Annotated in this window: 84 protein-coding genes, 1 pseudogene, 1 CRISPR repeat array and 1 riboswitch (1 of these 87 running past the window's edge); of the genes and pseudogenes, 51 read left to right on the forward strand and 34 right to left on the reverse strand. The window is 46.5% G+C overall.

Annotated features, from left to right (window positions below; genetic code table 11):
- Positions 1–604: 604 nt before the first annotated feature.
- Positions 605–1,135: a GNAT family N-acetyltransferase gene (locus QZ323_RS01390; RefSeq protein WP_294632201.1), complete on the reverse strand. Its 531-nt coding sequence runs from the start codon at positions 1,133–1,135 to the stop codon at positions 605–607.
- Between the two features lie 263 nt (positions 1,136–1,398).
- Positions 1,399–2,676: an IgA Peptidase M64 gene (locus QZ323_RS01395; protein ID WP_294632203.1), complete on the reverse strand. Its 1,278-nt coding sequence runs from the start codon at positions 2,674–2,676 to the stop codon at positions 1,399–1,401.
- 53 nt (positions 2,677–2,729) lie between these two features.
- Here QZ323_RS01395 and QZ323_RS01400 point away from each other — a divergent pair, with 53 nt between their 5' ends.
- The gene (locus tag QZ323_RS01400) at positions 2,730–3,161 is read left to right on the forward strand and encodes a hypothetical protein (protein ID WP_294632205.1); all 432 of its coding nucleotides are present in this window, start codon (positions 2,730–2,732) and stop codon (positions 3,159–3,161) included.
- Positions 3,103–3,579, forward strand: coding sequence for an Lrp/AsnC ligand binding domain-containing protein (locus QZ323_RS01405; RefSeq protein WP_294632207.1), 477 nt, complete (start codon positions 3,103–3,105; stop codon positions 3,577–3,579). Before QZ323_RS01400 ends, QZ323_RS01405 begins: the two co-directional genes overlap by 59 nt.
- A 3-nt stretch (positions 3,580–3,582) precedes the next feature.
- Here the strand turns inward: QZ323_RS01405 and QZ323_RS01410 are convergent, their stop codons facing one another.
- From QZ323_RS01410 to QZ323_RS01435, 6 genes are all read right to left on the reverse strand, one after another.
- Positions 3,583–4,080 carry a dihydrofolate reductase gene (locus tag QZ323_RS01410; protein WP_294632209.1) on the reverse strand — a complete coding sequence of 166 codons (498 nt, stop codon included), beginning with the start codon at positions 4,078–4,080 and terminating at the stop codon, positions 3,583–3,585.
- 152 nt (positions 4,081–4,232) lie between these two features.
- Entirely contained in the window at positions 4,233–5,027 is a 795-nt protein-coding gene (locus QZ323_RS01415) for a thymidylate synthase (protein ID WP_294632211.1), read from the reverse strand.
- Positions 5,028–5,136: 109 nt separating this feature from the next.
- Complete coding sequence (gene cls, locus QZ323_RS01420; protein WP_294632355.1) at positions 5,137–6,333, reverse strand: cardiolipin synthase; 1,197 nt, start codon at positions 6,331–6,333, stop codon at positions 5,137–5,139.
- A 154-nt stretch (positions 6,334–6,487) separates the two neighbouring features.
- Positions 6,488–6,817 (reverse strand): DUF5056 domain-containing protein, encoded by a 330-nt coding sequence (locus QZ323_RS01425; protein WP_294632212.1) that lies wholly within the window; start codon positions 6,815–6,817, stop codon positions 6,488–6,490.
- Entirely contained in the window at positions 6,801–7,349 is a 549-nt protein-coding gene (locus tag QZ323_RS01430) for a sigma-70 family RNA polymerase sigma factor (protein WP_294632214.1), read from the reverse strand. The genes QZ323_RS01425 and QZ323_RS01430 overlap by 17 nt, the downstream gene beginning before the upstream one ends.
- Positions 7,346–7,984 carry a DUF6249 domain-containing protein gene (locus QZ323_RS01435; protein ID WP_294632216.1) on the reverse strand — a complete coding sequence of 213 codons (639 nt, stop codon included), beginning with the start codon at positions 7,982–7,984 and terminating at the stop codon, positions 7,346–7,348. Before QZ323_RS01435 ends, QZ323_RS01430 begins: the two co-directional genes overlap by 4 nt.
- An 875-nt stretch (positions 7,985–8,859) precedes the next feature.
- Here QZ323_RS01435 and QZ323_RS01440 point away from each other — a divergent pair.
- The 10 genes from QZ323_RS01440 (at position 8,860) to cas2 (ending at position 19,447) form a co-directional block, all read left to right on the forward strand.
- Positions 8,860–10,308: an rRNA cytosine-C5-methyltransferase gene (locus QZ323_RS01440; RefSeq protein WP_294632218.1), complete on the forward strand. Its 1,449-nt coding sequence runs from the start codon at positions 8,860–8,862 to the stop codon at positions 10,306–10,308.
- A 406-nt stretch (positions 10,309–10,714) separates the two neighbouring features.
- Positions 10,715–11,470 carry a CRISPR-associated endoribonuclease Cas6 gene (gene cas6 / locus QZ323_RS01445; protein ID WP_294632219.1) on the forward strand — a complete coding sequence of 252 codons (756 nt, stop codon included), beginning with the start codon at positions 10,715–10,717 and terminating at the stop codon, positions 11,468–11,470.
- Positions 11,471–11,477: 7 nt separating this feature from the next.
- Positions 11,478–12,068: a hypothetical protein gene (locus QZ323_RS01450; RefSeq protein WP_294632221.1), complete on the forward strand. Its 591-nt coding sequence runs from the start codon at positions 11,478–11,480 to the stop codon at positions 12,066–12,068.
- Positions 12,068–14,206, forward strand: coding sequence for a CRISPR-associated helicase Cas3' (cas3, locus tag QZ323_RS01455; protein WP_294632222.1), 2,139 nt, complete (start codon positions 12,068–12,070; stop codon positions 14,204–14,206). The genes QZ323_RS01450 and cas3 overlap by 1 nt, the downstream gene beginning before the upstream one ends.
- 12 nt (positions 14,207–14,218) lie before the next feature.
- Complete coding sequence (locus QZ323_RS01460) at positions 14,219–15,574, forward strand: hypothetical protein (protein WP_294632223.1); 1,356 nt, start codon at positions 14,219–14,221, stop codon at positions 15,572–15,574.
- A gap of 20 nt (positions 15,575–15,594) precedes the next feature.
- Positions 15,595–16,650 (forward strand): CRISPR-associated protein Cas7, encoded by a 1,056-nt coding sequence (locus QZ323_RS01465; RefSeq protein WP_294632225.1) that lies wholly within the window; start codon positions 15,595–15,597, stop codon positions 16,648–16,650.
- Positions 16,647–17,654, forward strand: coding sequence for a RhuM family protein (rhuM, locus tag QZ323_RS01470; protein ID WP_294632227.1), 1,008 nt, complete (start codon positions 16,647–16,649; stop codon positions 17,652–17,654). Before QZ323_RS01465 ends, rhuM begins: the two co-directional genes overlap by 4 nt.
- 13 nt (positions 17,655–17,667) lie before the next feature.
- A complete protein-coding gene (gene cas4, locus QZ323_RS01475; protein ID WP_294632229.1) occupies positions 17,668–18,183 on the forward strand; it encodes a CRISPR-associated protein Cas4 in 516 nt (171 codons plus the stop codon).
- A complete protein-coding gene (gene cas1b / locus QZ323_RS01480; protein ID WP_294632231.1) occupies positions 18,180–19,184 on the forward strand; it encodes a type I-B CRISPR-associated endonuclease Cas1b in 1,005 nt (334 codons plus the stop codon). Before cas4 ends, cas1b begins: the two co-directional genes overlap by 4 nt.
- Positions 19,184–19,447: a CRISPR-associated endonuclease Cas2 gene (cas2, locus tag QZ323_RS01485; protein ID WP_294632232.1), complete on the forward strand. Its 264-nt coding sequence runs from the start codon at positions 19,184–19,186 to the stop codon at positions 19,445–19,447. Before cas1b ends, cas2 begins: the two co-directional genes overlap by 1 nt.
- A 207-nt stretch (positions 19,448–19,654) precedes the next feature.
- Positions 19,655–20,740: a CRISPR direct-repeat array (repeat unit 29 nt; unit sequence TTTTAATTGTACCTTAATGGAATTGAAAC).
- A gap of 61 nt (positions 20,741–20,801) precedes the next feature.
- Here cas2 and QZ323_RS01490 read toward each other — a convergent pair.
- From QZ323_RS01490 to QZ323_RS01540, 11 genes are all read right to left on the reverse strand, one after another.
- Complete coding sequence (locus QZ323_RS01490; RefSeq protein WP_294632234.1) at positions 20,802–21,866, reverse strand: ABC transporter ATP-binding protein; 1,065 nt, start codon at positions 21,864–21,866, stop codon at positions 20,802–20,804.
- 31 nt (positions 21,867–21,897) lie between these two features.
- Positions 21,898–22,929, reverse strand: coding sequence for an iron ABC transporter permease (locus QZ323_RS01495; RefSeq protein WP_294632236.1), 1,032 nt, complete (start codon positions 22,927–22,929; stop codon positions 21,898–21,900).
- Between the two features lie 168 nt (positions 22,930–23,097).
- The gene (locus tag QZ323_RS01500; protein WP_294632238.1) at positions 23,098–24,324 is read right to left on the reverse strand and encodes an ABC transporter substrate-binding protein; all 1,227 of its coding nucleotides are present in this window, start codon (positions 24,322–24,324) and stop codon (positions 23,098–23,100) included.
- The gene (locus QZ323_RS01505; protein ID WP_294632240.1) at positions 24,324–25,427 is read right to left on the reverse strand and encodes a DUF5074 domain-containing protein; all 1,104 of its coding nucleotides are present in this window, start codon (positions 25,425–25,427) and stop codon (positions 24,324–24,326) included. Before QZ323_RS01505 ends, QZ323_RS01500 begins: the two co-directional genes overlap by 1 nt.
- 17 nt (positions 25,428–25,444) lie before the next feature.
- Positions 25,445–27,526, reverse strand: a complete 2,082-nt coding sequence (locus QZ323_RS01510) for a TonB-dependent receptor (RefSeq protein WP_294632242.1) — start codon at positions 27,524–27,526, stop codon at positions 25,445–25,447.
- A 53-nt stretch (positions 27,527–27,579) separates the two neighbouring features.
- Positions 27,580–27,784: riboswitch (cobalamin riboswitch) on the reverse strand.
- 520 nt (positions 27,785–28,304) lie between these two features.
- On the reverse strand, positions 28,305–29,516 hold the full coding sequence (locus tag QZ323_RS01515) for a TolC family protein (protein ID WP_294632243.1): 1,212 nt from the start codon (positions 29,514–29,516) through the stop codon (positions 28,305–28,307).
- Between the two features lie 21 nt (positions 29,517–29,537).
- Entirely contained in the window at positions 29,538–32,747 is a 3,210-nt protein-coding gene (locus tag QZ323_RS01520; protein ID WP_294632245.1) for an efflux RND transporter permease subunit, read from the reverse strand.
- 47 nt (positions 32,748–32,794) lie between these two features.
- The gene (locus QZ323_RS01525) at positions 32,795–34,099 is read right to left on the reverse strand and encodes an efflux RND transporter periplasmic adaptor subunit (protein WP_294632246.1); all 1,305 of its coding nucleotides are present in this window, start codon (positions 34,097–34,099) and stop codon (positions 32,795–32,797) included.
- Positions 34,100–34,202: 103 nt separating this feature from the next.
- Positions 34,203–34,610, reverse strand: a complete 408-nt coding sequence (locus QZ323_RS01530) for a DUF6769 family protein (RefSeq protein WP_294632247.1) — start codon at positions 34,608–34,610, stop codon at positions 34,203–34,205.
- A gap of 110 nt (positions 34,611–34,720) precedes the next feature.
- Positions 34,721–36,355, reverse strand: a complete 1,635-nt coding sequence (locus tag QZ323_RS01535; RefSeq protein ID WP_294632249.1) for an ABC-F family ATP-binding cassette domain-containing protein — start codon at positions 36,353–36,355, stop codon at positions 34,721–34,723.
- A gap of 145 nt (positions 36,356–36,500) precedes the next feature.
- On the reverse strand, positions 36,501–37,337 hold the full coding sequence (locus tag QZ323_RS01540) for a hypothetical protein (RefSeq protein WP_294632357.1): 837 nt from the start codon (positions 37,335–37,337) through the stop codon (positions 36,501–36,503).
- Between the two features lie 426 nt (positions 37,338–37,763).
- On the opposite strand from QZ323_RS01540, the gene QZ323_RS01545 reads away from it, so the two are divergent.
- The 3 genes from QZ323_RS01545 (at position 37,764) to QZ323_RS01555 (ending at position 44,352) form a co-directional block, all read left to right on the forward strand.
- On the forward strand, positions 37,764–39,194 hold the full coding sequence (locus QZ323_RS01545) for an HD domain-containing protein (protein WP_294632251.1): 1,431 nt from the start codon (positions 37,764–37,766) through the stop codon (positions 39,192–39,194).
- A 208-nt stretch (positions 39,195–39,402) separates the two neighbouring features.
- Positions 39,403–41,586, forward strand: a complete 2,184-nt coding sequence (locus QZ323_RS01550; RefSeq protein ID WP_294632253.1) for a WD40 repeat domain-containing protein — start codon at positions 39,403–39,405, stop codon at positions 41,584–41,586.
- Positions 41,587–41,592: 6 nt separating this feature from the next.
- Complete coding sequence (locus QZ323_RS01555) at positions 41,593–44,352, forward strand: caspase family protein (protein WP_294632255.1); 2,760 nt, start codon at positions 41,593–41,595, stop codon at positions 44,350–44,352.
- Positions 44,353–44,447: 95 nt separating this feature from the next.
- On the opposite strand, the gene QZ323_RS01560 is transcribed toward QZ323_RS01555, so the two are convergent.
- The gene (locus tag QZ323_RS01560; RefSeq protein ID WP_294632257.1) at positions 44,448–46,730 is read right to left on the reverse strand and encodes an inorganic phosphate transporter; all 2,283 of its coding nucleotides are present in this window, start codon (positions 46,728–46,730) and stop codon (positions 44,448–44,450) included.
- Positions 46,731–46,868: 138 nt separating this feature from the next.
- The gene (locus tag QZ323_RS01565; RefSeq protein WP_294632259.1) at positions 46,869–48,932 is read right to left on the reverse strand and encodes an RNA degradosome polyphosphate kinase; all 2,064 of its coding nucleotides are present in this window, start codon (positions 48,930–48,932) and stop codon (positions 46,869–46,871) included.
- A 65-nt stretch (positions 48,933–48,997) separates the two neighbouring features.
- Here QZ323_RS01565 and QZ323_RS01570 point away from each other — a divergent pair, with 65 nt between their 5' ends.
- The 4 genes from QZ323_RS01570 (at position 48,998) to rfbB (ending at position 52,394) form a co-directional block, all read left to right on the forward strand.
- Positions 48,998–49,489, forward strand: a complete 492-nt coding sequence (locus QZ323_RS01570) for a metallophosphoesterase family protein (RefSeq protein WP_294632261.1) — start codon at positions 48,998–49,000, stop codon at positions 49,487–49,489.
- A gap of 434 nt (positions 49,490–49,923) precedes the next feature.
- A complete protein-coding gene (locus QZ323_RS01575; RefSeq protein ID WP_294632263.1) occupies positions 49,924–50,073 on the forward strand; it encodes a hypothetical protein in 150 nt (49 codons plus the stop codon).
- Positions 50,074–50,338: 265 nt separating this feature from the next.
- The gene (gene rfbA / locus QZ323_RS01580; protein ID WP_294632266.1) at positions 50,339–51,211 is read left to right on the forward strand and encodes a glucose-1-phosphate thymidylyltransferase RfbA; all 873 of its coding nucleotides are present in this window, start codon (positions 50,339–50,341) and stop codon (positions 51,209–51,211) included.
- Positions 51,212–51,254: 43 nt separating this feature from the next.
- Positions 51,255–52,394, forward strand: coding sequence for a dTDP-glucose 4,6-dehydratase (gene rfbB, locus QZ323_RS01585; RefSeq protein WP_294632268.1), 1,140 nt, complete (start codon positions 51,255–51,257; stop codon positions 52,392–52,394).
- 198 nt (positions 52,395–52,592) lie between these two features.
- On the opposite strand, the gene menA is transcribed toward rfbB, so the two are convergent.
- Positions 52,593–53,507, reverse strand: coding sequence for a 1,4-dihydroxy-2-naphthoate octaprenyltransferase (gene menA / locus QZ323_RS01590; protein WP_294632270.1), 915 nt, complete (start codon positions 53,505–53,507; stop codon positions 52,593–52,595).
- Between the two features lie 143 nt (positions 53,508–53,650).
- On the opposite strand from menA, the gene QZ323_RS01595 reads away from it, so the two are divergent.
- Positions 53,651–54,598: a metallophosphoesterase gene (locus QZ323_RS01595; RefSeq protein ID WP_294632359.1), complete on the forward strand. Its 948-nt coding sequence runs from the start codon at positions 53,651–53,653 to the stop codon at positions 54,596–54,598.
- Here QZ323_RS01595 and QZ323_RS01600 read toward each other — a convergent pair.
- Positions 54,537–57,509 carry a PEP/pyruvate-binding domain-containing protein gene (locus tag QZ323_RS01600; RefSeq protein WP_294632272.1) on the reverse strand — a complete coding sequence of 991 codons (2,973 nt, stop codon included), beginning with the start codon at positions 57,507–57,509 and terminating at the stop codon, positions 54,537–54,539. The genes QZ323_RS01595 and QZ323_RS01600 overlap by 62 nt on opposite strands.
- 459 nt (positions 57,510–57,968) lie before the next feature.
- Between QZ323_RS01600 and QZ323_RS01605 the strand changes: the two genes are divergently transcribed.
- Both QZ323_RS01605 and gdhA read left to right on the forward strand, forming a co-directional pair.
- Positions 57,969–60,080 (forward strand): prolyl oligopeptidase family serine peptidase, encoded by a 2,112-nt coding sequence (locus tag QZ323_RS01605; protein WP_294632273.1) that lies wholly within the window; start codon positions 57,969–57,971, stop codon positions 60,078–60,080.
- 273 nt (positions 60,081–60,353) lie between these two features.
- Positions 60,354–61,691: an NADP-specific glutamate dehydrogenase gene (gene gdhA, locus QZ323_RS01610; RefSeq protein ID WP_294632275.1), complete on the forward strand. Its 1,338-nt coding sequence runs from the start codon at positions 60,354–60,356 to the stop codon at positions 61,689–61,691.
- A gap of 81 nt (positions 61,692–61,772) precedes the next feature.
- Here the strand turns inward: gdhA and QZ323_RS01615 are convergent, their stop codons facing one another.
- The gene (locus QZ323_RS01615; protein WP_294632277.1) at positions 61,773–62,978 is read right to left on the reverse strand and encodes an ROK family transcriptional regulator; all 1,206 of its coding nucleotides are present in this window, start codon (positions 62,976–62,978) and stop codon (positions 61,773–61,775) included.
- Between the two features lie 368 nt (positions 62,979–63,346).
- On the opposite strand from QZ323_RS01615, the gene QZ323_RS01620 reads away from it, so the two are divergent.
- The 17 genes from QZ323_RS01620 (at position 63,347) to QZ323_RS01700 (ending at position 89,554) form a co-directional block, all read left to right on the forward strand.
- Positions 63,347–64,447, forward strand: a complete 1,101-nt coding sequence (locus QZ323_RS01620; RefSeq protein WP_294632279.1) for a DUF4434 domain-containing protein — start codon at positions 63,347–63,349, stop codon at positions 64,445–64,447.
- 2 nt (positions 64,448–64,449) lie between these two features.
- Entirely contained in the window at positions 64,450–65,856 is a 1,407-nt protein-coding gene (locus QZ323_RS01625; RefSeq protein ID WP_294632281.1) for a sugar porter family MFS transporter, read from the forward strand.
- A gap of 18 nt (positions 65,857–65,874) precedes the next feature.
- Entirely contained in the window at positions 65,875–67,395 is a 1,521-nt protein-coding gene (locus QZ323_RS01630; protein ID WP_294632283.1) for an ADP-ribosylglycohydrolase family protein, read from the forward strand.
- A 77-nt stretch (positions 67,396–67,472) separates the two neighbouring features.
- Complete coding sequence (locus tag QZ323_RS01635) at positions 67,473–68,669, forward strand: AGE family epimerase/isomerase (protein WP_294632361.1); 1,197 nt, start codon at positions 67,473–67,475, stop codon at positions 68,667–68,669.
- A 17-nt stretch (positions 68,670–68,686) separates the two neighbouring features.
- Positions 68,687–71,797 (forward strand): TonB-dependent receptor, encoded by a 3,111-nt coding sequence (locus tag QZ323_RS01640; protein WP_294632284.1) that lies wholly within the window; start codon positions 68,687–68,689, stop codon positions 71,795–71,797.
- A 12-nt stretch (positions 71,798–71,809) separates the two neighbouring features.
- The gene (locus tag QZ323_RS01645; RefSeq protein ID WP_294632285.1) at positions 71,810–73,381 is read left to right on the forward strand and encodes a RagB/SusD family nutrient uptake outer membrane protein; all 1,572 of its coding nucleotides are present in this window, start codon (positions 71,810–71,812) and stop codon (positions 73,379–73,381) included.
- Between the two features lie 123 nt (positions 73,382–73,504).
- On the forward strand, positions 73,505–74,812 hold the full coding sequence (locus tag QZ323_RS01650; protein WP_294632286.1) for a DUF5018 domain-containing protein: 1,308 nt from the start codon (positions 73,505–73,507) through the stop codon (positions 74,810–74,812).
- Between the two features lie 126 nt (positions 74,813–74,938).
- Complete coding sequence (locus QZ323_RS01655) at positions 74,939–76,612, forward strand: DUF4434 domain-containing protein (protein ID WP_294632288.1); 1,674 nt, start codon at positions 74,939–74,941, stop codon at positions 76,610–76,612.
- Positions 76,613–76,741: 129 nt separating this feature from the next.
- Entirely contained in the window at positions 76,742–77,779 is a 1,038-nt protein-coding gene (locus QZ323_RS01660) for a glycerophosphodiester phosphodiesterase family protein (RefSeq protein ID WP_294632290.1), read from the forward strand.
- Positions 77,780–77,786: 7 nt separating this feature from the next.
- Entirely contained in the window at positions 77,787–78,773 is a 987-nt protein-coding gene (locus QZ323_RS01665) for a metallophosphoesterase family protein (RefSeq protein ID WP_294632292.1), read from the forward strand.
- A 16-nt stretch (positions 78,774–78,789) separates the two neighbouring features.
- Positions 78,790–80,175 (forward strand): DUF4434 domain-containing protein, encoded by a 1,386-nt coding sequence (locus QZ323_RS01670; RefSeq protein WP_294632294.1) that lies wholly within the window; start codon positions 78,790–78,792, stop codon positions 80,173–80,175.
- A gap of 10 nt (positions 80,176–80,185) precedes the next feature.
- A complete protein-coding gene (locus tag QZ323_RS01675; protein ID WP_294632296.1) occupies positions 80,186–81,289 on the forward strand; it encodes an SGNH/GDSL hydrolase family protein in 1,104 nt (367 codons plus the stop codon).
- Positions 81,290–81,304: 15 nt separating this feature from the next.
- Positions 81,305–82,822, forward strand: a complete 1,518-nt coding sequence (locus QZ323_RS01680; RefSeq protein WP_294632297.1) for an ADP-ribosylglycohydrolase family protein — start codon at positions 81,305–81,307, stop codon at positions 82,820–82,822.
- Between the two features lie 5 nt (positions 82,823–82,827).
- The gene (locus QZ323_RS01685) at positions 82,828–84,438 is read left to right on the forward strand and encodes a DUF4434 domain-containing protein (protein ID WP_294632298.1); all 1,611 of its coding nucleotides are present in this window, start codon (positions 82,828–82,830) and stop codon (positions 84,436–84,438) included.
- 162 nt (positions 84,439–84,600) lie between these two features.
- Complete coding sequence (locus tag QZ323_RS01690; protein WP_294632299.1) at positions 84,601–86,160, forward strand: DUF4434 domain-containing protein; 1,560 nt, start codon at positions 84,601–84,603, stop codon at positions 86,158–86,160.
- A 15-nt stretch (positions 86,161–86,175) separates the two neighbouring features.
- Positions 86,176–88,164, forward strand: a complete 1,989-nt coding sequence (locus tag QZ323_RS01695; RefSeq protein ID WP_294632301.1) for an NPCBM/NEW2 domain-containing protein — start codon at positions 86,176–86,178, stop codon at positions 88,162–88,164.
- Between the two features lie 229 nt (positions 88,165–88,393).
- Positions 88,394–89,554: a Xaa-Pro peptidase family protein gene (locus QZ323_RS01700; protein ID WP_294632303.1), complete on the forward strand. Its 1,161-nt coding sequence runs from the start codon at positions 88,394–88,396 to the stop codon at positions 89,552–89,554.
- 84 nt (positions 89,555–89,638) lie between these two features.
- Here QZ323_RS01700 and QZ323_RS01705 read toward each other — a convergent pair whose 3' ends face one another.
- From QZ323_RS01705 to ruvA, 3 genes are read right to left on the reverse strand one after another with little or no spacing between them, the layout of a single operon-like run.
- Complete coding sequence (locus QZ323_RS01705) at positions 89,639–89,767, reverse strand: hypothetical protein (protein WP_294632304.1); 129 nt, start codon at positions 89,765–89,767, stop codon at positions 89,639–89,641.
- A 9-nt stretch (positions 89,768–89,776) separates the two neighbouring features.
- Positions 89,777–97,243 (reverse strand): cell surface protein SprA, encoded by a 7,467-nt coding sequence (gene sprA / locus QZ323_RS01710; RefSeq protein ID WP_294632307.1) that lies wholly within the window; start codon positions 97,241–97,243, stop codon positions 89,777–89,779.
- Positions 97,244–97,297: 54 nt separating this feature from the next.
- Complete coding sequence (gene ruvA / locus QZ323_RS01715) at positions 97,298–97,903, reverse strand: Holliday junction branch migration protein RuvA (protein ID WP_294632308.1); 606 nt, start codon at positions 97,901–97,903, stop codon at positions 97,298–97,300.
- A 340-nt stretch (positions 97,904–98,243) separates the two neighbouring features.
- Here ruvA and QZ323_RS01720 point away from each other — a divergent pair, with 340 nt between their 5' ends.
- Positions 98,244–99,143, forward strand: coding sequence for a diaminopimelate dehydrogenase (locus tag QZ323_RS01720; protein WP_294632310.1), 900 nt, complete (start codon positions 98,244–98,246; stop codon positions 99,141–99,143).
- Positions 99,144–99,264: 121 nt separating this feature from the next.
- Here QZ323_RS01720 and QZ323_RS01725 read toward each other — a convergent pair whose 3' ends face one another.
- Positions 99,265–99,378 (reverse strand): heme-binding protein, encoded by a 114-nt coding sequence (locus QZ323_RS01725; RefSeq protein WP_294632362.1) that lies wholly within the window; start codon positions 99,376–99,378, stop codon positions 99,265–99,267.
- A gap of 148 nt (positions 99,379–99,526) precedes the next feature.
- On the opposite strand from QZ323_RS01725, the gene QZ323_RS01730 reads away from it, so the two are divergent.
- Positions 99,527–99,871 carry a helix-turn-helix domain-containing protein gene (locus tag QZ323_RS01730; protein ID WP_294632312.1) on the forward strand — a complete coding sequence of 115 codons (345 nt, stop codon included), beginning with the start codon at positions 99,527–99,529 and terminating at the stop codon, positions 99,869–99,871.
- Between the two features lie 5 nt (positions 99,872–99,876).
- On the opposite strand, the pseudogene QZ323_RS01735 reads toward QZ323_RS01730, so the two are convergent.
- The 3 genes and pseudogenes from QZ323_RS01735 to QZ323_RS01745 form a co-directional block, all read right to left on the reverse strand.
- A pseudogene (locus QZ323_RS01735) lies at positions 99,877–100,095 on the reverse strand (PD-(D/E)XK nuclease domain-containing protein); the annotation flags it as partial.
- Positions 100,096–100,204: 109 nt separating this feature from the next.
- Entirely contained in the window at positions 100,205–100,903 is a 699-nt protein-coding gene (locus QZ323_RS01740; RefSeq protein WP_294632314.1) for a response regulator transcription factor, read from the reverse strand.
- The gene (locus QZ323_RS01745; protein WP_294632315.1) at positions 100,900–101,745 is read right to left on the reverse strand and encodes a HAMP domain-containing sensor histidine kinase; all 846 of its coding nucleotides are present in this window, start codon (positions 101,743–101,745) and stop codon (positions 100,900–100,902) included. The genes QZ323_RS01740 and QZ323_RS01745 overlap by 4 nt, the downstream gene beginning before the upstream one ends.
- Positions 101,746–102,405: 660 nt before the next feature.
- On the opposite strand from QZ323_RS01745, the gene QZ323_RS01750 reads away from it, so the two are divergent.
- The 4 genes from QZ323_RS01750 (at position 102,406) to QZ323_RS01765 (ending at position 107,957) form a co-directional block, all read left to right on the forward strand.
- Positions 102,406–102,531: a hypothetical protein gene (locus QZ323_RS01750; RefSeq protein ID WP_294632317.1), complete on the forward strand. Its 126-nt coding sequence runs from the start codon at positions 102,406–102,408 to the stop codon at positions 102,529–102,531.
- Between the two features lie 715 nt (positions 102,532–103,246).
- Complete coding sequence (locus QZ323_RS01755; RefSeq protein ID WP_294632319.1) at positions 103,247–103,912, forward strand: hypothetical protein; 666 nt, start codon at positions 103,247–103,249, stop codon at positions 103,910–103,912.
- 676 nt (positions 103,913–104,588) lie between these two features.
- Positions 104,589–105,758: an HlyD family efflux transporter periplasmic adaptor subunit gene (locus QZ323_RS01760; protein WP_294632321.1), complete on the forward strand. Its 1,170-nt coding sequence runs from the start codon at positions 104,589–104,591 to the stop codon at positions 105,756–105,758.
- Between the two features lie 33 nt (positions 105,759–105,791).
- On the forward strand, positions 105,792–107,957 hold the full coding sequence (locus QZ323_RS01765; RefSeq protein WP_294632322.1) for a peptidase domain-containing ABC transporter: 2,166 nt from the start codon (positions 105,792–105,794) through the stop codon (positions 107,955–107,957).
- 31 nt (positions 107,958–107,988) lie between these two features.
- On the opposite strand, the gene nadD is transcribed toward QZ323_RS01765, so the two are convergent.
- The 3 genes from nadD to QZ323_RS01780 all read right to left on the reverse strand — a co-directional run bounded on the left by nadD (position 107,989) and on the right by QZ323_RS01780 (position 110,106).
- Positions 107,989–108,582, reverse strand: a complete 594-nt coding sequence (nadD, locus tag QZ323_RS01770; protein WP_294632323.1) for a nicotinate (nicotinamide) nucleotide adenylyltransferase — start codon at positions 108,580–108,582, stop codon at positions 107,989–107,991.
- Positions 108,582–109,151, reverse strand: coding sequence for a guanylate kinase (gene gmk / locus QZ323_RS01775; protein WP_294632324.1), 570 nt, complete (start codon positions 109,149–109,151; stop codon positions 108,582–108,584). Before gmk ends, nadD begins: the two co-directional genes overlap by 1 nt.
- A gap of 76 nt (positions 109,152–109,227) precedes the next feature.
- On the reverse strand, positions 109,228–110,106 hold the full coding sequence (locus QZ323_RS01780) for a YicC/YloC family endoribonuclease (protein ID WP_294632327.1): 879 nt from the start codon (positions 110,104–110,106) through the stop codon (positions 109,228–109,230).
- Positions 110,107–110,719: 613 nt separating this feature from the next.
- Here QZ323_RS01780 and tsaB point away from each other — a divergent pair.
- From tsaB to QZ323_RS01810, 6 genes are all read left to right on the forward strand, one after another.
- Complete coding sequence (tsaB, locus tag QZ323_RS01785; RefSeq protein WP_294632329.1) at positions 110,720–111,412, forward strand: tRNA (adenosine(37)-N6)-threonylcarbamoyltransferase complex dimerization subunit type 1 TsaB; 693 nt, start codon at positions 110,720–110,722, stop codon at positions 111,410–111,412.
- 87 nt (positions 111,413–111,499) lie between these two features.
- A complete protein-coding gene (locus QZ323_RS01790) occupies positions 111,500–112,120 on the forward strand; it encodes a DUF4290 domain-containing protein (RefSeq protein WP_289111452.1) in 621 nt (206 codons plus the stop codon).
- Positions 112,121–112,164: 44 nt separating this feature from the next.
- Entirely contained in the window at positions 112,165–113,469 is a 1,305-nt protein-coding gene (gene murA / locus QZ323_RS01795) for a UDP-N-acetylglucosamine 1-carboxyvinyltransferase (protein WP_294632333.1), read from the forward strand.
- Positions 113,470–113,492: 23 nt separating this feature from the next.
- Positions 113,493–114,029, forward strand: a complete 537-nt coding sequence (gene rimM / locus QZ323_RS01800) for a ribosome maturation factor RimM (RefSeq protein WP_294632335.1) — start codon at positions 113,493–113,495, stop codon at positions 114,027–114,029.
- A 74-nt stretch (positions 114,030–114,103) separates the two neighbouring features.
- Positions 114,104–114,964 (forward strand): M23 family metallopeptidase, encoded by an 861-nt coding sequence (locus tag QZ323_RS01805; protein ID WP_294632336.1) that lies wholly within the window; start codon positions 114,104–114,106, stop codon positions 114,962–114,964.
- Between the two features lie 121 nt (positions 114,965–115,085).
- Positions 115,086–115,343, forward strand: partial view of a 1-deoxy-D-xylulose-5-phosphate reductoisomerase gene (locus tag QZ323_RS01810; protein WP_294632338.1) — the 5' end (the start) only. The gene runs 891 nt beyond the window's last position; 258 of the gene's 1,149 nt are visible here — the first part of the coding sequence; it begins with the start codon at positions 115,086–115,088; its stop codon lies off the right edge, out of view.

Genomic DNA, 115,343 nt, shown 5'->3' on the forward strand with positions numbered 1-115,343 from the left:
AAGCGTGGAGCGAAGCGACTAAAACGAAAGAACGGGATTCGGATGGTTTCCGAATTCCGTTTAAAAGGTATTCAAATACCGGCGAAGCCGGTCGATTTTTTTAGAATATTGATAGGGTAGGGGTATACAGAACTGAACTGATTTGAGGGTAAACGACCTCAATTTAACTATGTAAAGATAGCAATTTTTGCTGATATTTGCAAGTGATTTTTCTGTTATTTTTAGCCTATAAATGCCTTGTAGAAATGGAATAAAGAGTGCTTTAAATTATACCTTTCGTTTTGTGAAATGAACTTTTCGTTTTGAAATGCGCGAACATTTCGATTTGCGGATTATAGATTAAGAATTATTGTTTTAGTTGGCAGTGATATTGTTTCGTAGGAGGGATGATATTCTCTCCTAATGAGCGGATGATCTTATTTCGTGAGATGGGATTGTTCCTTATGAGGCGGGGGAAATTTCGCCTTGTGAGCTGAAAAAATCGTCTCGTGAGATGAATCTTTTTGTCTCGTGAGTTGAAAAAATCCCTCTCATGGGATGGAATTATTCGTCCCATGAGACGAATAATTCCATCCCATGAGAGGGATTTTTGTGATCTGCTTTTTTATACATTATATACTTCCCGGTATATCTGTTCTTTCACAGTTTCGAAATCTCTATCACATTTCAAGTCTCCGTGAACCATGAGCAGGAGAGGGAGATATTCGTTTCCGGGGCGGTATGGTGGTTGCATATATGGTTTGTCCCAAAGCACGAAACCTTGGCGCTTGTAGAAATTGATACGCCGTTGTGCAATATCATTCTCAGGCATTTCCACTTCGAGGACGATGGGGGCTTTAAGGAGTTGGTATAAGTGTTCTAAAGCACTTCTGCCATATCCACCGTTGCGTAGTGCAGGGTCGATGGCAAAGTGCTCTACATAGTAGAAGGTGCCGAAATGCCAATAGGTGATGCAGCCTATAGGCGTATCGTGGTGAAAAATGATGTTATTGTGGAAGTGTGGTTTGCTGTCGGTATACAAGCGCAGTTCTTCCAGCGGCCGGTATTCTTCCGTTGGGAAAGAAGATGTTATCATACTTTCCATATACTTGTACAGTGATTCGTCAACAGTACTGATGCGTTGAAAACTGATCATGATAATTTCTTTTTTTAAATTGACAATATATCGAATAAGGTTTTAGGACGCTGATTCTCAATCACCCTGTTTCTTATTCCGTATAAACTCTAATGAACGATATTTTGAATAAGGATATGGGAGTACTGATCATTAAATACTCTATTCTTCATTCGTCATACTCCACTACCTTTATTTTCTATTCTTTATTCTCTACCCTTTATTCTCTACCCTTTATTCTTTATTCTCTATTTTCTATGAACCATATATAGTATCTTTTTCTGTTATTTGGTATAGAAATCAATCAGGCGCTGCAGGGCACGCTGGCATACCGGACAAAATGCGGGATACTCATTGGTGCGCATGCGGCAATTATCGGCAGGGCGGAAGACACCCTTGGCTGAGTAACCGCCTCCTTCGTATACTCCGATGGGATATTGTGCCTGTTTGCTGACGGGAGTGGGAATGGGAGTATCCTTGGCAAGCATGTCTTCCCATTTGGAAGCAAAGTCAATCCGGGTGGTGATGTTCTGTTCCCAAGGTTCCATATCCAGCGGATAGCTGTCTGTTGCGATATCGTTATCGTAGAAATATTCGTCCGCCAGTCCACCGAAGCTATGGCCGAACTCATGCACGACTACCGGGCGGAACAGGGGATGGTGGGCAGTGGTTAGTGTGTAGGAATTGTATATACCGCCGCCGCCGTACTCTTCGGTGTTGGCGAGAATGATGATATGCTCGTAAGGTATTCCAGCCAAGGCATCGTGGATGGATTTAACGCTGCGCGTGGTCAGATACCGGTCGGAATAGAAGGTACTGAAATGTGAACTGAATGCAGTCTGCTTCCATTCGCCCAAACGCGGCACGCTTACACCACTGTCGGTGGAAGGAGCGGCGACGGCTACGATATTGAAACGTTTCTTCATGCTCTTGAACGGGTCGTGGGAGAACAGGCTTTCGGTAGCAACTTCCGCATCCTGATAGAACAAATCCATTTCTTCGGGAGTGTAACCTTCGGCAAGGATGGCTACGTCGATGCATTTATCCGCATCGCCACTCTTCAGCAGATACTTGTGGGGAGTGATGTGGGCTTGTCCCTTTTGCTGAATGAGTATATCGTTCGGACGGACAATGTGTTTCAGGCGGGCGTTTACCTCTTTTCTTCTATCCAGCAGGATGATTTCCACTTCTGCGGGGCGTAGCGGATAAGGCAGCAGGAAGGTATTTTCGAAACCTTTGCGGACAGTCTGTGCCTCGTCGGTCTCCAGCCATTCCTGAAATAGGGAAGAGAAGGAGGTCATGTAGATTGTTTTTCCGCTTTCCACGTCCCGCATGATGATTTGCCCGTTGCCTTGCAAAGGCAGTTCGGACAGTTGATGGCGTCTTCCCGCCCATGATGGCAATACGGACAGTCCGTCCAGGCATACACTTTGCTGAGAAGCATCTCCCGTAAAGATATAGTCAACACGTAGCGTCTGGTTTGCAAAATATTCGGTGTAGTTTTGTGCATGGCTTATCGTTGCCAGTAGTAAGCACAATGCGAATGTAAAATATCTTTTCATAATATATAAATTTTTCACAAAGATACGATTTTTGCCACTCATCTCCAATATCTTTGGGGGAATGGAAAAAAGAGACAGGAGGGTACTGGTTTATTCATTTTCTGCTAAGAAAAGTAATAGATTGTATTTTAATTGGGAAAAAATTCTGTAACTTTGCACTTAATCGTATAAGAGTCGGCTTGGTTTTTATTCGGTTTTCTTCTTATGGAGTTCTTTTTGAAGCTGTTTTCTGCTTTCATCAGTTGCGTTGCCGAGGTGGATGGGTGAGTGTAGAAGGGGATGCGGCAGGCGGAAATTCAAGAAGAAGTCTGAGAGAACCCAGGAAGGAAGCAGAAGAAACAAGAGATGCTCCTGAGACAGGGGCGATTGTTTCCGGCTTGGGTAATGCAGGAGATTATTATTATTTTATTAATCATAAATTTAGAAATGGGACATCATCAATTGGATACTTTGGACGAGCAGATTCTGAAATTGATAGCAGATAATGCGCGTATACCTTTCCTTGAAGTGGCAAGGGCATGCAATGTGTCGGGTGCCGCAATACATCAACGCATACAGAAACTTACGAATTTAGGTATTCTGAAAGGTTCGGAATATGTCATTGATCCGGAGAAGATAGGCTATGAGACTTGTGCCTATATTGGTATTTACCTGAAAGATCCTGAGTCGTTCGATTCTGTGACGAGGGCGCTTGAGGCTATTCCGGAAGTTGTGGAATGTCATTTTACGACGGGAAAGTATGATATGTTTATCAAGCTCTATGCACGCAACAATCATCACTTGCTGAGTATCATCCATGATAAGTTGCAGCCGTTAGGATTGGCGCGCACAGAGACGTTGATCTCTTTCCACGAAGCCATCAAGCGGCAAATGCCGATCATGGTGGAGGCGGACGAAGAGTAGAACTTACTTACTTAACTTACGAACATAGTCCACAAATGCATAAGGGCAGGGATGTTTCTCATCGGCAGGATGAGGCTCCCTGCTTTTTTCGTGCCATACATCGAGGTCTACGGCGGGGAAAAAGGCATCTGCTTGGGGAGCTTCGGCAGCGATTTCCGTCAGGCAGAGCCTGTCGGCTATCGGCATGGCTTGCTGATAGACGCTTGCACCGCCAATGATGTAGACTTGTTCGTCGCTACGGCAACTTTGCAGGGCGGCTTCGAGGGTAGGGAAGAGTTCTGCTCCGGGGCATTGGGTAGCGGGATTGGAAGAGAGGACGATGTTGCGCCGGTTGGGCAAGGCACCTTTGGGCAGTGACTCAAACGTCTTTCTTCCCATGATGATGGTGTTTCCTGTGGTCAATGCCTTGAAACGCTTCAAGTCATTGGGTAGCCAAAACAGAAGTTTGTTTTGAAAGCCGATACCCGAGTCACGGGCTACGGCGGCGATGATACTAATCATGTGTGATGTCTTTTTAAAGGAGTTATTCGGGAGTTATTTGGAAAGTATTGGGGAGTTAAAGGGCGTTATTCGGGAGTTATCAGCCGATACTCTTTTCCTCCTTTCCATATCCTTTCCATTTTCCCCTTTCCATTTTCCATTTTCCATTTCTCTCAGACCGATACTTTTCCGGCGATGTGCGGGTGCGGGTCGTAATTCACTAATTCAAAGTCTTCGTATTGGAAGTCGAAGATGCTCTTTACGTCCGGATTGATTTTCATCTGCGGAAGCGGGCGCGGGTCGCGGGTGAGTTGCAGTTTCACCTGCTCCAAGTGATTCAGGTAGATGTGCGCATCACCAAGCGTATGGATGAAGTCGCCGGCTTTGAGCCCCGTGACTTGCGCCATCATTTGCAGCAGCAAGGCATAGGAGGCGATGTTGAACGGTACGCCAAGGAAGATGTCGGCACTGCGCTGGTAGAGTTGCAGGCTCAGGCGGCCGTTGGCAACGTAGAACTGGAAGAAGGCATGACACGGAGGAAGGTTCATGTTGTCGAGGTCGGCTACGTTCCAGGCACTGACAATGATGCGGCGGGAGTCCGGATTGTGGCGGATGGTCTCCACGGCTTCGCTGATTTGGTCGATGAATCCACCCTTATAGTCGGGCCAGGAACGCCACTGATAACCGTAGATATGTCCCAAGTCACCGTTTTCGTCCGCCCATTCGTTCCAGATGCGCACGCCGTGGTCTTGCAGGTATTTGGCGTTCGTGTCACCTTTTAGGAACCACAGGAGTTCGTATATGATGGATTTCAAGTGCAACTTTTTGGTAGTGAGGCAGGGGAAGCCGTCGTCCATGTTGAAGCGCATCTGATGCCCGAATACGCTGATAGTGCCCGTGCCGGTGCGGTCTTCTTTGGGTACGCCTTCGGTCAGTACACGGTTGAGTAAATCTAAATATTGTTTCATGATTGCTGTTTACAAGTTATATGTAAGGTTTGGTTCCGTAAGTCAAGCTTGCGAAACCTGAGCAAAGGTAATCAAACTTCGGCAGATAACCGTAATTCCCTGCCGGAAATTAGAGGAACGGGGTCATCAGGTTGCCCACCCAACCTACGAATTTCTTCCAGCTGGAACGTTTCTTCCAGACTTCGGGAGTGAGCAGGGTGCTGTTCGCCTTGTCCCGTTCGAACATCTCGTTCAGCCGGTGGGTGGTTTCGGGATCGAAGACGAATGCATTGGTCTCGTAGTCATATCTCAGGCTGCGGCTGTTCAGGTTGGCGGTACCTACGGTGCAGAAGTTCCTGTCCACCATCATGATCTTGGAGTGGTGGAAACCTCCGTTGAAGAGATAGACTTTCGCCCCTTTCTTCATCAATTTGTGGACCACGTAGAAGGAGGCTTCCGGCGTGAAAGGTATGTCCGAGACGGAAGGTATCATGATTTCTACTTCCGTGCCCTTCTTCAGTGCCGACTTGATGGCTTGCCGGATGGACTTTGTGGGGACGAAGTAAGGGTTTACGATCTGTATGTTGTGCTGCGCGGCTTCGATGGCGGCGGCGTAGACATGGCTGATGGCGCGTGGCGTCTCGCGTGGCGTACGGTCCACGATGGCTATCTCTTCGGCTATGCTGTCGGGCAGTTGCGGCATGTCGGGGAAGTAGGCGGGGCCGCCTATGTGTTGTTTGGTCTCCCGGTTCCACATGGTGAGGAAGATGCCTTGCAGGTAACGGACGGCGTCTCCTTCGATGCGCATGTGCATGTCGTGCCATTGTCCTATCTTGGGCAGTCCGTTGATGTAGTAGTCGGCTATGTTCATGCCGCCGGTATATCCCGTCTTTCCGTCGATGACTACGATTTTTCGGTGGTCGCGGTGCATGGCGTGGTTTATCCAGGGGAAAGTGAACGGGTCGAACTTCACGATTTCGATTCCTTTGCTGCGGATGGCTTTCAGATGCCTCTTCTTTAGCGGCTGGTTGTTCGACCAGTTGCCGAAGGCGTCGAACAGGGCGCGCACTTCCACACCTTCCTTGACTTTCTCTGCCAGCAGGTCGAACAGGGCGTTGGCTATGGAGTCGTTGCGGAAGTTGAAGTATTCCAAATGGATGTGATGCCGGGCACGGCGTATCTCTTCGAAGAGGCTGATGAACTTCTCACGGCCGTTCATCAGGAGTTCCACCCGATTGTTTCCGGTCACCGGGATGCCTTGTTGTTGTAGATATTGCATGACGAGCGAGTCGCTGGCGGCTACGGCTTGTGCATGGAGGTGTCCTATATGGAATAAGGTGGATAGTAATATGGTGAATAAAACTCTTTTCAAAACTTTCTTCGCTTACTTAGTTTTCTTTTCGAGTGGGCAAAGATACGAAGATAAGTACTAATTCAAAAATTGTTCGGGTATAATTTCTTGTTCGTGCAAAGTCTGCCCGTCAGACGAGCGAGCAGACTTTGCGGTATCCGAAGTAGAGCAATACGATTACGACCATGATCATGGACTTCGGGTTCATTTCAGTTGCCCCGCTTTCCAGCATGTGGGCAAGGGCTTCACGCAAGGTGGCCAACACCAGTTGCAGACCGTCGAGATAGAAGAACAGCCCAATGGCGAGTGTGAAGCAGAAGAGGCTCCACAGTTGTGAAATCCGGTAATACCGGTCGGGCAGGTGTTGCATGACACGGCGGCTGAAGCCGTTGTCTGCTATCTCTTTCCGGTGGTCGGAGAAGAATTCCCGCAAGAGTTTATCGTCAGTTGTTTCCATCATAACCGTTTTGTTTTAAGTAAGTAGCCATTTTTTCTTTCGCCCGCGAGAGGTGGCTTTTTACGGTTCCCGCCGGGCATCCGGTGATGCCTGCTATCTTTTCGATGCTCAAGTCTTCCATATAGAAGAGCGTGATACAGGTGCGTTCCATTTCTTTCAGCGTGGCAAGTGCGCGGTAGATGTCCATCTGTTTCCCTATGTCGTTCTGCGAGGTGCTCCATTGGGCGTCCACTTCGCGGTTGTCTATGCCGTCTGTTTCTTTCCGGTTGCGAAGATAGTCATAAAAGACGTTATATGCAATACGGTAGAGCCAAGTGGAGAAGCTGGACAGGTTCTTGAACGAGGCTATATGGGTGTATGCCTTGATGAAGGTGTCCTGTGCCAGGTCGTCGCTCAGTTCGCTGTCGCCGCACGTCAGGTGGAGGAAGAACCGCCGCACGGGCGACTGGTATTTCCTGACCAGCTGGTCGAATGCTTTGGTGTTGCGGAACACAACGACTTGCGTCACTAACGATATGTCGCCCATTTGGCTCATTGCTCCTTGTCCTGCTTTTTAGGATTCTGCGTGTAGTAGATGACCAGTTGTCCGAATCCGGTGAACATGACCAGCAGTCCGATGCAGGCTACTCCGAATTCTTCGGTGATGGCCCAGAGGAAGATGAACAGTCCGATGCCGCAAAAGACATTGCTGATGCCTTTGGTGTGGATGTCCTTCTCGCTTTTGATGCTTCGGAAGAAGTCTTCGGGTAGCGGTTGTCCACTTGCCAATGCCTGTTCGGCAAGGCGGTATTGGGCTTTCCGTTTCTTGTAATTGAAGAAGAAGATGGTGAAAACGATCAGCAATGGCATACCGAAGACAAAGATGATGGCGGTGACGGCGATGATGGTTTCGGGGTTGCTTGCAAGCAAGTTCCAGTCCCAGTTTCCGCCAAAGTCGTTGTGGATTCGTTCGTCTTTGTCGTCCGCGGCGTCCTGACTGCTATCTTCGTAGGTCGTGACGCTAAGTGTGTCGGTCACGCTTTTTCCGTCGATGACGGTGTCAAGCAGTTCGATCACGCGTTTCTTGTTTCCCTGACTGTCGTTTTCCGTAACGGTTCTGTTCTTTGCTTGCGCCAAGGGGCAAAGCATCATGATAGTGATAATGGCTACAATTATCCGGTTCATAATCATATAATGTTATTTATTCTTTTTTGTTTCTTTATGGGTTAGACGTATCGTATGGGGATAATGGTTGCAAAGAGACGATATTTTTTTGAGAAAATGTAGGGGAAGGGAGAAAAAATGCATTTAATCGGCAATTTCTTTATTTGCCTTTTTTTGTGTAATTTACGTAATTCATGTTCCTTTATCCGTTCAGATCCACTCTCTTGACCACAAGACATAAGGGCAAAGGAGCCGATTTAGATTTCCTTCTTTTGTCCTTTTGTTCTTATGTTTTAGAAAAGGAGAAATATCTGTCACAAAAAGGTTCTTTCTGCTGACACGCCATTTTCTTGTACATACCGAAATAGGAATCTGTCGTTTGCCTCTTCGGAATATAAATACATGATTCTTGCATAAAACGACCGGAATATGGTATTTTTATGTACTATAACCCTATTCCAGCGTCGTGTCTCAGCGTATCTACTGTCATGTCTCGGCGCGTTTACCGTCGTGACTCGGCGTGTTTGTCGTCATAACTCGGCGTGTTTGTTGTCATAACTCGGCGTGTTTACTGTCGTGACTCGGCGTGTTTGTCGTGTTGGATCAATATATGTAAGCCGAAAGAGCTTATATATGTAACGTCGGACACCCTTTTCTGCCGCACGGAACATCATTGTTTCAATTATTAGAGATGTATGGATTTATGTATCACTCTGCGTGACAGTGAAATATGAATTTTCTTTCGTTTCTTTTCGTTCTTCCCTCCCTCCGGTCGAAAATATCGCATTCTCGCCGCGCAGAAAGTGCAAAATGTCAAAATGAAGATTTTACCTGCCGGCAACAGGGCGGTGTATCGGCTTTTTGTGTTACCTTTGCGAGCGTAACAAACGACTTGTAATCCTATGGAACTACCCGTATCTTTTGTCGACTATACCCGTTCCCTGTTGGGCGATGCCGAGTATGGTCGGTTGTCCGAAGCCTTGAGTGCTGAACAGCCCGTAAGCATCCGACTGAACGAGGCGAAGTATCCCGTAGCCTCATCCCCCCTTTCCGGCGACGGCTCCTGCCGTGTGCCCTGGACCTCCGCGGGCTTCTACCTCTCCCGCCGTCCGACATTCACCTTCGACCCCCTGTTTCATGCCGGTTGTTACTACGTGCAAGAAGCCTCCTCCATGTTTGTGGAGCAGGCATTGAGGCAATATATGAGTACAGCCCCTGTGGTTGCGCTCGACCTTTGCGCCGCGCCCGGAGGCAAATCCACTCACGTCCGCAGCCTTTTGCCGGAAGGCAGTCTCCTGGTGGCCAACGAAGTGATCCGCAACCGTTCACAGATATTGGCAGAGAACCTAACCAAGTGGGGGCATCCCGACGTGGTAGTGACCAACAACGATCCGGCAGACTTCGCTCCTTTGACAAGTTTCTTCGACGTCATCCTGACCGATGTCCCCTGTTCGGGCGAAGGCATGTTCCGCAAAGACCCCGTAGCCGTGAGCGAGTGGAGTCCGGAGAATGTGGATGTCTGCTGGCAACGGCAACGGCGCATCCTGTCCGATATCTGGCCCTGCCTGAAGCCTGGCGGACTGCTGGTATACAGTACGTGCACGTACAATACAAAAGAAGATGAAGAGAACATCCGCTGGATGCGTGATACTTTCGGTGCGGAGATCCTTCCGCTGGACATCCCTGCCGACTGGAACATCACCGGAAACTTGCTTGCCGGAGAGGACTTCTCCGTCTATCGCTTCCTGCCCCATCGCACGCGGGGCGAAGGCTTTTTCCTTGCTCTGCTTCGCAAGCCGGAACAGGAGGAAGAGGGGCTGGAAGAGAATTTTCAGCCTTCCCGCCGCAAGTCGGCTACCTCCTGCGGAAAGAAAAAACAGGCTTCCGCCATCTCCAAAGAGCAACTGGCATTTGTCCGCCGCTGGCTTCTCTCGCCGGACGATTACGAGCTTTCCGTCGTCGGTACGTCAGTCACCGCTTTCCCAAAGGCGTATCTGTCGGAACTGTCGTCCTTGCAGCAATCCCTCCGCGTCATTCAGTCGGGCGTCTCCCTTGCCGAAGCCAAAGGGAAGGACCTGATACCCCATCATGCCCTTGCCATGAGCTGCCTGTTGTGCACCGATGCCTTCTCCCGCGAAGAAGTGGCGTACGAGCAGGCGATTGCTTATCTGCGCAAAGAAGCTATTGTACTCTCCGCCGCTGCGCCCCGCGGTTATGTGTTGCTTACCTACAAGGATGTTCCCCTTGGCTTTGTGAAAAACATTGGTAACCGGGCGAACAATCTCTATCCGCAGGAGTGGAGGATACGGAGCGGGTATTTGCCGGAAGAGGTGATACTTCCTCTTGTTTAAACATTAGGTTTGGACATGCTGAAGTTGAGGTTTAGCGATGTGAACGTGAGGAAGGGTGGAGAACTTTTTTTCTCTTTGAGTACTTAGATTAAACAAACTCAAGTTTCGCAAGTTCTTGAACTTTCTTTCAGTGAACAAGTGAATAAATGTACAAGGTTCTTTTTTATCCTTGTTTTGTTGATATGGTGTCAATAAGAATATAGTTTATTCTACTTCTTATCCTTGTTAACTCGTATTTTAATAGTATACAAAAATATGCGAACTAAATAAGCAATTATGTTTAAGAACATAAGAATATATTCTTTAATTCTTTAATTTTCTTTTATTTTTGATTTATAATCAGTCTTGTGTGAATTAGTGCATACAATGTTTCACTTATAAATTGAAAACAGTAATGAGGTTTCAGTTGTTATTAGAACTTCAACCACAATTGAAGGGTCGGGAAATCCCCATCAATTATCAGTACGAACTCTCGGCAACCATTTACAAAATTTTGGCAAAGGCAGATACCGGATATGCCAAGTGGCTGCATGATAATGGTTTCATGTCAGAGAACAAACGTTTCAAGTTGTTCTCCTTTTCCCGATTAATTGTACCACGTTATGGAATTGACAAAGAACGTCAACGTTTAATTATTCATTCGGACTTCATAAGATGGCACATCACTTTCTTACCTGAGAGGAGTACGCAACAGTTCATTCAGGGAGTTTTCAACGACCAGCGTATTGAAATATCCGACCACGTTTCTGGTGTGTCTTTTGCGATACGCGAAGTACAAGTGATGCCACTTTTAAAGTATGCTCCGGTCATGGAGTTCGAGACAATGTCTCCCGTATGTGTCTCCCGTCGTAATGAGTGGGGTAAGGCCGATTATCTGTCCCCTGAAGATTCTGATTATGCGAGCGGTCTGTTGATAGGTTTGTTGGCAAGGTATCGTGCATTATATGGACATGACTATGAAGGCGATGCTTCTATAGGCTTTCAGTTGTTGGAAAAAGCAAAGCCTGTATTGGTAAAGATAAAAGCAGGTACTCCCGGCCAGACTTTCGTAAAAGGCTATCAGTACAAGTTCCGCCTTGCTTTGGCAGAGGAACTGATGCGGATAGCGTACGAAGGCGGACTGGGTGAGAAATGTAGTTTGGGGTTTGGGATGATAAAATAAATGATATATGATTTATGTAGTAAAATATAGTGGAAAGTTTGGTTTCATCAAGCCGTGGACTGCTGTTCGTGATGGTGAAACTTTCAGTCAACAGTTTTTAACTCCATCCATTATTGAGGGAATTGAAAAGAAATTGTTTCCTGAGTTATTGGAATTTAATGGCTGTATAAAGAAAATTATACGTCATAGATTAAAATATGACTCAATGGATAGTCAACAGGAGCAGACACAAACGCATGGTTGGGAATATTTTCCAGGAAAAAGATTGTACGTACGTGGTAAACTCGACAAAGGAAAAATTACAAGGTCTATTTTAATACGCAATGTAATGATAAATCCTGTTCTATATTTGGCTTTCAAAGAAAAGGTAGATGCAGAAAAGGCAAGCAAAGAGCATATCTGTCTTTGTAGGAATGAGGATGTAATGTTACCAGATGAAAATGTGATAACATTGTCCGAACAGGAGTTTGATGCTTTAAATGGTTTTGAATTGCGGTTTGGAGAGTCCGAGAATTCATTTTTAGTTGGTTATAATAGATTTGATAATGCTACTCCAATGTATGGTTGGTTAGAATATAATGGTAATTCTGTTTTGTAATGATTAATATTGGTTATGAACATATTTTAGCAAAGGGTGATAGTCAAGGTGGTGTAACTTTATTACAGCATCTTTTTGATGTGTCTGAGGCTATCTGTGTTATTGCCAGAAATATCGGAAAAGAAGTCACACTTGCTCGCAAAGGGGCTATTTTGCATGATATAGGAAAGGTCTCTCCGTTATTTCAACAGACATTATCTACTAATAGAGAAAGTTTACCTCCAAACTTTGTTTTCAGACATGAAATTGCATCTTTGTTTTTTCTCTCTTTATTTAAAGACGATGAAAAAGCGGCTGTTATAGAAATGATAGTGGCACATCATAAATCTTTAGTTGATGTGAAAGGACGAGGATTTTTGGATTTATATGATAATATGGAAGATTGCTTTGCTTCTCATAGTGTTGGTTTTGAGATATGGAGTCGAGATGCTTTGAATATTTTAGAATGTTTTGGAATCCAAACACATCTCATTTCTTTGGAAGAAGCAAGGGAAAACTATGAACACGCTATTGATTATTGTGAGAATATAGAAAATGGGCTGTCTGACTGGAAGGGGGTACTGATGGCTGCCGACCATTTGGCATCTGCAATGGAAGAAAAGTCTGTTTATAATATTCTTTCTAAGTTATTTATTGTGCCTGATTTATCGTTTTACAATAGACAACATATATTATATCCATTATCGAATATATCAGTAACTGACAGTAGATCACATACGATAGTTACTGCACCCACAGGAGCAGGAAAAACTGATTTCTTATTGAGAAGATGTCATGGGCGAGTCTTTTATGTTCTTCCTTTCCAAGCGTCTATAAATGCAATGTATGAAAGGATTCGTCATGATTTAAGTAATACAGATGCCGTTGTTTCTTTACTACATTCTACTTCTATATTGAAATTAGAGGATGGAGACTTTGAAGAGGCAATTCTTCAGAAGCATTTGGGGGCATCAGTAAAAGTATTGACCCCACAACAGCTGACAGGTCTTGTGTTTGGAATAAAAGGATATGAGGCTCTTAAAATTGATTTGCAGGGGTGTGACATTATTTTGGATGAAATACATACGTATTCTAACATCATGCAGTCTATAGTATTAAGGATGGTTGAAATCTTGATGCACATAGGTTGTCGGATACATGTAGGTACGGCAACTATGCCTACAGCACTTTATCAACAGATAATACAGATATTAGGAAATGACAAAAGTGTGTATGAAGTAAAACTGGATGAGGACGTATTGCATACATTCAATCGGCATATCATTTATAAGATAAGTGCTCATACAGATGTGATGAATATCATACATGAAAGTGTTAGCTCTCATTGTAAATTATTAATAGTATGCAACCGTGTAAATAGAGCCCAGCAATTATATGTTGAATTATCTGAAAAATATCCGGATGTTCCTCATCTATTGATTCATAGCCGGTTTAAAAGGCAGCACAGACAACAGTTGGAGATGTTGCTGAAAGAGCAATATAATAATATGTCTTGTGGCTGTATTGTTGTTGCAACACAAGTGGTGGAAGTTAGCCTTGATATTAGTTTTGATATAATGGTTACGGAATGTGCACCGATTGATGCAATGATACAGCGTTTTGGCCGTATAAACCGTAAAAGAACATCTGAGACAATAGGAATATTGAAACCTATATATGTTTTACCACCCTCTGATAATCGGCTGGATGCTTTACCTTATGATGTTGATATATTACAGCGCAGTTATGATGTATTACCGGATGGTGATGTGTTGGAGGAGGCAATGGTACAATCTTTATTAGATAAAGTTTATCCTTCTGTTGAAATAGGTAATATTGACTATTCTGGAGTTGCATTTATTGATGGTGAATGGTGTTTGAAGAAGTTATACCATAATGCAAAGTCTGCATTGATGAACGTGTTGGATATTGATAATGTTGTGTGTGTAACAGAAAGTGACGAGATTGAATACATGCAGTCAAAACGATCACATAAACTTATGTTTGAGATTCCTGTAGGATTTAGATCCGTTGCATACCGGAACTTACGTCAGAAAAACGGAATATATATAATTCCTGATGTTTCGTATGATGAAGATATAGGATTAATGTTGGATAATGCAAATCCTGGAAATTATAAGTCTTTTGAATTTTTATAAAAAGTAGAAATTATGATTACATCAAATATTGGAAAACTATTTATAAATGCATATAATGAAAAGTTTGGCACAGAATATGATGCTAAATCTTTCTTTATGGAGGTATTTTACCCTTTGTTTTTTGACCATCCTAAATATATGATGATACCAGCATTAAACTCTCCATTACAAAATTCATTTAATGATTCTGAACTAGGAAATGTTCCAGTTCGTGGAAAAATGGAAGAGATGATAAAAGGTAAAATTGAATATGAAACTCCTAATATCAGAAAGCAGAGGTATATGAAGTTTCTGAAAGATGTTGAAGAAAAAGGTGCAGATGCAAGTACTACTATTGGCTATTCTTCCCAAGATATTATGGCTACAACTTCTGGACAAATGACAAATATGGCAATTAATTTAGATGATAATGCTATTTTCGCATCATGGATAGGCCATGGACTAGGACTTGGAGTAAAAGATGATATTAATATATTGTTCAATGATATAAGAATATTAATGGATATATTCAATGGATGGAAATATTATCGGGAATCATTAGATTCAAATCCATATTTAAAAGGCAATCAGATAAATGCATGGAATGCACAATGGCTGTCTCATAAATATTCCCGTTTATATCAGGAAAAAAATGAAATGGCGGGCTTCTCCCCTTATTCTTCTAAAGATGATATTATGATTGTGGACTCAATCACATGGACTAAATTGATGTTTGGTATATCTCGTCAATATAAAAACATACAAATGATAGGCTATTTATATAATATTGGGAAAATAAATAGAACTTACGGATTTGTCCCTTTTCTATTGTCTGAGATTCGTAGACCAATAGAGTTATATAAGAAGCTATTTGGTACAATTGGCGATTGCGACTCTATGGAAGAACTTTACGGGACTGCATTAGGTTTTACTGAAGCGTGTAAACAAGGGGTTATCGGAGTAAAGGCACTTGAACCTAAAGGTGTAAAAGATTATATTTATGTAAAAAGTAGCAAAAATAAGGTGAAGATGCTTAAATGTAAAAATGACGAAAAATTAGAAATAACATATAAAACTTATCAAATTTGGATATTAGCTATGTTGAATAATCAAGAATTATGGGATAAATCCCAGGAATTTGCAAAAGTTTTGCATCAATATGTAAATAGCGTAAAAAAAACGACTACCAAACCTCAAAATCAAGTTGAGGCTGTTCTTAATGCAACAAATAAGAATACATTCATAACAGCTTTAAAAGAAATAGTTGAGGTTTCAAAGCAGAAGGATGAATATGTTTCGATGGCAAAAGAGATAAATTTAATGCCAACAGATAATATTTCCTATTTTCTCACTTTAATTCGTTTTAATTACGCATCGTTAAATAAGTAAACATTATAAATCTTAAGAATATGAATCCATACATTTATTTAAGAGTTTTGAAACACGTTGACTTTTCCGTGTTTTGCGTACAAGATGGACAAAAGACATATTATGATCCACAGTTTGGAGTTCGAGTTCCATATTCAAGTGGACAACAGGTTAAACGGTCAATACTAACATCCTTAATGGATACACTTAATGTATTACCTGCTCCAACAACGTTTGTTTTCAATGGTAAAAATGCAAAAGAAGGTGAAGTCCTTTCTCTATGCGATCCGAGATATCCTGATCAATTATTAGGAGGCTGGATGTTTTCTATTAAAAAAGGAGATGAAAGAACTCGTAAACGTCGTAGTCCTTTATCAATATCAGCTATGCGTCCATTACATCCTCTTTTAGCCAATGTCCCTGATGAAAACATATCATTTGACCGTTCTGATATGGCACAACATCATAAAGTAATCGTACGGGATGAAAACGGACAAGAAATGTCTGAAAAAGATATAAAAAAACTTTTAGATGGAACAGATCGTAGTTTATATCGTAAATGGATTCCCTATAATAAGCGTGCAACAGGTTTGTTTGTTTATGATGTGGCTATAGATTTACGTACTTTATTCTGCATATCTATGAATCCTTTTGAACCAGAAGTGAAAGATGAAGTGGCTGTAGAATTAAGAGAACAAAATTGGATAGAAAGTGAAAATGTGTTTGGCAAATGTTTAGTTATGCCTAAAGAACAACGTGATAAAATCATACCAGTATTAGCTAATGCTCTTTTGAACTGGCGTATCACATCTAATCAGGCTCGTACATTTAGTTTGATGGAAACGTTGGCAATAGCTATAAGTGATAATGCAAATACGTTGGCGTCTTCTATTCGGGCCAAGTTAAGAGATGCGGGTGAAAGTCCTAAAGCATCGCCTGTTATTGATGAAAATGCTGGTGCAAATCTTTTTGTTCTTCCTGCTTGTTCCGCTTACGTTTTGACAGAATGTGATTCTCCTGATGCAATACGATGTGCAGAACAAAAATTAATAGATATGATGAATGTTTATGATTTTGAAAATCAATTGAATAGATGAATGAACAAAACAACATAATCATTTATAGGACAATGGATGGTAAATCCTCCGTTGCCTTGTATGCCAAAGACGGAAAGATTTGGCTGAACCAGCAACAGATAGCTGAACTTTTTGGAACCTCCAAACAAAGCATCAGTTATCATATCATTAATATTTTGAAAGAGAATGAATTGGAACAAAGTTCAGTTGTCAAAAATTATTTGACAACTGCTGCTGATGGCAAACAATATAATGTGGTATTCTACTCATTGGAGATGATTCTTGCCATAGGTTACCGGGTACGTGGAGTGCGTGGAGTGCAGTTCCGTCAATGGGCAACGAGACATCTTTCGGAATATCTGGTGAAAGGATTTACGATGGATGATGAACGTTTGAAGAATCCTGATGGACGGCCTGATTATTTTGATGAGTTGCTGGCTCGTATTCGTGACATTCGTGCCTCGGAGAAACGGTTTTATCAGAAATTACGTGACTTGTTTAAGTTGAGCAGTGACTATGAAGCGCGTGAAAAGGCGACACAGATGTTTTTTGCAGAGACGCAAAACAAATTGCTTTATGCTGTCACGCATCATACAGCGGCAGAATTGATTGTGGTTCGTGCTGATGCAGATAAGCCAAACATGGGATTGACAACATGGAAAGGGAATATCGTAAGGAAGCAGGATATTATTATTGCTAAAAATTATCTGACTCAAGATGAACTGGATACATTGAATAGACTGACAACTATTTTTTTGGAATCAGCGGAACTACGAGTGAAGGAACGTAAAGACCTGACACTTGGTTATTGGCAGCAGAATGTGGATGCTTTGCTTACCTTTCATGGAAAGGAGGTGTTGAACGGTAGTGGAAGGGTATCCAATCAGGATATGGAAAATCAGGTTAGGGACATTTATGCAGTGTTTGATGCAAGACGGAAACAGGCGGATGCGTTTGCTGCTGATGAGGAAGACTTGCGTTTGCTGGATGATTTGGAGAGACAGATAAAGAAAGAGAAACTATAGTGGTACTGAATTTATGACGATAACCGGAACACATTTCAATTATTATCAGATATGTCAACGGAAACTGTGGTTGTTTGGTAACGGTATCAATATGGAACATACATCTGATTTGGTGTATGAAGGAAAATTGATGCATGAGGATTCATACCCGCAACGTTCGGCAAAATATGAAGAAGTGGAGATAGAAGGCATAAAGGTGGATTACTATGATGCGAGAAGTAGGGTGATTCATGAGATAAAGAAATCAAACAAGGTGGAAAAGGCTCATGAATGGCAGTTGAAATATTATATTTATGTTTTCGAACGGAATGGGATAGAGGGAGTGACTGGTATCTTGGAGTATCCTTTACTTCGAAAGACTTCGGAGGTTGTCGTGTCGGATATTGATAGGGAGGAGATGAAACGTATGGAAAAGGAAATCGGGCAGATTCTAAATTCCGATGAATGTCCGGAAATCTGTGTACGTAAAGGTATTTGTCGTAGTTGTAGTTATTATGATTTTTGTTTCAGCGGGGAGGAAGAAGAATGAAAAAGACCTATTATTTGTTTAATCCAGGCGAGATGGAGCGTAAGGATAATACGCTGAAGTTTACGGCTTATACAGAAGACGGACATGTGGTTCAAACTCGTTATCTTCCGGTGGAGGATATTGGGGAGTTTTATGTGTTTGGTTCGTTACGTGCCAATAGCGCTTTGTATAATTTCTTGGGACAGAAAGATATTGCTGTACATTTCTTTGATTATTATGAGAATTATACAGGTTCATTTATGCCACGTGATTCCTTGTTATCGGGGCGTATGCTGTTGGCACAGACCGCAGCATATCAGAATAAGAAACAGCGGGTAACTATTGCGCAGAAGTTTATAGATGGAGCTGTGAATAATATGCTGAAGAACCTGCAATATTATAATAGGCGTGGCAAAGATTTAGAGGACTTGATGGAGACTATGAAAAAGTTGTGTAGTCAAGTTCCCTCAACTCTTTCTGTGGAAGAACTGATGGGTATAGAGGGTATGATTAGGCAGAATTATTATGATGCCTTTAATCTGATATTGAACGATTTTGAAATGGGAAATCGTACAAAACAACCTCCACTGAATGAGGTGAATGCTTTGATTTCGTTTGGCAATATGATGTGTTACACCATATGTCTTCGTGCCATCCACCAAACGCAATTGAATCCAACTATCAGTTATCTTCACACTCCAGGTGAACGGCGTTATTCTTTGGCGTTGGATATTGCTGAAATTTTCAAACCGATTATAGTGGATCGGGTCATATTTAAGGTGTTGAATAAAAGGGAAATACAGACAAAGCATTTTGATAAGAATATGAACCGATGTGTGCTGAACAATACTGGGAAAAAGATATTTGTGAAGGCTATTGAAGATAGAATGACGGAGACCATTCAGCATCGTCGTCTGAATCGTAACGTGAGTTACCGCCATTTGATAAAGTTGGAATGCTATAAACTTTCGAAACATTTGTTGAAGTTGGAAGAATATAAACCTTTTAAAATGTATTGGTGATGTATGTGATATTGGTATATGATTTTGGCGAGAAACGTGTCGGTAAAATGCTGAAGCTATGCCGTAAATATTTGTTTTGGGTGCAAAATTCGGTATTTGAGGGTGAGATATCGGCAGTTAGGTTGAAAGAACTGTTGATGTGTGCGAAACAATTTATGAAGAAAGATGAGGACAGTATTATTTTGTTTAAAGGACGTGAGCAAAGTTGGATGGAAAAGGAGATTGTTGGTAAGGAAAGAAGTAGTACAGATGTATTTTTGTAGTTGTCGGTGTTGGTAATAGGTATTTATAGAATGTATTGTGTATTACAGATTGTTCTTTGACATATTGAAAATGAGAGGTATAGAAAATTGTCGATGCTATAGTCTTTTTTTATTTTTAGGCATCGACAATTTATTTGAAGAAAAGTTGTATCTTTGCTTCCGATAAATATTTGGAACTAAATAAGTTAATTTTTTATCGCTATATATTTTTAATTGTACCTTAATGGAATTGAAACAACAGAGATTTTAAAGTATTTGGATGAACAAAAAATTTTTAATTGTACCTTAATGGAATTGAAACAAAAGAGGCAACCCGATTTTGGGGCAATTTCCCGGTCGTTTTTTAATTGTACCTTAATGGAATTGAAACTCGGCAGATGTAGTAAGGCTTGTTGTCTTTGTAATTTTTTAATTGTACCTTAATGGAATTGAAACTACACCTGAGCATCGCCGAACACCTGAGCATTGCCGTTTTTAATTGTACCTTAATGGAATTGAAACACTTTAAGGCGCGCCGTGGCATAGATCGCCTGCTCATTTTTTAATTGTACCTTAATGGAATTGAAACTATATATCACTTAACAAGCCTTTCGGACTTTATCAGCTTTTTAATTGTACCTTAATGGAATTGAAACATGAAAGCAATGTATATAAGGTTATGAGTGGTACTATTTTTAATTGTACCTTAATGGAATTGAAACTTGATTATTTCGAGGGAAAAGACCTCGGAAAACTGATTTTTAATTGTACCTTAATGGAATTGAAACATGAAAGGCCCTCACCCCACACGTTCGGGAGTTTCGTTTTTAATTGTACCTTAATGGAATTGAAACTTATGAAGTATGCCGGGTTCAAGAGTTATGCTGACATTTTTAATTGTACCTTAATGGAATTGAAACGCCGTTGTATTTAGCTACTCCAAGCAAGCTGTAGATTTTTAATTGTACCTTAATGGAATTGAAACTGTGCAAGTTTCCACTGAAAGTCGCTGCGTTTGTTCTTTTAATTGTACCTTAATGGAATTGAAACTAAGTTCGGATATGACCAAACAAAGAAGATGCTCATTCTTTTAATTGTACCTTAATGGAATTGAAACTAGATAAACAAGGTATGTGCAATAATCATCATCTGCTTTTAATTGTACCTTAATGGAATTGAAACATTGTATTTAGAATCTATAGGCGAAGTCCACAACCCCTTTTAATTGTACCTTAATGGAATTGAAACGAAATATATTCTCCGAAGGAATGCCGGATGAATCAGCTTTTAATTGCACCTTAATGGAATTGAAACACTATTATTTTTATATTTTCTTTTTAGATGGTTGGAAAGGTTCGTTGTTTTGATTTATTTCTTATTTGATACAGGCAAGCAGCTGCTCGAAAGACCGGAAAGTGGTACATTCTTTCCCTTGGACAAGTCTGAACTCTTCGGCGGATAACACTGACAGACGAGGGACTTCCTCTGTAGCTTCTGCCGCAGAAGCGGGACAGCAAGCATACCCGTGTCGGTTCAGGGCATTGGTTGTCCAGTGTAATAACACTTCATCAGCCGCTTCGACGGTGATGAAGCATTGGCTGTTTACTGTAGGATAATACACTCCATGCGCATAGTCGAACCGGATGTCATTGCGCGAAAACAAACTGTCCATCCGGTAACTTAAAATCAGGTCTTCCGTAACACCACATTGCAGTCCGTTCTCTTTGGAGAGCAACCATAACTTGTCTGCCAGCACTAACGCCTGTTCTATGTCGTGGGTGGAGAGTAGGATCGCTTTGTTCTGCTCTATGGCAAGGCGATGAAGCAATGTCATGATCTCGATACGGCTCACTACGTCCAGGAAAGCAGTCGGTTCGTCCAGCAGAATGAGCGGGCACTCCTGCACTAATGCTTTGGCAATCATTACCTTCTGACGCTCGCCATCCGACAACTCTGCGGTGTAGCTTTGTGACTTATGACTGATGCCTACGGCTTCCAGCGCATCTTCTATGATGACACGATCAGCCTTGTTCAGCTTTCCGAAGAAGCCGGTGTGGGGCTGGCGCCCTAAGGCGACAAGCTCATATACCGTAAGTCCGCCGGCCAGAGTCTTGTCCGTCAGCACGATGCCGATGGTGCGCGAACGTTCCTTCTCCGAATAGGCGGATAACGGTTTGCCCTGAACGGACAGTTCTCCGGACAAGGCAGGCTGCGAGGCGGACAGCGTGCGGAGCAAGGTGGATTTTCCGGTTCCGTTAGCTCCTAACAGGCAGGTCAGTTCTCCGGGAAAGAGGCGGAAAGAGAGATGTTCATGTACCCGCTTCTCCTGCTTTCCCGAACGGTAACCGATGCATAAATCCTTGGCAGTGATGACAGCTTCCTGCTTCTCCGGACGGTTTACGGTGCATAAATCCTTGGTAGTGATGGCGGTCTTTTCCATAAGTCAGCGTGTTGGAGTATCAGTCAGAATATTAGTTGAAGTATTGTATTCTACGTTGGTTTACAATTACATAGATGATGACGGGCGCACCCAGCACCGGAGTCACTGCATTCAACGGGATGATTCCCCCTTCGCCCGGCAGGGTGCAGATCAGGTTGCAAAGCAGGGCAACGGCAGCTCCTGTCAGCATGGTGACGGGGAGCAGGGAGTTATGATTGGATGTCCCCAACATCAGACGTGAGATATGCGGAACGGCAAGACCGATAAATGCCACCGGTCCGCAGAAAGCGGTGGTCACGGCGGTAAGCAGTCCGGTAGCTATCAGTAGCAGGTTGCGGGTACGGCGGATGTTCACACCCAGGTTTTCGGCATAGCGGGTGCCGAGCAGCAGCGCGTTCAGCGGTTTGATGAGCAGGATGGAAAGCAACAGTCCTGCCAGGCAGAGCGCGGAGAAGTAGGGCAGTTGTTGAAGGGACACACCGCCGAAATTACCCATACCCCATATCATGTAAGAATGTACCCCCTCCGCTGTGGCAAAGAAGTTGAGCAGGGAGATGGCGGAAGAGGTGATATAGCCGATCATGATACCCGTAATCAGCAGCATGATGTTGCTTTTGATTAACGTGGAGAAGAACAAGATAAGCCCCATCACCGCCATCGACCCGATGAAAGCACCCAGCATCACCGCCAGGAATCCGGACAGGGAAAACAGTCCGGTCGCTATGCTTCCTCCGCCTGCCAGCATCACGAGTGCCACGCCGAGGCTCGCTCCCGAGTTGATGCCCAGGATGGAAGGGCCTGCCAACGGATTATTAAAAGCAGTTTGCAGCATCAAACCCGAGACAGCCAATGCCGCGCCGCACAACAATGCCGTGACCGCCTGAGGCAGACGCGACTCCCAGATGATGAAACTCCAGCTGGCTTTCTCCGCTTCGTTGCCACACAGTATGTCCCACACCGCTCCGGCAGGGATGCTGATGGAGCCGAACCATAGGTTGGCACTCGTCAACAAGAGGATGAAGAGAGACAACCCTATTCCGTAAATGTATCCTTTTGCTTTCATGTTATCTTTCACAGCAGACTGAAAATCTGTTTTATTCCGTTAAGAGAGTTAGTCCTATTTTATTAAAGAAATAAGTTCCTCTTATAAGTGAATTGGTCTTATTCTGTTAAGGAAATAGATTCTTCTTAGCTAAGCAAAGCTGTTTCACTCTATGTAAGAACTTCCGTTTCACTCCGCTAATTTACTATAATATTTCAATTCATAGCCTTCCAGCATCGAAGGATGGAAGATTTTTATCAAATCTTTCAGAAACCAGTCCGGATGGAAAGGGGTTTCTTCGTAGAAAGCTACCCGTCCGGTGTTGCATCCGTAGATGTTCCTCTCCTTGAAGGCGCGGAAGCCGGCGTACGGGGCAAACTCCTCTTTCAGTTCGCTGTAGGTCTTGTCCGTGGGTTGGTTGTAGCGGATCAGCCAGAAGTCGGCCTGTTCCCCTCTCTCGAAAATGGCCTCGAAAGAATAGGCAAGCGAACCGCTGTGCGTGTCTTCACGGAAGATGTAGTCGGCGCACGCGTCGGCATAGAGCTTGGCGATGGTACTGTTGCCACCGGGAGTATACCAAGTGGAACTCGTCTTGAGGTCGCACATCACTGTGGGAGGGGCAGACTGTGGCGTGTCCGTTACCTTTTTGGGGGGCACAGTGGCTTTTCCCCGAGGAACAGCACTCTCTCGCAGTGTTGCAGTGGCTTCCTTCAGGGCGATGTAGCTCTGCTCCACGGAGGCGAACAGGCTGTCGGCCTGCTGCTGCTTGCCGAACAGGCGCCCGTAGAAACGCATCCATTCGGCACGTCCCAGGGGGGATGTCTCCATGTAGTCGGCACATTCGATGAGGGGAATGTCCAGTTTCTCTACCCGTCCGTAGCCGCCGCTGTTCTCGAAGGGGGAGAGCAGGATGGCATCCGGGTGCAGGTCGATGATCCGTTCGATGTCCGGGTCCATTGAGCTGCCTGCGTCTGCAATCGTTCCGTTCCGGTGGCCTTCGGCAATTTCGGGCATGCGGATATACTTCAGGTCGCAGACACCGGAGATGTTGCCTAGGGCACCGAGTTCTTTCAGCAGGCTGCAATGCACGGCGGAGTAGACAAGCGTCCTGTCCAGAGGGGTACGTACCACGGTCGCTCCGGCGGGCAGGCCGTCGGGGAGAGGGAGGGGGAGGGATTTGTCTACCAAGATGTAGGTGTGCAGGAGCTTGGCGGTGTCCCAAGGATTGCGCAGGCGGACAAGGGAATAGTCGGCGTAGTCGATGATGGAGAGGTTTTCGGCATAACGCAGGGGGAGGGTGTCGGCTTGTGCGCTACAGGCTTGCGTGGCAGTGGAAGAAGTGCTGCTTCTTCCGCCACAGGCGGAGAGAAACAGCACACATATTCCGAACGTTATGTAAATAAAAAGGGATCTCATCAGAAGAAGATTACCTTATGTGGGAAAAGACCGCCGCAGTCAAACGATTCAAGGAACGTACCGTCGCTCTTGAATCGATAGACATCTCCGTTTGTAATATTGCTGCTGTAGGCAAGGATATAAATATCGCCGTTCCTGTCGTCAATGTTGATGCCTTTGATAATTGCACTACTCAGCTTGGCCGGTACATTCTTCAGGAAAGAAGTTGTATTCAGTTGGTGAGTCTTGGCATTGTAGGTAAGGAATTCGTTTGTGGTGATATTATTTCCCCAGTCTGTCGTTTCGCCGTTTATCAGGTAGATGATCCCGTCATGTTCGGCAAAGTAGTTGGCGTTTGTGATACTTTCTACTGTACCGTCCGACTTGATACGCTGGAAGACCTGGGGGGATTGGGATGCACCCCAGGTCACTGCCCATGAGATGAGGTAGATTTCATCGTTTGCTTCGAGCAATAAATTGGGATTTTGGGCAACCTCAATATCCTTCTCCTTGGTGAACGTGGCGATGTCAATGACAGATACCGTATTGCCGTTGCCCCAGCCGGAGTTGGCTACATAAAGTTTGCCCTTCTCTTCTACAATCTGTTCAGGGTTGGCGCCCACGTTGACGTAGGCTTCGATGTTCAATGTGTTGGCATCTATGCGGGCTACCTTTCCGCTGTACAATGTCACATATATTTTGCCATCTTCCGCTTCCATGCCTCGTGGTTCACCTTCTTCTTCTAAAGAGAGCCGTGCCTCTTCCACACCGGCGGCATTCAGCCTGAGCAGGAGTTTGGAACCGGAAACGATGACATATATTTTGTCTTCATACTCCATGATATCCTGTCCGGTGTCTCCCAGCTTCTTGTTGTTCTGTCTGGAGTAGATATCCGAAATGAAATTGTTCTCGCTGTTTTTAGCATCTTTGTCGGGCGCATAGAAGGCGATGCCGGCGTTGCTTCCCTCATACTTTCCTTCGTACAGGATAAAGGCCCGATGTTGCGGAAGTTCTATGATACTTCCACTGTCGTCCAAGTCGTCATCGTCGTCACTGCAAGAGGTGAGTGTCACTGAGAGCGCCAACATGCAGAGTGCGCTCCATAATAAGCTTCTTACTTTCATATTACTATTGGTTTTAGTTAAAAATTAATATAGCCTGTAAGTCGGAATGAACGTCCAGGCATAGGATAATATTTTATGATGTCATATTGTTCATCGGTCAGGTTTATGAGTTCGGCCTGCAGTCGCAACTTGCAGTTGCCCAGGTTGAAGATGCGTGAGGCGGCAAGTGTATGTTCCATGTAGCCGTCAATGCGATTCTCTGTTATATTCTGTGGCAGGCTGTAACGTTCGCTCACTCCGGTGAGGGTGTAAGCGAGGTTTATCCAAGGTGTTTCTATGCTCAGGGAGGCATTGCCGCTGTGTACAGGGGTATAAGGAATCTGGTCCTTGTAGTTCTTGTCCTCTTCTGAGGTGACGTCGATGGCTTTTTGATAGGTATAGTTGCCTGTCAGAGACAGGGAGATGCGGCGGTTGAGCGGGATGGCGGTACGTAATGTCACATCTGCTCCGGTGATGTCTACTTTGCCGTGGTTCAGCATCTTCCAGATATAGGTGGTGGGCAGGGCTACGATCTTGTCGCGCACTTTGTTGTAGTATCCGTCTATGGTCAAGGCAACGTAGTCGGTGAAGGAGAAGGGTGAGCCGCTCCAAGTAATGCCCAGATTGAATTCCTGTGCCTTTTCGGGACGCAGGCTGGCATTTCCTACGCGCTGGTAGTAGAGGTCGTTGAAGGTAGGTACGCGAAAGGTGCTTTTGTACATCATCCGCAGGAAGAGGCTTTGCTGTTTCCAGGGACGGTAGAGCAAGGATATTGTAGGGCAAAGGCGGTGGCGGTTGTCCGGACGTTTTCCGGCCTTCACTTCTTCGACAATGAGGGTATGTACCAGTGTTCCGGTGGCGGTCAGGCTTTTCCAGTGATAGTTCAGGTTCAGTGCCGAGAGCCAGGTGTAGCGGGTGGGGAGCTGGCTGTCGGGCAGGTTGCTGTCGAGGGTGTTCAGGATGAAGTCGTTGGCCCATGAGGCGGTGAGGGGGTGGAGGGGATGCCATTGCAGGGTGCCTGAGAGATAATATTCCTGCTGCTTGTTTATGTCAGTCTGTTTTCCGTCTTGGTATTTCACGTCCGTATCTTCATATTTGTCCCATGAGTAGTTGTATTTGGCTTGTGCCGACAGTGCCCATGCGTGGTTCAAGTGCTTGCGGTAGAGTGCTTGCACGAAGCAGTTTTTGTCCCACAGCCGTTCGTCCGAATGGTTGTTGTAGAGGATGACGGGACCGGGCAGTCCCCGTTCGGAGTCGAAATAGTAGGCTTTGACTTGCAGCAGGCTGCTGTCTTTCATCGTATGATAAAGGTTCCCTTCCGCATGCCATGACTGTATGTCGGAGTTCTGCCGTTTTTCTTGGGTGACGTATTTGCCATTTACGAGCGTGAAGGGGTAATTTCCGTCGGCTCTTTGGTAGTTTCCGTTTATACTATAGGTGGTGCGTGGGGTGAGGCGGTGCGCCCATGTGGCAGAAGGATTGATGAAACCGAAAGAGCCGCCTTTGACTTGGGCTTTGAAGTCGCATGGCTTATCGGTTCCTTCTAGCGGGTTTTTGCCGTAGATGGAGAGTACGCCTGCCGAGGCGAACAAGCGCGCGGGCTGCATGAGGTTTTCATTTTGTCCGATGGACAGGGAGAGCATGTCGATGTCGTCAAGGGAGAATCGTCCGATGTCGATTTGTCCTGCCTGGCAATTGCTGACGGCTACTCCGTCGTAGGCAACGGCTGTATGGGCGGCTCCCAGGCTTCGGACGGAGACAGTCTTCAGTCCGCCGATGCCTCCGTAGTCTTTGACGTTTGCTCCGGCAAAACGGCGGACTGCGTCTGCTATGTTCTGAAAACCGAGGTTTTCCAGTTCTTTTTTATCCAAGAGTTGGATGGGGGAGGCTACGGATATTCTTTGTGGGGTGCGGCGTCCTTTGATTCCTACTTCGGGGATGGCGTGGACTTTTCCGGTGATGGTGTCTTTTGTCTGATGGGTGTTTGCGTCGGCTTGCGGGGTACGCTGGGGTACGTCCGACTTGGTCTGCTGGGCGCTCAGCGTGGTGCAGAGGCAGCAGACGAGGCAATATACACAGAGCCGTAACCGGAGGTTCCGGCATGGATTGTTTGGGGCCATAAGCAGAAATCTATATAAAAAACATATGTGTCTCATCTCCTTTCCTCGAAGAGATGAGGGGCGACGGGTTTTGCAGGTCTTCTGACTTACTCCGGGGCGGCCGCCTTCCCGCCGCGTCTTGCGTCGGCAGTGGCATGAGTGGTTGGCCGTTCCTTTGAGGGGAGTTCACAGCAGCGGGACTGTTTGGGATTCGCACCCAATTCCCTTTTCATGGAATGCGCCGCAGGGCGGATTCCAACAAAACCGGGGACAAAGATAGGGAAAGTTTTTGAGTTTTTGAGTTTGGGACGAAAAAAGTGGAATATCAAACAACTTAAAAAACTCGAAAACGAATCAAATCAACGAGTTAATGCCTTAATCAGTGCAATAATTCAATGGCTTAAGACCTTAAAACCTCCCCAACTCACTCCTTTGGTGAGACGGGTACGGGGCGGGCGCCGTAGGAGCGGAGGGCACGGGCGAGGGCGGTGTCGCTGTTGTAGAGCCGGAAGAGGGAGTTGTGGATGATGAGGCGTTGGGGACTGGCTTGGAGCCCTTCGGGGGTGGGACGGGTGTGTATCCAGGCGAAGGCGCCGGGGACGTCGTCGGCGGGACGGGCGAGATGGGCGTCGGCGGAACTGATTCCGGTGGCGGGGGCGACCAGGCGCAGGGGAGTGCGGTCGGCAAGGGGAGGTACGGCCTTGCGTCAGGCTTTGCTTGTACGAGCCACGGCCTGCCGCCTCCCCTTATAAATCCGAGTTGTCGCTTACAGCCGCTCCTTATAAATCCGAGCCCTCGCTTACAGCCTCCCCTTATAGATCCGCGCCATCACCTTCCGGTACCGGTTCTCTATCTCCAGCAGGTTCTGCCGGCTTTGGTAGACCACGGAGACTTCCACGAAATACTCCGTCACACTGATCTGTCCGCCCGTGAGCGCCTGCCGGAGCAGGTCCATGTCCCGTTGCGCGCGGAGCGCCTCTTGATACTCCTCGATGGAGGCCTGTAGCGCACGCGCCTCGCCATACAGCTGCGCCAGTTCCGACTCCGCCCGCAGGCGTGCCCCCTCGCGACGGAAATCCGTGTCCATCGCTTGCGCCTTGGCCGTCTTCACCTTGCTCCGGTTCTCGAAGATGGGGAGCGAGAAGCCCACCACGACGCCGTTGAACGGTGCGCCCGACTCCGTGTTGCGGCGGTAGCCCAGTTCCAGCTTCGGCAGCCAGCCTTGCCGACTGACGGAGACCTGCTTGCGGGCGGCAGCGCTCTCCTGCTCGAGCGATTGCAGGGCGGCGTCCGCGGCAAGCACCTCTTCGCGCAGCACTCCGTAGTCCGCAGGCAACGGGCACGACGGGCTGTCGGCGATGGAGGAGGCCGTCAGGGGCTGTCCGCCGTTCAGGGAGGAGAGTTCGAGCCAAGCTGCCTCGAGCGCGGTGCGGTTCGTGCGCGACTGGGTGCGGATGTTCAGCAGTTCGAGGTTCAACTTATTGGTTTCTAAGATGTTGGCGTCGCCCGTCTCTAGGCGTTTGCGGTAGTAGGCTTGCAGCTCCGAGGCCTGCTCGAGGCGCTCGTCCAGCAACGTCTGGAGGCGTTGCAGCATGAGGATGTCGAGGCACAGCTCCTTGGCACGCAGGAGGAGTTGCTGCCGGAAGTCGGTGGCCTGAGCGTCGAGCGACGCTGTGCGTAGACGGTTGGCACGGGCGCGCGTGGCGTAGAGGGTGGGGAAGTCGAAACTTTGCGACACGACCAGTTCGCCGATGGTCTCGCCCTTGTCCCTCGCGCCCCAGAGGTGGGCGTAGCTGAGGGTCGGGTCGGGGAGGTTGTTCTCCGCGCGGTTCTCCAGTTTCTGCGCGGCGAGGCTGTGGGCGTTGGCCTGCAGTTCCTGGTTGTTCGCCTCGATGCGGCGCAGCACTTCGTCGATGCCGATGGCACTGCCGCCGACTGTTCCGGACGTCTGCGCGTGGGCTCCCGCATGCAGGAGCAGGATGATGATGTATATTGCAGTGATACGTTTCATACTTTTTGAGCTTTTAAGTTTTCAAGTTCTTGATATTTCGCGGTTCTTCATCATGAGGTAGACCACCGGTATGATGAACCCGTTCAGCAGCGTCGACGTCAGCAACCCGCCGAGGATGACCTTCGCCATCGGGCTCTGAATCTCGTTGCCCGGCAGATCGCCGCCGAGGGCGAGCGGTATGAGCGCCAATGCCGACGAGAGCGCCGTCATCAGAATTGGGTTCAGACGGTCGGTGGAGCCGCGCACGACGCTCTCCACGACGCCCATGCCCTCGGCGCGTTGCAGGTGGTTGTAGTGGCTGATGAGCAACATCCCGTTGCGCGTGGCGATGCCGAACAGCGAGATGAACCCGATGATGGCCGGGATGCTTACCTCGCCCGACGTCAGCAGCAGGGCGACGACGCCGCCAATCAAGGCCAGCGGCAGGTTGATAAGGATGATGGCGCTCTCCTTCACGCTGCGGAACTCGTGGTAGAGCAGCAGGAAGATGACCACGATGCTCATGAGCGACGTCAGCAGCAGCGTCCGGCTTGCCGCCTGCTCGCTCTCGAACTGTCCGCCGTATTCCACGTGATACCCCTCCGGCAGGCTCACCGCGGCGTCCACGCGACTGCGGATGTCGTTCACCACGCTGCGCAGGTCGCGGTCGGCCACGTTGGCGGAGATGACGATCTTACGCTTCACGTTCTCGCGGCTGATGGTGTTTGGTCCCATTGCCGAACGCACCTCGGCCACGTAGTCCAGCGGCACCTTCCGCCCGTCGCCCGTGTCCACCATCAGGTCCCTGATCTTCGCCGCCGCGTCGCGCCGGTCGCCGCGCACGCGCACGGTGAGGTCGAAGCTCCGACCCTTCTCGTAGACCTGCGAGACCGCTTCACCCGCCAGACAGACGCGCACGAATTCCGCAAATTCCGGCAGCGTGATGCCCAGTTTGGAGAGCATCTCTCGGCGCGGCGCGATGATAAGCTGTGGACGCTCTATCTGCTGCTCCACGTTGAGGTCGGCAATGCCGGGTATGCCTTCTATCGCCCGACGGATGTCGTTGCCCAAGGCGAACATGCGGTTGAGGTCGTCGCCAAACAGTTTGATGGCGATGTTCGCCTTCGTGCCGCTCAGCATGGCGTCGATGCGGTGGCTGATGGGTTGACCTATCTCGACGTTGGCGCCTACGATGGTCCCCAGTTTCTCGCGCACTTCGGCCACTACCTCGCTCCTCGTCCGTCCGTCCAGCTCGAAGGGGGCTTCTATCTCCGACACGTTCACGCCGAGGGCATGCTCGTCCAGTTCGGCGCGTCCCGTCTTGCGTGCCACGGTCTGTATCTCGGGGATGCTGAGCAGCAGTTCCTCGGCGCGACGTCCCATGCGGTCGCTCTCCTCCAGCGAGATGCCCGGCAGGGAGGAGATGTTGATGGTGAACGAGCCTTCGTTGAACGGGGGCAGGAAGGAGCGTCCCAGGGTGAAGAAACAGCCGAGGGCTATCAAAAATAGGCAGATCGTGCCGCCCAAGACCGCCTTGCGGTGGGCGAGGACGTAGGCGAGTGCCGTGCCGTAGCCTTGCTTCATGCGGCGGGCGATGTAGGAGTCGCTGCTGTCTTTATTCTCTCTCTGAGCATCTTCCCCTAAAGTCTCCCTTGTCCCTTCCTTCGAGGAGTTTATCTTATCCTTCCCCAAGAGATAGGAGCAGAGCACCGGAGTCACCGTCAGCGCCACTACTGTCGAGGCCGCCAGCGCTACGATGAACGCTATGCCCAGGGGCACGAGCATCCTCCCCTCCATCCCGCTGAGGAAGAACAGGGGCACGAAGCTCACCACGATAATCAGCGTGGAGTTCAGGATCGGCATACGCACCTCTTTCGAGGCGTTGAACACCACCTCCAGCACCGGTAGCCTGTCGCCTGCCGGACGCTGTCGGTTCTCGTGCAGGCGCTTGTAGACATTCTCCACGTCCACGATGGCATCGTCCACCAGCGACCCGATGGCGATGGCCAGTCCGCCGAGGCTCATCGTGTTGATCGTGAATCCCATATAGTGCAGCGTCACGAGCGACGTGATCAGTGCGAGAGGCAGCGTCACGAGCGAAATCACCGTCGTACGCACGTTCGCCAGGAACAGGAACAGCACGATGACCACGAACAAGCCTCCCTCGAACAAGGATTTCTGTACGTTCCCTATCGAGCTTTCGATGAAACGGCTCTGGCGGAATATGTCCGTGCTGACTTTGACGTCTGCCGGCAGGTTCTTCTGCAAGTCCTGCAATGAAGACTCCAGTTTCGCGGTCAGCTCCAGTGTGCTGGTTGCCGGCTGCTTGGTGACGGTGAGCAATACGGCTGGCTTCCCTCGCTCCGATGCCGTGCCCAGCTTGGGCAGTTTGGCGCCGATGCGCACGTCGGCAATGTCTTCCAGCAGGATGGGGGCGCCGCTTTCTGTTCGTCCTGTAGCTCCTCCGGATGGGTTACCTGTTCGTCCGGAATCTCCACCGCTGCCTCCGCGCACTACGGCGCGTGCCAGTTGGTCGATGCGTTCGGTCGAGAGCAGTCCGCGCACGATGTATTCGTTGCCGTACTCATACAGCACACCGCCGTTGGCGTTCAGGTTCATCCCTCGCGTCACGTTCATCACCTCGTCCAGCGTCACGCCGTAATGGCGCATGCGCTCCGGGTCCAGTTCTATCTGATACTCTTTGGTGTCGCCTCCCAGCACCGCCACTTGCGCCACGCCTCCGGTCGAGAGCAATCGCGGACGGATGGTCCAGTCGGCCAGCGTGCGCAGGTCGAGCATGGAAGTGGAGTCCGCCGTTAGCCCGATAATCAGCATCTCGCCCAGGATGGACGACTGCGGCCCCAGGGTGGGTTGGCTGACTCCCGCGGGCAGGCTCTCGCCAACGACAGCCAGCTTCTCGCTGACTATCTGCCGCGCGAGGTAGATCTCCGTGTTCCAGTCGAATTCCACCCAGACCACGGAAAATCCGTTGGTGGACGACGAACGTACGCGGCGCACCCCCGTCGCCCCGTTGACGGCTGTCTCTACGGGAAACGTGACCAGCTGTTCCACCTCTTCGGCCGCCATGCCGTTTGCCTCGGTCATGATCACCACCGTCGGGGCGTTGAGGTCGGGGAATACGTCCACTTCCGTATGCATGGCGGTGTACGTGCCGCCTATCAGCAACAGCACCGCGGCAACGAGCACCAGGATGCGGTTGTGAAGTGAGAAATGTATAATCTTGTTTAACATGAATCTTGAGTTTATGAGTTTTTGGGATTTTTCGTCAACTTGTCGGTTTAATGCTCGTGGCTATGTGCCGGAATGGCGTTCGTGGCACTGGCCAGTTTCACTTGATAAGCGCCTTCGGTCACTACGCGGTCGCCTGCCTTCACGCCCGAGAGTATCTGCACGCTCTCGCCGTTGTCGGCTCCCAGGGTGACGAGTTGTTTCTTGTAGCCCTCCTCGTCCAGTTGCAGGTAGACGAAGAAGCTGCCTTGCTCTTCGGTGAGTGCCGAACGGGGCAGGGCGATGACGTTCTCCATAGGCGAGGAAAGCAGGTAGACCTCCACGAAGGAGCCGGGCACGATGTCCCCCTTGTTGTCGAACTCGAAGGTGACGGGCACGTAATATCCGCTTCCGCCGCCCGATGCCTTGCCGTAGGAGAGGAGGCGGCCGTTCAGTTCGCTTAGTGCATATACCTTGTTATTATAGGGCGTGCAGAAGTTGGCTGAGCCGATGGTGCGCAGGTAGGGGTAGTATTTCTCGGAGACGTCGGCGCGCAGGAAGAGCCGGCGGTTCTGGGTGATGCTGACCAGCGGTTGCCCGACGGTCACGTAGTCCCCCTCTTTCACCAGCAGGTCTTTCACGTATCCGCCGATGGGGGAGGTCACTGCTTGTCCGCTCTGTGAGTTGTTCTTGGCCACGGCTTCGTAGCTGATACGCGCGTTCTCGTACGCTTGCTCCGCCTGGGCGAACTCCTTTTCGGAGACAATCTTGTTGCCGATAAGTGCCTTCATGCGCTCGTACTCTTTCTTGGATACCTCGTAGGCGATGCGTGCCCGTTCTACGGGGTCGCCCTCCGCCATGTTCTTGGAAGAGAGGGTCACCAGCGGCGTGCCCTTGCTCACGCTCATGCCTTCGATCACCTTTCCGCGGAAAGAGACGACGCCTGCCACCGTGGCTACGGCTACGCTCTCGTCACCCTGTGCCGCCATCACCTGTCCGCTGGTCTTGATGACCTGGTGGAACGTGCCCGGCTCGATGACGCCTGTCTTCACGCCGGCTGCTTGTGCCTTGGCAGGGGGGAGGATGATTTCGTCGCTGTGGCTGTCGGCGGTTTTCGCGCTGTGGGCATGCCCTTCATGGGTGTGGCCTTCATGTTCGTGGTCATGTCCTTCATGTTCATGGTCATGTCCTTCATGCTCGTGGGTGTGGTCTTCATGCTCGTGGTCATGGCCTTCATGTTCGTGGCTGTGCCCTTCATGCTCGTGGCTGTGTACTTCTGTCTCATGGTTGTGATGTTCGTGCCCGTCTCCGGACTTGCTCATGCAGGAACCCAATAGGAACAGTCCTACGGTTCCGATAAAGATAAATTTCTTCATGTTGAAATGTTTTGTTCTTGCTGTTGAAATGTTTTGTTCTTGCTTATGTTCTGAAAACAAAGATAGGGATATGGAGCCTGCAACCGGATTGCAGACTTCCGGGTCAGGCAAGCACAGAAGGGGGCGCACGAAGCCCTGTGGCACGTGTGAGATACGTGCCGTGTAGTGATTCTAAGTAGATGTATTCCCGTTTCGGGATGTCCCGTTCGGGCAGGAGTAGGATTTTCAGGATGGACTCGGAGAAGAGGGTGATGATGATCGGAAAGTCCGGATGTGTCTCCCCGTTGTCTGCGGTGGGGGGTTGCTGGAAGAAATGTGTGGTGACGCATCCCGTGTCGCAACAGCAATGTTCGCATTCCGCGTCGTGATGTTGCTCGCAACAGTCGGACGTGATGTCGTCTTTCATGCAGATCAGCCCGTCGTCATGGTGGTGATGAGGAATAACAGGCACCATCAGCATGACTATGCTGATGAATATCAGAAAAAATGCGATATACCGTTTATTCCTCATCTTCCTTCTCCTTTTGGTTGGGCAAAGATAGAAGTTTAACGCGTAAGAACCAAATGCACAGGCATTAAAAAGTCGTCACGCCGTGTCTCTGCTTCTCCAGTTCGCGGTCCCTACTTCTCCAGTTCGCGAAGCGAATCCATTTTCTTCTTCTCCAGAAACTCGTAGATGCCGCTCAGGTGTTCCTTTACTTGCTTGTTGCCAAATTCGTAGACCTTGGTGACCAGGCCGTCCAGGAAGTCGCGGTCGTGGCTCACGACAATCAGTGTCCCGTCGAAATCCATCAGGGCTTGCTTCAGGATGTCTTTTGTCTTCATGTCGAGGTGGTTGGTCGGCTCGTCCAGTATCAGGAGGTTCACCGGTTCCAAGAGCAGTTTGATCATGGCGAGCCGCGTGCGTTCGCCGCCGGAGAGGACTTTCACTTTCTTCATGGACTCCTCGGGACCGCCGAACATGAAGGCTCCCAAGAGGTCGCGTATCTTGTTGCGTATCTCGTCTTTTGCTACGTCGTCGATGGTTTGGAACACGGTCAGGTTCTCGTCCAGCAGCGATGCCTGGTTCTGTGCAAAGTAGCCTATCTGCACGTTATGCCCCAGGGTGAGCGTGCCCTCATGCTCGATCTCTTTCATGATGCACTTCACTAGGGTCGACTTTCCTTCTCCGTTCTTGCCGACGAAGGCTACTTTATCGCCCCGTTCTATGGTGAGGTTGGCATTGCGGAATACCACGTGGTCGCCGTATGCCTTGCCCACGCTCTCCATGATGACGGGGTAGTTACCCGAACGCGGGGAGGGCGGGAATTTCAGGCGCAGTGCCGAGGTATCTTCTTCGTCCACTTCCAGCAGCACGAGCTTCTCCAGCATCTTCACGCGGCTCTGCACTTGCAGCGTCTTCGAGTAGGTGCCTTTGAAGCGTTCGATGAACTCTTTGGTTTCGGCAATGAACTTCTGTTGCTCGTCGTAGGCTTTCTGTTGCTGTTCGCGGCGTTCCTTACGTAGCTCCAGATATTTTGAGTAGTTCACCTTGTAGTCGTAGATGCGTCCCATGGTCACCTCGATGGTGCGGGTGGTGATGTTGTCTACGAATTTGCGGTCGTGGCTGATGACGATGACTGCCTTGCCGTTGCTGATAAGGAACTCTTCGAGCCACTGGATACTCTCGATGTCGAGGTGGTTGGTCGGCTCGTCCAGTAGCAGCACGTCCGGTTTCTGAAGCAGCAGCTTGGCAAGCTCGATACGCATGCGCCATCCTCCGCTGAAGTCGCCGGTGGGGCGGTTGAAGTCTTCGCGCGAGAAGCCGAGTCCGAGAAGGGTCTTCTCTACATCTTCTTCGTAGTTGGTGGAATCTATGGAGTAGAACTTTTCGCTCAGTGCCGACACTCTCTCTATCAATTCCATGTAACTGTCGCTCTCGTAGTCGGTGCGCGTCTCCAGTTCCTTGTTCAGCCGCTCTATCTCCGCCTCCATCTCGTGCAGATGGGCGAAGGCTTGGGCTGTCTCCTGAAAGACGGTACGCCCGTCTTCCGTCAGCAAGTGCTGGGGCAGGTAGGCGATGACGGTGTCTTTGGGTACTGATATCTTGCCGCGGGTGGGCTGGCGCACTCCTGCCAGTATCTTCAGCAGGGTGCTTTTGCCTGCTCCGTTCTTTCCCATCAGGGCGATGCGGTCTTTTTCATTGATCACGAAAGAAATGTCGCTGAATAAGGTCGTGCCTCCAAATTCTACTGCTAATCCGTCTATTGAAATCATATAAGTTTTTTGGTTTTTAGTTTTTGGGGTTTTTGAGTCTTTTCGTTTTGAGTTTTGAGTTTTTTGAATTCTTGAGTTTCTGAGTCTTTAGGTTCTTGAGTTTCTGAGTCTTTTAGTTTTCTCGTCCCCTCGTCTCCTGAAATAATCACGATGCACTTTCGGTTTTCGCTTCCCTTTCCTGCATTTTCCGCTTTACGAATTCTATTTTCAGGTTTGCCTCTTCCATCTCCTTCTTTATCTGCGTGATGGAGGACAATAACTGCGATAACTCATAGACACTGGCTGCTGCCTGGCGGTCTGCGGGAGTCATGGTGGTGGAGTAGGAGCGCTCTCCCTGATAATTGACCTTGATGTTCTTGTCTTTGTTCAGATAGATGAACCCGATGGCGTTGCCGTCTTCACCCAGCTTATAGTCGGATTTCTCTATCTTTTCTCCTAAGTCGGAGGTCTCATAACTGTCTTTGGAAGCGGGCGTCTCGGCAAAGCTTCCGTCAGGCGACACCACCTTCACGCTGATGTGATGGATGTTGGACGCGCCGCAATAGATGGAAGTCATGGTCATCTGACCGGTCTCGTCCACCAGGAAACGGAGGAACGAACGGTGCAGGTTCTTCTCTATCACTTGTGAGGGGTGCAGGTAGTTGCCGATGTTCTGGTATTCGGCATCTTTCTCAAATACGAAGCGGCTTTTCATGGCATCCAGCTCCCCTTGCTTCTTTTGCAACAGGCTGTCCAGGTAGGCAAGCGTCTTCTCCTGTTCTTTCAGTTCCACCTGCTGCATCAGCCCGATGCCTTCGCGGCGTGTCTCAAACGCCTTCGGGTATAGAATCTTGATACTGTCTATCTGCATCTTGGCTTCGCAGAAGTCGCCCCGTTCAAACGCCTCGCGGGCTTCCTGTAGTTTTTCACCGGCTTTTTTCTCAATATTCTCGCAAGAGATAAACGTACAGCAGAGGCACGTAAAGAGTAGTACTTTCTTCATCATCATTTTGTTGGTATATGCAGGGTTCTTTATCATCATTTTGTTGGTATATGTAGGGTTCTTCATCATCATTTTGTTGGTATATGCAGGGTTCCTCATCATCATTTTGTTGGTATATGCGGAGTTCCTCATCATCATTTTGTTAATGCACGCGAGGTGCTTTATAATTCTTTTTCTTCTGTTAGGGCGCGCAAATATAAATGAAAATCATGAGAATCTCATGCCGATAGGATAAAGAATATATTTTTCTTTAGAGGAAAGATAGCATAAACCGGGGGCAGAAGAAAATGAAACCGTTCATTTTTTACTCCAAAGTGCAGCCTGCCTTTATTTTAAGAGAAAAATAAAAATAATATCCCTATCTTTGCGCCCTGAAAACAAAGTAGTCTGCACGAACTACGACTACGAACGGTTAAAAACTATATTATGATAGAATTGACTACGGAAGAACTTAAACAACATTTTAGTGGAAGCATATTCAAGCGGATATCCGAAACAGCCGACGAACTGGGATTGGAATGTTACGCCGTCGGAGGATATGTGAGAGATATATTCCTGCAACGTCCTTCGAAGGACATTGATGTTGTGGTAGTGGGCAGTGGCATAGCCATGGCGGAAGCGCTGGGCAAACGGTTGGGACGTGGAGCGCATGTTGTGGTATTCAAGAACTTCGGTACGGCACAGGTCAAGTTTCATGGCACTGAAGTGGAATTTGTAGGTGCACGCAGAGAATCGTATCAGCGGGATTCTCGCAAACCCATTGTCGAAGACGGTACATTGGAGGATGACCAGAACCGGCGCGATTTCACCATCAATGCATTGGCTGTCTGTCTGAACCAGGCTCGCTTCGGGGAGTTGGTAGACCCTTTCGGTGGCATCGAAGACCTGAAAGAGAAGACTATCCGTACGCCTCTTGATCCGGACATTACGTTCAGCGACGACCCTTTGCGCATGTTGCGTTGCATCCGTTTTGCCACCCAGCTGAACTTCTATATTGATGATGAGACTTTCGAGTCTTTGTGCCGCAACTGCGAGCGCATCTCTATCATATCCAAGGAACGCATAGCAGACGAACTCAACAAGATATTGCTTTCGCCTACCCCTTCCAAAGGGCTTATCGATTTGGATCGTTCGGGCTTGCTGGCACTCATCTTCCCTGAACTGGTTGCCCTGCAAGGAGTGGAGGTGCGTAACGGAAGAGCCCATAAGGATAACTTCTATCACACCTTGGAAGTGTTGGATAACGTCAGCCGCAAGACGGATAATCTTTGGTTGCGCTGGGCTGCTTTGTTGCATGACATTGCGAAACCCGCCACGAAGCGTTGGGAACCGAAAGCCGGATGGACTTTCCACAATCATAATTTCATCGGTGAGAAGATGGTGCCCGAGGTTTTCCGTAAGATGAAGCTGCCGATGAACGAGAAGATGAAGTATGTGCAGAAGCTGGTGAGCTTGCACATGCGTCCCATTGTGATAGCCGATGAAGAGGTGACCGATTCTGCCGTTCGCCGCCTGTTGTTCGAGGCAGGAGACGACATTGACGACCTGATGGCATTGTGTGAGGCGGATATTACCTCTAAGAACATGGAGCGTAAGCAGCGTTTTCTGAACAATTTCCAGTTGGTGCGCCGGAAGCTGAAAGACCTTGAGGAACGGGACCGTATCCGTAATTTCCAGCCGCCCATCAGCGGAGAAGAGATCATGAAAACCTTCAATCTGGAGCCTTGCCAGCAGGTTGGTGCCCTGAAAAGTGCCATTAAGGATGCCATTCTGGATGGTGTGATCCCTAATGAGTATGAAGCCGCACGCGCTTTCATGTTGCAGCGGGCTGAATGGATGGGACTGAAATGTTCTTAATCGTTTGTCACGGTTTTCCGTGATAAATGTTTACTCCATATAGTCGCTATTTTCGTCCATTTAACCTCGTTTTTTGCCTGTTTATCTTGTAAGAAGGAAACGAAAATAAAAAAAACGGAATTAGATTACTGCTTAATAGAAAATTAATATTTATATTTGCAGTTTGTAGAAAAATATAAACTAATATAAATGTAAATATAGAAAAGGTATGGATGAAATGAAAATGTGGCTTTATCCGATTAAAAAAGTTGCTTTATGTTTTGCGGCTGCTTTAATGTGCAGCCATGCAGTGGCGCAAGTGGAAGTGAAAAGGAACTTTCCTTCGGATTTTCGTATTACGGCATTTGATAATACGACATTCTGTACGGCGTTTCTGTCGGATGGTGCTCTGCTGGCGATTCGTGATATTCCTATTGTCGATTTGAGAGACGTTGATAAGATTGCTTTTAATCCGACCGGCAGCTCTCTTGCTCTGATGAGAGGCAAGAAGGCCGTCAGTATCTATTCTTTCCGTGACCGGAATAAAAAACTCTTCGAATTGAAAGAACAGCGGAAGAGCAAGGAGCTGAAAAGTAGAAAGAATCTGGAGTTCCATATAGCTGGAAAGTATGGCGCTGAACTGATGAAAAGTGCTTCGAAGGGTGACATCGTGCCTGTTGCCATGTGTTACGGTGCCGATGCCCGTAACTTCATTGTTTCCAATTCACTGGGTGAGATCATTGTGTATGACACCAAAGAGTATCTGCCTCAAACTTATATTCAAGGAAAAGGCGTGGCTACTTTTCTTGCCATGAGTCCGAACAATTACTTTATTGCAGCTGCAACGGGTAAGGGGATTGATATTTGGAATTTCCAGACGAAAGAACTGCGGAAGTCCATACCGATGCCTGCAGAGGTGACCGAACTGACTTTTTCTGCCGATGCTGCGCAAATGGCTGTGGTGACAACTGACAACCGTCTGACTATTCTCGACACGAAAACATGGGATAAAGTAGATGTCTTCGATAAGATAGGAGGCACGCTCTCTTCACCTTCTTTCCATCCAGAGGGTAAATACATCAGTGTGGTGAAGGATGGCAATGCCATTGTGATCATGAACTTGAAAAACAGCATTCCCGAACAGACACTGACTGATGAGCAGGGAGGTGTGTTGGCGAGCCGTTTCTTCTCGAACAAGCAGTCGAATGACATATTCATGCTTTCCAACCGTACTAAAGAACTCGTCTTCTGGAATGCCAACGGGTTGAATCCTTTCTTCGGTAAATTGATGAGCAAGGAGGTAGACGCCAAAATGAATGAATGGGTAAAGATGATGCAGGGTGAATCTATGGAAGACTATGCGATTCGTGTGAATGACGAAACCCGTCTGAAGCAGCAACAGTTGTTTGCCCAAGAAGTGGCTACGGAACTCGCCGGCGACCGCATCTCCATCGACAATCCTTTCATTGGCGAATATGATTCATCCAAGAGCATGCTGAACATCGGTTTCAATGCCTTGCCTGCCATCGCCCTCGAAGTGCCAGCCGGTGAAGTGAGCGACTTTAAAGACGGCAAGAACCTGAAGTTCGACAATGCCGTGTATGTACTGAACGATAAAGACGAATTTGAGTTGGCATACGTAGAGGTGCGCAATGAGACTACCAATAAGGTCTATATCTATGACAATATCGGTCGTACCAAGCTGACGGCTTTGGAAGCCGATGACAACTTCATTCCGTTGGAGATCATGCAGCAGGCAAACCGTGAGGAAGTCCAGCTGAAAGAGATCAAAGAAGCCGTGATCGAAGAGAAGAAACAGGATAAACTGATTACGGAAAACACGCAGATTGATGTGAAGACTGAGGTTATTCCGGGCGTGGATGCGGATGGTAATAAGATTCTGAACTATAAGGTAGGATACCAGTACGAGGTTATCAATAAGGAATTTTCAGCAAAAGAAGACTTCCCTTCAGGCGGTTATGACATCGAGCGTTCCAACGCTGCCATGTCTTTGATGAAGATTATCAAGAACGCATTCGAAGGAGACTTCTCCAAATACCTGGCAGAAGGCAAACAGGTGAAGGTCATCATTACCGGTTCTGCTGATGCAAGCCCCATTCGCGGCCGTATCGCTTACGACGGTCAGTATGGTGATTTTGTTGACGAGCCTTATTACAAGAACGGCAACCTCGACAACATTACTGTGACGAGAGTTACAGGCATCACTGCCAATGAACAGCTGGCATTGATGCGTGCGGCAGGTGTGAAGAATTACATCGAAAAGAATGTAACTACACTGGCTGATACCAAGAACGAATATGAATATCATGTGGAAGTAGCCAAGGAACGGGGTGGCGAGTTCCGCAAGATTAATGTAGAGTTTGTAATAATGGACGCTTTCCCCGTAAAATAGTTATTTATGAACAGAGTTGTTGTATTAACGCTTATTTTCATACTGGGGGCATGGGGAAAGGCAGTGGCACAGGATGCCGCTGCCGCTTCTCAACGTGCCAATCAGCAGTATGTGCTTTTTGAAAGTGAGCGTGATAAAGGAACGAATGTGACCGGCATGTACAGTTACTTGCTGGAGAGTTATGAGAACTTCATGAAGGTGGTTGAGGCACCGGACAACGCGCAATATCTGGGAGGTGCCAAGAACCGCTTGCGTGCGATGTATCCTTATCTGCTGAACGGTGCGGTGTATTACTCGGAACAAAAGCAGCCTGCCAAGGCTTTGGATTTTGCCGCCGCCTATATCGAAATGCCTTGGTTGAAGATATTCCAGAGTGAGCTGTTGCCCAAGGACAACCGCTATGCTTCCGTCGTATATTATGCGGGAGTGTCGGCTTATACGTTGCAGAAGTACTCGCAGGCACTGAAATACTTTCGGGAATACCTGAATACAGGGACGGAGACGCAGCAGAAGGATTGCTATGTCTACATGAACATGATATACCAGTCGCAGAAGAATTATGCGGAGCAGGAACGTATCCTTGAGCTTGCCATAGCCAAATATCCTGTCTCGCTCGATTTCCTCTATAACTTGGTGAATGTGCATATTGCCACGAACAATATGGCTAAACTTTTGTCGGCTATCGACCGTATACTTGCGGTAGACCCCAATAATGAAAAGGTGTTGCCCATCAAGGCGCGCATCTTGGAACGCCAAGGAAAGAATGTCGAGGCACTCGACATTTACAAACGCCTCTATGCCTTATATCCCGACAGTTTTGAGTTGCTGACCGGGTTGGCGCGTGTCAACTTCAATGTAGCTACGGAGATTGTGAACAACGGTGCTGCCATTGCCAACGATAATGAATATGCTTTGGTGCGCCAGCGTGCTTCCGGTTATCTGCTGGATGCCAAAGACCTGTTTCTGAAAATCCTGGAGAAGGAACCTTCTTCAAAGATGTACATGCAGGGATTGGCAGGCGTATATCAGTACATGGACATGAAGTCGGAATATGAAGTCTTGACAAAGATCATTGCCGACGGCGCTTCGTACACCTTGTTCCCTTCGCGCTTGTTGGCATACAATGAGGCTTTGAAGAAAGCCGACGGCGTGGCACAGCAACAAGAGAGCATTCCTGTTCCGGTAGAGCCTGCCATGCTGGTGATTCATGTGGACTCTTTCATCGACGGTAATAACAATAAGGTGATAGATGCAGGCGAAAGCTTTGCTGTCCAGTTCACGATAGCCAACAACGGACAGGGAGATGCTTATAACCTTCGTCTCCGCCTTTCCGAACAACAAGGATATGATGAATATTTCGATGGTCCGCGCGAACTGGATGGAGGAAACATTCCCGCAGGGACTTCCAAGCAATATACGTTCCGTTATCTGGTGAAGAAAGAGATGCCCTCGGCACTGGCCAAGATCAATATCTATGCTTTCGAGGCGAATGGTTTTGATGCGGACCCGTCGGAACTGATTGTGAATACGCAGGAATATGCCATGCCGCGTTTGCGCGTTGCCGACCATCAGTTCTTTGCTTCCGAAGGTTCATCCATCACTTTGGGTAAGAACGGTAAACTGACACTTGCTTTGCAGAACTACGGTACCAAGACCGCCCATAATGTGAAACTGAACTTCAAGTTGCCGAACAATGTCTTTACAACGGATACGCCGGAGATGGTGATAGACAGTATTGCACCGGGAGACGTGGCCACCTTGGACTACGGCTTCTTGGTGAACAAACGTTTTGACGGTGACTCTGTTGCCGTGGTGGTGAATGTAAGTGAAGAATCCCGCTCGTCTTATCTGAGCGAGGCATACAAAGTGAAGGTGGGTGAATATCTGACCGCTTCAAGCACTATCAAGATTGATGGTACCGTCCGTAAGGCGGTAGACCTTAAGAATGTTTCCTTGGGACTTACCACCGAGTTGCTGAAAGACATACCGGAAGGTGCTGTAAACCGTCATCGCTATGCCTTGATTATAGGTAATGAGGACTACAGCATGACGGGAGCCAATGCAGAAATCAATGTTCCTTATGCTGTGAATGACGCTATGGTGTTCCGTGAATACTGCGTGCGTACGTTTGGCGTGCCCGACAAGCAGTTGAAGGTGGTGCCCAACGCTACTGCCGGTATGATGCACGAGCAGTTGGACTGGCTGGTGAACATGGCAAGCACCGACCCTGAGGCAGAACTGATCTTCTATTACTCCGGTCATGGCAATAATGACGAAGCAACGAAAGAACCCTATCTGCTCCCGGTGGATATCACGGGTAAGAACATCCGTCTGGGTATCTCTTTAGGCGAACTGTACAAGCGTCTGGCTACTAATCCGGTGAAGGGCGCTTACGTATTCCTGGATGCCTGCTTCAGTGGCGGTTATAAGAGTGCTGCTCCGCTGATAGCCCAGAAGGGTGTGCGCGTGGTGCCGAAAGCCGGTTTGCCACAAGGCAATACCTTGAGTTTCTCGTCAAGTAGCGGTGACCAGACTTCCAGTGTCTATCATGACAAGAAGCAGGGATATTACACCTACTTCCTGGTCAAGTGTATTAAGGATGCGAAAGGAGAGTTGACCATGCGTGAATTGTTTGAGAAGACCAATGCCGAGGTGAAGAAAGCCACTGCCCTGATCGGCAAGATGCAGGAACCGCAGTATATGGTTTCTCCGACCTGGACGGATTGGGCTGACATCCGGTTGAAAACCCCTGTTACAGTAGAATAATAGATGGCCGTTGAGGCTTCCGATTCCCCTCGTGAGATGAATAAATTCGCCTCACGAGGGGAATTTTTTTATCCCGTGAGGCGAATTTATTCATCTCACGGGACCATTTTTTTCGTCTCGTGAGACGGATTTTTTTGTTCTTCCGTCTGAAACTTCCGACTGACCTTCATCAGATTAACCGTGTAAGTGACAACGTTTTGCGCTTCCTGTATCATCGTCAGATAGACAATGCTGACCTTGATGCTTCCGGACTGGCTTTGGATGCGTTTCAGCTCTTCACGTTTCAGGTGCGATAATTGCCCGATCAGTTCGTTGGCTTTCCGCAATTCCTTATCAAATCCTTCGTAATCGTTGCTTTCCATCTTGTACCGGCAGACTTGCAGCAAGTAGACGATGTCCTCCGTTACATCCGAGAACTCGCCTTTCTGAATGGCGTCCAACGGCTTGAAGTTATTGTCTATATGCTCCAGGCATGGCTCACAGAGGCGTCCGATGCTATATACCAGTTCACTGGCAAAGTCGTTGCCCTGATAGTAATAGAGTCCTTTCTCCAGCACCGTCTTGTTATCCAGGCGGCACATGGCAAGCGTGCCTGTACGTTTCATCTGCTTGACAAATTGCTTTTCGAACTTTACCGCTCCCATGTAGCGGCGCAGTCCGCGCAGGTTCTCATGTAGGAAGGCAGTGGTGATACGTTCCAGATGCTCTTCCGTGAATGCCAGAATCTTGGCCAGCTCTTCGCGGGTATGCTTGCGCAGCAATTCCAATATCTCGGCGTTGTCGCTGCTTTGCATTAATTGCTTGATGGTTTCGTTGCCTTTCTCTTTGGCTTTCCGCTTCTTGTACATCACTTGGCTGCGGATCAGTGAGAAGATTGCCATCCCGATCAGTGCGACAATGGCAACTGTACCTCCGAAGTGGATGACCATAGCTACGAAGAAACAGATGGTGAATGCGGCTCCTGCGGTGATGAACCAGCCTCCTATCACACTCAGTACTCCCGTGATGCGGAATACGGCAGAGTCACGTCCCCAAGCACGGTCGGCAAGCGATGTACCCATGGCGACCATGAACGTTACGTAAGTCGTAGAGAGCGGCAACTTCAGTGATGTACCCAAGGCAATGAGCAGACCTGCCAGTACAAGGTTGACCGAAGCACGTACCAGGTCGAATGCCGCCCCGTCGGCGATGATGGCCTCGTCCTTGCGGAAGCGTGTTCCGATCCAGCGCTTAGTGCTTTCGGGCATGATTTGCGAGATACCGTTAGACAGGGTCAGGCTGAATCGTACTAACGTACGGGCGATGGGCGTGCTGCCGAAGTTCTCTTCTCCTTCGTCCTGCCGGGCGAGGTCTACGGAAGTTTTGATTACGTTATGTGCCTTCTTTGAAGTACAGAGCGCGTACACCATGATGGCACCGGCTCCGAAGAGGAAATACCAGGGTGTCTTGGCGGGTCCGAGGAGCGAAGTCATCAGATAGTTGTCCGGTGAGACGCCTGCGCCGTTGGTGGTGTAATCGATGAATGAAGAGTAACCGGCAAGAGGTACACCGATAAAGTTGACAAGGTCGTTGCCGGCAAAAGCGAGTGCCAGTGCGAAGGTTCCTAACAGCACGACAACCTTGAATACATTCACCTTCATCCAATGTAATATCTGCATCAGCACGCTGAAGAACAGGAAGCTGCTGCCGATGAGCATTGCCGTGTGGTCGTGTATCCACTGCTTGTTTTCAGCGGTCATGAACGAACTCTCCTTCAAGCCCTTTATCAGCATGAAGTAGATGATGGATGTGACAGCGACACCCCCGAAGATGGCGATGCTGTATTTCATGTTCTTCTTGTAGTTGAAAGTGAACACCACACGTGCCAGCCACTGCACCAGGATGCCGAAGAAGAAGGCGATGGCCACGGACAGGAATATACCCATGATGACGGACAGTGCCTTATCGGTATTGATGAGGTCGCCGAGACCCAGCGTGTCGCTGCCGTTCACCTTGATAAGTGACAGTGCGAAGGTACCTCCCAATAGCTCGAAGACCATTGACACGGTGGTAGACGTGGGCATGCCCATTGTGTTGAAGACATCCAGTAACACAACGTCCGTCAGCATCACGGCAAGCAGGATGCACATCACTTCGGCGAAGTGGAAATGCTGGGGTTGATAGATGCCATGCCGGGCGATATCCATCATGCCGTTGGACAGGGCGGCACCGATAAATACGCCTATGCCGGCAATGAACAGCACGGTCTTGAACGAGGCAGCTTTTGCACCGACCGAAGACTGGAGGAAGTTGACAGCGTCATTGCTGACCCCTACGACGAGATCGAACATCGCAAGGACAAACAGGAAGATGACAATACATAAATAAATAGTTTCCATAATGATGTATTTTGTTTCTTTGCCGCAAAGGAACGGAAACTGTGTTGCAGCGAAATGACATACATATTACAGAAATATTACAATATGCCTGGAAGAAGGCGCGTAGAATAGCGCAAAGGCATGTGCGGGCGGCGCGGTTCATCGCTGGTCCTGTATCTTCCGGCTGAGATATTCGTAGAACGTATATTGCGACCGTATCTGCTCTTCCTGCGGATGGGGCGACTTCCAGCAGTTGCGCAGATGCTCGTCCACAAAGCAGGCCTTCCGCTTGTCGGCAAGCTGGATGGAAAGCATGTCGAACAGCTCTTGCCTCAATTCTGCATCCAGGATAGGGGTGACGGCTTCGATGCGGCGATACAGGTTACGGCGCATCCAGTCGGGCGAGCCGAGGAAGAGTTTGGGATTACCGCCGTTACCGAAGTACCAGATGCGGGCGTGCTCCAGGAACGTGTCTACGATGCGCGTCACGCGGATGTTGCGACTGTATTCTTGTCCCGGTATCAGGCAGCAGATGCCGCGGACAATCAAGTCGATCTGTACGCCTGCCTCCGATGCCTCATACAGGCGGTCGATCATGGCAGGGTCTTGCAGCGCATTCATCTTCAGGATGATGCGCCCCCCTTTTCCTTTCTTTGCTAACTCTATCTCGTGGTCGATGAGGCGGTTAAGCTCCGGTATCAGGTTGAAGCGTGCCACCAACAGGCGGCGGAACACCGGATTCTGTTTCCCCCGTAAGGTGCGGAATAGGTTGTTCAGGTCGTTGACCAGTACGGGGTTGGACGTGAACAGTCCGCTGTCGGCATAGAGCGTGGCGGTTTTCTCGTTGAAGTTTCCGGTGCTGATGTAGGCATAGCTTGTTAGTTTCTTGCCCTCCTTGCTGCGACACAAGACGAGAGCCACCTTGGCGTGCACTTTCAGTTTGGGGATGCTATAGATGATGTTGATGCCCGAAGCCTTCATCATTTCGGCGGTGGCAAGGTTGTTCTCTTCGTCGAAGCGGGCTTTCAGTTCTACGAAGACGGTCACTTTCTTTCCGTTCTGTGCGGCGGCTATCAGGGTGTTGATTACGGCGGAGTTTTCCGCCACGCGGTATTGGGTGACCATGATTTCGCGCACTTCGGGGGTGTGTACGGCTTCGTACAGGAAGTGGATGAAATGCCCGAAAGAGTGGTAAGGATAGTGCAACAGCAGGTCCCTCCTCTCCACATACTGGAAGATGGATTCACGTTCGTTGAGGCAAGTCAGCTTCATGGGTTGCGGCTTGCGTATGGAGGGGATGTTGGGGTTCGGGTTGGGCAGATGGCGCAAGTCCTCTAAGTTGAGGTGCTTGTCGCCGGGCACCAGCTCGCGGCGGTCTATATGGAAGGCGTCCACCAGAAAGTCGAGGAAGTCCTGCGGCATGGCGCGGTCGTACACGAAGCGGCACACATTGCCTATCTTGCGCTTCTTCACTTTGGTCTTCACCTGCTCGATGATTTCGGACGTGTTGGCAGCATCGTCTATCAGTATGTCCGCATCGCGCGAAATCTTGATGGAATAGCTGCAATCCACCTCATACCCCGGAAAGATAGTGTCGATATTTGCTTTGATGATGTCTTCGATGAACATCAGGTAATAGTTCCCTCCCACCTTCGGCAGTTCGATGAAGCGGGGCACCTTGCTGTAGGGCTGCTTCATGACGAAGTATTGGGGGGCGGCATCCTTCTCTGCCTTGGGATATAGCCGGACGGCGAGATAGAGGCGGTTGTCCCGCAGGAAAGAGACAATCCTGTCCTTGGAGACGGGGACGGGTTGCAGGTAGGGGAAGATCTCTTCCCAGAAGAAGCGTCGCACGAAGTCGTGATGGAACGGTTCGACGTTGCGGCTCTGATAGAAGATGATGTGGTCCTTCTTCAGGGCAGGCAGTATCTGCTGCTCGTAGATACGGATACGTTCTTCCAGCTGGCGGTTTACTTCCCGATTGATGGCGTCCACCAGTTCTACGGCGGACTGCACGGTCTCTTCGTCGCTTTGTGCGGCTCCGGTGGCGATAGCGCGGTGGTCCGCCACGCGTATTTTATAAAATTCCTCCAGATTGGACGAATAGATGGAAATGAAGTTAATCCGTTCATATAGAGGCAGGCTGTTGTCTTCTGCTTCCAGCAGTACGCGATAGTTGAACGACAGCCAACTGATGTCCCGTTTGAAATATCTGTTCTCCATACTTTCTTCTGTTGACAAAGATTTCCCCAAATATAGCTACCTTTGCAGAAATAAGCAAAAGAAAGATGACAAAAATTGGTTTATTATCCGATACGCACGGATATTGGGACGAGAAGTACCTGAAATATTTTGAGTCGTGCGATGAAATCTGGCATGCCGGAGACATCGGTTCGATGGAGGTGGTGCAGAAATTGGCGGCGTTCCGCACGCTGCGTGCCGTGTATGGCAATATAGACGGGCAGGACATCCGTACCCTCTATCCTCAAACCAACCGTTTCACCGTGGATGGTGCCGAAGTGCTGATGAAGCATATCGGGGGCTATCCCGGCAACTATGATCCCTCTATCCGTGGAAGCATCCTGGTGCGTCCGCCCAAGCTCTTCATCAGCGGACATTCCCACATTCTGAAAGTGAAATATGACAAGACCTTGGATATGCTCCATATCAATCCGGGTGCGGCAGGGCTGTTCGGTTTTCACAAAGTGCGCACGATGGTGCGCTTCGTCATAGACAACGGGACTTTCAAAGACCTTGAGGTGATAGAGCTGGCAGGGTAACTCTTCTTTTGGAATCGTTTAACCTCGTATAGCAAGGGGATATGACTCCCTTTGCTAAGTTGTTTCGTATGCCTTGCAAAGATGATTCACTCAGGATGAAAAGTTCATCTCGCGGCGCGAGATACAAATCTCAGCCCGCGAGATGTATATCCCGGCTGCTGAGATATACATCTCGCGCCGCGAGATGAGCTTTCTTCCTTGAGTGAAACAGTTTTTTATGCTGAGTGAAATGGTTTCTTTCCCTGAGTGAAACTATTTCATAAGCCATGTCTATTTACCTCTTGGTATGAGTGCGTGTCTGTTGTTAATATTATGTAAAGATGACCTTATTAGCAAAGAACTAGTAGACTATGAAGTGACAATGTTTAGAGTATTGGATGGCAGTCAGCCGGAGTCAATACTAAAAAAATGGATACTTTATTACGATAGTAGCGGTGGTTCAGATTATAATGGTGGATGTGTTGATGGTGATTTCTTCTATTGTAAATAATCCGTTGGCGGAATTCAAATATTACTCTTATTGCTTTGCCAAAGAATGCTACGGTAAAACCACCATGTACAACTCCAACATGGTGCTCTATTGAACCGCTATGCCGATACCGAAATGGTGAAGAAAGCCATAGGCGATACGTAACTGCACAAGGTTGTGGTGGTATATAAGGGGATGGAGATGGTGGTGTGCGAAGAGGTTTAAGTCGGAACTTCAATAAAATAGTTTAATTTATTTTGTACTGCGTCCGGTTTGCTTTATCTTTGCAACTTGAATAGCAAGTTAGAGCCGTGGGGCTTCGTCCTCCTTCTTATTTTATTCTCCATTTTTTGAAATATTACCGAAAAAAGAACTGAAATATGAAAGGAATTATTCTTGCCGGTGGCAGTGCCACCCGCCTATACCCCTTGTCTAAGGCCATTTCCAAGCAAATTATGCCGGTTTATGACAAACCGATGATCTACTATCCGCTTTCCACACTTATGTTGGCAGGGATACGCGAAGTGCTGATTATCTCTACTCCGCGCGACTTACCCATGTTCCGTGAATTGCTCGGTACGGGCGAAGAGTTAGGCATGTCCTTCTCCTATAAGGTGCAGGAGAAACCCAACGGTCTGGCACAAGCCTTCGTATTGGGTGCCGACTTTTTGGATGGTGGTCCCGGATGCCTCATTCTGGGCGACAACATGTTCTATGGGCAAGGCTTTTCCGCTATGTTGAAGCGTGCCGCTTCCATCGAAAAAGGCGCCTGCATCTTTGGTTACTACGTGAAAGACCCGCGTGCATATGGTGTTGTGGAATTTGATGCAGACGGCAAAGCCATCTCCTTGGAAGAGAAACCGGAGTGTCCGAAAAGCAACTATGCCGTTCCCGGCCTTTACTTCTACGACTCTACAGTCACCGCCAAAGCTGCCGCCCTTAAGCCTTCGGCACGTGGCGAATATGAAATCACCGACCTCAACCGCCTCTATCTGGACGAAGGTACACTGAAAGTGGAAATCTTCGGGCGCGGTTTTGCCTGGCTCGATACGGGTAACTGCGACAGCCTGCTGGAGGCAAGCAACTTTGTTGCCACGATACAGAACCGGCAAGGTTTCCGCGTGAGCTGTATCGAAGAGATAGCCTGGCGTAAAGGCTGGATCAATGTAGACCAGCTTTACCGTCTGGGCGAGCAACTGGGAAAAACAGAGTATGGCAAATATCTGATGGAACTTGCCGACTCATACCGGTAGGAGAGGGACTAACCAACTAAAAAAATTACAAACTCAATATCTTATGAAAACTTATCTTGTGACTGGTGCCGCCGGATTCATAGGCGCCAACTACATCAAGTACATCTTGGCTAAGCACAATGATGTGAAAGTGGTTATACTTGATTCTTTGACATACGCCGGAAATCTGGGTACGATAGCCGGTGACATTGACGACGAACGCTGCTTCTTCGTGAAAGGAGACATCTGCGACCGTGCGCTTGCCGACGAACTCTTCGCCAGGTTCAAGTTCGACTATGTGGTGAACTTTGCTGCCGAAAGCCATGTGGACCGCAGCATCGAAAATCCGCAGCTCTTCCTGATGACGAATATTCTGGGTACACAGAACCTGCTGGATGCCGCCCGCCGTGCATGGGTGACGGGAAAGGACGAGAACGGTTATCCTACTTGGCGGAAAGGTGTGCGCTATCATCAGGTATCTACCGATGAGGTATATGGTTCGTTGGGAGCTGAAGGATATTTTACGGAACAGACTCCGCTCTGTCCGCATAGCCCCTATAGTGCCTCTAAGACCAGTGCCGACATGGTCGTGATGGCATATCATGACACGTATAAGATGCCTGTATCCATTACCCGCTGTTCCAATAACTACGGTCCCTATCACTTCCCCGAGAAGCTGATACCGCTGATTATCAAGAATATTCTGGAAGGCAAGAAACTGCCTGTGTATGGTGACGGAAGCAACGTGCGCGATTGGTTGTACGTGGAAGACCACTGTAAAGCCATCGACCTGGTAGTTCGCGAAGGTGTCGAAGGCGAAGTCTATAACGTAGGTGGACACAATGAGAAGACAAACCTGGAAATCGTGAAGCTGACCATCTCTACTATCCACCGCCTGATGACGGAGAAGCCGGAATATCGCGAAGTGCTGAAGAAGAAAGTAACAGGCGAAGACGGACAGATTGATATCAGCTGGATAAACGAAGATCTGATCACTTTCGTCAAAGACCGCCTCGGTCATGACCAGCGCTATGCCATAGATCCGACCAAGATTACCAATGCTTTAGGATGGTATCCGGAAACAAAGTTTGAGGTAGGCATCGTGAAGACGATCGAATGGTACCTGAATAATCAGGCTTGGGTAGAAGAAGTGACCAGCGGCGACTACCAACATTATTACGAAAGAATGTACGGAGCAAGATGATTTGAGAAAATCACTCCTGCTACGAATAATTGTGGTAGGAGTGATTCTTTCAATTCGGGCATAATGACATACCCTCGGTTCGGTAAAGAGAGGGGGATTTGTACATTTACTTCTTTATTCGCAATGATGTACCGTTAGGATTCGCCTTGGATTGAAACAAGGCGGAATAGTGTGGGTTTGCAGTAAGGAATGTGAAGCTTAGGCAATGGATAGTGCGGCTGCAAGTAGCAATCCTAAGAGTAACATGTTGCGTGAAGTCTCGCCCAGTATGCGGTTCAGTTGTTTGCCACTGCCGATATGAACCATTCCGCGCCATGTCCGTATATGCAGACAGAGGTAGATGCCGGGTGCCCAGATAAATTCGAACGGAGTCAACCTGCCCGTGAATAGAAATCGGAAGCAACATAGTGCGGCGGCAATACCCAAACCCAGATACATGTATTCTCCGAATTTTTTGCCGTAACGTACCACTAAGGTCTGTTTACCGCTGATGGCGTCTTGTTCGCGGTCGCGGTAGTTGTTTACCATCAATAAAGTGTCTATCGCCAGACCACTGATGAGTGACAACGTCACTGCATCCATATCTATCGTGTATGCCTGTATATAGAAAGTGCCGCATACAGGGACGAATCCAAAGAAGACCAATACCAGCACATCTCCCCATCCCCGATAAGAGAGCAGAGTGGTATAGAGAAAGGCGAACAGCACGCATGCTCCTCCCAACATCACCAATTCCCAGCCCCTGTAGGGTAATTGCTCCCAGACGACGAACAACGTGGCAAGCCCGGTCAGACAAGAGAACAGTAGTATGATGCCGATGCCCGTCTTCATGGCGCGTGTCGTAATCCAACCCTCAGCACAGGCACGCTGTGGACCCAACCGGTCCTGTCGGTCGGAGCCTTTCAGGTAGTCGAATAAATCGTTGATAAAGTTGGCTGCTATCTGCATGCCGCAGGCAAAGAGGAGGCAAAGCAGAGCAGGGACGCTCTTGAAGAGTCCGTCGCTGACGGCAAGGGCACTGCCTAACAGTACCGGTATGATGGCTCCTGTAAGGGTCTTGGGGCGGGCGGCAAGAAACCAGGCATGGAATGAGTTGGGTTTGACTTCTTTCATTGATGTATTTCTTTCTTAAATCTCTCTCTTTCTTAATCTCTCTTTTTTCTTGATGTATCCTTTGGAGGTAGATCCTTTTTGGAATATCAGCCGTCAATCGGCTCGCAAAGATACAGAAAATCGCTATCTTTGCGTCTGCTATGATGAAGAAATTGATTTATATCTGTATCCTTTCAGGGTTGCTTTTCTCCTCATGTCGGTCGTACAGCCGCCTGCCCTTGTCACTGCCTCCGCACATCTCGGCAGAAGACAGTATCCGGATGGCGAATACGAAGATTACCATCTTCAGACAGCGTACCGGCTATAAAGGCATCAGCCGACTGAAGACGTATGAGTTTGCCCATCCAGACGTGCCTGTTGCTTTCGACGGGTTCCGCATGGCTTTCGTCTCCGACTTGCATTATAAAAGCCTATTCAAGGAAAAAGGATTGGATAATCTGGTGAAACTGCTCAAAGAGCAACATGCTGATGTGTTGCTGGTGGGAGGCGACCTGCACGAAGGATGCGAGTATGTACCTTCCGTCATTGCCGCCCTTGCCGCGGTCAAACCTCCGATGGGGGTGTATGCCGTACTGGGCAATAATGATTACGAGGCGTGCTACGACGAAATTGTCCGTGAGATGCGGCGGTGCGGTGTGCATCTGCTGGAGCATAAGGTTGATACGTTGAGGCGGAACGGGGAAGAGATACAGATTGCCGGTGTGCGCAATCCTTTCGATTTGAAGAAGAACGGTACTGCTCCTACGCTTGCCCTTTCTCCCGAAGATTTTGTGGTTCTACTGACCCATACGCCCGATTATGCCGAAGATGTTCCCGTCACCCATGCCGACTTGGTACTTGCAGGACATACCCACGGCGGACAGGTGACTCTGTTCGGTTGGTATGCCCCTATACTCCCTTCCCATTACGGGCAACGCTTCCGTACCGGTGTGCGCTATAACTCGATGCGCACACCGATGATCATAACCAATGGCATCGGCACGTCCAACAGGAACGTCCGCCTTTTTGCCCCCAGCGAAGCGGTAATGATTATCCTTCGCCGGGCAGAAGTACCACGCCCAGTTTCTTCTTTCCGTCCATCTTTACCGTGACAGGCTGTCCGAAGCGGATGTGGCGCAGGTATTTGCTTTCGTATACGGCAGGTTGGGCATTCAGGAAGTCCTGATTATATACCCCATCGTCCATGTAGGCATTGATGGTGAAGTAACCTACGCCGAAAGAAGTCAGGTTTTGGAAGAAGTGGGTTCCTTGGCTGGGGTCTACCCGATAATTGGTCAACCCAGCTTCCACGATGACGCGGGCGGCACTGATATGCGGCCATTTTACCGGGATGCCCAGCCAGGTATCGCTACTTCCCCAACGACCCGGACCTATCAGGACGTAATTCTTGCCTTCGTCGAGGAATTGCTGGTTCAGTTTCTCGATCTCCCATGCAATCTCTTGATTGTGCGAAGCGCTGTAGTCGTCAGTCTTTACGTAGACCACGTCATGCAGGTCGTTCATGATTCCGTGTCCGAGGGAATTGTTGGAACGCAGCAGCAACTTGTCATCCGGTATGGTGTTGAGGTCTTCGTCCAGCATCTCCTTGGTATCGACGATAGGGCGTACTTGCAGGAGGTAGAACGTACCACTCTTGTCCTTCTCGCGGCTCATGGTAGCGGCAAACTCAATTTCTACGGGACGGCGCATCTCCTGTTCTCCGTACTTCAACACCAGTTGCAGGATGCGTGCCAGTGGGAAGACATCATGTTGCAGGATGTTGGCGAAAGTGATGACCTTACGTCCGCCAGGATACAGTCCGTCGCGAATGATCTGGTCGTAGGGGTCGTAGGTAGAGGCGATGTAGTTCAGGGCACCGTCCTTCTCGGCCTCCTTCACATGCAGTTTCAGCAGGTTGAAGCCGTCGTCGATGGAGAAATTGTGTCCTACGTTTTTCAGGTCGAGGGCATAGAAGCGGGTTTGTGTCTCCTTCAGGGCAATTTCCATTTCGCTGGTCTGCAGGACCTGATGGGGGTGATAGGGAGAGAAGCGGAGAGTCATTCCACCGTCTACGATGTATTTTCCTAAGCCGAGGGCAAGGTTCACGGTACCCTCTTCCGCAACTTCGTCACCGATGGGGTAGTAGTTGAGCGAACGTGCCACGCCGGACATGTTGGGATAGTAACGGTCGCCGTACATGTTGCCCACGACTTCCTGAAGGATGACTGCCATCTTCTCTTGATCGATGACGTTGCTTGTGGCTTGCATGTAGGCCTTGCTATCGCGGAAGTAGACCGAAGCATATACCCCCTTGATAGCGTCGGAGAGCATGCGCAGCATCTCATACTTGTCGTCGAGGTAGGGGATCATGTAGGTGTTATAGATTCCGGCGAAGGGCTGATAGTGCGAGTCTTCCAGCAGGGAAGAGGAGCGGATGGCAAGCGGTGACTTCACTACGTCGAAGAAGGTGAAGAAGTCTTCCACGAGGCGGTCGGGCAGCTTGGCTTTCAGGAAATAGCGTAGGATCAGGGCATCATCGGAGTCGGAGAGGGCTACCTGATAGAGGTTGTTGGTCTCCATAAATTCGTCGAAGACATCAGTACAAAGCACTACGGTCTTGGGGATGGCGACACGGGCATTGTCGAACTCCTCGAATTCCGGATGATGTTTCACCATATTGTCGATGAAGGCAAGACCGCGTCCTTTTCCTCCCAGCGAGCCGTCGCCGATGCGGGCGAAGTTGGAGTAACGGTCGAAGCGGTCACGCTTGAAGACAGCCACGACACCTTGGTTTTTCATCTTGCGGTACTTCACGATGGCTTCGAAGATAATTCGCCGGTGAGCATCGACGTCCTGCAGGCTATTCCAAGTGATGGGTTTCAGAAACTCTGCCACAGGGAACATGGCACGGGAGTAGAGCCAGCGGCTGATATGGTTACGGCTGATATGGTAGAGGAACGACTCTGCCGGAATGGCAAACAGTATGTTTTGCAGCTCCTTGAGGTTTTTCACACGTGCAATCTCTTCCATTGTGTCGGGGTTGCGGAACACGAAATCACCGAAACCGAAGTTCTCCATGACGATGCGGCGCAGGTCGACATCCATCTTTTTGGAGTTCTTGTCGATGAAAGCGGCGCCATATTTGGAGGCGTAGAGGGCATTCTCCGATTCACTGGACTGGATGATAAGCGGTACGAACGGGTCTTGCTTGCGGATGGCGGCACAGAGCCTGATGCCGGCAAGTCCGTCTTTTTCGCCACGCTCCACACGGGGGAAGCGGACATCGGTGATCACTCCCAATATGTTGTTCTTGTATCTTTCGTAGATGCCGATCGCCTCATCGTAGGTACGTGCCAGGACGATTTTAGGGCGTCCACGCATGCGCAGCGTACGTTGGTGGGCATTCAGTGCTTCGGTACTGAACTCTTGGCTCTGCTTTAATACGAATTTGTAGAGGTTGGGCAGGATAGAGGAGTAGAAGCGTATGCCGTCTTCTACGAGAAGTATCAGCTGTACGCCTACCTCTTTGACGTCATGTTCCAGGTTCATCTTGTCTTCTATCAGCTTGATGATGGAGACCAGCAGATCGGTGTTGCCCAGCCAGCAGAACACATACTCGAAGGCACTTAGGTCTTCGTTGGCAATGCGCTTGGTGATGCCGTGGCTGAAAGGGGTCAGTATCACGACAGGTATGTGCTCATATAGGCTTTTGATGTGGCGTGCCACATCAAAACTCTCGTTGTCACCCGTTCCCGGCATGCAGATGATGAGATCGAAAGGCACGGTGGAGAGTTGTGCCAACGCCTCTTCGCAGGTCGATACCTGAGTGAAGCGTGGCGGATAGCGCAGGGAAAGCGAGGTATACTCGTTGAAGATTTTCTCGTCGATTCGTCCGTCGTCTTCTAGCATGAAGGCATCGTAGGGATTGGCGATGAGCAAGATGTTGAAGATACGCCTCGTCATCAGGTTGGCGAACTGCGTGTCCTTGAAATAGAGTTGGTTTAATTTAAGCTTGCTGAGCATGGCTTATCATGGTTTATAGGTTTGACGGGCAAAAGTAATAGAAACAGAACGATTTATAACGTTTTCTGGGTACTTTTTCGTATGTTTCTTATTAGAAAAGTGATTTTTTCCCTTTTTGGTTGGTTTTCCTTTCTTATCTGTACTTATCATCTATTCTGACGTGGGTGGAAGGAGGTATGGAATCCTAAAATTATTGTGGTTAAAAATGCTTGTATTTGGTGTGAACCGGTATAACTGTTACCCTTCTGTGGCATTTGGAGGTGTTCTTAATGGTACTAAATGAGATAACCGCGAAAGAAAGGCATAATTATGCATTAATTTCTTGTTTGCTATTAACAGTTTTTGTAATTTTACGCCTAAATGAAGTGAACCGACGGTAATATGTAGATAATCCGACGAGTTGAAATCGTATTGTGTCCATGTGAATGTGTGACTATATATAATAATGTGTAATAAGCAATGAAAAAAGTAACTTTATTCGCAACAGGTATCATTATGATGTCATGTGCACAACAGCAACAGAAACTGGCGTATCCTGAAACCGCAAAGGTGGATACGGTAGATGTTTATTTTGGAACAGAAGTCCCCGATCCTTATCGCTGGCTGGAGAATGATACCTCCGAGGCAACTGCAGCATGGGTGGAAGCACAGAATCAGGTGACAAACGCTTATCTAGCTAAAATCCCGTTCCGTAATGCCTTGCTGAACCGTCTGACGGATTTGGCTAATTACGAGAAAATCGGTGCACCTTTTAAGAAGCATGGCAAATATTACTTCTACAAGAACGACGGATTGCAGAATCAGAGTGTGCTCTACGTGCAGGACAGTTTGGAAGGCGAACCGCGCGTATTCCTCGACCCCAACAAATTGTCGGACGACGGCACTGTAGCACTGACTGGTATTTCCTTCTCACACGACGGGAAATATACGGCATATACCATCTCGCGCAGTGGTTCGGATTGGACCGAAATCTATGTCATGGACACGGAAACCAGCCAGTTACTGGAGGATCATATCCTGTGGGCTAAGTTCTCAGGTGCTTCCTGGCAGGGGGACGGCTTTTACTACAGCGCATACGATGCTCCGGTGAAAGGTAAGGAGTTCTCCAACGTGAACGAGATGCATAAAATCTATTTCCACAAGATGGGTACCCCGCAATCGGAAGACAAGCTGGTTTATCAGAATCCTGCCTATCCGAAACGCTTCTACAGTGCCAGTGTGAATGAAGATGAGACACTGTTGTTCCTCTATGAGTCGGGCGAAGGACGTGGAAACGCCCTGTACGTGAAGGATCTGCGTAAACCGAACGCACCTTTCGTGGCAATGGCTACGGATATGGACTACAACTATTATCCTATCGAAATAATAGGCGACAAGATGTACATATTCACTAATTTCGGTGCTCCCAAGTATCGCCTATTGGTGGCAGACGTCAGCAAGCCTGAACTGAAAGACTGGGTAGAGCTGGTGCCTGAGACAGAGAATGTGCTTTCTGGTGCAGAAGTGATAGGCGGGAAGTTATTCCTGACATATGATAAGGATGTTGCCAACCATGCATACGTATATGATTTGACAGGCAAGATGATACAGGAAATCCAATTGCCGTCGCTTGGGTCGGTCAGCTTCAGCGGTGACAAGGATGACAAGGAATGTTTCTTTGGATTTACATCGTTCACGGTTCCCGGTGCTACCTATAAATATGATATGGACCAGAATGCCTACGAACTTTTCCGTGCTCCTAAAGTAGCCTTCAATCCGGATGAGTATATGACTGAACAGGTGTTCTACCCCAGTAAAGACGGTACGAAGATACCTATGTTCCTCACTTATAAGAAAGGTTTGAAGAAGGATGGCAAGAATCCGGTATACCTCTATGCTTATGGTGGGTTCAATATCAGCCTTTATCCCTCTTTTTCCACTTCACGTGTTCCGTTTTTGGAAAATGGCGGTATCTATGCACAGGCAAACCTGCGCGGTGGTGGCGAATATGGTGAAGAGTGGCACGTGGCAGGTACGAAGATGCAGAAACAAAATGTATTCGATGACTTTATCTCTGCAGCCGAATACCTCATTAATAGTAAGTATACCAATAAAGATAAGATTGCTATCGTAGGCGGTTCTAACGGTGGTCTGCTGGTGGGCGCTTGCATGACACAACGTCCTGACCTCTTCCGTGTGGCCATTCCGCAAGTAGGAGTGATGGATATGCTCCGCTATCACAAATTCACCATTGGCTGGAATTGGGCAAGTGATTATGGTACGAGCGATGACAGCAAGGAGATGTTTGACTACCTGAAAGGTTACTCTCCTTTGCACAATCTGAAACTTGGGGGCAAGTATCCTGCAACTATGGTTACCACGGCCGATCATGACGACCGTGTGGTTCCTGCCCATTCATTCAAGTTTGCTGCTACCTTGCAAGAGTGCAATGACGGAACGAATCCTACTCTGATCCGCGTCGACAGCAAGGCTGGACATGGAGCAGGTAAGCCTATGGCTAAAGTATTGGAAGAACAGGCTGATATCTATGGCTTTATCATGTATAACTTGGGCATGACCCCAAAATTCTAAAGCAGGCAGATAGAAACTGTAGCGTGTAAGGTAGAAAGTGTGTAACTAGTTGTATGATATCCGGTTGCTTGCTTTCTGCCTTGTCTGTATACTTTCGCTCCATTCTTGGCATATATTCTATAGAAAATATCATTTTATCATTATTTAATCAAAAAAATGCCGAAAAATAGGATTTGATTCAAAAGATTATTTATATTTGCACTGTTATTCGTTGACATTTTGTTCGAATAGCGCTAAGATAACGAAAGGATAAACCTTTTAAAAAGTAATATTATGAATATCGAACGAATTATGTCCTCTTTGGAGGCAAAGCATCCCGGTGAGTCTGAATATCTTCAAGCCGTAAAGGAAGTTCTTCTTTCTATCGAAGATATTTACAATCAACATCCTGAGTTTGAGAAAGCTAAGATTATAGAACGCTTAGTTGAACCGGATAGAATCTTTACGTTCCGTGTTACATGGGTAGATGACAAGGGAGAAGTGCAAACGAACCTTGGTTATCGTGTACAATTCAACAATGCTATTGGTCCATACAAGGGCGGTATTCGTTTCCATGCGTCTGTAAACCTCTCTATTCTGAAATTCTTAGGTTTTGAACAGACTTTCAAGAATGCGTTGACCACTCTGCCGATGGGTGGAGGCAAGGGAGGTTCCGACTTCTCACCACGTGGCAAGAGTGATGCTGAAATCATGCGTTTCTGTCAGGCTTTCATGCTTGAGTTGTGGCGTCATCTCGGTCCGGATATGGATGTGCCTGCCGGTGATATAGGCGTAGGAGGTCGCGAAGTAGGTTACATGTTCGGCATGTATAAGAAGTTGACCCGTGAATTTACCGGTACCTTCACAGGTAAAGGCTTGGAATTTGGAGGTTCGTTGATACGTCCAGAGGCAACAGGTTTCGGAGGATTGTACTTTGTAAACCAAATGTTGGAGACTAAGGGTATTGATATCAAGGGTAAGACGGTTGCTATCTCCGGTTTTGGAAATGTGGCATGGGGTGCCGCTATCAAAGCAACGGAATTAGGTGCCAAGGTGGTGACTATCTCCGGTCCCGATGGTTACATTTATGACCCGAATGGTATCAGTGGTGAGAAGATAGATTATATGCTTGAGCTTCGTGCATCGGGTAATGATATCGTAGCTCCGTATGCAGATGAATTCCCCGGTTCTACATTCGTAGCAGGCAAGCGTCCTTGGGAAGTGAAGGTTGATATCGCATTGCCTTGCGCCACTCAGAATGAATTGAACGGTGATGATGCTCGTCGTTTGATTGAGAACAACGTAATGTGCGTAGGTGAAATATCCAATATGGGCTGTACGCCGGAAGCTATTGACTTGTTCATCGAACATAAGATCATGTATGCTCCGGGTAAGGCTGTTAATGCCGGTGGTGTAGCTACTTCTGGTTTGGAAATGTCTCAGAACGCTATGCACCTCAGTTGGAGTGCTGCTGAAGTGGATGAAAAATTACATTCCATCATGCATGGTATTCATGCCCAATGCGTAAAATATGGAACAGAACCTGACGGTTACATCAACTATGTGAAGGGTGCTAATATTGCAGGCTTCATGAAAGTAGCTCACGCTATGATGGGTCAGGGAATAATTTAAAGGAAACTTTGTTTAGTTGTATTTGTATTTGTGGTTTGTGCTGCCCCAGCCTGTGAAGGTATAGGGCAGTACTTTTTTTATTTAAATCTCAAACATTCGGCTTCTTGCCAGCATGCATGCACCTACAATACCTGCTTTGTCTTTCAATTTGGAAGTCATGATGACCGAATCTTTGTTGACCAGATTCAGTGAATACTTCCGTACTGCTGTCTTCAGGGGCTGGGTAATGTAATCTCCGGTGAGGGAAAGTGTCCCTCCGATGATGACTAACTCCGGATTGAAGATATTGATGAGGCCTGCAATTTGTTTGCCAAGCTTTTGCCCGATCTCTTCTACAATTTCAATGCAGAGTAAGTCCTCTTTGTTGACGGCGGTTATAATTTCATCTAAAGTGAGCGTATTGTCTGTTTTTGCCCGATTGGAAAGAATGGAGTTTTCTCCCATTCTGATACGTTCCAATAATGTACGGTGTAGTGCGGAACCTGATGCTTCTGTTTCCAAACAACCTTTTTTGCCACAATGGCAAATGATCTCATTGTCGAACGCATTCACATGTCCGAACTCTCCAGAGAAACCTGATTTTCCTGTATAGATTTTCCCGTCTATAATAATTCCGATTCCTAATCCCCAACTGACATTTATGAAAATAATATCTTTTTCACCTTTTACGCATCCTTGCATGTATTCTCCATATGTCATTGCACGGGTATCATTATCAATAGTAACAGGGTAACCGAGCCTTTCACTTAAAACATCTGCAAGTGGTCGCTCTTCAAAATTGAATTGGCTGAAACAGTATCCTGATTCAGGGTTCACCCGACCAGATACATTGACGTTGATGTTCAGGATTTTTTCTGTGTCTATTGTGAGTTCCTTAATGAAGTTTATGATAAGGTTACAAAGTTCATCCAATCCTTTCAAGGAATTCTCGAAGTTATATGGAATATTCATTTTTAATTCTACCATGTCCCCTTTGAAGTTGATTAATCCGATGTTGACGGCGAATTTCTTTATATCTACTCCAATAAAGTAGCCGGATTGAGGATTTAATCCATATAAATGCGGATGGCGTCCTCCGCTTGTTTCCAATTTCCCATAATCATTGATATATCCTTCATCGAACATTTCGCTGATTAGTTTTGTGACTGTGGGGATACTCAGATCCAACTCTTTGGAAAGATCTGGAATTGTAGAACTACCATTATATATATAATGGGTAATGATCCTTTTCTTTATAAGGGCATTTTTAGAGCCCATTTCTATTTCTTTTAGGAATTGCTGGTACATAATTGTCGTTTGTTTTATTATTCGCCTCAAAGATAATTAATAAATTTATTAATTCCAATCCTTATAAAAAAGATACGGCTGGATTTCTGAAAAGTGCGTTGGTTATCTTGTTCTCTCTTTCTCTTCTCTATTATATAAATTTCCCTCTTCTTCTTTCTTTATTTTCCTCTCTATTAATAATATCTGCTATATTTAATAAAAATGAGTGGTATGTATAAAATATAATAATAAAATAATTTATTATCTATTGTTTATTTAATAAATATATCTATCTTTGCATCGTGATATAAACAATGAAAGTTTTATAATCATAAAGATTAAACTTAAAATTCAATAGGTTAACATATATAATATAGAGGAGAAATACTATGAAAACAAGCAATCGCAGAGAATTTCTGAAAAAAGCCGCTTTGGCAGGAGCTTCCGCTTTGGTAGCTTCTGGATTGCTGGCAGATGAAGTACCTGGGACAGTTTCATCTTCTTCAATACCTCAAAGTGATGTTTGTGTCGACAGGTTTATTTTGCCCAAGGCCAATGGATTGAAGATTACCGGAACTTTCTTAGATGAAATATCCCATGATATCCCTCATCAGAATTGGGGGGAAAAGGAATGGGATCAGGATTTTCGTTATATGAAGAGTATTGGAATTGATACGGTTATCATGATTCGTTCCGGCTATCGTAAGTTTATCACTTATCCTTCCAAATATTTGTTGAAGAAAGGATGTTATATGCCGTCTTTTGACTTATTGGATATATACCTTCGTTTAGCGGATAAATACCAAATGAAATTTTATTTTGGTTTATATGATTCCGGAAAATATTGGGATACGGGAGATCTTTCCCATGAAATTGAAGATAATAAATATGTCATAGATGAAGTGTGGGACAGGTATGGCAAGAGATACAAAAGTTTTGGCGGTTGGTATATAAGTGGTGAGATTAGTCGTAAAACGAAAGGGGCCATTGATGCTTTTCGTGCGATGGGAAAACAGTGTAAGGATATATCAGGTGGATTGCCAACTTTTATATCGCCCTGGATTGACGGGAAGAAAGCTGTAATGGGAACAGGTAAGTTGACCAGGGAGGATGCAGTATCGGTTCAGGAACACGAAAGGGAGTGGAATGAAATCTTTGATGGGATTCATGAAGTCGTTGACGCTTGTGCCTTTCAGGACGGACATATTGATTATGATGAGTTGGATGCCTTTTTTACGGTAAATAAGAAACTGGCAGATAAATATGGAATGAAGTGTTGGACAAATGCGGAGACTTTTGATCGTGACATGCCCATAAACTTTCTACCAATAAAGTTTGATAAACTTCGGATGAAATTGGAAGCGGCTAAACGGGCAGGATATGATAAAGCTATAACTTTTGAGTTCTCTCACTTTATGAGTCCGCAATCTGCTTATTTACAGGCAGGACATTTATATGATAGATATAAAGAATACTTTAATATAAAATAGAAATGAAGTCGACAATTAATTTAGGTTATTTGGTTTTCCTTTCAGTAGTAGCAGCTTTAGGCGGTTTTCTATTTGGATATGATACAGCTGTTATTTCTGGTACTATTGCTCAAGTTACCAAACAATTTCAGTTGGATGCCTTGCAACAAGGATGGTATGTGGGATGTGCATTGATCGGTTCCATCATCGGGGTACTTTTTGCTGGTATTTTGAGTGATAGGTTCGGACGGAAATTTACTATGATTCTCTCGGCAATCCTATTTTCGACTTCTGCAATAGGCTGTGCTGTCTGTGTGGATTTTAATAAATTGGTGGTTTACCGAATAATAGGTGGTATTGGAATAGGAGTTGTTTCTATTATTTCTCCGCTTTATATTTCGGAAGTTGCTGTCGCTCAATTTCGCGGACGCTTGGTTTCCTTATATCAGTTGGCTGTTACAATTGGATTTCTGGGGGCTTATCTTGTGAATTATCAGCTTTTGGAATATTCCACGAGTAATTTAGATGTTACTGCCGGGTGGTGGAACTTGATATTTGTAGAAGAAGTTTGGAGAGGAATGTTAGGTATGGAGACACTTCCTGCCTTATTATTCTTTATCATCATCTTCTTCATACCAGAAAGCCCACGTTGGTTAATATTGAAAGGAAGAGAAGAAAAAGCTACTAATATTCTTCAGAGAATTTATGTATCTTCTAAGGAAGCTATGTTTCAATTAGCGGAAACTAAGTCTGTTATATCTTCCGAAGTAAAATCGGAATGGAGGTTTTTATTACGACCCGGTATAATGAAAGCTGTTATAATAGGTGTATGCATAGCCTTGCTCGGACAGTTTATGGGCGTCAATGCTGTGTTGTATTATGGACCATCCATTTTTGAAAACGCCGGTTTGTCAGGAGGGGATTCTCTGTATTATCAGGTTCTGGTAGGCTTAGTGAATACTCTGACTACTATATTGGCTCTTATTATTATAGATAAGGTAGGACGTAAAAAATTAGTCTATTATGGTGTATCTGGTATGGTAATTTCTTTAATACTGATTGCGGCTTATTTTATGTATGGCGAATCTTGGAGAATTTCTAGTATTTTTCTTCTGATCTTTTTCCTCTTCTATGTATTTTGCTGTGCTGTGTCTATATGTGCTGTAGTGTTTGTACTTCTTTCCGAAATGTACCCGACCCAGATACGTGGACTTGCTATGTCCATTGCTGGTTTTGCTTTGTGGATAGGTACATACCTGATTGGGCAGTTAACCCCCTGGATGCTCCAGAATTTTACCCCCGCTGGAACATTCCTGCTGTTTGCAATCATGTGTGTACCTTATATGTTGATCGTCTGGAAACTTGTTCCTGAAACTACTGGTAAGTCTTTGGAAGAAATTGAACGTTACTGGATGGATACAAAAAATTGACCTTAAATAATATATATAATGAAGATTGGAAACTTTTTATTGAACAGTTGTTTTATAGCTACTTTATGCTCATGTAGCATTTCTCAAAAAGAAAATTTGAATTTAACTCTATCAAAAGATGTATTATTCGATAAAGTGAAGGGTGCTTGGGCTGGTCAGACTATCGGTTGTACGTATGGTGGTCCGACAGAGTTTCAGTATTTGTCTACTATGGTTCCTGATTCTATAGTGATTCCTTGGGGAGCGGGTGAGATCAAAAAGTGGTATAACGGTGGTGGTGGTCTTTATGATGACATTTATGTAGACTTGACTTTTGTGGAGACCTTTGAAAGATGTGGGCTGAATGCTCCTGCTGATTCTTTTGCTGCTGCATTCCTTGCTAAAGAATATCCTTTGTGCCATGCCAACCAGATGGCTCGTTATAATCTTTTGCAAGGTTTGACTCCTCCCTCCAGTGGTTATTGGAAAAATAACCCTCATGCCAATTGTTTGGATTTCCAGATTGAAGCGGATTTTGCAGGTATCATGTCTCCGGGTATGGTGAATAGTGCTACTGAGATTTGCGATCGTGTAGGACATATTATGGCTTATGGCGATGGATGGTATGGCGGCGTGTATGTAGCCGCAATGTATTCTTTGGCTTATGTGAGCGATGATATCGAGTACATTGTGGTAGAGGCGTTGAAATCAGTTCCTCAGGGAAGCCGCTTTCATGAATGTATGTCTGATGTTATAAATTGGCATAAACAATATCCAGAGGATTGGAAAAAATGCTGGGAAGAAATAGAGAAGAAATGGGGGAGCAATGACATAGCCTGTCCTGATGGAGTCGAAATGCCTTTCAATATTGAAACTTATGTAAACGGTGCATACATAATTTTGGGATTGCTCTATGGACAGGGAGATTTCGAGAAGACCATTGATATTTCTACGCGTGCGGGACAAGATTCAGATTGTAATCCGGCTTCTTCCGGTGGTATTTTGGGAACCATGATCGGTTATGGTCGTATCCCTGAGAAATATAAGAATGAATTGACTATAGTTGAAGACATCCCTTTCAATAATACGGTAAGTTTTAATAAAGGATGTGAACTGAGCTTTGGACATGCTTTACAAATGATAGAAAGAGGTGGCGGAAAGATTGGAGATAATGAATTGACAATCAACTTTCAACAGCCGGAACCTGCACAGTTAGAAATTAGTTTTGAGGGCTTGAAACTTGATAAAAAAGTGGTAGTGGATAATTGGATCGCTCATTTCCCGTCAATAGAATTTGAAGGAATAGGAGCTGTGATAAAAGGTGAACTTAAAGGTGAAAATGTTCCTGAAGATTATGTTGCCGAATTGGATGTCTATTTTAATGATAATTTGATAGAGGTGTGTAAGTTACCGTTAAAGTATAATCATCGTAAACATGAATTGTTCTTTAATTATGTTCAGCCTTACGGTAAATATACAGTGACTTGTAAATGGGTAAATCCCGCTAAGGGTGCTGATATTTGGGTAAGAGATGTTATCACTTATACGACAGATAAATAATAAGAAATATAGGGAGACTGGTTTTGATGCATACTGATAAAAAACGTTTCCAGTTCCTATCTAAAAAGAGAAAAATGATGGATTTTAAAGAGTTAGCGAGTCAGTACAAGGATGAACTTTTGAATAACGTTCTTCCTTTCTGGTTGGAGCATTCCCAAGATTATGAATACGGTGGGTATTTTACTTGTCTGGATAGAGAAGGGAATGTCTTTGACACAGACAAATTTGTTTGGTTACAAGGCCGGGAAGTATGGTTGTTTTCAATGCTTTATAACAAGGTGGAGAAACGCCAAGAATGGCTCGACTGTGCAATTCAGGGAGGTGAGTTCCTGAAGAAGTATGGTCATGATGGGAATTACAATTGGTATTTTTCCTTGGATCGTACCGGACGTCCGTTGGTGGATCCTTATAATATTTTCTCATACACCTTTGCCACAATGGCATTCGGACAACTGAGTTTGGCTACCGGAAACCAGGAATATGCGGATATAGCTAAAAAGACCTTTGATATTGTTTTATCGAAAGTTGACAATCCGAAAGGGAACTGGAACAAACTTCATCCGGGTACACGTAATTTAAAGAATTTCGCCTTACCAATGATCCTATGTAATTTGGCTATGGAGATAGAGCATTTGTTGGATGAGGGATATTTGGAAAAGACGATGGAAGTATGTATTCACGAAGTTATGGAGGTTTTCTATCGTCCTGAATTAGGAGGTATTATTGTAGAGAATGTTCTGGCAAATGGAGAACTTTCTGATTCATTTGAAGGACGGCAAGTAACTCCGGGGCATGATATTGAAGCCATGTGGTTTATTATGGATCTAGGAAAACGTTTGAACCGTCCAAATTTGATTGAAAGGGCAAAAGAGGTCACATTAAAAATGATAGATTATGGTTGGGATGAGGAATTTGGAGGTCTCTACTATTTTATGGACCGTAAAGGTTATCCTCCTCAGCAACTGGAGTGGGATCAGAAATTATGGTGGGTTCATATAGAGACTTTGATTTCATTGCTCAAAGGTTATCAATTGACTGGAGACAAGCAATGTCTTGACTGGTTTGAAAAGGTACATGAATATACCTGGAATCATTTCAAAGATAAGGAATATCCTGAATGGTATGGTTATTTGAATAGGAGAGGTGAGGTACTATTACCTCTGAAAGGTGGAAAGTGGAAAGGTTGTTTCCATGTTCCGAGAGGGCTTTATCAATGCTGGAAGATATTAGAAGATCTGACTTTAGTAGCATGCAATGAAAATAATAATCCCTAATTTAAAACTATAATAATATGAAAAACAAGTGTTTTTATTTACTATTTCTATTATTCTCCTTCTTGAGTATTAGTGTATATGCTCAAGTGAAAGTAGAGGGTAATGTTTTTGATGAAAATGGAAGTCCATTGATTGGAGTATCAGTTTTTACAGAAGGTCAAAAGACTGGTACTGTGACAAATGTGGATGGACACTTTACTATTATGGTTCCTAACACAAATTCATCTCTTACTTTTTCTTATGTGGGTTATATGACTCAGAAAATACAATTGAGAGGGAAAAAAATTCTGAAGATTGTAATGAAGGAAGATGCAGAATTATTGGACGAAGTTGTAGTAGTAGGTTATGGTACACAAAAGAAAATTAATGTGACTGGTGCTATTGCGCAAGTGGATAATAAAGAGTTGAAGATGGCTCCGAGTGGTAACCTTTCTTCTACATTGGCAGGTCGTTTACCAGGTTTGATATCTAAACAGAGTAGCGGACAACCGGGTGCTGATGGAGCAAGTCTTTATATTCGTGGTAATGGTGCGGGAGATGGTAGCCCATTGATTGTTATAGATGGTGTCATTACTGATTATTTCCCTTCATTTTCACCAGATGAAGTAGAATCTATTACTATTTTGAAAGATGCGACTGCTGCTGCCGTTTATGGTGTACGTGCTGCAGCGGGTGTGATTTTGATCACGACGAAGCGTGGTACAGTGCAGAAACCTACCGTAACATTTAATTCATCTGTTACGTTAAGTCAGAATACGGATTTCCCGAAGTTTCTGAACGGACCGGATTATGCATACTGGTATAACAAGGCTCAACTTCTGGATGGTGTGGCTGAAGAAAGCTTGAGATTTTCACCTGAGGAAATAGACCGTATTACTAATCCGGGTGAGAATGAGCATATCTATGGAAATACTGACTGGTTCGATCTGTTATTCCGTAATGCAGCTCCTACTTATACGAATAACGTTTCGGTTTCCGGTGGTACGGAGAAAGTCAAGTTTTTTGCCTCAGTCGGCGCTTATAATCAGGAAGGTATCATAAAACGTACCTCTTATGATAAGTATAACTTCCGCTCCAATATGGATGCTAAGATTACTGATAACTTTGATTTGTCTCTTGACCTGTCCGGTTACGTTTCCGAACAGGATGAACCGGGTGCTTCTGCAGGTATAGGCTCATATGCCTCTATTTTCCAGCAGGCGCTGTTATCATATCCTTATCTGAAACCTTATACGGCTGATGGCATGCCCATAGCCAGTATAAATACAGCCGGTAACGGAAATAACAATCCTATTGCGGCCAGAGACTTGTCGGGTAATAATAATGTCAAGAAGACGTATTTCCAGGGAAATGTTGCTATGAGGTATCAGTTGCCTTTTGTGAAAGGATTATCTGTTAAACTGAACGCTTCTTATGTGAAGAACTATACTATGCAGAAGAAGTACTTCCTGACTTATGATGTGTATGGCTGGAACCAGACTACCCGGCAGGGCAATGTGGAAACCGGTCGTATCGCTAATAAGGTTGCTTTGAATCAATGGTTTACTGAAAGTGAAGGTTATACTGTTCAGCCCGCTCTTGAGTATTCTAATAAATTCGGTAAGCATGCTGTTTCGGGATTGTTCTTGTACGAATTTTCCAGAACGGATCAGTCCAGTATGTCTGCCGGTAGAACCGATTTTCCGATTACCGATATTATGGACTTGAATTACGGTCTTGAAGTAAATAAGGATTTGGTAAAAGGCGGACACAGCCAGGCTAAACGTGCCGGTTATGTAATCCGTTTGAACTATTCTTATGATGACAAGTATTTGTTGGAATTCACCAGTAGAATTGATGCTTCTACGGCTCTTCCCCAAAAGTACAGATGGGGTGTTTTCCCGGGTGTTTCCGTAGGATGGAGAATTTCTCAGGAAGACTTCTTTAAAGAAGCCGTTCCGTTCATGGAAAATCTGAAGCTTCGTGCATCTGTAGGTCGTTTGGGTAGTGACCGTGCCATCAGCAATACGATGACTTATTTCTCTACTGCAAGTTTGTCTGCCGACCCGACCGTATTATTCGGTACCAGTCCTCAGAAGTACCTGGGATTGAGTAGCCCGGTAAATCCTCTTTTGAAGTGGCAGTTGACTGATACTTATAACATTGGTATCGAATCCAGTATGTGGAATGGATTGTTAGGTGTTGAGTTAGATGTATTCTACATGAAAACAACCCGTTCCTTGGAGTCACAGTCAGCAAATTTCCCGCCTTCTTTGGGAAACTATTATCCGACATACATCAATTATGGTTCTCATGACAACCGTGGTTTTGAACTCGTCCTATCTCATAATAATAAGATAAAAGATTTCTCTTATCGCGTAAGAGGCAATGTTTCCTGGGCTCGCAACAAGGTGCTGAAAATGACTGAAGATGCAAATGTTCCTGATTATAAGCGTGCCACAGGTCGTCCGATGGGGCAATATTGGGGCTTTGTTGCAGACGGTTTATTCCAGACGGAAGAAGAAATAGCCCACAGCGCTGTCTTTGGTCCGACGTTGCCCGGTGACATCAAACTGAAAGATATCAATGGTGATGGTAAGATTACCTGGGATCAGGACATGGTTCCTATTGGTCGCAGCAATACACCTGAGATGATGTTTGGTTTAAATCTGGGAGCAGAATGGAAAGGCTTTGACTTCAATATGCTGTTGCAGGGTGCTGCTTTGTTTGATGTAAACCTGTGCGGTTTGTATAGCAGCGGAATTCGTGATGATACATTCTATACGCGCCCCTTCTATGCAGACGGAAATACTCCTTATTATTTGGTCGAAGGTGCTTGGCATCCTGACAATACAGATGCTAAATATCCCCGTTTAGGTATCAATTCGAGGTCGAATGGTGGAAAATTCTCTTCTTGGTGGGTAGTGGACGGTTCCTATGTACGTCTGAAATCTATCCAATTGGGATATACCATACCTCAGAAATGGAGTGAAAAAGCAGGTTTCAGAAAAATTCGTGCTTATGTGGCCGGTGGTAATCTGTTCACTTTATCTCATTTGGAGCATATGGACCCTGAAATGCCAAGTGTAAACCAGGGATACTATCCCCAACAGCGTACGTATGAATTTGGATTAAATGTAACTTTCTAAAAAACTAATACAATGAAATCAGTAAATAAGATATTAACAGTATTTGCTTCTGCCTGCTTTACGTTGAGCAGTTGTAATATTGATCCTGTTCTGACAAGTAGCTATCCTGATGATATCACTTGGTCTAATGAAACGAACCTGCAGTTGTATATTAATGGCTTTTATTCTCTGATCGGAGGATATTATTCAATCACTGATGACGCTTGTGCCGATATTTTAAAAGCCAACAATCCGGTGGCTAATACTAATTTATTTGTATTCGGTTCTACTCCTATCACTCCAGCCAGCAATCTTTTTGATAACTGGAACAACAGACATTCCTGGCAGTTGACTTGTTGCCGTGCCTTGGAAGGCTTGGAGAAACACCGTGGAAACTTTACCGAAGCAGTTGCTTTGCGTGCAGAAGCGGAATTTCGTTTTTTCCGTGCCGTTGCTAATTTTGATTTAGCGAAGCGATATGGTGCCAGTTTTATTTTGTACAAACAGTTACCTGTACTTGGTCAAAAGGAACATGCCCGGTGTACTCCTGATGAATGCTGGGATTTTATAGCAGAAGATTTGGACTTTGCTGCCAGGAATTTGCCTTTAAAAGATGAAGTAGAGGCAGGTAGACTGACGAGTGGTGCTGCTTACGGAATGAAGGCTCGTGCCATGCTCTATGCCGAACGTTGGAAAGAGGCATCCGATGCAGCTGCCGAATTAAAGAAACAGGGATATAAGCTGTATGAAGATTATAGTAAATTGTTCCTGAATAGAAGAGCCAAACCGGTTGCCAATGACGAAAGTGTAATAGAGTTTGGCTATGTGTATGAAACACTGGACTACTCATTTGATTATTTCAATTGTCCGCCCAGCGATGGTGGTTATGCTGAAATCAGTCCGACGGAAACTTTGGTATCAGCCTATCAGATGGCTGATGGCAAGGATTTTGATTGGAACAATCCGGAGATGGCAAACCCATATGAAGGACGTGAACCGCGTTTTTATGCTTCCATACTTTATAACGGCTGTCAGTGGAAGGGAGAACCCCTTTACACATATGAAGGTAGTGTGGATGGTTATGGCCTGGGTGGTGGTACCACTTGTACCGGTTACTATATGCGTAAACTGTTTGATCCGGAAATCAGTAAGAGCCAGATGCGTCGTACCGACTTGACTTTCTACTATATGCGTTATGCGGAAGTGTTGTTGATTTATGCAGAAGCTATGGCTATGCAGGACAAACTTCCTGAAGCTTTGGAGGCATTGAATGAAGTGAGAGACAGAGTAGATCTACCGGCCGTGTCAGCCAGTACAAAAACTGAATTTATGAAGCTTCTCCGTCACGAAAGAATGGTGGAATTAGCTTTTGAGGGACACCGTTTCTGGGATCTCCGCCGTTGGGGATTGGCAACTACCGTTCTGAATGGTACTCATATGAAAGGTGTAAAACCGACAAAGGTAGGTGAGGGCTTTGAATATGATGTTGTGGATTGTGATGCGGGCAAGACGCGTGTTTATCTGGAAAAGTACAACCGTTTCCCTATTCCTATTGCGGAAATTCAGCAGAATTTAGCTTGTGAACAGTTTGACGAATGGAAATAATTAAAAAATGAAGCTATGAAAATACTTAATAAAATTGCAGCAATAGCATGTTTCTTGGGGGCAGCCTTGGCTTCTTGTGAGTCTCCTGATTTAAGTACAGGACGGACGGATCAGGTAAATGGTTTGCTAAATGTAACTATCCAGATTCCCGATAATCCGGCAGAGTTTTATGCTACCAAGAAAGGACCTTACGAAGAAGGTGAAGAGATCATTGTGAAAGTTCCTACTACGGATGAGGACCCGCTGGATGTAACCCGTCTGATTTGCACTGTTAGTGTGGAACATAATTGTTACGTAGATCCGCCGGTAGGAGGTGAAATGGATTTTACAGAACCCTATAAGATAACTGTAATCGACGCATTGGGAAACCGTCATACGAATACGATTCGTGTTGTGCCGACACCGCCTAAAACCAAGTTCTCTAAAGTATGGGAAAAGAGCTGTACTGATCTTGGATTGCCAAGCCGCAATAATACGGGTATAGCGATATATGGTCAGTATCTGGCTGTTCAGGAATATAATGGACCTATTTATTTGTATGATATGAAGACAGGAGCGGCCGTCAAGACTATTGATGCTGCAAGATCCTTTATGATGAAGGCTCGTACGGATGATGCCGGGCATTTGATTACTTCCCGTGAAAATGTTTACGGTGCAGGCTTCATGGTCTTCTATTATTCAGAAACAGACAAGGAACACAAATTACTTCTTGATTACACTGCCGGTGACGGTTGTCCGGGTGATCTGGGTTATAACATGAATGTGGCAGGCGATGTAACCACCGGTACAGCCTATATTTATGGTACAGGTCCTAATGATATGACCGTTTATTATTGGAAATTACAAGACGGACAGTTGGTAACCCCTGCTAGCCAGCCTAATAAGCTGCGTTATGGGCCGGCTGGAAGTGTTTGGACTGCTGCACCTGCAATACAACGTGTTTCATTGGATGACAACTCGGATCACTATATCGGTTATACGAAGTGGGTCAATGGAAACAGTGATGAAGCTTTGAAGAGCCGCTTCAACATCTTCACACCTTCCATGGAGGTTACAGCCTTGAATGCTGCCGACCATGAATATCGTTTACTTGGCTTTAATGTGTTTAAGGTAGAAGATGATACCTATCTGGCACTCAGCGACCAGGGGGCCGACCAATGGGCCGGTGGTGGTGTTACTCTTAAAGTGTTTGACATTACCAATACCTCTAAAATGGAATTGGGTCCGGATGATGATGGATATGGTGATTTCTGTATATTCACAAGTGATATGTCGGCATGGATTCAGAATTATTTCTCTTGGGGAGATGTTGCAGTCTATAAAGAAGCAACCTCAACAGGATACGATGTTTATATTGCAACATCGGTAGTTGGTTTTGATCCGGGACAGTCTATTGTCAGAATGTATAAGATGAGTTATTTCCGTCAATAACATATAGATTATTTATAGTGGTGAGGGGGTGTCAAAAGTGCCGTGCCATGTGCGGGCGAATGAGCATTCGCCCGGAATGCACAAAGTGACTGCTGACACCTCCTTATCTCTTAAAACTAATGCCTTATGAAAACAACTGCTATATTGGTAGGTCTGTTCTCCGTTGTTTTGTTTTCTTGTGGAAACGATGATCCTAACGGAAACGATGGAAACGGTGGGGAAGACTACAACCTGACAGAGGAAGTGCGTAAAGTCTTGGATAACGCGAAAGCCACTAAAAGTCTCAATCCTTTTGATGAACTGGGTTGTGAGATTTATCGCATTGGTCCGACGAGTAATGAAGAGCCTACCAGGGCGACCATTGATTATGAATTAGGTGATGATTATAAAGAAGGGGTCGGGAGTTTTAAACTCAAGTATCACTTTTCCGGTACTCCTATGACTGCAAATCCTGAATATGTATATTTTGAAGAAACGTGGGGAGATTATCGTCCTGACTTGTCTTTTCATCCTTTGGGACTTTCCATTTGGGTAAAAGGGAAAAAAGGAAATAAAGGCGTTTTCCGTTTTATCATTATGGAAGATGAGAAACAGTTTGATGCCGATAAACCGCATGACAGTACACGTAAAAGGTGGCAATATTATGCTTTCGAAGACGATGAAATATTATCAAGAGAAGGCTGGAACCGGCTGGTTATGCCCTACAGTGCTTTTAAATTATATAAAAAGGGGCAGGGTACTACGGCTGACGGCTTGCTTTTAAACCGTTTTGAAGGCTTCCGGATTGAAATCGTAAATACTAAACATGAAGTTTGTACCGGCGAGGTTGGCATCGATGGATTGGAACAGTTGACTTCCTACGAACTGAAATCCGGAAAACCAAAGTTCTCAAGTATTTTCGTGCAATTGAATACCGCTTATGTCAATGAAGACTGGGATAAGCAGTTTCAGGATAGCCGTGCCATCGGCATTGATACCTGGATTATTCAATACGTAGAGCAGTTTACGGATGGGGAGAATACCAGTATTTCATTCTATAAGAACACCAATGTGCCTTGGATTACCGAGAAGTATGACTTTGTAGACAGAATGTTCGAGGCTGCCGAGCGGAATGGGATAAAACTGATTGTAGGCCTTTATCCGGGTGATTACAGTAAAACGAATACGGCATCCCCGGAAAAATATAATCTCAATTTAGAGAGAAATGAGATGGTATTTGATGAAGTGTATGAGCAATTCGGCAATCACCCTTGCCTGAAAGGTTGGTATATAACCGAAGAATTCCACGATGGCTCTTATCCCGTGGGTTGGCAGCAGGAACCCTCTTTATCCATGTTGGCTAAGTATCTTGAAGGAGTGGCCTCCTATATCAAGGCCAAATCGGACAAGCCCGTTTCTATTGCTCCGGCTTTATGGCGAGGCATGCCTGCCGATCTTTGCGGTCAATGGTTCGGGCGGATTTTCGCGCAGACGCCCAATATTGATTACTTATACCTTCAGGACCTGGGTGGACGTTGCCTGGTCGATGTGGATGTAGACCTGCCTAATTGGTTTGCTGAGATTAAAAAGGCATGCGATGCCAATGGTGTGCATTTCGGTGTCGATATAGAGTCATTCCAGAGTTGCTGGTGTCCGGACGTTCCTTATAGGGAAAAGGGGTGGAGTGAACTAAAAGAGCAATTATTTGTGGCAGGCTTGTTTACGGAGTATATCACGAATTTCAGTTGGGTTACTTTCAAGAAGGGTACAAACAATTATGCAAGTTACAAGAAGTATCTGGAAGATAATGGACTTTTGTAGATAATGAAGACCTTTCACTTCTGTCTAAATCGCCGTCACGGATATGTGTGAGTAGGGTGAATAGATGGAAATCTTTGTTCGAGTGTGAATGTATGTTTTATAGATGTGTATATTGGTTATTGATAGAATATGATAAAGAATGCAATTTTGATAGCAGGAATGCTCCTGACCTCTTTGGCTTTGAGGGCCGGTGATATTTCGAAGTATGTGCTGGATAATTACCTGATTCCTGTTGACAAACCGGGGATTATGATTGGCCATATTTATCCGGTGCCGTCAAATATCCGGTTACTATGCGATACTTCCTCTCTTTTTAGGATTGATGCGAAAGAGAAATCAATCAGCCTGAAAAAGAATAAGGCTTTATTAAAGGGACAGGCTGCTTATAGATACGGCATTACTCTTTTGATTGATGGGCAGGAATATGAATTTGAATTATTGAAAGATGGTTTCGGTAAAAATAAGGTAATAGCCCACCGTGGTGCCTGGAAACAAAAAGGGGTGCTGCAAAACTCCATTCGTTCTTTCCGGAATGCCGTGGAACTGGGCTGCCAAGGCTCCGAACTGGACGTTTGGTTGACGGCGGATAACAAGGTGGTGCTTTCCCACGATCCGCATGTATATGGAGTAGAAGTAGAGAATACAAGTCTGCTGCAATTATTTCAGAAAACCATTCATGAGCAAGATCCCGTTCCTTCCCTGCAGGAACTTCTGCTGGCTGCAAGAGCACAGAATGTGACTCATCCTGTCATCGAAATAAAAGATTCCCAAAAGGGACTGGCCCGTACTTTGCAGCTGACCGATTCGGTGGTCAGTATTGTACATCGCATGAAGATGCAGGGATACGTGGAATATATCAGTTTCAATTATGAAGTTCTGAAACGTATCAGGCAGTTGGACCCGACAGCGAGAACCCTCTATCTGATGGAAGGAAAGAAAGAACTGAAAGAATTGGCGGACGACCGTATTTCAGGAATCGATTATTCTTATTATGCGTATCGACAAGATAAGGAGCTGGCCCGAAAAGCCAAAGAGGCGGGACTGTTGACGAATGTCTGGACTGTGAATAATGCGGAAGAGCTACAGCAGTATTACTTGCTGGGTGTTGATTACATTACCACTGATGAGCCTGAATTATTATTGAAGATTATTGATAGTTTAAAATAGAAAAACGATGTATAAGAAACTTGTTTTATGTTTAGCTGTATTGTTCAGTACTCTTACGGGGGCTGCCCAAAAAGAAGTGTTGAAGTTCGGTCGTGACGGTAAATTTAAAATCGTTCAATTCACTGATGTGCATTATAAATATGATGATCAGGTCAATTCACAAATATCCTTGGATCGGATAAATGAAGTGTTGGATGCAGAACATCCGGATTTCGTCATCTTCACAGGTGATGTGGTGGTTTCCAATGAGACTTTCAAAGGGCTGGATATTGTTCTGGAACCTTGCATTAAACGTCATATTCCTTTTGGGGTTGTATTTGGCAATCATGATGACGAGTATGACTCTGCACGTCCCGAACTCTATGATTATATCGCTAAGAAGAAAGGCTGCCTGATGCCTATTCGTACAGGTGATGTGGCTCCTGATTATGTGTTGACGGTGAGGTCGTCAAAGGATAAAAGCAAGAATGCTGCTTTACTATATTGTATTGATTCCCATTCATATACAAAGATAAAGTCTGTACTCGGATATGATTGGATTAAGTTTGACCAAATAGCCTGGTACCGAAGTAAGAGCCTGGAATTTACGCAGCATAATGAAGGTGTCCCTCTTCCGGCATTGGTATTTTTCCACATTCCGATACCCGAATATGAAGATGCCGTGATGGAGGGTAAGAATAGGCTGTTTGGAGTGAGGGGTGAAGGAGTTGCTTGTCCTACGACTAATTCCGGTTTGTTCACTGCCATTAAGGAATGTGGAGATGTCATGGGTATGTTTGTGGGACATGACCATAACAATGATTATGCAGTTGCCTATAAGGAAGTATTGCTGGCTTATGGACGTTATTCTGGCGGAAATACAGTATATAGTAATCTGGCTAACGGTGCCCGTGTGATAATTTTGCAAGAGGGTGAACGTAAGTTCGATTCTTATATTCGTCTGGCCGGTGGAGAGATAGAATCGCGGATTTCTTATCCGGGTAGTTTTTACTAATTTTAAAATGATGATTATGAAACGTATTTTTTTACTACTCTTTTCTTTATTCACCCTTGTCACCCTGCGGGCGGAAGGCAAGGTAAATCTGACTTTGATCCCCCCCGGGAAGATAACCAATAAAGTAGATTTGGATATCCGTGGAGGCATTGTCAATGAAAGTGCTGTGCAGCAAACCTATCAGGTCTCTTTGTATTGGGGCAAAGAAAAGAAAGACGCATTGCTGTATGAAACGACCATGACCATTCCCGCAGGAAAATCCGAAACGGTGAAGGTGGTGATACCTACCAAAGAGCGGGTAGGGAAGCATAAAGTTATTTTTAAAGTAGCTGATGCCGGCAAGACTTATCGGAAAACTAAAGACATTGAGATCATAGAATCGGATATCCGTTCCATTCAGCAAATCTCCGGTGCCTGGGCGGGTATCTATCATTGGAGCGAAATAGAAGGAAAGCACTGGAATCAGGATATCAAGAAGATGACTGATGAACAGTGGAAGGAACTGATCCGCTCCATGAATAAGCTGGAGATGAATATGGTGGTTATTCAGGAAGTATTCCGTAATGAGGAGTATGTAGGCAAGCATACGACGAATGTAGATAATTATGCAGGGAAAGCATTCTATCCCTCCAGGCTATATCCCGGCCGTATGGACATCACGGCCGAAGATCCTATCGAAGCCATCCTCTCCGAGGCTGACAAACTGGGTATGAATATATTGATGGGAGTCGGCATGTTTGCTTGGTTCGACTTCACCCCCGAATCCCTGGAGTGGCACAAACGGGTAGCCAAAGAATTGTGGGATATGTATGGGCATCATGAATCTTTCTATGCTTTCTATGTCTCCGAAGAGAGCGGCGGCGGCCTGGATAACTGGGAACAACGCCCTGAAATGCGGAAAAAGAGAAAAGATGATATCGTGAATTTCTTCAGGGAATTCAAAGCCTATTGCAGCGGTTTTGCACCGGGCAAGCCCGTGATGCTTGCCACTAATAGCTTCGAAGTGCCTAACGGAATGGATACCTATCCGGCATTGCTGGAACATCTGGATATTCTCTGTCCGTTTGGATTTGCCCGTATGCCTCAGGGAGACCTGACAGGCAAGGAAGCGGCTGATATGCTTCAGAAAGCCTGCGATGAGGCTAAATCCCACTTATGGTTCGATCTGGAAGTCTTCCTGTTCAATCCGGACAACTCTTTGTATCCCCGTCCGGTGGAGGAAATTATCCGCGACTTGAACCTGTTCGATAACTTCGAAAAGATTCTTTGTTACCAATTCCCGGGTGTTTTCAACGATCCGAAGATGTCTGTCCGCGTGGGCGAAGCACGTACAATTGACTTATTCAACGGCTATATGAAATATTTGAAAGAACTGAAGTCTAAAAATAAGAAACGTAAATAAAGAAAAAGATATGAAGCGCTATTATCTATACCTGTTTATCCTGATAGGAATCTGCTGCTTTTCAGAAGTAGAAGCTAAAAATACCGGTAAAGTTTTCAATGGGAATGACCCGGCTGTACGATACATTGGCAGAACGTTGGTGTCTCCGGATGGCTCGGTGGCTTTCGACTGGGTGGGGACATACTTTGAAACCCGCTTTACGGGTGGCAACGTATCAGTAAGAGTTTCCGAGACTGGAACGAGCTATTACAATGTATTTGTCGATAACAAGTTGCACCGGGTTGTAAAAGTGTGCGGAACAGACACCCTGATCAATGTGGTATCGGGGATAGATAAGCGTCTTCATAGCTTGAAGATACAGAAGCGTTCCGAAGGCGAGTTCGGAAAAACTACTATCCATCAATTTGTTCTCTCCGCTTCGGGGCGTTTGACGGAGGAGCCTGCGGTGCGTACCCGCCATATCGAGTTTATCGGCAATTCGCTCACTTGCGGATATGGTACGGACGGAAATCACCGTGACGAGCCTTTCCTTGTAGAGACGGAAAACTGCAATCGGGCTTTTGCTGCTATGATAGCCCGCTATTATGATGCCGACTATACACTGATAGCACATTCGGGCAGAGGAGCAGCCCGTAACTATGGTGATTCGGTAAGGGTATCGGAAGTGACCATGAAAGACCGAATGCTGAATACGTTTGATGAAGATCTTACCCTTAAGTGGGATTTCACAGCTTATCGTCCGGATCTGGTCGTCATTAATTTAGGTTCAAATGATTTTTCTACCGAACCGCACCCTTACAAAAAAGAGTTCATAAAAGCCTATAAGCAGATTATTGCTCAGTTGCGCGAGCATTACGGAGATATTCCCGTTCTGTGCGTTTATCCTGTAGCCATACAAGCTCCGGTGTTCAGTTATTATGAAACGATAGTGGCTGAATTGAATGATCCGAAAGTTTTTCTGCTGAAACTGGATAAAGACCTTTACAATAGGACAACCGACTTGGGGGCTGCCTGGCATCCCGGATTCCGTGGACACCGGAAGATGGCTATGTGGATGATTCCTTATATCTCAACGATTATGGGTTGGGAATTGACTGATAAAGTTATTGAATAAAATAAAGAATTGAATATGCTGAAAAGAAATGTAATATGGATTTTGCTGGCTTTCTTTTTTGTGCCCGAACTGGCTGCGGTTGCCCATAAAGGAAAGAAAGAAGTGGCTCTGTCGGAACAAAGCCTGCGCGATAAGGTGAAGGGCGCATGGGCGGGGCAGACTTTGGGATGTACCTATGGAGGACCGACGGAATTTAAATTCCTGGGAACCATAATTCAGGATTATGTCCCGACTCCCTGGGATAAACATATGGTCAAGAAATGGTACGATAGTTTTCCCGGACTGTATGATGATGTGTATGTGGACCTGACGTTTGTCGAAGTCTTTGAAAGATGTGGGCTGGATGCCCCGGTAGATTCGTTTGCCGCTGCTTTCAAACGGACAGAGTATCCTTTGTGGCACGCCAATCAGGTGGCGCGCTACAACCTGTTGCAAGGAATGAAAGCGCCTCAGAGCGGTTATTGGAAGAACAATCCTCATGCACATTGCATTGATTTCCAGATAGAGGCTGACTTCGCCGGAATCATGTCACCGGGGATGCCCAACCAAGCTGCTGAAATCTGTGACAGGGTAGGGCACATCATGTCCTATGGCGAAGGCTGGTATGGCGGCGTATATGTTGCGGCCATGTATTCTCTGGCCTATGTCAGCAATGATGTGGAGTATATCGTGAAAGAAGCCTTGAAAGTCATACCGGAGGAAAGCGATTTCCATAAGTGTATGTCCGATGTCATTCGTTGGCACAGGAAGTATCCGAATGACTGGAAACGTACCTGGTTTGAATTGCAGAATAAATGGAGTGAAGAAATCAGTTGTCCCGAAGGCATTCACAACTCCTTTAATATAGGCACGAAAATCAATGGAGCTTATATACTTCTGGGGCTGCTTTACGGGCAGGGTGATTTTACAAAGACCATCGACATCTCCACCCGTGCCGGACAAGACTCTGACTGTAATCCGGCATCGGCAGCAGGAATACTGGGAACCATGATAGGGTACAGCAATATTCCCGAATATTGGAAAGAAGCTTTGTATGAAGTGGAAGATATTCCTTTCTCCCACACCGATATAAGTTTGAATAAAGCTTATGACATGACTTACAGACATGCCTGTGACATGCTCCGGAAGTACGGAAACGTGAAGGCCGGAAGCGACTTTGTCATCAGACGCGGGGACATCCGCCCCGTAGCATTGGAAGTTGCTTTTGAGAACTTGAAGGTCAGCGATAAACTTGCCATTGAGAAATCGATAGATGATGTGAATCCGTTTTCTTTCGAGGGCACCGGATTGGTGGTGAAAGGATATGTGGCAGGCGCCCTTCCTGCTGATTATACGGCAGAAATGGAGGTATATATAGATGGGCAGTTCTATGAAACCACCGCTTTGCCCCAGCACATCAATCGTCGGAAGTGCGAATTGTTCTTTTGTTACGACCGTCCGGCAGGACAACACACCGTGACCTTCAAATGGAAGAATCCCGTATCCGGCGGGAAAATATGGATCACTGAAATCATAATCTATACAACAGAATGACAATCATGAAAAAGATAATATCCCTGATCGGTATGTCTTCTCTGCTGCTGGTGATGGCCGCTTGTGGCAATGAACAAGCTCCCACAGCAGAGGAGATATTGGCAAAAACGAGTGCGGTGAAGACCCTGAACACTTATGATGAAATGAACTGCGTGGTGTATGACATGAAAGGACTTCCTGCACTGCCTCAAACTTCGGTAGACCGTTTTATCAGTGACGACTGTGTGGAAGGTTCCGGAAGTTTTGAAATCAAATATTCTTTCTCCGGCAATTCCTCCGAACCGGAGTCTGTATATATCCAGCAAAGCGGCGGAGACTATCGCAGTGATTTGTCCTTCCATCCGCTGGCCCTTTCCATTTGGGTGAAAGGCAATAAGGACAACAAAGGTACGTTCCGTTTTATGCTAATCCAGGATACGGATATGTTTACCCAGGGTGCGCTTCATGACAAAGACTGTTGGCAGTTCTTTGAATATGTGGACAAAGATGTGCTGACCAAAGAAGAATGGACGCGTGTTGTGATGCCATACGAATCCTTTGCTTTTGTCAGGGGGCGTGATATGGGTGATAATAAGCTGGCGCTGAACCGCCTTGAAGGATATCGGATTGAAGTGACCAACGATGATGGCACAGCGTGTACCGGTTCGTTTTGTATCGATAACCTGGAACAGTTGACATCTTATACTCCCGATTTCAAAGGAACCCCGAAGTTTTCCAGTGTTTTCATCCAGTTGGACAGAGTGTATGAGGATACCGATTGGGATAAAGAATTCAAAGCAAGCCGCGAGGTAGGCATCGACACTTGGATTATCCAGTATGCCGAAGGATTCGATGACCGCACGGAAGAAAAAACTTCCTTCTATGCACCTACAAGGCTGCCGTGGGTCACGAAGCAGTATGATATCATGAACCGTATGTTCGAAGCTGCCGAACGCAACGGCATGAAACTGATAGTGGGACTCTATCCCGGTGACTACAGCAAAAAAGACACTACCACACCTGAGCAATATGAGTTCCTCGTAGATCGGAACAAGCAGGTCTTTGATGAACTGTTTGCCCTTTTGGGAAATCATCCCAGCCTGGAAGGTTGGTATATAACCGAGGAATTCCATGACGGTTCCTATCCTGTGGGGTGGCAGCAGGAACCTGCGCTCTCCATGCTTGCCAACTATTTGCAGACGGTAGCTGCTTATGTGAAGTCGAAATCTCCCAAAGAAGTTTGCATTGCCCCTGCTTTGTGGCGCGGAATGCCGGCCGACCTCTGTGGAGAGTGGTTCGGCAGGATATTTGCCCGGACACCTGATGTAGATGTACTCTACCTTCAGGACATAGGCGGACGTTGCCTGGTAGACTTTGACGTAGACCTGCCCAACTGGTTTGCCGAAATAAAGAAAGCCTGCGAGGCCAACGGAGTGATTTTTGGGGTAGACATCGAATCGTTCAAGAGCTGTTGGTGTCCGGATATATCTATGAGAGCTAAGTCTTGGGTAGAATTGGAAGAACAGTTGCGGGTGGCCGGGATGTTTACCGAACATATCACGAATTTCAGTTGGGCCACATTTAAACCGGGAACGGATACCTATGAAGGTTATAAGAAGTATCTCGAAAGAGAATAACCAGTTTGTGTGGTACTATAAAATTAGAACATAAGGGCACAAGAGTCGTTTCAAGACAGAAAACTGATTGTTTCATTGCTTGTAACGGTTTGTTTCATTGCTTGTAACAGCTTGTTTCATTACTTGTTTTTTGTAGCTAAATCTATTTTATATATATATTTTATGAAGACGAATTTCCAAAGACTATTACTCAGTTTGCCAATCATGTTACTGACTCTGTCTGCTGTCACTATCTGTGCCTGCAATGAGGCTTCGGGCAGACAGGAAAAAGAAAAAACAAATGAATCGGATTTAGGTGTGAAACCTATTACCGGTACTTGGATAAATCTGGCATATAAGGATGTGCGTAATAAATATACGAATCCGCAAAACTTCGATAATACGGATCCGGAATTGTGGAAAGCTAAAGTGCGCGAATTGTCGGCTATGGGCATTGAATATCTGGTGTTCATGGAAGTGGCCAATGAAGGTAAAGCCTATTATCCCTCGAAATTAATGCCTTGGTGGTATGATAACAACAGGCAAAGTCCCGTAGAAGCCATTCTTGATGAGGCTGCCCGGCATAATATGAAGATTTTTATGAGTTCCGGATGGGCGAAGGATCAGGATGATAATTTGCTGGACCCTGCCATCAAGCAACGCCAACTGCAAATTATGGAGGAACTGGCCGCTCTTTATAAGGATCATAAAGCCTTCTATGGCTGGTATCTGCCGGTAGAAGATTGTCTTTGTCCGGTTTTTGCAGAACATGCCGTACAGTCTGTGAATACATTGACTGAAAAGGCAAAAGCATTGACCCCCGGCAAGAAGACCTTGATTTCTCCGTATGGCATCGGCTTGTCTGAGTTCGATGATCCGGAGTATGAGAAACAGATGGCGAAATTGAAAGTCGATATCATTGCTTATCAAGATGAAGTAGGTTGTGTGCGCGATGCGTTCACCCTGCCGCGTTTGAAAAAGAACTGGCAGCGATTGCGTGACATTCATAATCGCCTGAACATTGAAATGTGGGCGAATTGTGAAACTTTCACTTGGGAGCAGGGAACCAATGACCGTACTTCTGCTTTAATTCCGGCTGCTTATCCGCGCCTTTTGTCTCAGCAAGTGGCTGCTTCCGCAGCAGGAGTCGATAAGATTATCTCGTTTATGTTCTGTGGCATTATAGATGATCCCCAATCAAACTATCAATTGGGGCAACCGATATGGGCAAATAGGGTGTATAATGACTATATGGACTGGAAGAACCGGACAGAACATTGGCAACTGGCCGAAGCTGCCTTCATGGAAAGACTAAGTAACGGAGTCACTGCAGAAATGATGTCGGGCAAAGCGGAGTTGAAGGCATTGCTGGATGGCAGGGTAGCTGAAGAAGATAGCAAGGACGCCCGCTGGGTAAAATTCGGAAAAGGTTATCATGAATTTGTGGTGGATCTGCAGAAGAAGACTCAGGTAAAGAGGGCTATGCTGCGACTGTTGAATTATAATTTGGAGGGAATAGGCATGCCGCTGAAGGTCTACCTGTTCACTTCGCTGGATGGAAAAGGATATGAACTGGCTTCCATCAAGGACGCTCCTCATTTTCCGAACAACAAACATGATGCATGGATTGAAAGCATTCTGTTTGACAGGTTGGATGAAAATGTGCGTTATGTAAAGGTGGCTTTCGAAGCTCCGCAACAAGTGTATATAGATGAATTCTTTGTTAATCCGGTAATTAAATAAAAAAATATTTGTCTCATGAAAATAGGAAAATATATAATCATGTTTCTTTTGACAAGCATGTGGCTTGTCTCTTCCTGCGATAACGGACCGAAACGGGAAATCTGGCTAGAAGAAATCTACCGGGACTCCTGCTTTGTTCAGGACTGGGGAATTCCTCAGATCAACCAATCTGTGGTGTGGACTCCGCTCAAAGTGAATGGAGTTACCTATGAACACGGGATTGGCGCTCATTCCATTAGTCGTATGTTGTATGACCTGGGGGGTAAAGCCATTGCTGTCTCCGGATTGGTAGGAGCGGATGATAACAATATGTATGCCTGCAAATTGCAGTTCAAGATTATCGGTGATAAAAAGGAATTGTGGAAAAGCGGTGTGATGCAGAAGGGGGATGCAGTGAAAGAATTCAATGTCAGTCTGTCCGGCATCGATAAAGTGTTGTTGCTGGTGGAAGAGTGTGGAGACGGCATCATGTACGATCATGCCGACTGGCTGAATGTGAAGTTCGTAACTCGTGGAGAGATTACACCGATTCCTGCCTGGCCGAAACCGATGGTGAAGGAAAAGTATATTCTGACCCCGAAAGCTCCTGAAACTCCGCAGATCAATAATCCTATAGTCTATGGAGCCCGACCGGGAAATCCGTTTCTAATGGCGATAATGGCAACAGGCAGCCGTCCGATGAAGTTTGAAGCTTCAGGACTTCCTGACGGACTGAAGCTGGACCCCGCAACCGGACTTATCGCGGGAAAAGTAAATGCAGGAGGAGATTACAAAGTGCTCCTGAAAGCAGCAAATGATAAAGGGACAGCAGAGAAAGAGATTACCCTGAAGATAGGAGAGCGGATTGCGCTGACTCCTCCGATGGGCTGGAATAGCTGGAATTGCTGGGGGCTTTCGGTAGACGATGAAAAAGTGCGCGAAGCCGCTCGTATGATGAATGAAAAACTACAGGCATACGGATGGACCTATGTGAATATTGATGACGGATGGGAGGCTGCCGAACGTACGAAAAAGGGAGAACTGCTTGCTAACGAGAAATTTCCGGACTTTAAAGGATTGTCCGACTATATCCATTCCCTTGGATTGAAGTTCGGTATCTATTCTTCACCGGGACCGACTACTTGTGGCGATTATCTGGGAAGTTACCAGCATGAAGAGATTGATGCCCGGACTTGGGGAGAATGGGGCATTGATTATCTTAAATATGATCATTGCGGCTATCATGCAGTTCAGGAGAACTCGGAAGAGAAAACAATTCAGGAACCCTATATAGTCATGCGTAAGGCATTGGATAAAGTGGACCGGGATATCGTGTATTGCGTGGGTTATGGTGCACCCAATGTCTGGAACTGGGCAAAAGAAGCCGGTGGTGACTTATGGCGCACTACCCGTGACATCACGGACGAGTGGAATGTGGTGACGGCTATCGGATGTTTTCAGGATGTTTGTGCCCAAGCCACTGCTCCGGGCAGTTATAATGATCCTGATATGCTGGTGGTAGGGAAATTGGGCAAAGCCTGGAGGGAGAAAGTTCACGAATCAGCTTTGACTCCTGATGAGCAGTACTCTCATATTTCTTTGTGGTGCATTCTTTCTGCTCCGTTATTGATCGGCTGTGATATGTCCGATATAGACGATTTTACTTTGAATTTACTGACGAACAGTGAAGTGATTGCCGTCAATCAGGATCCTTTGGTGGCTCCTGCCACGAAACTGACGACTGACAACGGACAGATATGGTATAAGAAACTACATGACGGTTCGTATGCTGTCGGATTCTTTCAGATTAATCCCTATTTCATTTTATGGGAACAAGATGAGGCTGAAACGATACAGATGAAGGACTATCCATTTGAATTGTCCCTGAAACAATTGGGTATTACAGGCAAGGTATCTGTTCGTGATTTATGGCGGCAGAAAGATTTAGGAGTATATGAAGGGGGATTTCAGACAATGGTTCCCTATCATGGCGTATCGTTAGTGAAAATATCTCCTGTACAGTAAGTTTTCGATAAATCTAAAAGAGGGTAGGAAAGAACTAGAAGGTTTTCCGATCCGTTGGCAGGATAGGCTTTGACGTAAATTCCGGTCTGGAACATATCAAGAGCAGACCGCTCTTGATATGTTCCAAATATAGCCTTGACCAACTATTATTTCATAATTCCGCCTACCTTTTCCATATCTCACTTTTTATTCCTAATTTTGTGACACAAAAATCATAAATAACAAGGAGATGTTACAACCGGAATTAAAGTTGAGACGCGATAAAATACGTGTTCTCATGGCTCAGCAAGAGATTGACGCCGCTCTTATTACCTGCAATGTAAACTTAATCTATACGTACGGACGTGTTGTCAGCGGTTATTTGTATTTACCCCTGAATGCTCCGGCCCGCCTGTTCATCAAGCGCCCTAACCATATTGAAGGTGAGCACATTCACCCTATCCGCAAACCGGAACAATTGCCGGATCTGCTGAAGGAGTGCGGCTTGCCGATGCCGACGAAACTGATGCTGGAAGGCGATGAATTGGCTTATACGGAATATACGCGTCTGGCAGCCTGCTTCCCGGAAACTACGATAGTGAACGGAACGCCCATTATCCGCAAAGCGCGCAGCGTAAAGACAGAGATGGAACTGGAAATGTTCCGTCGGTCGGGGATTTCACATGCCAAGGCGTATGAACAGATACCTGCCTTGTATAAGCCCGGAATGACCGACCGACAGTTGTCCATCGAGATAGAACGCCTGATGCGTCTGGAAGGATGTCTCGGCATTTTCCGTACTTTCGGTCAGAACATGGAGATATTCATGGGTAGTTTGTTGGCAGGGGATAATGCTGCCGTGCCTGCATCTTACGACTTTGCTTTGGGTGGCGAAGGGCTTGACGCTTCATTGCCTATCGGGGCAAACGGTACCTTGTTGCAGCCCGGTCAGAGCCTGATGGTTGATATGGGAGGAAACTTTAATGGTTATATGGGAGACATGAGCCGGGTGTTTTCTATCGGAAAATTACCCGAAAGGGCATACGCGGCACACCAAGTCTGTCTGGAAGTGCAGGAAGCTGTGGCAGAGAAGGTAAAGCCGGGGGCTGTGTGCGAGGATCTTTATCAAACAGCCATTGACTTGGTGACGAAGGCGGGTTTTGCAGACTACTTCATGGGAGTAGGACAAAAAGCTAAGTTCGTCGGACACGGCATTGGGCTGGAAATCAATGAATCGCCAGTGCTGGCTCCGCGTATTAAGCAGGAACTGGAACCGGGCATGGTGTTTGCTCTCGAACCGAAGATTGTACTGCCGGGCATTGGTCCGTTGGGTATTGAAAACTCTTGGGCTGTGACGGCAGAAGGGGTAGAGAAGCTGACATTGTGCAAAGAAGAAATCATAGAACTGTAAGAGAATAAAACCGAATGGAGGTGCGTCATAACTCACTACGGAGTATGACGCACCTGTCTTTTCTAGCCTTTTTGTTCCTTCCTTTTACTCCAGTTCACTCTCCTCATAATATTCGCGCAGGAAGTAGTGCGTGATGAAGTCCCAATACTCGTGCAATACCTCTTTCCTGCGGGAAAAAAGGAATTGTAGGTCAGGGAACAGATGTTTTTCCATGTTGTCTGTTTATCTCGTCAGAGAGAATTTCATGCTGAACCCGAAATCGACACTGACTACCGGATAGGAGCTGGAAGACACCAGTGGTGTGTTTTGTTGCCGGTCGTAGTAGAGACGTAAGGTCAGGAGGCGGCTCAGGGTGTAGTCGGCCGAGCAGGAGATCTTCAGTGCTTTGTTACCGCTGGTTGCTTGTGTAGAGCCTTGTTGAATGTCGCGGCAGAGGGCGGACTGGTTGCGGAACGAGATATCGGTGCGTAAGGTGAGGTCGTGGCTGGTTCGGTTTTTGCTGTTCTTCACGTTGCGTTGGCTGAACAGGTTGAAGTTGATGATTTTATACCCCAGCCCGATGACGAAGTCGCGGGAATCACTCTCTACCAGTTGGCAGGCACTTGTACTGAGGTTCAGTACGCGGTTGGTTCTGTATTCCACTTTGGCGGTCATTCCGTTTTTAAGGGTGGCATCCATACCGATGAGGGGCGAGAACTGTTCGTTGATAGACACCATGCTTATATCGAAGCGCGATGAAGGAATAGGGTTTCCTGTTTGCACGTCTTCAGTGAATCCGATGTCACCCATATAGCTTATGAAACTTTGGAAGGTGTTGTAACTGCCGATGCTGTACGTGCTGCGATAGGCATGGTTCAGGTTGAAGCTGCGGAAGTTCTTTTTGAACCAGCCGATCTTTGCCAGTCCGGCATAGGTGATGCGCCAGTTCGGCATCATGGCAAACAGACTGGGAAAGATGTCGAGGGCGGAGTTGCGGGCGTTTCTTCCGGTGTAGGCGGCGAAGAAAGCCGGTATCATGACATCCGGCGAATGCTTGCTGACGGTTCCGTTTGCCGGGTCGAATGGTTTTCCGACGAGGGCGGTGCCTTGCGGGTATCGGCTGTTGGCGTATTGGGCCTCTGCACGGTTCCGTATGCCTTCGAGGCTGTTTCTGAAACGTTCAAAGGTGCTGGAGCGGTAGCCGTTGTCCGCATTGTGGCGTTCGAATGCGCTTCCTATCGAGATGATGCTCATGGTGAAATTGCCGCTGCGCGTATCCGGCATTCCTGCAAACATGTATTGCATTTCCCGGCTACGATTGTGGGTACGGTTGGCGGTGAGGTCTATTTTCAGGTCTCGAATAGGTTCGAGCGTGATACGTATCTGCAAGTCTTCGAGGGCATTGCTGCTGGCAGGGCTGATGACAGAATCATTACATACAAGCCATTCGTTCTGCATTGCCCGGTCAATATAGTTGTCGTCAGTGAGGCCGAAGGCAAAGCCCAGTCCCGGTGCTAAGAAGCCCCCGTGTTTCTTTTGCCCGAACATGTCTCCTACTTCAGGACGGAAACCGGGCAGTGTCATGGCGTATGTGTTCTTGTAGGTGAAACTGAAATTGCGTACACTCATGGCAAAACGGGCGGCATACTGTCCGAGTTTATACCATCGGCCCTCTTCCGGGGCAGGACCGGGGATAACGGTCAGTTTGATGCGTGCCGTATCTTGGGTATTGATGCGCAGTGAATTGGCATTGATTATTTTGTACTTTATCGGATAACGGCGTCCGTCCACTGTAAGCGCACTGACCTTGGGGCGGCGTGAGTTCAGATTGTGGCTTACGGTCAGCGTTGTGTCTGCTTTCAGCTGTATCTCTTTGTCGAACCGGCGGGGTTTTTGCCCTTTGGCTGCGGCGGGTTTGCGATAAGAGGCAGAGAAGCGGCGGTTCACCTTTTTCAGATAGGGCACCTTGTTGTAAAGGGCTTCGAGGTTGAAGCGTGAATTTACGTCGATGCTGCGTTGGTTACTGATGGTATTCCCCATCTCTATGCCATCGGAGAGGGAGACGCCCCGATCCCAATTGTAGGAGGAGGCAAAGCGGAGATCCGTACTGATCCAGTCGGTGATGGGAAACTTGTCGAAGGGCACTTTATAGGTGGCGTTGAACGTTTGCTGATAGTCGATGGGGCGCCCGAGTGATAGCAGGCTGCGGCGTACGGTATCTTTCCAGGCCGTGTATTCGTCCGGATACAAGTCCTTGTTTACCACCCCGTAAGGCTCTTCTATTTCGGCATGTGTGGCAGAAGTGAAATTGATATGCAGGTTTTTGGTTAAGTCCCAGCGTAGAGCAAAATCCCGGTTCCAGAGAAACTCCTTGGCAACGGAAACGGGAATGCCTTCGATTCCGGTATCTTCCCCCGTCATACTTCCTGCGGTCAATGCTTCTAAGTCACGGAGTTGCAGTTCGTAATAATGACGCAGCATTTCGGTATTGAACGCGATGCTCTGGGGCAGCCAATTCAGGTTTATCTCTTTGATGAAGCGCATCCAGGGGGATTTGCTCTTCATCTTTTTGAAGGGCTCCCACGGGCGGTAGACCGGAGCATAATTATAGCTCATGGCACCACGCCAGTCTGTCTCATTCTCGTAGGCTGTAGTGCTGCCCTGGTTGTGGCGCAAAGAGCGGGAATAGCTGAAGGTGAAGTTTCCCGGGTCATAGGGCATCGGACGTTTGCTGACAATGCCTATTCGCGCATTGCTGAGGCTGAAGTTGCGATAAGTCGTGATTTCGCGGGCGATGTTCATCAGCGAGTCACGTTGCTGGCCGGTAGTGCAGGCATCGAGGGCATCGTCCAGCAACATGTCTTTATCCAGCGGATTGTATTTGGGTGTAGTGGCTTCTTTGGAGTAAGAGAAGTAAATCGGGGAGGTCAGTTTCACCTTTTTAGGGAAAAAGCGCCCGAGGTCGAATGTGGTGGTAAAGCTGTATTGATAGAAGTCATCCAGACGACGTTCGCTGACACTCTGCTCCAATCCACCGAAGCCGGCGGTTTCCGTATGTCCGGTCAGATTGATGCTGCCGATATCGGAAAGTTGCACGTTGAGATTGCCCTGCGCTGCCCATCCGCCACTCTCATTAAATTCGGTGAGGCGTAGCTCGTTTACCCAAACTTCGGCGGACTTTATGGTGCGTGCGTTGTTTCGTACTCCTATCATTATGGTTTTCACTTCCGCCAACGAAGGATTTCCGATAATGCTTATCTTGTTTGCCGGTTTCTCTGTGTCATATTCAGAATAGAGCCTGGTGTATGTAATGCCGCTATTAGAGATGTTTTTCAGACGGTTGCGGTTCTTCTTTATGTTGGTCAGTATGCCGAGGTCGATGTCCAGGTTGTTCTCTTTGGGCCAGACGGCAAGGCAACCGGTGGTGGTACTTCCGTTATACTCTCCATGTGGGGTCAGGACAAGCGGAATCTCATATTCGTAGTAATTGCTGCGGTAGTCCGAGCCAAGTCGGATGAATACGGACAGTTCTCCGTTTTGTGGGTCGGTACTGAGGTCGGGTAGGGCTTCGGCGTGGATGAACATTTGCAAGCGTTTATACTGCCGCATGTCCATGCCCGTGTTCTTGTAGACGGCACGGGCATCTCCGGGAGTCAGTTTCTCTATTTTCAGGCTCATGGTCTGTTCGTTCTGTTGGCGTAGTTGCGGCTGTCCGGGGTCGATGACGCGGGATATGCCGGGAGGCATAATGTAATTTACCGGTGTACGGTCGCCGTTCTCTTCAATGTTTACGGCAGACACATCCAGCGTGGCAGAGCTTGTGACGGAGCTTCCTTGCTGCGTATTGTTCAATGCATCGGTGTAGGTGCGCCATTCGCCCCGTATCAGTTCCAGCGTGGCAAAGCGCAGTACGACGGGACTTTCGAACCCGGTCAGGAACATGCGCATGAAGCGGATGGACTTGAAATCCTTGATGTTGCCTATCGCTTCGCCACTGCGTACGGGTATCTTGAACTGATACCAGGTTACTTCTTCCGTTTGACCATTGCGCAGGCGTACGTTGACGGTTCTTTTGTCCGTGATGTAGTTCTGTCCCACTTTCAGGTCGGAGGGAGTGAGACGGATTTTATACTGGAAATATTTTTCCGTTTCATTCAGTGTGTTGTCCTGATTGATGTCTTCTATATCGGGTACGGTCTTTGCAGAGATATCATATCGTTCCGGAGAGTCTTCCGAGGCAGTGGAATTACCTTCGGTGTTGTTATAGTATTTGTATCGTTCGAGAATGCTGCGTTCTTCGCGGTCATAATCACTGCCACGGAAGTAGTGATAATTGTCACCCGCAGGGTCGTTATAGAATTTCTGATAGCTTTCGGTATCAACAATCCCCTGTATTTCCGACAGATAGTTCTGATAGGTAGGGAACGAACGTTCGTCTTCAGTAGAGAGACCGTTCAGACCGACGTCCTGATAACGACGGGCATTGGCGGCATTGTCGAAGGCATATACTATGCTACGTTCACGAGGTACGCGTCCCCAAACTGTCTCTTCGGTCTTTGTGACATCTCCATCAGTGGGTAAGCCATTCTCGAAGAATTTTTTGCCGTCCTTCAGTATGTCTTCGGACACCTCGCCTAAATTGATGTAAAGGTCTCCGCCGGAGGTAGCCGGTGTGGAAGCCCTGTCCAAGGGAGATGCAGGATTGTTTCCCTCTTTCTTGTAAATGAACGGGTCGAGCAGCCAGAACGTGACATATTCGATGTTGGCAGCTTCAAAATCACTCGTGTCCAATTTGCGCATCATGCCTCCCCAGCGCTTTTGGGGATTGCGTAGCGTGCCGTCCGTATTCAGGTCCGTGTCTAAGTTGTATGGTCCCCGTTCTTGCGGATAGTATGCCAGGTTCAGTACGTTCATGGCAGCTGATTCCTGATAAGGGGGCTCCTTGTTCGGGAAGAGCTCTTGTTCGTAGACTTCGCGAACGTAATGATTGCTGAGTTGGTTCAGGTCACTCTTTATGTGGGCTGGGGTCAGCGAAGAGTTGCGTCGGGTGAATAGGCCGTCAATGTGATACCATGCCAGCAAGGCGCGGTTTTTCCCGTAGGTGATATCATTGCTGCGGGATGCCTCGGGAAAAAGGTTCGGATTGTAAGGGGTGCTTGCCAGCATCCAGTACGAGGGTTGCCGCAGGTCGATGCCGCTTTGGGTGCTTTCAAAGTCGTCGATATACGATGCATTTTGCTGTAATCCTTTGGCATGTCCCGGTATGAGATGGGCAAATTCCACGCCGAGATTGATGTTGCTGGGCATAGTGGCATTGACGAAAGGCAGCTTGTCCAGCAGGTTCGTCAGCCATTGGCTCTCTTTTTTCCAGGAGGCGTTCAGTCCCCACAGCATGTTGGATAACGGTTCGTCTCCCATGGCGACTTTGCTTGTCAACGGCTTTTCTTTGAGGTGCATAATGCTTCCGCCGAAAGAGAAGTCGGGAGAGAAGTCGTACGTGAAGTTCAGTCCCATCATAGTCTTGCGTTGCATGCTGTAGAGCGTGTTGCTTTCCAGGTTCACACTGATGGCAGTGCCTGCGTCAATGATGCTTTGGTTGAGGATGGTGACTACGCCGAGCGTGTAGTCCACCGTATAGTCGGAGTTTTCGGTCAGCGTGATGCCTCCTGCCGTTACCTGTACCGACCCTTGCGGAATATTCATGGCTCCGAGACGTATCTCGTTGGCGTTGGAGGCACGATACTCTCCTGTCAGCCGGAATTTATTCTTCTCCGCTGTCTGCCGCGCTACCGTACGGGTGGAGTCATATAGTTCTTGAAACACATATTTGTCTGCCAGCGCGTCGTTTCCTATGGCATTGCGCAAATGGCTGCCGAAAGGCTCCACGACGGGAAAGTAGATGCGCCCGTCGGATGCCGTGACTGTATACCCTTCTACAAAGTCGAAGAATCCGTCTGCACCGATTTGGTTCTGGCTGTTCAGGCGGTCGAGATTCATGACACGCAACAGAGGGGTTTTGGCAATCTTGCCTTCCGGAATGTAACGCAGATACACGCCTGCCGTGTCGCTCTGATAAGTGATGTTCAACTGGAACTTTTCTTTCTGCACAGAGTAGGCGTTGAGGCTATAGACGTTTTTCATCATCAAGTCCCAGCAGGCGGCATCGGGCGAGTTCGACGTATTTTTCAGCAGTTTTACGAACAGGCTTTGTCCCGTCTCTTTGATGTCGGAAGAAAATTCGCCTACCTGATAGCTCTTTCCTCCGAAGGTATATTCAAAGGCTACTGCCAGTACTTCATCCGGTTGCAGTGTCTGCTTGAGTGAAATGTAGCCCAGTTTGCTGTTCAGCGTATATTCGGATGCCGTTAGCAGGCGGGCACTTTCTATCTTTTCGTAGTCCATACCGCCTTCCATGCCCGGAATGCTGTTCATTGTGTTGTTTACCTGGCTGATGTCGCGTGCGGCGGCGTATTGTCCGGTCATTGCTGCATAGAGGTTATTGGCATTGTTGGCAGGCGCATTGCCGCTTGCGGCAGGATTTGCAGGATTCCCTGTCCCGCTCCAAGCTGAGGGGTTGCCTATATGAAAAGCCTCTCCGAGGTCGGTCAGTGCCACAATGTTTCTGGGGTTGTCGTAGTTGTTCCGTTTATTGGTGACCCATACTTCGATGCGGTTGATTGTGATACTGGAGAGTACGTTGGGAAGTTGTGCCAGATTCTTGTCATACACATCCCTGAAGTAATGGGTAAGGAAGAAGTGGCGGTTCTCTTCGTAGTTGTCGGCAGAGAAATCAAAGGTGGTGACTTGCGCGCCGCCACGGCTTGTTACGGTTTTGGCTTCACTCTCTTGCTGACTGATGACTGCCTGCATTTTCAATTTGCCGAATTGAAGGTCGGTGCGAATGCCGAACAGTGCCGAGGCTCCCCGTATCAGTGAGTTATTGGTGGGCATGCTTACGTTTCCGGCTTCAATAAGTTTGATGATCTCATCTTCTTTTCCCTCGTACTTCAATTTCAGCTGCTTGGTATCGAAGTCGAACGTGGCATCCGTGTTGTAGTTCATGTTCATATTCACCTTGTCGCCTACTTTCCCATTGACGTTGATGTTGATTTTCTCGTCAAAGTCGAAGCCGAATGTCTTGCGCTGGTTTTCGGGGAGGGACGGATTTTTCACGTTTTTGTAGTTCATGCCGAAGCTGAGTTCCGCATTGCCTTGCGTACGTATCTGCACTCCGCCGGGGCCGAATAGTTTCTCCGCCGGACCCAGGCTGAACTTCATATCCATGAAGTCGAAGGCTTCTTTTCCCTTACCGATTTGTTCTCCGTTCTTCTGTCGGTAATATGCCTGCATGGATTGTTGCAGGGTCCAGTCCAGATACTCTTCGGGGGTAAGTAGCAGGGGGACTCCGATATCCGTGTTTCCCAGTTTAGTGCGTATGAGGTATTTGTCTGTTTTGGCGTCATACTCCGCTTCAGTCCGCAGGTTTGTCGGCGACTTGAGGTCGGCTGGGGGGAGAGAAAGGTCTTTTAGGGTAAATGGCACTGTTTTCCGGACGGAGTATCGTGGTGTGATGCTGTCGCTTTGGGCTTCTTTTGTGTTGTTGTCCGTCTTCGTTTTCTGTTGTACGTTTTGCCCTATAACGGCAATACTGCTGTGCGTCAGCCACAGCAGTAATAAGCAGATTGTATGTCGTATATAGGGATACTTCATTCTGATTTCACACAAACGGTTGCTTCTATTAGCCCGGGTCTCTCCAGCTATTTGCTAAAGTCTTTTCAGTGCCAGTTTGATGACTTGTTCTACCGGTGCGCTCGGGTCCTCTTTCAGTATGGCTAATACGACTTTCTGTGACGGTGCTTGTGCAAATCCCAACATGGTGAGGGCTGCGACCGCTTCTTCCTGTATCTGTGTGTTGGCTATGGTCGACATGCCGCAGAAGTTTCCTTCCGTACTTCCTGCGGCTATGGTGCCTGTCTTGATTTTATCTTTCAGGTCGACAATCACCCGCTGTGCAGTCTTTAGTCCGATGCCTTTTACCGCTTTCAGCATATTGGCGTTTTCCGTACTGATCACGTTCACCAGTTCCGCCGGCGAAAGGGCCGAGAGTATCATTCGTGCAGTGTTGCCGCCGATGCCCGATACGGAAATCAACAGTAAGAACAGTTCCCGCTCTTGTTTGTCTACGAATCCGTAGAGGATGTAAGCGTCTTCGCGTATGGCTTCGTAGATATATAATTTGCATTCCTTTTTCCCCTGAATGGCGGCGTACGTGTTCAGGGAAATATTAACGGCATATCCTAATCCGTTACACTCGATTACTGCGGTTGCCGGGCTGAGCTCGACAAGTTCGCCTTTAATATATTCTATCATACTGCTAATAACGGGCGCGCGCGTAGAATATTGTGTAAACAGTCGGTTGCACTACCATAATGAGACGGATTTTTTCATCCCATGAGACGGTTTTTTTCGTCCCATGAGATGAATATTTTCGTCTCATGAGACAAAAAAATCCGTCTCGTGGGGCGAAAATGCTTTCAATAGGTATCGATGAAAACATGAAACGGTCAGAACTGCGGGATAAACCGCTTCATGTCTTGTTAATAAAGAAAAAACTCAGTGGAACTCTGTGTCGTTTTGTGATAAATGTGAATGAAAATGATTACTTTTGCACCGATAAAATAGAAAACTGATAAATAAATCCGATAAAAGAATGAAAAAAGTAAGAGCAGCTATCGTGGGCTACGGCAATATCGGGCATTACGTGCTCGAAGCGTTGCAGGCAGCTCCCGATTTTGAGATTGCCGGTGTTGTGCGCCGTGCAGGAGCGGAAAATCGTCCCGCAGAATTAAGTGAATATCCTGTAGTGAAGGATATCAAGGAGTTGGAAGGTGTGGATGTGGCAATTCTTTGTACGCCGACCCGCAAGGTGGAAAGTTATGCGAAAGAGATTCTTGCCCTCGGCATCAATACGGTGGACAGTTTTGATATCCATACGGGGATTGTAGATTTGCGCCGTACGCTGAATGCTGTTGCCAAAGAACATAACGCCGTTTCCATTATTTCGGCAGGTTGGGACCCGGGAAGCGACTCCATTGTACGCACTATGTTGGAAGCCATTGCTCCGAAGGGAATCACATATACCAATTTCGGACCGGGAATGAGTATGGGGCATACTGTTGCGGTGAAAGCCGTAGACGGTGTGAAGGCAGCTCTCTCCATGACCATCCCTACAGGAACAGGCATTCATCGCCGTATGGTTTACATCGAACTGAAGGAAGGATACGAATTTGACAAAGTGGCTACGGCAATCAAGGCTGATCCGTACTTTGTGAATGATGAGACGCACGTGAAATTGGTGCCTAGTGTAGATGCGTTGCTTGATATGGGGCATGGCGTGAATCTCACGCGCAAAGGTGTTTCAGGCAAGACGCAGAACCAGTTGTTTGAGTTTAATATGCGTATCAATAATCCTGCACTGACAGCACAAGTACTGGTTTGCGTGGCACGCGCTTCGATGCGTCAGCAGGCAGGTTGCTACACGATGGTGGAAATTCCGGTTGTCGACCTTTTGCCGGGCGACCGTGAAGAGTGGATCGGACACTTGGTATAATGAAAATATAGCGAACGGAATAGTACGCAGATAACGCGGAAAGGGCGGGTGATCGTAGATGAATTTACTGAAAAGTAAGAAATTATCTTCGGTCATCCGCCTAATTTATGTCATCCGCCTCTTACTTTGTTAACCTGTCGAATGCTTTCACGACGTATTCGGCAATCTCGCAGTCTTGGGCTTCCGTGCCTCCGCCTACTCCGATTGCGCCGATAATTGTTCCGTTTACAAACAGCGGATATTCTTCTTATATGCCTGCAATATGTGATAATTTTATCATAGTGTGATTCTTTTCTCATGCTGGGGAATTTCTATACTTTTGCAAGTGGATTAAAGAAATATGGTAAGAAGCGTATGTATGAATATAAGATACCCCGATAGATTTGGATTGTGGAGTGACCATCACACTGTATATTATGGGTGCCAAGTGGAAACCTTATCTGATAAATTGTATGACCAAGGGCATTCATCGTCCAGTGGAGTTCCAGCGTGTGATAAAGGGAGCTACACAGCGCGTACTTGTACAGCAACTCGGAGAGTTGGAATCTGTAGGCGTCGTGCGCCGTGTGGTGTATGATACGGTTCCGATGAAGACAGAATATTTTCTGACAGAACTTGGCGAATCGCTCGTGCCCATCATCCGTATGATGGACGCATGGGGTAACGAGCACCGGAATATGTTTGACGAGATGGGGAAGAGGGTGCCGGATGGATGGCAAAGGGAGTAGTAGTCTTTGTACACTACCACAATCTTGTGCAGTTGCGTATTGCCTATGGCTTTCTTTACCGTTTCAGTATCGGCATAGCGGTTCGCTTGTTCGACGGCTTCCCGGTGCAGTTCCTCCACGCAGTTTTCGAGGTCTTTGTACCGGGCATACTTCAATTCGACAATGTAGCTGTGCTGCATGTCGGTATAGATGTCCAGTAGCGGACATAGAAAGATGTTGACGTACATGACTACTATGCCTTTTAAAGAGGTTTGTTTCCAATCAGAAACAAAGGTAAAGCCTTTGTTATCAGTTTTCCAAACAGCCTGCCGTTAAATTGAGGGGATTATGCTTTTACCGTACCACCAGCATCAGCCCTACACCCCTGACGGTCTTTATCTCTATCCGTTCATCCTTCTCGAATAGTTTGCGAAGCTTGGAGATGAACACGTCCAGACTGCGCGAGGCAAAGTAGTCGTCTTCCGTGTCCCAGTAACGGCTGAGGATAGCTTCGCGCCGCACTATTTCGTTCTTGTTGTCGGCAAGCAGTTGCAAGATTTTGGCTTCTCTGACGGTCAGCGTTCGCATCTGGTCTGTATCGTTGTTGCGCAGCGTGGCACGCACGGCATTCAGCGTGTAGGCACCGAACTTGCAGCAACCGGTTTCGTCCTTAGACTTTACCCCCTCCTTCATTTTCAGGATGGCATGGATATGCGCATCCATTTCATCCGGTACGAAAGGTTTCTTCACGTAGTTGTTCGCTCCTATTTCATAGCCTTTCTTTACGTCACTGGGCAATACCAGTGCTGAGGCGAACAACACAGGCGTATCACCATCCGTCTCCCGGATGCGTCTTACCATTTCGTAGCCGTCCATTACAGGCATGTCGATGTCGGAGATGATGATGTCTGGCTGGAACTCTTCCCAAGCTTTCAGCCCCTCTTTGCCATTGGCGGCGGTGACCACTTCATATCCTCCAATCAAGTCCTGCAAGCCACTCTTTACAATGTACGACAGGTTGGCGTCGTCTTCTACCAATAAAAGTTTTATCATATTTTTAAGGAGTTATCGGGAGTTAGAACTTCCAACGAATCAACCTTTTTGGCCGAATCCTCCCGGTTTGGTAAATAGATTATAAATTCTGTATATTCTTTTTCTATGCTGTTCACGGTGATGTTTCCACCGTGCGCCTCTATCACTTGCTGTACGAAGTTCAGCCCCAGACCAAAGCCTGCGGCACCGCCTTTCCGTATCCGTCGCTCAGCGGCACCCCGTTCGTATTTGTTGAAGATGCAGCGCTGGTATTTGTCGGCAATGCCCAAGCCGTTGTCGTGTACTCTGATGACGGTGCTCGAATTGTGGTTTTCCGAACTGATTCTTATCTCTACAGACTCCTTGGAGTATTTGATGGCGTTGTCTATCAGGTTGCTGAATATCTCTTTCAGGTATTCGGCTTCGGCATAGACTTCTTTTACTTTCAGGTCGAAAGCGAAGTGTACCTCCTTGGTGGATTGGGCAAGATACTTGTCTGCCAACTCCTTCAGGATGGGTGTCAGCAGGACTTTTTCCTTGTTCATTTGCTGTTTATGGTTCTCCAGTTTGGAGATGGTGAGCACCTTGTTGGTAAGTACCAGCAAATGTTCCGCTTCGTTTTCCGCTATCTGGTAATACTTCTCTTTCATTTCGGGCTTTCCGTCAAGCTTTCCGCTATGAAGAAAGTTCAGTATCATGAAGATAGAACTCAGCGGAGACTTCATGTCATGAATTAAAGCATAAGAGAAGTCTTCGCGGATTCGGGCTATTTTGTTCATTCGATATATCATCCTGATTTGGTAAACAATACAACCGATAACAAAACTCAGGATGATGATAGTAGCAATGATAAGCAATCCCATACGTTCAACAAATGTCTTGTATGGATTGACAAGGATCAATTGAACTACTTGTGTATAGTCGGAGCGTATAGGAAGATATTTAGGTTTGACGGTCATCCAAGAGGAAGCTTCGTTGTTTCTATTGCTTTGAACGATTTCTCCGGTATGCAAATTTATGATATGAATAGAGAATAGATCTTTGATCCCACCTTCTATTAATAGTTGGGAGATTATAGAATCTAACTTCTGCATTGAAAGTGGGTATCCCATATCAGAAAGTTGTTCGTAAAAATAGGTCATTGGCGGGATTGTGTCATTAGCGACTCCTCCCATTATTTCCGTTCCTTTAGGCGTTTGACCAAAGCGTATATTCCCTTCTTCTTCAAGTGCCTTTTCAATGATTGCATAACTTTCTTTTTCAATATTGTTCTTGATGAGTGTATATGTATTATGTAGCCATATTGATTGCAAAGCTGACGCTCCAACCAATCCCACGAATGTAAATACATATATTTTCTTTATGCCTATTTTATTTCTCATCAGATAAAGTAAAATGCAAATTCCGTTGCAAAAATAAGTTTTTTCATTCAAATAATAACATAGCGATAACATAAAACTAACATTTGATAATATTCACATATTGTACCTTTGCATCGTTGAATTTTTAAAAACAGATATATTATGGAACAATTATTTTTAGAACTGACAGATCAAGAGATTATTAATACATTTGGAGGTGAAATCGTATATAAGTTGATATATGATGAAGATGCTGGATATTATAGACTTGTATTTGTGAATGTCTGACTTATTTTGCTTTATGCTAATAGAAAAAGCAAGTCAATTAAGAGAATGGCGATTGGTTAACCTGACGATAACATAAGGATAACACAAAGTCTGAAATATATTTCCCAACTTTGCAGCATCAAAAAGGAACAAGTTCAGTATTAACACTAAAATATATTAACCTAATGATAACATAGAGATAATATAAATCCAAAAACACACTGCTTATCTTTGCAGCGTCAAAAAGAACAATAAACTTTAGTATTAACAATAAAAGAAAGATTTATGAAAAAAAGAAGAAAACAACAAGTGTATTTTGCTGAATGAAGCAGAAGTGAGATGCGCGAACGATGGCTATCGTGAATCAATTCCTGAAGAACTGGGACGGATTCGTGAAATCTATGGTTCGCTTGCCGAATACATCATTTGCTGGTGAGGAGATTAGGAATGATAAAATGAAAGATTCTTGCCGCTCAATAAATAAGCGAAAAACATTAATATTAGTCTAAGAGCCTTTTTAAATTTTCTTCAAAAAGAACTCTCGAAAGAAGGCTGAACAAAATTTGAACAGGCTCTAAACAAAGCAACAGTAAAAAAGAAATTCAATCAAAAAATGAAGTTTACGAGTAAGTAAGATTTGGAATTCTTTTCTATAATTCAGACCTCAACTGATTAAATAGAGGAGCGGATGCCGAAAAGCTTTATGAGTAGGCATAAACTATAATTTATTTTTTTTATGAACCTCAAAAACATTGCATACCTATGGGTAGTAGTATTTATTAGTATTATCACTTTTGCCAATTGTACTCAAACTGACAATTTTAACGAACCAGAAACCGGCCGGTCATATCAAGATTTATACAATCAATTTCAAGACGCACTAAAAAGCAGCGAATTGACAACAGATTTGCAACAAAAAAAAGAGATATTGTATGAAAAAATGGGAAAATGGAATTGGCAAACGAACTTATTAACCAAATCCACGGCTGATATGTCTGTTGATGAACAAAAAGATTACCTTCAAAACACATTATCTTCACAAGCTTGGCAATGGGTGGAAAAATTGCAACATAGTTTTGCATCGAATTCAAACGATATATCCATCGAACAAATAACTGAAGATAGTTTATTGACTGAAAACGAAAAGCTGATGTTGGTTGCTATTTTATCTGGTGGTAATTATTTACAAAATCAAGTGATGGCTGCACAAACGAAAAGTGCAGCAGATTGTTATGCGCAATATCAAAAAGACTGCGAAAGAGCATTGGAAATATATGCCATATCAGGAAGTGGTGGAGCAATAAGTGGAGGTGTTATCGGGTTGGCCGGGGCAACAGCAGTATGTGCCTTGCAATTGAAATGGGCAGAAGATGACTATAAAGATTGTTTGGAGAAACAATAATGTGAAAATCCTAATATTGTAATTCACTGAATAATAAATATTGTTCAGTGAATTACAATGTATTTTTTAAATTTAATCAACAATACATATGAAACTTAATTATCAAGATAAATGCGGCTACCAGAAACAAAGTTGGAATAATTTGTATTTCCCTATTTTTTCTTACTTATACCTCATTTCCATTCTACTCCACCTTTTGGCTGAAAGATGGTGCTCATCGTTCTGTCAACTAATAGACATCATACTTTATACATCCAATCTATTCCTAATAGTATATTGCATCGGTATTCTACGTAAAGAGTACAAAGAAGAAAAAACATTGAATATTACCACTTGCTTGTATATAGCGTTTTATACCATAGCCATGTTTGCAATGTATTATCTCCTAAATAGTTAATCTAATGTTACGAATTATAATAATGTTTCGTAATAGATTTACTTAAAATATGTTGTTGAATTTTAGTTAACTCCAGTTTGGTATAGACTTATTTACATGTATTTCTTTTTTTGAGGAAAAGAAAAATACAGCCTATTAAGTTTATATCAAACTGGATAGTTTATAGATATCATTAACCTAATGATAACATAAGAATAACCTATTTTCTTTTATATCTCCTCTATTTTTGTCTCTATAAACATCAACAAAAGTATTAATCAATAAAGAAAACAAAGAAATATGTTATTACCGAACGAGTGGATAGACAATTGCATCGAGACTTACATCTATCAGCATACTACGAGGTCTCAGATTATTTATTGGGTGGTTTTGCTGGCTGTTGCGGTCACGATGGTGGCGCTTCCGTTTATTTATGTGGACATCTCGGTGCAAGGGAATGGAGTGATCAGGCCGGTGACCGAAAAGACGGAAATCACCTCTGTCGTCACAGAAATTGTCGATTCGGTGTTTGTGCGCGAAGGAGATCAAGTGCGTAAGGGAGACGTGATTCTGAAATTCCGGACAAATACCCCAGATTATAAGATAAGCTACCAGACCGCTCGCTTGAACGACTGCCATGCACAACTGGCCGATTTGGCGTATATGGTAAAAGGGGAATGTCCGGAACGCTTCAGTTCATCGGTACGTCGGCAGGAATATGACTATTTCGTGAAAAAGAAAAAGGAACTGGAAACAGCCTTGGCGCAGGCAGAGAAGGAATACAACCGAAATAAAGTGTTGTTTGAGAAGAAGGTGATTGCCGAAGAAGAATACGATGGGTATTATTTCAGGTGGCAGAACCAGCAAAACGAGTTGGCATCGTTGGTGCAAAGCCAGTTGAACACTTGGCAGGCCGATCTGAATAGCTATCAGAATACGTTCAATGAGATGAACGCAAGCCTGAAACAGGAAGTCAAGGACAAGGATATGTATATTGTACGCAGCCCGGTGGATGGTACGGTGGATCAGTTCTCAGGAGTTTATCGGGGAAGTAGCATCCGGACGGGGCAGGCATTGGCGGTCATCAGTCCGGATTCCACTCTCTGCTTGGAAGTATATGTCGCTCCCCGGAATATCGGATTCATGAGTGTGGGAATGCCGGTCAAGGTGCAGGTGGAATCTTTTAATTACAACGAATGGGGAACTTTGCCCGGCAAGGTAAAGGATATTTCGTCGGACTTCTTGACCGATAGCCAGGGAAACTCCTTCTATAAGGTGAAGTGTGAAATGGAGCGTGACTACCTGCAATTGAAAGATGGCCGGATAGGTCGGTTGAAGAAGGGAATGACGGTTAGCGCACACTTCATGGTGACACGTCGTTCACTGTTCGCCTTGCTGTATCAGAAGATGGACAGCTGGGTGAATCCCAGACAATACATCAACGAAACAAGGATTGCAAAATTGAACTAATAGAAAAGAGAAGAGAAGAAAAGAAACAAAAGTATGTATCAGAAAGGAGTGAAAATAAAACAGCATGACATTACCGATTGTGGAGCGGCTTGCCTGGCTTCCGTATGCGCTTACTATGGTTTGCGGTTTCCGGTAGCGCGAATCAGGCAGTATGCATTTACCGACCAAAAGGGAACGAACATCTTGGGGCTGATTGAAGCCGCAGGCAAGTTGGGATTGTCTGCCAAGGGGGTAAAAGCGCAATTTGAAGCTTTGCAGATAGTGCCCAAACCCGCTATCGCGCATGTGATTGTGCATGAAAGGTTGCAGCACTTCGTTGTGCTGTACAAAGCGGAGAAGGGGCGCGTCACCTACATGGATCCGGCAGACGGGCGGATGCACAAGGTGACGGACGATGAATTTGTGAACATGTGGACAGGAGTACTGGTTCTGATGGAACCGGAAGAGACCTTCCAAAAAGGAAACATGAAGACAAGCATGACCCGGAAATTCTTCTCCTTGCTGGCTCCGCACAAGAGTGTGATGGCGCAAGCCGTATTCGGAGCTTTGATATACAGCATCTTGGGGCTTTCCACTTCCATATATGTAGGGAAAATCACGGACTATGTGCTGGTAGATGAAAATGTCAACCTGCTCAACCTGATGGGTGTGGTGATGATCATCGTTCTGCTACTACGCACATTTATCGGTGCCATGAAAAGCATCCTTGCCCTGAGGACCGGACAGCGGATTGATGCTGCCTTGATATTGGGCTACTATAAGCATCTGCTTACACTGCCGCAACAGTTCTTCGATACGATGCGTGTGGGCGAAATCATTTCGCGTGTGAACGATGCGGTAAAGATACGCAACTTCATCAACAATGTGTCGCTCGACCTGGTGGTGAACCTGATGATCCTGCTCTTCTCCGTCTGTCTGATGTTTGTCTATTCGTGGAAACTGGCACTCATCACGTTGGCATCCGCCCCGTTGTTCCTGCTCATCTTCCGGGGATTCAACCGGCTGAACAAGAAATACCAGCGTAGCATCATGGAGAGCAGTGCAGATCTGGAGGCCCAGTTGGTGGAGTCTATCAATTCGATTACCACCATCAAGCGTTTCGGCATCGAAGCATTTGCCAATCTGAAGACCGAATCGCGTTTCGTTCTTCTGCTGAAGAATACGTTCCACAGCATCTACGGCGCCATTATGGCACAGGGAGGCATACAATTTGTCTCTACCGCCATCACCATCGCCGTGCTGTGGGTGGGGAGCCTGCTGGTGATAGACCGGGAACTGACACCGGGCACCCTGATGGTGTTCTATTCCTTGATAAGCTACGTGGTTTCGCCCATCGGCTTTTTGATTTCTTCCAACCAGACCATTCAGGATGCCTTGATTGCCGCCGACCGCCTTTTCCAAATCATGGATTTGGAGCGCGAACAGGACGATAACCGGAAGATAGTATTGAAGCCGGATATGATTGGGGATATCTCTTTTGAGGATGTTTTCTTCCGTTACGGTTCGCGTAAGGAGGTGTTCAAGGGGGTGAACCTGAAGATTGAGCAGGGAAAAACGACCGCCATCATAGGTGAAAGTGGTTCGGGCAAGACTACCTTGGTCTCGCTTCTCCAGCACATTTATCCTATCCAGTCGGGACGCATTCGCATCGGTGATTATGATATTGAGCAGATTGACAACAGGAGCTTGCGCCGCCGGATAGGCACGGTGCCGCAGCAGATTGAACTGTTTGCCGGTACGGTGGCGGAGAATATTGCCATCGGTGATTTGAACCCGGACATGAAGCGGATTGTGGATTTGTCGGAGCAGTTGGGGCTGAAACAGTTCGTTGAGCGGCTTCCCAATGGGTATAATACGTACATCGGCGAGCACGGTGTTTCCTTGTCCGGCGACGAGCGGCAGCGCATCGCTATTGCCAGAGCCCTCTACAAAGAACCGGAAATCCTGATTTTCGACGAGGCGACCTCTTCCTTGGATACTCCTTCTGAACGATATGTAAAGCAGACGCTGAAGGCTTTGGCACGGAAAGGGAAGACCGTCATCATCATTGCTCACCGGTTGAATATGGTGAAGGAGGCCGACCGCGTAGTGGTGATTGACAGGGGAAAAGTGGTGGAGAACGGCACGCACCAGGAATTGTTCAGATTTGGCGGCATCTATAGTCGGTTGTGGACGGAACAGTTTGAGATATTGGATTGAGTACGTTAACCTAACGATTTCCGGTTCTTCGTCACTTTTTAGTATGAAACTCGGCGGACAATGCTTCGTAAACAGCCGGGTGAAGGAAGTAGCGGACATCTTTGCCTTCCTCCAATGCTTGCCGAATGAAAGTGGAGCTGATCTCGAAAACCGGAGAAGAAACCATTCTCACATTCGCAGGAAGCGAATCGGAGGAAATCGGATAGCCGGGGCGGGGGTAGACCAACAGGTGGTTTTCGGCTATGATGCGCTCCGACTGATACCAACGCGGAAAAAGCTGCCAGTTGTCCGAACCGATAATCAGATAAAATTCCCGGTCCGGATGGCACGCTTTCAGCTTGTCCAGCGTATGGATGGTGTAGGAGGGGCGCGGCAAGGAGAACTCTATATCCGATGCCTTGAACTTGGGGTAGCCGGAAATGGCAAGCTGCACCAATTTCAACCGGAATGCATCATCCATCAACTCGTCCTTCTCCTTCAGCGGATTGCGGGGGCTGACAAGAAACCATACTTCGTCCAGACCCTCATATTCGCACAGGTAGTTGGCGAGAGCCAGATGTCCGATGTGTACCGGGTTGAAAGAACCGCTGAAGATTCCGGTTCGCTTGGGTGCGCTGGTTGTCATTATTGTTCCTTTTCTATAAATTCACTGACCACTTTCAGTGCATCAGCTTTAGCCTTCTCCAAATCGTCATTGACTACTACGACATCGAACTTGTCGGCAAACGTCAGTTCATATTCCGCTTTTGCCACGCGGGCTTCGATCACTTCGGCAGTATCCGTTCCGCGTCCTATCAGCCGCTTGCGCAGTTCTTCGACCGAAGGGGGCTGGATGAATACCGACAAAGCGCGGTTGCCATAATACTTCTTTATATTGCAGCCGCCCACAACGTCCACATCGAAAACTACATTTTGTCCGGCTGCCAATTGCGTCTCCACTTGAGACTTCAATGTTCCGTAATAGCGGTCTTTGTATACCTCTTCGTATTCCAGAAATTCGTCATTGGCGATGCGTTGGCGGAATTCGTCGGGCGAGAGGAAGAAATATTCCACACCGTTCTGTTCCGTACCGCGCGGCGGACGGCTGGTGGCCGAACAGGAGAATGCCAGATTGAGGTTCTGCGTCAACAGATAGTTGATGATGGTTGACTTGCCCGAACCTGAGGGGGCTGAAAATATAATAAGTTTACCCATAGTTAGCACTTGTTATTAAAAACGTTTGAAAGAAATTTGCATATACCTTTGTGGTGTGCCGGTTGCGGCTTGGTTTTTACATCACGTTCAGTACTTGCTCCTTGATTTGTTCCAGTTCGTCCTTCATCTGCACAACGATCTTCTGCATCTCTGCATGATTGGACTTGCTGCCAAGTGTGTTGATCTCACGCCCCATCTCCTGAGCGATGAATCCGAGCTTTTTGCCTTGTCCACTCCCTTCTTCCATCGTGTGGATGAAATAATTCAGGTGATTGCTGAGGCGTTGCTTCTCTTCGTTGATATCCAGCTTCTCGATGTAGTAGATCAGTTCCTGTTCCAGGCGGTTCTTGTCATAGTCCACGCTGAGGGTCTTCTCCAGAGCATCGGTTATGCGGCATTTGATTTTTTCCACGCGTTCATTCTCGTAAGGGGTGACAGTGGATAACAGTTGGGTAATGTTGGCGATCTTCTCGCGGAATTTCTTTTCCAGAGCGGCACCTTCCTGTTTGCGGAAATCTACCAGGTCGCCGATGGCTTGAAGCATGGTGTCATGAACCACCTCCCATTCTTCCTCAGTCAGCTCCTGTGTTTCGTTTTTGGTCATCACGTCCGGTAGGCGGAGCAGTGTGGCGAACCAGTCTTCGGGAACGGGGATGCCGGTGGCTTCGGAGATGGCGCGGATGCGTTCGTAATAGGCCACGACTACATCTTGGTTGATGGGTGTCATCAGTTCGCAGGTATCTTTCTTTTCAATCCACAGGCTGAAATCCACTTTTCCGCGTTCCAGTGCTTTAGCAATTCCATTACGGATCTCCATCTCCTTTTCCCGATAGAGGGAAGCGATGCGGGTGGATAAATCCAACGCTTTGCTATTGAGCGATTTTATTTCTACATTGATCTTTTTATCGGGTAATTCAACGGTTGCTTTGCCGTAACCCGTCATAGATTGTATCATAAGATTCTTTTAGTTTTCCGCAAAATTACATGAATATTTTCATTGGCGAAAATTATTCATGAAATAAGTGATGTCGGGCGTTGTCGGAATGGGCTTGGCAGGGAGGGAAATGAGGTTTGGCATGGGCATGCGAGTCCAACAATGCCAGTATAACGGGGGTGGTGTATACTCGATTAACGTCCGTTGACACTATCAGGCCAGAGTGTTAAAACTACGCCGCCGTTTTAACTCCGTTTCCCAAAGAACGAGGAGGTAACGACCCAGTACTGGCGACAGAGTGGTGAAAAACCAACGGAAAACCGGCGAAAAAAACGTCCGAACCATTAAGTTTATTTAACTGAATTCCGTGAACCGTTTTTCGACCGCAAGCCGGTGGAAGGGCTCATGTCGGGTGTCCGCCACCTTCGTCGCGCGGGTGACGGACGTCCTGTCGCACGCCTCCGCACTCCCCCGCACGGCAGCGGCCGCAGGAGGCGAATCGGAAAATGCTTCGCGCGATGCCGCAAGAAAAATGTTGAACCCCCTTCCGATTCGCTTGTGTATCTGAAAATAAACCTGTAAATTTGCCACTCTTAAAGCAAGAAAAAAGAAGCGGATAATAATAAAGTAAATTATGTCGTGCATTTTACATATTGAAACGTCCACCTCCGTGTGCTCCGTAGCCGTAAGTGAAGATGGACAGAATGTTTTTACGAAAGAAGATTTTAAAGGTCCTTCGCATGCAGTCTCATTAGGAGTATTTGTGGATGAAGCATTGTCGTTTGCCGACAGCCACGCGATGCCGTTGGATGCCGTGGCTGTCAGTTGCGGGCCAGGTTCCTATACCGGGCTTCGCATCGGCGTATCCATGGCAAAGGGCGTCTGCTACGGCCGCAACATCCCGCTGATCGGAATTCCGACGCTGAAAGTGCAATGCGTGCCCGTGCTGCTCTATCATGACGAGCTTCCCGACGACGCATTACTCTGCCCGATGATCGACGCACGCCGCATGGAAGTATATGCAGCCGTCTACAACCGTGCCCTGACTCCGATACGCGACATCGCCGCCGACATTGTGGACGAGAATTCCTATCTGGAATATTTGGACCGGCATCCTGTATATTTCTTCGGAGACGGAGCGGAAAAGTGCAAAGTGAAGATCACGCATCCCAATGCGCACTTCATCGACAACATACACCCATTGGCAAAAATGATGTTCCCGCTCGCAGAGAAAGCAATTGCAGAAAAAGACTTTAAGGATGTGGCCTATTTCGAGCCTTTCTATCTTAAAGAGTTTGTAGCTTCCCAACCCAAGAAGTTGCTCTGATGGCATTACTATCGTTTCACTGCTTCTGCTTGTGAACTGATTATTCGATTCAAACACTAAAAATGTATAGTCTCAATTTAACCAAGTATGCAATATAATACTCAACAGAAAAGGATGCCCTTGCCGGAATACGGACGAAGCATTCAGAACATGGTCAATCACGCTTTGACAATTGAAGATCGCGCCGAACGCCAGCGTTGCGCCAATACCATTATCAATATAATGGGAAATATGTTCCCCCATCTGCGTGACGTACCCGATTTCAAGCATAAGTTGTGGGATCACTTGGCTATCATGTCCGACTTCCAACTGGATATCGACTATCCATACGAAATCATCCGCAAAGATAACCTGAATACCAAGCCGGAAGTAATTCCGTATCCCAGTACGAAAATCCGCTATCGCCACTATGGCCGTACGCTGGAAGTACTGATAAAGAAAGCGATCGAGTTTCCCGAAGGTGAGGAGAAGCAGAATCTGGTTGCATTGATCTGCAATCACATGAAGAAAGACTTCATGACTTGGAACAAGGATACCGTAGACGATCGTAAGATTGCAGAAGACCTTGAAGAGTACTCTGATGGTAAGTTGCAAATGACGGATGATATTGTCCGGTTAATGGCAGAACGCATCAACCAGAATTATCGTCCGAGGATGAATAATCAGAATTTCCGGAAAGACAACCGAAACAACAAACGGAAATACTGATTGAGGTGGGAATTAGCAGTTCAATCTTTGATTTATAATTTATTATGGCATCATTTGTAATTGAAGGAGGACATAGCCTATCGGGCGATATTCATCCACAAGGAGCGAAAAACGAAGCATTGCAGATCATCTGTGCCACGCTGTTGACGGCTGAAGAGGTGACCGTACACAATATTCCGGACATCTTAGACGTTAACAATCTCATCCAATTGATGCGTGACATGGGAGTATCAGTATCCAAAAAGGATATCGGGACATACACTTTCAAGGCGGAGAAGCCGGATCTGAACTATCTGGAGAGTGACGAATTCCTGAAGAAATGCTCCAGTCTGCGTGGATCGGTCATGCTTATCGGTCCGATGGTGGCGCGTTTCCATAAGGCGATGATATCCAAGCCGGGAGGAGACAAGATCGGACGTCGTCGTCTGGATACGCATTTTGTGGGTATACAGAACTTGGGAGCCTCTTTCTCCTACAATACCGAACGTGAAGCCTATGAGATTTCCGCCGACGGATTGAAGGGTACTTATATGTTGCTGGATGAAGCCTCGGTTACGGGTACTGCCAATATCGTCATGGCTGCCGTACTGGCCAAAGGTACTACCACCATTTACAATGCTGCTTGCGAACCCTATCTGCAACAACTCTGCAAGATGCTGAACCGTATGGGTGCCAAGATACACGGCATTGCCTCCAATCTGCTGACGATTGAGGGTGTGGATGAATTGCACGGTACGGAGCATACCATACTTCCTGATATGATCGAAGTGGGTAGCTTCATTGGTATGGCGGCAATGACTCAAAGTGAACTGACCATTAAGAATGTATCTTACGAGAACTTAGGAATTATTCCCGAAAGTTTCCGGCGTCTTGGCATCAAACTCGAACAGAGAGGGGATGATATTTATGTGCCTGCACAGGAGACGTATCAGATAGAATCGTTCATCGACGGTTCCATCATGACGATTGCCGATGCTCCGTGGCCCGGACTGACTCCCGACTTGCTGAGTGTGATGCTGGTTGTCGCTACGCAAGCTAAGGGTAGTGTGTTGATTCATCAGAAGATGTTCGAAAGCCGATTGTTTTTTGTTGACAAACTGATCGATATGGGAGCGCAGATTATCCTTTGCGATCCTCACCGTGCAGTTGTTATCGGACATAATCATGCAATGCGCCTGCGGGGAGGCAAGATGACCTCACCGGATATACGTGCCGGAATAGCACTGCTTATTGCCGCCATGAGTGCCGAAGGAAGCAGCCGGATTCATAATATAGAGCAGATAGACCGTGGTTATCAGGATATTGAAAGAAGGCTGAATGCCATTGGAGCAAGAATAACAAGAATATAATATATACATATATATAAGGTAAGATGATAAGAAGAGAAGAGGTATATAAGATAGGAATGTTCAATAGGCCTCATGGCATTCATGGGGAATTGTCGTTCACATTCACCGATGATATTTTCGATCGGATAGAAGCGGAATACCTCATTTGTCTGTTGGATGGCATCTTCGTACCTTTCTATTTGGAGGAGTATAGGTTTCGTTCCGATTCCACCGCGTTGGTGAAACTAGAAGGAGTGGATACGGCGGAACGTGCAAGGATGTTCACCAATGTAGAAGTTTATTTTCCCGTCAGTCATGTCGAAGATAACGAAACTGGCGATCTTACGTGGGATTATTTCATCGGTTTCCGCATGGAAGATGTAAATCATGGAAACTTAGGCGAAGTGACGGGAGTGGATACCACAACCATCAATACTTTGTTTGTTGTAGACCATCAGGGAGAAGAATTGCTGATCCCTGCGCAAGAAGAGTTCATTGTTGACATCAACAAGGAGAGCAGAACTATCAGAATGGAACTGCCACAAGGACTGATGGCACTGGATGAAGCAGAAGAAGTGTGAAACGAAAAGTTAAAAAGTGACAGACAGATAAGTAACTAACGGATAGATAAGTAACTGGCAGATAACTAACGGATATGGTGAAGAAGAAACGGCATTTAGCCTTTTGGAGTAATATTAAGTTCAAATATAAACTGACCATTATCAACGAGAATACACTCGAAGAGATGATCGGTATCCGTGTATCCAAACTGAATGGCATCTCCGTGTTGCTTTCTGTGTTGACCGTGTTGTTTCTGATAGCTTCTGCCATCATTGCTTTCACACCTTTGCGCAACTATCTGCCGGGGTATATGAACAGTGACGTACGTGCCCAGGTCGTAGAGAACGCTCTGCGTGTCGATTCACTTCAACAGTTAGTGGATCGTCAGAACATGTATATCATGAATATACAGGATATCTTTCGCGGAACAGTACGTATTGATACGGTGCATTCCATTGATTCACTGACCACTGTTCGCGAAGATTCATTGATGGAGCGTACACAGCGTGAGATAGATTTCCGGAAGCAATATGAAGAGACGGAAAAATACAACCTGACCAGCATCACTTCTCGTCCCAATATAGAAGGAATGATATTCTATCGCCCCACGAGAGGGATGATTACGGATCGCTATAATGCAGATAAAAAGCATTACGGTACGGATATCGCCGCTAATCCCGGTGAAAGCGTGCTTGCTACGCTGGACGGTACAGTCATACTGAGTACTTATACAGCCGAAACCGGATATGTGATAGAAGTACAGCACAATCAGGATTTCATATCCGTATACAAGCATTGCGGTTCTCTGCTGAAACAGGAAGGCGACATTGTGCAAGCCGGAGAAGCCATAGCTTTGGTAGGAAATAGTGGTCAGTTGACCACCGGTCCGCACTTACACTTTGAACTGTGGCACAAAAGGCGTGCAGTGAATCCGGAAAAATATATTGTGTTTTAACAATTGACGAGAAGTAACTATGATATTCAAAATAACCCTATACGTAAATCATCAATGTTTCTGTTGCTTAAGCCAAACTCTGAAATATCGTAAGCACAGGACATAAATTGCAAGTATACAGATGAAGAAACAAATTGCTATACTCGGTTCCACCGGTTCTATCGGAACGCAAGCGTTGCAGGTCATTGAAGAACAATCTGACCAGTATGAAGCATACGTGTTGACAGCCAATAACCGTGTTGAAGAACTGATTGCCCAAGCACGTAAGTTTAAACCCGAAGCGGTGGTGATAGCCAATGAAGCGAAGTATTCCCGCCTGAAAGAAGCACTTGCCGACCTGCCCATCAAAGTATATGCAGGAACGGATGCGATTTGCCAG

Origin of the sequence: uncultured Bacteroides sp., assembly GCF_910585845.1 — a bacterium.
Classification (GTDB): Bacteria; Bacteroidota; Bacteroidia; order Bacteroidales; family Bacteroidaceae; genus Bacteroides.

What these genes read in the sequence shown, in the direction of transcription:
- ruvA (WP_294632308.1), bottom strand. Translation starts at nt 97,903, where the DNA reads ATGATAGAATATATTAAAGGCGAACTTGTCGAGCTCAGCCCGGCAACC.
- nadD (WP_294632323.1), bottom strand. Translation starts at nt 108,582, where the DNA reads ATGACAACCAGCGCACCCAAGCGAACCGGAATCTTCAGCGGTTCTTTC.
- QZ323_RS01415 (WP_294632211.1), bottom strand. Translation starts at nt 5,027, where the DNA reads ATGAAACAATATTTAGATTTACTCAACCGTGTACTGACCGAAGGCGTA.
- QZ323_RS01490 (WP_294632234.1), bottom strand. Translation starts at nt 21,866, where the DNA reads ATGGAAAAGACCGCCATCACTACCAAGGATTTATGCACCGTAAACCGT.
- QZ323_RS01680 (WP_294632297.1), top strand. Translation starts at nt 81,305, where the DNA reads ATGCTGAAAAGAAATGTAATATGGATTTTGCTGGCTTTCTTTTTTGTG.
- QZ323_RS01460 (WP_294632223.1), top strand. Translation starts at nt 14,219, where the DNA reads ATGATTACATCAAATATTGGAAAACTATTTATAAATGCATATAATGAA.
- QZ323_RS01500 (WP_294632238.1), bottom strand. Translation starts at nt 24,324, where the DNA reads ATGAGATCCCTTTTTATTTACATAACGTTCGGAATATGTGTGCTGTTT.
- QZ323_RS01640 (WP_294632284.1), top strand. Translation starts at nt 68,687, where the DNA reads ATGAAAAACAAGTGTTTTTATTTACTATTTCTATTATTCTCCTTCTTG.
- QZ323_RS01505 (WP_294632240.1), bottom strand. Translation starts at nt 25,427, where the DNA reads ATGAAAGTAAGAAGCTTATTATGGAGCGCACTCTGCATGTTGGCGCTC.
- QZ323_RS01430 (WP_294632214.1), bottom strand. Translation starts at nt 7,349, where the DNA reads ATGAGCCAAATGGGCGACATATCGTTAGTGACGCAAGTCGTTGTGTTC.
- rhuM (WP_294632227.1), top strand. Translation starts at nt 16,647, where the DNA reads ATGAATGAACAAAACAACATAATCATTTATAGGACAATGGATGGTAAA.
- QZ323_RS01695 (WP_294632301.1), top strand. Translation starts at nt 86,176, where the DNA reads ATGAAAATAGGAAAATATATAATCATGTTTCTTTTGACAAGCATGTGG.
- cas3 (WP_294632222.1), top strand. Translation starts at nt 12,068, where the DNA reads ATGATTAATATTGGTTATGAACATATTTTAGCAAAGGGTGATAGTCAA.
- QZ323_RS01395 (WP_294632203.1), bottom strand. Translation starts at nt 2,676, where the DNA reads ATGAAAAGATATTTTACATTCGCATTGTGCTTACTACTGGCAACGATA.
- QZ323_RS01410 (WP_294632209.1), bottom strand. Translation starts at nt 4,080, where the DNA reads ATGATTAGTATCATCGCCGCCGTAGCCCGTGACTCGGGTATCGGCTTT.
- sprA (WP_294632307.1), bottom strand. Translation starts at nt 97,243, where the DNA reads ATGAAGTATCCCTATATACGACATACAATCTGCTTATTACTGCTGTGG.
- QZ323_RS01525 (WP_294632246.1), bottom strand. Translation starts at nt 34,099, where the DNA reads ATGAAGAAATTTATCTTTATCGGAACCGTAGGACTGTTCCTATTGGGT.
- QZ323_RS01535 (WP_294632249.1), bottom strand. Translation starts at nt 36,355, where the DNA reads ATGATTTCAATAGACGGATTAGCAGTAGAATTTGGAGGCACGACCTTA.
- rimM (WP_294632335.1), top strand. Translation starts at nt 113,493, where the DNA reads ATGATAAGAAGAGAAGAGGTATATAAGATAGGAATGTTCAATAGGCCT.
- QZ323_RS01465 (WP_294632225.1), top strand. Translation starts at nt 15,595, where the DNA reads ATGAATCCATACATTTATTTAAGAGTTTTGAAACACGTTGACTTTTCC.
- QZ323_RS01550 (WP_294632253.1), top strand. Translation starts at nt 39,403, where the DNA reads ATGGATGAAATGAAAATGTGGCTTTATCCGATTAAAAAAGTTGCTTTA.
- QZ323_RS01435 (WP_294632216.1), bottom strand. Translation starts at nt 7,984, where the DNA reads ATGATTATGAACCGGATAATTGTAGCCATTATCACTATCATGATGCTT.
- QZ323_RS01495 (WP_294632236.1), bottom strand. Translation starts at nt 22,929, where the DNA reads ATGAAAGCAAAAGGATACATTTACGGAATAGGGTTGTCTCTCTTCATC.
- QZ323_RS01605 (WP_294632273.1), top strand. Translation starts at nt 57,969, where the DNA reads ATGAAAAAAGTAACTTTATTCGCAACAGGTATCATTATGATGTCATGT.
- QZ323_RS01690 (WP_294632299.1), top strand. Translation starts at nt 84,601, where the DNA reads ATGAAGACGAATTTCCAAAGACTATTACTCAGTTTGCCAATCATGTTA.
- QZ323_RS01630 (WP_294632283.1), top strand. Translation starts at nt 65,875, where the DNA reads ATGAAGATTGGAAACTTTTTATTGAACAGTTGTTTTATAGCTACTTTA.
- QZ323_RS01635 (WP_294632361.1), top strand. Translation starts at nt 67,473, where the DNA reads ATGGATTTTAAAGAGTTAGCGAGTCAGTACAAGGATGAACTTTTGAAT.
- QZ323_RS01405 (WP_294632207.1), top strand. Translation starts at nt 3,103, where the DNA reads ATGGGACATCATCAATTGGATACTTTGGACGAGCAGATTCTGAAATTG.
- QZ323_RS01700 (WP_294632303.1), top strand. Translation starts at nt 88,394, where the DNA reads ATGTTACAACCGGAATTAAAGTTGAGACGCGATAAAATACGTGTTCTC.
- QZ323_RS01685 (WP_294632298.1), top strand. Translation starts at nt 82,828, where the DNA reads ATGAAAAAGATAATATCCCTGATCGGTATGTCTTCTCTGCTGCTGGTG.
- QZ323_RS01560 (WP_294632257.1), bottom strand. Translation starts at nt 46,730, where the DNA reads ATGGAAACTATTTATTTATGTATTGTCATCTTCCTGTTTGTCCTTGCG.
- QZ323_RS01565 (WP_294632259.1), bottom strand. Translation starts at nt 48,932, where the DNA reads ATGGAGAACAGATATTTCAAACGGGACATCAGTTGGCTGTCGTTCAAC.
- QZ323_RS01625 (WP_294632281.1), top strand. Translation starts at nt 64,450, where the DNA reads ATGAAGTCGACAATTAATTTAGGTTATTTGGTTTTCCTTTCAGTAGTA.
- cas2 (WP_294632232.1), top strand. Translation starts at nt 19,184, where the DNA reads ATGTATGTGATATTGGTATATGATTTTGGCGAGAAACGTGTCGGTAAA.
- QZ323_RS01790 (WP_289111452.1), top strand. Translation starts at nt 111,500, where the DNA reads ATGCAATATAATACTCAACAGAAAAGGATGCCCTTGCCGGAATACGGA.
- QZ323_RS01570 (WP_294632261.1), top strand. Translation starts at nt 48,998, where the DNA reads ATGACAAAAATTGGTTTATTATCCGATACGCACGGATATTGGGACGAG.
- QZ323_RS01515 (WP_294632243.1), bottom strand. Translation starts at nt 29,516, where the DNA reads ATGAAACGTATCACTGCAATATACATCATCATCCTGCTCCTGCATGCG.
- QZ323_RS01595 (WP_294632359.1), top strand. Translation starts at nt 53,651, where the DNA reads ATGAAGAAATTGATTTATATCTGTATCCTTTCAGGGTTGCTTTTCTCC.
- QZ323_RS01765 (WP_294632322.1), top strand. Translation starts at nt 105,792, where the DNA reads ATGTATCAGAAAGGAGTGAAAATAAAACAGCATGACATTACCGATTGT.
- cas1b (WP_294632231.1), top strand. Translation starts at nt 18,180, where the DNA reads ATGAAAAAGACCTATTATTTGTTTAATCCAGGCGAGATGGAGCGTAAG.
- QZ323_RS01675 (WP_294632296.1), top strand. Translation starts at nt 80,186, where the DNA reads ATGAAGCGCTATTATCTATACCTGTTTATCCTGATAGGAATCTGCTGC.
- QZ323_RS01545 (WP_294632251.1), top strand. Translation starts at nt 37,764, where the DNA reads ATGATAGAATTGACTACGGAAGAACTTAAACAACATTTTAGTGGAAGC.
- QZ323_RS01655 (WP_294632288.1), top strand. Translation starts at nt 74,939, where the DNA reads ATGAAAACAACTGCTATATTGGTAGGTCTGTTCTCCGTTGTTTTGTTT.
- QZ323_RS01665 (WP_294632292.1), top strand. Translation starts at nt 77,787, where the DNA reads ATGTATAAGAAACTTGTTTTATGTTTAGCTGTATTGTTCAGTACTCTT.
- QZ323_RS01740 (WP_294632314.1), bottom strand. Translation starts at nt 100,903, where the DNA reads ATGATAAAACTTTTATTGGTAGAAGACGACGCCAACCTGTCGTACATT.
- QZ323_RS01510 (WP_294632242.1), bottom strand. Translation starts at nt 27,526, where the DNA reads ATGGCCCCAAACAATCCATGCCGGAACCTCCGGTTACGGCTCTGTGTA.
- QZ323_RS01805 (WP_294632336.1), top strand. Translation starts at nt 114,104, where the DNA reads ATGGTGAAGAAGAAACGGCATTTAGCCTTTTGGAGTAATATTAAGTTC.
- QZ323_RS01425 (WP_294632212.1), bottom strand. Translation starts at nt 6,817, where the DNA reads ATGATGGAAACAACTGACGATAAACTCTTGCGGGAATTCTTCTCCGAC.
- QZ323_RS01450 (WP_294632221.1), top strand. Translation starts at nt 11,478, where the DNA reads ATGATTTATGTAGTAAAATATAGTGGAAAGTTTGGTTTCATCAAGCCG.
- QZ323_RS01670 (WP_294632294.1), top strand. Translation starts at nt 78,790, where the DNA reads ATGAAACGTATTTTTTTACTACTCTTTTCTTTATTCACCCTTGTCACC.
- cas4 (WP_294632229.1), top strand. Translation starts at nt 17,668, where the DNA reads ATGACGATAACCGGAACACATTTCAATTATTATCAGATATGTCAACGG.
- QZ323_RS01720 (WP_294632310.1), top strand. Translation starts at nt 98,244, where the DNA reads ATGAAAAAAGTAAGAGCAGCTATCGTGGGCTACGGCAATATCGGGCAT.
- QZ323_RS01620 (WP_294632279.1), top strand. Translation starts at nt 63,347, where the DNA reads ATGAAAACAAGCAATCGCAGAGAATTTCTGAAAAAAGCCGCTTTGGCA.
- QZ323_RS01530 (WP_294632247.1), bottom strand. Translation starts at nt 34,610, where the DNA reads ATGAGGAATAAACGGTATATCGCATTTTTTCTGATATTCATCAGCATA.
- QZ323_RS01660 (WP_294632290.1), top strand. Translation starts at nt 76,742, where the DNA reads ATGATAAAGAATGCAATTTTGATAGCAGGAATGCTCCTGACCTCTTTG.
- QZ323_RS01760 (WP_294632321.1), top strand. Translation starts at nt 104,589, where the DNA reads ATGTTATTACCGAACGAGTGGATAGACAATTGCATCGAGACTTACATC.
- rfbB (WP_294632268.1), top strand. Translation starts at nt 51,255, where the DNA reads ATGAAAACTTATCTTGTGACTGGTGCCGCCGGATTCATAGGCGCCAAC.
- menA (WP_294632270.1), bottom strand. Translation starts at nt 53,507, where the DNA reads ATGAAAGAAGTCAAACCCAACTCATTCCATGCCTGGTTTCTTGCCGCC.
- QZ323_RS01755 (WP_294632319.1), top strand. Translation starts at nt 103,247, where the DNA reads ATGAACCTCAAAAACATTGCATACCTATGGGTAGTAGTATTTATTAGT.
- gmk (WP_294632324.1), bottom strand. Translation starts at nt 109,151, where the DNA reads ATGGGTAAACTTATTATATTTTCAGCCCCCTCAGGTTCGGGCAAGTCA.
- QZ323_RS01615 (WP_294632277.1), bottom strand. Translation starts at nt 62,978, where the DNA reads ATGTACCAGCAATTCCTAAAAGAAATAGAAATGGGCTCTAAAAATGCC.
- QZ323_RS01705 (WP_294632304.1), bottom strand. Translation starts at nt 89,767, where the DNA reads ATGGAAAAACATCTGTTCCCTGACCTACAATTCCTTTTTTCCCGCAGG.
- QZ323_RS01555 (WP_294632255.1), top strand. Translation starts at nt 41,593, where the DNA reads ATGAACAGAGTTGTTGTATTAACGCTTATTTTCATACTGGGGGCATGG.
- QZ323_RS01750 (WP_294632317.1), top strand. Translation starts at nt 102,406, where the DNA reads ATGGAACAATTATTTTTAGAACTGACAGATCAAGAGATTATTAATACA.
- murA (WP_294632333.1), top strand. Translation starts at nt 112,165, where the DNA reads ATGGCATCATTTGTAATTGAAGGAGGACATAGCCTATCGGGCGATATT.
- QZ323_RS01390 (WP_294632201.1), bottom strand. Translation starts at nt 1,135, where the DNA reads ATGATCAGTTTTCAACGCATCAGTACTGTTGACGAATCACTGTACAAG.
- QZ323_RS01540 (WP_294632357.1), bottom strand. Translation starts at nt 37,337, where the DNA reads ATGAAGAAAGTACTACTCTTTACGTGCCTCTGCTGTACGTTTATCTCT.
- QZ323_RS01645 (WP_294632285.1), top strand. Translation starts at nt 71,810, where the DNA reads ATGAAATCAGTAAATAAGATATTAACAGTATTTGCTTCTGCCTGCTTT.
- QZ323_RS01780 (WP_294632327.1), bottom strand. Translation starts at nt 110,106, where the DNA reads ATGATACAATCTATGACGGGTTACGGCAAAGCAACCGTTGAATTACCC.
- rfbA (WP_294632266.1), top strand. Translation starts at nt 50,339, where the DNA reads ATGAAAGGAATTATTCTTGCCGGTGGCAGTGCCACCCGCCTATACCCC.
- QZ323_RS01745 (WP_294632315.1), bottom strand. Translation starts at nt 101,745, where the DNA reads ATGGGATTGCTTATCATTGCTACTATCATCATCCTGAGTTTTGTTATC.
- QZ323_RS01520 (WP_294632245.1), bottom strand. Translation starts at nt 32,747, where the DNA reads ATGTTAAACAAGATTATACATTTCTCACTTCACAACCGCATCCTGGTG.
- tsaB (WP_294632329.1), top strand. Translation starts at nt 110,720, where the DNA reads ATGTCGTGCATTTTACATATTGAAACGTCCACCTCCGTGTGCTCCGTA.
- QZ323_RS01600 (WP_294632272.1), bottom strand. Translation starts at nt 57,509, where the DNA reads ATGCTCAGCAAGCTTAAATTAAACCAACTCTATTTCAAGGACACGCAG.
- gdhA (WP_294632275.1), top strand. Translation starts at nt 60,354, where the DNA reads ATGAATATCGAACGAATTATGTCCTCTTTGGAGGCAAAGCATCCCGGT.
- QZ323_RS01440 (WP_294632218.1), top strand. Translation starts at nt 8,860, where the DNA reads ATGGAACTACCCGTATCTTTTGTCGACTATACCCGTTCCCTGTTGGGC.